84 protein-coding genes and 5 pseudogenes (2 of these 89 cut by a window edge) are annotated in these 115343 nt (G+C 73.0%); 24 read left to right on the top strand and 65 right to left on the bottom strand.

Annotation, left to right across the window (positions count from 1 at the left end; translation table 11 throughout):
• The 3 genes in view from HUT16_RS37230 to HUT16_RS37220 are tightly spaced (each overlapping or abutting the next) and all read right to left on the bottom strand, a layout consistent with a single transcriptional unit that may run on beyond the window.
• Nucleotides 1-586, bottom strand: the 5' portion of a protein-coding gene (locus HUT16_RS37230; RefSeq protein ID WP_176192378.1) for a hypothetical protein. 560 nt of this gene lie to the left of the window's left edge; 586 of the gene's 1146 nt are visible here — the first part of the coding sequence; it begins with the start codon at nt 584-586; the stop codon falls past the left edge of the window.
• Nucleotides 580-1371, bottom strand: coding sequence for an ATP-binding protein (locus tag HUT16_RS37225; RefSeq protein WP_254898192.1), 792 nt, complete (start codon nt 1369-1371; stop codon nt 580-582). The genes HUT16_RS37230 and HUT16_RS37225 overlap by 7 nt, the downstream gene beginning before the upstream one ends.
• Complete coding sequence (locus tag HUT16_RS37220; protein WP_254898191.1) at nt 1368-2615, bottom strand: transposase family protein; 1248 nt, start codon at nt 2613-2615, stop codon at nt 1368-1370. Before HUT16_RS37220 ends, HUT16_RS37225 begins: the two co-directional genes overlap by 4 nt.
• An 828-nt stretch (nt 2616-3443) precedes the next feature.
• Between HUT16_RS37220 and HUT16_RS37215 the strand changes: the two genes are divergently transcribed.
• On the top strand, nt 3444-4529 hold the full coding sequence (locus HUT16_RS37215) for a helicase associated domain-containing protein (RefSeq protein WP_176192377.1): 1086 nt from the start codon (nt 3444-3446) through the stop codon (nt 4527-4529).
• Between the two features lie 117 nt (nt 4530-4646).
• Here HUT16_RS37215 and HUT16_RS37210 read toward each other — a convergent pair whose 3' ends face one another.
• From HUT16_RS37210 to HUT16_RS37200, 3 genes are all read right to left on the bottom strand, one after another.
• Entirely contained in the window at nt 4647-5120 is a 474-nt protein-coding gene (locus tag HUT16_RS37210; RefSeq protein WP_176192376.1) for a hypothetical protein, read from the bottom strand.
• 65 nt (nt 5121-5185) lie between these two features.
• On the bottom strand, nt 5186-5728 hold the full coding sequence (locus HUT16_RS37205) for a hypothetical protein (RefSeq protein ID WP_176192375.1): 543 nt from the start codon (nt 5726-5728) through the stop codon (nt 5186-5188).
• A 148-nt stretch (nt 5729-5876) separates the two neighbouring features.
• Complete coding sequence (locus HUT16_RS37200; RefSeq protein WP_176184205.1) at nt 5877-6395, bottom strand: RNA polymerase sigma factor; 519 nt, start codon at nt 6393-6395, stop codon at nt 5877-5879.
• A gap of 1741 nt (nt 6396-8136) precedes the next feature.
• Between HUT16_RS37200 and HUT16_RS37195 the strand changes: the two genes are divergently transcribed.
• Both HUT16_RS37195 and HUT16_RS37190 read left to right on the top strand, forming a co-directional pair.
• Nucleotides 8137-8463 carry a transposase gene (locus HUT16_RS37195; protein WP_176192387.1) on the top strand — a complete coding sequence of 109 codons (327 nt, stop codon included), beginning with the start codon at nt 8137-8139 and terminating at the stop codon, nt 8461-8463.
• Between the two features lie 293 nt (nt 8464-8756).
• Nucleotides 8757-8897, top strand: coding sequence for a hypothetical protein (locus HUT16_RS37190; RefSeq protein WP_176192374.1), 141 nt, complete (start codon nt 8757-8759; stop codon nt 8895-8897).
• A gap of 42 nt (nt 8898-8939) precedes the next feature.
• Here the strand turns inward: HUT16_RS37190 and HUT16_RS37185 are convergent.
• A pseudogene (locus HUT16_RS37185) lies at nt 8940-9149 on the bottom strand (ATP-binding protein); the annotation flags it as partial.
• A gap of 34 nt (nt 9150-9183) precedes the next feature.
• On the opposite strand from HUT16_RS37185, the gene HUT16_RS37180 reads away from it, so the two are divergent.
• A complete protein-coding gene (locus HUT16_RS37180; protein WP_176184209.1) occupies nt 9184-9387 on the top strand; it encodes a hypothetical protein in 204 nt (67 codons plus the stop codon).
• Here HUT16_RS37180 and HUT16_RS37175 read toward each other — a convergent pair.
• The 6 genes from HUT16_RS37175 to HUT16_RS39060 all read right to left on the bottom strand — a co-directional run bounded on the left by HUT16_RS37175 (nt 9362) and on the right by HUT16_RS39060 (nt 12844).
• Nucleotides 9362-9757 carry a hypothetical protein gene (locus tag HUT16_RS37175; RefSeq protein ID WP_176184211.1) on the bottom strand — a complete coding sequence of 132 codons (396 nt, stop codon included), beginning with the start codon at nt 9755-9757 and terminating at the stop codon, nt 9362-9364. The genes HUT16_RS37180 and HUT16_RS37175 overlap by 26 nt on opposite strands.
• Nucleotides 9758-9794: 37 nt before the next feature.
• Nucleotides 9795-10094 carry a hypothetical protein gene (locus HUT16_RS37170; RefSeq protein ID WP_176192373.1) on the bottom strand — a complete coding sequence of 100 codons (300 nt, stop codon included), beginning with the start codon at nt 10092-10094 and terminating at the stop codon, nt 9795-9797.
• 44 nt (nt 10095-10138) lie between these two features.
• The gene (locus HUT16_RS37165) at nt 10139-11158 is read right to left on the bottom strand and encodes a HEAT repeat domain-containing protein (protein ID WP_176192372.1); all 1020 of its coding nucleotides are present in this window, start codon (nt 11156-11158) and stop codon (nt 10139-10141) included.
• A gap of 137 nt (nt 11159-11295) precedes the next feature.
• Nucleotides 11296-11484, bottom strand: coding sequence for a hypothetical protein (locus tag HUT16_RS37160; protein WP_176192371.1), 189 nt, complete (start codon nt 11482-11484; stop codon nt 11296-11298).
• A gap of 94 nt (nt 11485-11578) precedes the next feature.
• Nucleotides 11579-12676 (bottom strand): group II intron reverse transcriptase/maturase, encoded by a 1098-nt coding sequence (gene ltrA, locus HUT16_RS37155; protein ID WP_254898190.1) that lies wholly within the window; start codon nt 12674-12676, stop codon nt 11579-11581.
• A gap of 6 nt (nt 12677-12682) precedes the next feature.
• A complete protein-coding gene (locus HUT16_RS39060; RefSeq protein ID WP_254898189.1) occupies nt 12683-12844 on the bottom strand; it encodes a hypothetical protein in 162 nt (53 codons plus the stop codon).
• Between the two features lie 967 nt (nt 12845-13811).
• Here HUT16_RS39060 and HUT16_RS37150 point away from each other — a divergent pair.
• Nucleotides 13812-14051, top strand: a complete 240-nt coding sequence (locus HUT16_RS37150) for a hypothetical protein (RefSeq protein ID WP_176192370.1) — start codon at nt 13812-13814, stop codon at nt 14049-14051.
• 134 nt (nt 14052-14185) lie between these two features.
• Here HUT16_RS37150 and HUT16_RS37145 read toward each other — a convergent pair whose 3' ends face one another.
• The 5 genes from HUT16_RS37145 to HUT16_RS37130 all read right to left on the bottom strand — a co-directional run bounded on the left by HUT16_RS37145 (nt 14186) and on the right by HUT16_RS37130 (nt 18030).
• On the bottom strand, nt 14186-14644 hold the full coding sequence (locus HUT16_RS37145) for a hypothetical protein (protein WP_176192369.1): 459 nt from the start codon (nt 14642-14644) through the stop codon (nt 14186-14188).
• A 116-nt stretch (nt 14645-14760) separates the two neighbouring features.
• Nucleotides 14761-16401, bottom strand: coding sequence for an alpha/beta hydrolase (locus HUT16_RS37140; RefSeq protein ID WP_176192368.1), 1641 nt, complete (start codon nt 16399-16401; stop codon nt 14761-14763).
• Nucleotides 16398-16550, bottom strand: a complete 153-nt coding sequence (locus HUT16_RS37135) for a hypothetical protein (RefSeq protein WP_176192367.1) — start codon at nt 16548-16550, stop codon at nt 16398-16400. Before HUT16_RS37135 ends, HUT16_RS37140 begins: the two co-directional genes overlap by 4 nt.
• Nucleotides 16551-16573: 23 nt before the next feature.
• Nucleotides 16574-16699 carry a hypothetical protein gene (locus tag HUT16_RS39545; RefSeq protein ID WP_303392127.1) on the bottom strand — a complete coding sequence of 42 codons (126 nt, stop codon included), beginning with the start codon at nt 16697-16699 and terminating at the stop codon, nt 16574-16576.
• A 605-nt stretch (nt 16700-17304) separates the two neighbouring features.
• Entirely contained in the window at nt 17305-18030 is a 726-nt protein-coding gene (locus HUT16_RS37130) for a hypothetical protein (protein ID WP_176192366.1), read from the bottom strand.
• Nucleotides 18031-18039: 9 nt separating this feature from the next.
• Between HUT16_RS37130 and HUT16_RS37125 the strand changes: the two genes are divergently transcribed.
• Nucleotides 18040-18225, top strand: coding sequence for a hypothetical protein (locus tag HUT16_RS37125; RefSeq protein WP_176192365.1), 186 nt, complete (start codon nt 18040-18042; stop codon nt 18223-18225).
• A 36-nt stretch (nt 18226-18261) separates the two neighbouring features.
• Here HUT16_RS37125 and HUT16_RS37120 read toward each other — a convergent pair whose 3' ends face one another.
• Nucleotides 18262-18564, bottom strand: a complete 303-nt coding sequence (locus HUT16_RS37120) for a hypothetical protein (protein ID WP_176192364.1) — start codon at nt 18562-18564, stop codon at nt 18262-18264.
• Between the two features lie 240 nt (nt 18565-18804).
• Here HUT16_RS37120 and HUT16_RS37115 point away from each other — a divergent pair, with 240 nt between their 5' ends.
• Nucleotides 18805-19428 carry a VanZ family protein gene (locus HUT16_RS37115; protein WP_254898188.1) on the top strand — a complete coding sequence of 208 codons (624 nt, stop codon included), beginning with the start codon at nt 18805-18807 and terminating at the stop codon, nt 19426-19428.
• Between the two features lie 761 nt (nt 19429-20189).
• On the opposite strand, the gene HUT16_RS37110 is transcribed toward HUT16_RS37115, so the two are convergent.
• From HUT16_RS37110 to HUT16_RS39050, 8 genes are all read right to left on the bottom strand, one after another.
• Entirely contained in the window at nt 20190-20633 is a 444-nt protein-coding gene (locus HUT16_RS37110) for an ATP-binding protein (protein ID WP_176192363.1), read from the bottom strand.
• Between the two features lie 116 nt (nt 20634-20749).
• Entirely contained in the window at nt 20750-21151 is a 402-nt protein-coding gene (locus HUT16_RS37105; protein ID WP_176192362.1) for an STAS domain-containing protein, read from the bottom strand.
• Between the two features lie 72 nt (nt 21152-21223).
• Entirely contained in the window at nt 21224-22114 is an 891-nt protein-coding gene (locus tag HUT16_RS37100; protein ID WP_176192361.1) for a SigB/SigF/SigG family RNA polymerase sigma factor, read from the bottom strand.
• 320 nt (nt 22115-22434) lie between these two features.
• Nucleotides 22435-22785, bottom strand: a complete 351-nt coding sequence (locus tag HUT16_RS37095) for a PRC-barrel domain-containing protein (protein ID WP_176192360.1) — start codon at nt 22783-22785, stop codon at nt 22435-22437.
• Nucleotides 22786-23159: 374 nt separating this feature from the next.
• Nucleotides 23160-23828 (bottom strand): DUF6193 family natural product biosynthesis protein, encoded by a 669-nt coding sequence (locus HUT16_RS37090; RefSeq protein ID WP_176192359.1) that lies wholly within the window; start codon nt 23826-23828, stop codon nt 23160-23162.
• A 465-nt stretch (nt 23829-24293) separates the two neighbouring features.
• Entirely contained in the window at nt 24294-24443 is a 150-nt protein-coding gene (locus tag HUT16_RS37085; protein WP_176184189.1) for a hypothetical protein, read from the bottom strand.
• A gap of 1276 nt (nt 24444-25719) precedes the next feature.
• Nucleotides 25720-26088 (bottom strand): DUF4265 domain-containing protein, encoded by a 369-nt coding sequence (locus tag HUT16_RS39055; RefSeq protein WP_303392153.1) that lies wholly within the window; start codon nt 26086-26088, stop codon nt 25720-25722.
• Between the two features lie 73 nt (nt 26089-26161).
• Nucleotides 26162-26506, bottom strand: coding sequence for a DUF6009 family protein (locus HUT16_RS39050; RefSeq protein ID WP_254898186.1), 345 nt, complete (start codon nt 26504-26506; stop codon nt 26162-26164).
• A 79-nt stretch (nt 26507-26585) separates the two neighbouring features.
• Here HUT16_RS39050 and HUT16_RS39935 point away from each other — a divergent pair, with 79 nt between their 5' ends.
• Nucleotides 26586-26870, top strand: a complete 285-nt coding sequence (locus HUT16_RS39935) for a transposase (RefSeq protein WP_368662727.1) — start codon at nt 26586-26588, stop codon at nt 26868-26870.
• A gap of 256 nt (nt 26871-27126) precedes the next feature.
• On the opposite strand, the gene HUT16_RS37065 is transcribed toward HUT16_RS39935, so the two are convergent.
• From HUT16_RS37065 to HUT16_RS37055, 3 genes are all read right to left on the bottom strand, one after another.
• On the bottom strand, nt 27127-27333 hold the full coding sequence (locus HUT16_RS37065; protein ID WP_176192357.1) for a hypothetical protein: 207 nt from the start codon (nt 27331-27333) through the stop codon (nt 27127-27129).
• A 100-nt stretch (nt 27334-27433) separates the two neighbouring features.
• The gene (locus HUT16_RS37060; RefSeq protein ID WP_176192356.1) at nt 27434-27691 is read right to left on the bottom strand and encodes a hypothetical protein; all 258 of its coding nucleotides are present in this window, start codon (nt 27689-27691) and stop codon (nt 27434-27436) included.
• A gap of 85 nt (nt 27692-27776) precedes the next feature.
• Nucleotides 27777-28595: a hypothetical protein gene (locus HUT16_RS37055; protein WP_176192355.1), complete on the bottom strand. Its 819-nt coding sequence runs from the start codon at nt 28593-28595 to the stop codon at nt 27777-27779.
• 635 nt (nt 28596-29230) lie between these two features.
• Here HUT16_RS37055 and HUT16_RS37050 point away from each other — a divergent pair.
• Together HUT16_RS37050 and HUT16_RS37045 are read left to right on the top strand one after the other, a co-directional pair.
• A complete protein-coding gene (locus HUT16_RS37050) occupies nt 29231-30232 on the top strand; it encodes a HEAT repeat domain-containing protein (protein ID WP_176192354.1) in 1002 nt (333 codons plus the stop codon).
• A gap of 208 nt (nt 30233-30440) precedes the next feature.
• The gene (locus tag HUT16_RS37045; protein ID WP_176192353.1) at nt 30441-30974 is read left to right on the top strand and encodes an Imm1 family immunity protein; all 534 of its coding nucleotides are present in this window, start codon (nt 30441-30443) and stop codon (nt 30972-30974) included.
• 382 nt (nt 30975-31356) lie between these two features.
• Here HUT16_RS37045 and HUT16_RS39045 read toward each other — a convergent pair whose 3' ends face one another.
• From HUT16_RS39045 to HUT16_RS39015, 6 genes and pseudogenes are all read right to left on the bottom strand, one after another.
• On the bottom strand, nt 31357-31497 hold the full coding sequence (locus HUT16_RS39045) for a hypothetical protein (RefSeq protein WP_254898438.1): 141 nt from the start codon (nt 31495-31497) through the stop codon (nt 31357-31359).
• Nucleotides 31498-31646: 149 nt separating this feature from the next.
• Nucleotides 31647-31865: pseudogene (locus tag HUT16_RS39040) on the bottom strand (chorismate-binding protein); the annotation flags it as partial.
• A gap of 371 nt (nt 31866-32236) precedes the next feature.
• The gene (locus HUT16_RS37035; protein ID WP_217712142.1) at nt 32237-33400 is read right to left on the bottom strand and encodes a macrolide family glycosyltransferase; all 1164 of its coding nucleotides are present in this window, start codon (nt 33398-33400) and stop codon (nt 32237-32239) included.
• Nucleotides 33400-35661: a cytochrome P450 gene (locus tag HUT16_RS39930; RefSeq protein ID WP_176192352.1), complete on the bottom strand. Its 2262-nt coding sequence runs from the start codon at nt 35659-35661 to the stop codon at nt 33400-33402. The genes HUT16_RS37035 and HUT16_RS39930 overlap by 1 nt, the downstream gene beginning before the upstream one ends.
• Nucleotides 35658-52994 carry a type I polyketide synthase gene (locus tag HUT16_RS39025; protein WP_254898185.1) on the bottom strand — a complete coding sequence of 5779 codons (17337 nt, stop codon included), beginning with the start codon at nt 52992-52994 and terminating at the stop codon, nt 35658-35660. Before HUT16_RS39025 ends, HUT16_RS39930 begins: the two co-directional genes overlap by 4 nt.
• A 2-nt stretch (nt 52995-52996) precedes the next feature.
• Nucleotides 52997-75802 carry a type I polyketide synthase gene (locus HUT16_RS39015; protein WP_303392126.1) on the bottom strand — a complete coding sequence of 7602 codons (22806 nt, stop codon included), beginning with the start codon at nt 75800-75802 and terminating at the stop codon, nt 52997-52999.
• 717 nt (nt 75803-76519) lie between these two features.
• Here HUT16_RS39015 and HUT16_RS36945 point away from each other — a divergent pair.
• On the top strand, nt 76520-77707 hold the full coding sequence (locus tag HUT16_RS36945; RefSeq protein ID WP_176192351.1) for a cytochrome P450: 1188 nt from the start codon (nt 76520-76522) through the stop codon (nt 77705-77707).
• Nucleotides 77708-77852: 145 nt separating this feature from the next.
• Here HUT16_RS36945 and HUT16_RS36940 read toward each other — a convergent pair whose 3' ends face one another.
• The gene (locus HUT16_RS36940) at nt 77853-78998 is read right to left on the bottom strand and encodes a glycosyltransferase family 2 protein (protein ID WP_176192350.1); all 1146 of its coding nucleotides are present in this window, start codon (nt 78996-78998) and stop codon (nt 77853-77855) included.
• Between the two features lie 300 nt (nt 78999-79298).
• Between HUT16_RS36940 and HUT16_RS39010 the strand changes: the two are divergent.
• Nucleotides 79299-79866, top strand: a pseudogene (locus HUT16_RS39010) (IS5 family transposase); the annotation flags it as partial.
• Nucleotides 79867-80103: 237 nt separating this feature from the next.
• On the opposite strand, the gene HUT16_RS36935 reads toward HUT16_RS39010, so the two are convergent.
• Together HUT16_RS36935 and HUT16_RS36930 are read right to left on the bottom strand one after the other, a co-directional pair.
• Nucleotides 80104-81219 carry an IS5 family transposase gene (locus tag HUT16_RS36935; protein WP_254898184.1) on the bottom strand — a complete coding sequence of 372 codons (1116 nt, stop codon included), beginning with the start codon at nt 81217-81219 and terminating at the stop codon, nt 80104-80106.
• A 238-nt stretch (nt 81220-81457) separates the two neighbouring features.
• Complete coding sequence (locus HUT16_RS36930; RefSeq protein ID WP_176192349.1) at nt 81458-82072, bottom strand: hypothetical protein; 615 nt, start codon at nt 82070-82072, stop codon at nt 81458-81460.
• Between the two features lie 209 nt (nt 82073-82281).
• Between HUT16_RS36930 and HUT16_RS39005 the strand changes: the two are divergent.
• A pseudogene (locus tag HUT16_RS39005) lies at nt 82282-82374 on the top strand (IS5/IS1182 family transposase); the annotation flags it as partial.
• Between the two features lie 26 nt (nt 82375-82400).
• Here HUT16_RS39005 and HUT16_RS36925 read toward each other — a convergent pair.
• The 5 genes from HUT16_RS36925 to HUT16_RS36905 form a co-directional block, all read right to left on the bottom strand.
• The gene (locus HUT16_RS36925) at nt 82401-82859 is read right to left on the bottom strand and encodes a hypothetical protein (protein WP_176192348.1); all 459 of its coding nucleotides are present in this window, start codon (nt 82857-82859) and stop codon (nt 82401-82403) included.
• Nucleotides 82860-82971: 112 nt separating this feature from the next.
• Complete coding sequence (locus HUT16_RS36920; protein ID WP_176192347.1) at nt 82972-84603, bottom strand: alpha/beta hydrolase; 1632 nt, start codon at nt 84601-84603, stop codon at nt 82972-82974.
• Entirely contained in the window at nt 84600-84908 is a 309-nt protein-coding gene (locus HUT16_RS36915) for a hypothetical protein (RefSeq protein ID WP_176192346.1), read from the bottom strand. The genes HUT16_RS36920 and HUT16_RS36915 overlap by 4 nt, the downstream gene beginning before the upstream one ends.
• A gap of 315 nt (nt 84909-85223) precedes the next feature.
• Complete coding sequence (locus tag HUT16_RS36910) at nt 85224-85940, bottom strand: hypothetical protein (RefSeq protein ID WP_176192345.1); 717 nt, start codon at nt 85938-85940, stop codon at nt 85224-85226.
• Nucleotides 85941-86054: 114 nt separating this feature from the next.
• Complete coding sequence (locus HUT16_RS36905; RefSeq protein ID WP_176192344.1) at nt 86055-86225, bottom strand: hydrophobic protein; 171 nt, start codon at nt 86223-86225, stop codon at nt 86055-86057.
• A 131-nt stretch (nt 86226-86356) separates the two neighbouring features.
• Here HUT16_RS36905 and HUT16_RS36900 point away from each other — a divergent pair, with 131 nt between their 5' ends.
• Together HUT16_RS36900 and HUT16_RS36895 are read left to right on the top strand one after the other, a co-directional pair.
• Nucleotides 86357-86530: a CsbD family protein gene (locus tag HUT16_RS36900; protein ID WP_176192343.1), complete on the top strand. Its 174-nt coding sequence runs from the start codon at nt 86357-86359 to the stop codon at nt 86528-86530.
• Between the two features lie 210 nt (nt 86531-86740).
• A complete protein-coding gene (locus HUT16_RS36895) occupies nt 86741-87910 on the top strand; it encodes an AI-2E family transporter (RefSeq protein ID WP_254898183.1) in 1170 nt (389 codons plus the stop codon).
• A gap of 119 nt (nt 87911-88029) precedes the next feature.
• On the opposite strand, the gene HUT16_RS36890 is transcribed toward HUT16_RS36895, so the two are convergent.
• The 4 genes from HUT16_RS36890 to HUT16_RS36875 all read right to left on the bottom strand — a co-directional run bounded on the left by HUT16_RS36890 (nt 88030) and on the right by HUT16_RS36875 (nt 90691).
• A complete protein-coding gene (locus tag HUT16_RS36890; RefSeq protein ID WP_176192342.1) occupies nt 88030-88398 on the bottom strand; it encodes a hypothetical protein in 369 nt (122 codons plus the stop codon).
• Nucleotides 88399-88792: 394 nt separating this feature from the next.
• Entirely contained in the window at nt 88793-89044 is a 252-nt protein-coding gene (locus HUT16_RS36885) for a UBP-type zinc finger domain-containing protein (protein ID WP_176193071.1), read from the bottom strand.
• A 156-nt stretch (nt 89045-89200) separates the two neighbouring features.
• Nucleotides 89201-90142, bottom strand: a complete 942-nt coding sequence (locus tag HUT16_RS36880; protein ID WP_176192341.1) for a hypothetical protein — start codon at nt 90140-90142, stop codon at nt 89201-89203.
• Between the two features lie 30 nt (nt 90143-90172).
• A complete protein-coding gene (locus tag HUT16_RS36875) occupies nt 90173-90691 on the bottom strand; it encodes a SigE family RNA polymerase sigma factor (protein WP_176192340.1) in 519 nt (172 codons plus the stop codon).
• Between the two features lie 177 nt (nt 90692-90868).
• Between HUT16_RS36875 and HUT16_RS36870 the strand changes: the two genes are divergently transcribed.
• Nucleotides 90869-92305: a carotenoid oxygenase family protein gene (locus HUT16_RS36870; protein ID WP_176192339.1), complete on the top strand. Its 1437-nt coding sequence runs from the start codon at nt 90869-90871 to the stop codon at nt 92303-92305.
• Nucleotides 92306-92330: 25 nt separating this feature from the next.
• On the opposite strand, the pseudogene HUT16_RS36865 reads toward HUT16_RS36870, so the two are convergent.
• Nucleotides 92331-93085 (bottom strand): annotated as a pseudogene (locus tag HUT16_RS36865) (SDR family oxidoreductase).
• Between the two features lie 102 nt (nt 93086-93187).
• Here HUT16_RS36865 and HUT16_RS36860 point away from each other — a divergent pair.
• A complete protein-coding gene (locus tag HUT16_RS36860; protein WP_176192338.1) occupies nt 93188-94036 on the top strand; it encodes a helix-turn-helix transcriptional regulator in 849 nt (282 codons plus the stop codon).
• A 78-nt stretch (nt 94037-94114) separates the two neighbouring features.
• On the opposite strand, the gene HUT16_RS36855 is transcribed toward HUT16_RS36860, so the two are convergent.
• The 9 genes from HUT16_RS36855 to HUT16_RS36815 all read right to left on the bottom strand — a co-directional run bounded on the left by HUT16_RS36855 (nt 94115) and on the right by HUT16_RS36815 (nt 100374).
• Nucleotides 94115-94603, bottom strand: a complete 489-nt coding sequence (locus HUT16_RS36855) for an N-acetyltransferase (RefSeq protein ID WP_176192337.1) — start codon at nt 94601-94603, stop codon at nt 94115-94117.
• A 139-nt stretch (nt 94604-94742) separates the two neighbouring features.
• Complete coding sequence (locus HUT16_RS36850; RefSeq protein ID WP_368662726.1) at nt 94743-95249, bottom strand: nucleotidyltransferase domain-containing protein; 507 nt, start codon at nt 95247-95249, stop codon at nt 94743-94745.
• A gap of 100 nt (nt 95250-95349) precedes the next feature.
• On the bottom strand, nt 95350-96270 hold the full coding sequence (locus HUT16_RS36845) for a YihY/virulence factor BrkB family protein (protein WP_254898182.1): 921 nt from the start codon (nt 96268-96270) through the stop codon (nt 95350-95352).
• A 102-nt stretch (nt 96271-96372) separates the two neighbouring features.
• Nucleotides 96373-96684: a YkvA family protein gene (locus HUT16_RS36840; protein ID WP_176192335.1), complete on the bottom strand. Its 312-nt coding sequence runs from the start codon at nt 96682-96684 to the stop codon at nt 96373-96375.
• A 136-nt stretch (nt 96685-96820) separates the two neighbouring features.
• Nucleotides 96821-97249, bottom strand: a complete 429-nt coding sequence (locus HUT16_RS36835; RefSeq protein WP_176192334.1) for a hypothetical protein — start codon at nt 97247-97249, stop codon at nt 96821-96823.
• Nucleotides 97246-98118, bottom strand: coding sequence for a class I SAM-dependent methyltransferase (locus HUT16_RS36830; RefSeq protein WP_176192333.1), 873 nt, complete (start codon nt 98116-98118; stop codon nt 97246-97248). The genes HUT16_RS36835 and HUT16_RS36830 overlap by 4 nt, the downstream gene beginning before the upstream one ends.
• Nucleotides 98115-98897, bottom strand: coding sequence for a DUF2071 domain-containing protein (locus tag HUT16_RS36825; protein WP_176192332.1), 783 nt, complete (start codon nt 98895-98897; stop codon nt 98115-98117). Before HUT16_RS36825 ends, HUT16_RS36830 begins: the two co-directional genes overlap by 4 nt.
• On the bottom strand, nt 98894-99916 hold the full coding sequence (locus HUT16_RS36820) for a DUF3419 family protein (protein ID WP_176192331.1): 1023 nt from the start codon (nt 99914-99916) through the stop codon (nt 98894-98896). The genes HUT16_RS36825 and HUT16_RS36820 overlap by 4 nt, the downstream gene beginning before the upstream one ends.
• Nucleotides 99913-100374, bottom strand: a complete 462-nt coding sequence (locus HUT16_RS36815) for a DoxX-like family protein (protein WP_217712141.1) — start codon at nt 100372-100374, stop codon at nt 99913-99915. The genes HUT16_RS36820 and HUT16_RS36815 overlap by 4 nt, the downstream gene beginning before the upstream one ends.
• Nucleotides 100375-100732: 358 nt before the next feature.
• Here HUT16_RS36815 and HUT16_RS36810 point away from each other — a divergent pair, with 358 nt between their 5' ends.
• Both HUT16_RS36810 and HUT16_RS37485 read left to right on the top strand, forming a co-directional pair.
• Entirely contained in the window at nt 100733-101869 is a 1137-nt protein-coding gene (locus HUT16_RS36810) for a Tn3 family transposase (RefSeq protein ID WP_176192330.1), read from the top strand.
• A 51-nt stretch (nt 101870-101920) separates the two neighbouring features.
• Nucleotides 101921-102283 (top strand): hypothetical protein, encoded by a 363-nt coding sequence (locus tag HUT16_RS37485; protein WP_254898181.1) that lies wholly within the window; start codon nt 101921-101923, stop codon nt 102281-102283.
• A 61-nt stretch (nt 102284-102344) separates the two neighbouring features.
• Here HUT16_RS37485 and HUT16_RS36800 read toward each other — a convergent pair whose 3' ends face one another.
• On the bottom strand, nt 102345-103469 hold the full coding sequence (locus tag HUT16_RS36800; protein ID WP_176192329.1) for a DUF6183 family protein: 1125 nt from the start codon (nt 103467-103469) through the stop codon (nt 102345-102347).
• Nucleotides 103470-103503: 34 nt separating this feature from the next.
• Here HUT16_RS36800 and HUT16_RS36795 point away from each other — a divergent pair, with 34 nt between their 5' ends.
• A complete protein-coding gene (locus tag HUT16_RS36795) occupies nt 103504-104250 on the top strand; it encodes a recombinase family protein (protein ID WP_254898180.1) in 747 nt (248 codons plus the stop codon).
• A gap of 144 nt (nt 104251-104394) precedes the next feature.
• Here HUT16_RS36795 and HUT16_RS36785 read toward each other — a convergent pair whose 3' ends face one another.
• Together HUT16_RS36785 and HUT16_RS36780 are read right to left on the bottom strand one after the other, a co-directional pair.
• Nucleotides 104395-107349, bottom strand: coding sequence for a beta-glucosidase (locus HUT16_RS36785; RefSeq protein WP_217712139.1), 2955 nt, complete (start codon nt 107347-107349; stop codon nt 104395-104397).
• 291 nt (nt 107350-107640) lie between these two features.
• The gene (locus HUT16_RS36780; protein WP_176192328.1) at nt 107641-108660 is read right to left on the bottom strand and encodes an Lrp/AsnC family transcriptional regulator; all 1020 of its coding nucleotides are present in this window, start codon (nt 108658-108660) and stop codon (nt 107641-107643) included.
• Between the two features lie 182 nt (nt 108661-108842).
• Between HUT16_RS36780 and HUT16_RS36775 the strand changes: the two genes are divergently transcribed.
• The gene (locus tag HUT16_RS36775) at nt 108843-109757 is read left to right on the top strand and encodes an alpha/beta hydrolase (RefSeq protein WP_254898179.1); all 915 of its coding nucleotides are present in this window, start codon (nt 108843-108845) and stop codon (nt 109755-109757) included.
• A gap of 53 nt (nt 109758-109810) precedes the next feature.
• On the top strand, nt 109811-110695 hold the full coding sequence (locus HUT16_RS36770; RefSeq protein WP_176192326.1) for an NAD(P)H-binding protein: 885 nt from the start codon (nt 109811-109813) through the stop codon (nt 110693-110695).
• A gap of 322 nt (nt 110696-111017) precedes the next feature.
• Here the strand turns inward: HUT16_RS36770 and HUT16_RS36765 are convergent, their stop codons facing one another.
• Nucleotides 111018-111368, bottom strand: a complete 351-nt coding sequence (locus HUT16_RS36765; RefSeq protein ID WP_176192325.1) for a PRC-barrel domain-containing protein — start codon at nt 111366-111368, stop codon at nt 111018-111020.
• Between the two features lie 68 nt (nt 111369-111436).
• On the opposite strand from HUT16_RS36765, the gene HUT16_RS36760 reads away from it, so the two are divergent.
• The gene (locus tag HUT16_RS36760) at nt 111437-111724 is read left to right on the top strand and encodes a VOC family protein (protein WP_176192324.1); all 288 of its coding nucleotides are present in this window, start codon (nt 111437-111439) and stop codon (nt 111722-111724) included.
• Nucleotides 111725-111909: 185 nt separating this feature from the next.
• Here the strand turns inward: HUT16_RS36760 and HUT16_RS36755 are convergent, their stop codons facing one another.
• The 3 genes from HUT16_RS36755 to HUT16_RS36745 form a co-directional block, all read right to left on the bottom strand.
• Nucleotides 111910-113109, bottom strand: coding sequence for a methyltransferase domain-containing protein (locus HUT16_RS36755; RefSeq protein WP_176192323.1), 1200 nt, complete (start codon nt 113107-113109; stop codon nt 111910-111912).
• Between the two features lie 763 nt (nt 113110-113872).
• Nucleotides 113873-114349: a hypothetical protein gene (locus HUT16_RS36750; RefSeq protein ID WP_176192322.1), complete on the bottom strand. Its 477-nt coding sequence runs from the start codon at nt 114347-114349 to the stop codon at nt 113873-113875.
• A complete protein-coding gene (locus HUT16_RS36745) occupies nt 114346-114615 on the bottom strand; it encodes a hypothetical protein (RefSeq protein WP_176192321.1) in 270 nt (89 codons plus the stop codon). Before HUT16_RS36745 ends, HUT16_RS36750 begins: the two co-directional genes overlap by 4 nt.
• A gap of 338 nt (nt 114616-114953) precedes the next feature.
• Here HUT16_RS36745 and HUT16_RS36740 point away from each other — a divergent pair, with 338 nt between their 5' ends.
• Nucleotides 114954-115343, top strand: the 5' end (the start) of a protein-coding gene (locus HUT16_RS36740) for a helix-turn-helix domain-containing protein (RefSeq protein ID WP_254898178.1). The gene runs 891 nt beyond the window's last position; 390 of the gene's 1281 nt are visible here — the first part of the coding sequence; the start codon lies at nt 114954-114956; the stop codon falls past the right edge of the window.

The raw sequence follows: 115343 nt of genomic DNA, 5'->3' as shown, positions 1-115343 counted from the left end.
GAGCGCAGCGGCAGCGGCGCTGGGCACCGTCGCCGGAGCAGTAGGTGGTCAGGGCGGGCAGGTTGAGCCAGCGGTCGTGCATGGGGACGGGGCGGGGCGGGCGGCTGCGCGGGAGGTCGGTGTCGTCGGCGCCGGGAAGGCAGGCGGCCGCGTCGGCGAGGCGGTGCTCCACGTGGCGCAGGGCCTGTTCGAGGGTGGGGGTGGGGCGTCGGCGGTGGCAGACCAGGACAAGGTGGACGCCAGTGCGCTCGCGCAGGGTGAGAAGGTCGTGGATGCGGCGGCGGCCGAGCAGGTGGGCTCGCAGCACGGTGAGGTGGGTGATGGGGGTGGCGAGGGTCCAGGCGGCGGCCATCGCCCAGGGCGGGTCGGGGTCGAGGCTGGGGTAGCCGGTGACGGGGACGGGTTTGCCGAGGGCGGCGAGGATGTCGTAGGCGAGGCAGATCGTGGAGTCGGTGCCGATGGTGGGGTGGACGGTGGCCCGGCCTGTGGTGGGGTTGTGGGCGGCCTGAGCGGCGCGGGTATGGGGCAGGTCGTCGTGGGGGTCGAGGACGACGGTGACCGGCGGCGGGTCGGGGCAGGTCAGCACGGTGCGCCTGCCTGTCGTCGGCCGAGTTTGCTGTAGGCCCAGCGCACGAGGTCCTCGTCCACCTTGGCGCGGCCGGACTCCTTCATGCCTGCGGCCAGGTGGTGGGTGATCTTTGCCCAGGCCCGGAAGTTTCCGTGGGCGGCCTCGCGGTCGCACAGGGCGATCAGCTCGGGTTCGGCATCGGTCCAGATCGAGTGGAAGGCCGGGATGGTGTCCAGGACCTCCTCCAGCGTCAGCGGGTCGATCTCCTGCCAGCAGTAGACCCTGGACTCGAGCATCGGCTCGCTCTGCAGCATCTCGAAGCAGCCGTTGCCGCCGGTGAAGACGATCGTCAGGTCAGTGCCGGTGTCGTCCCACAGGTAGCGCAGGTACTCGAAGCACAGCTTCGACAGCCACTGGGCCTCGTCGCACACCAGCACCCGAGTCTCCTCGAGGGCCCCGCGCAGCATGCGGTCGAACTCGATCGCGTGGGAGGGCGGACGGCCCGGGAGCCCCAGCGCGTAGAACAGTTCGTGGCGTAGGTCCCGAGTCGAGGGGCGGGCCCGGAACTGGATGCGGTGGGTGATCTGCGGGGCGAGGTCACGCAGCGAGGCGTTGACCGCGAACGACTTGCCGTGCCCGGCCCTGCCGTAGATGCAGATCATCGCCCTGGCTTCGATCGCGGCGCGAATGTTCTCCCGCACCGCCAACAGGGCCCGGGTGCCGACCACTTGGGCGCCGCTCAGGCGCATGTAGTGGTCCTCGCGTTCGGCGGGCAGCCGGCCCAGTCGGTCCGCGGTCGTCACTGGCGTCCTCCTTCTCGTTCTGCTTCTTCGTCGGGCCCGTCCGCGGCGGCGCTGCGGTCCGGGGTGGGCGGTGTCCCGGGTGCCGGCGGGACGGCGTCGCCGTCGGGGGCGGACGGGTGGGATCGGCGAACGGGGCGGGCCCACGAGGCGGGTGCCTCGCGCGGGGGGATGAGGTCCGGCAGCGCCCGCTTCGCCAGATTGCTCCCGAGCCCGGTGGCCACGGCGAGCTGTTCCTCGACTTCGGCTGCGGTCAGCGCCGCCAGCAGCTCGGGCCGGCCCGGCCCGGTGATGGCGCCGTAGCGGCCCAGTCGGCGGCGCTGGCGGTCCGCGGAGGCCAGCGCCCGTACCATCGTGCGCCGCTGGGCGTCCTTGGCCCGGCGCAGCGCAGCCCGTTGGGCCGCGGTGGCGGCGTCAGCGAGGTGGGCTGGCCCGAGGTGGGCGCCGGTGGCGGCGTCGAACACCTCGATCTCGTGGTCGTGATGGGGGACGAACCGTACCCGTACCCGGGTGCCGTCCATGCCGTGCATCCACGGGCCGACGTAGTAGCGCCCGCGCCAGTAGACGCCCTTCGTGGACAGGAGCTTGTCGCCTCCCGCGTCCTCGAGGGTGAAGGAGCGCAGCAGGGCGGGCGGGACGTCCTCGATCGGGGTGGGGTCGTCTTGCCACGCCTGGAGTGGTGTGCGGCCGCCGAGCGGCTTGGGGCGGTGCTCGGTGTTCCACCACCGCACCCAGTCCAGGAGCCGTGCGGTGAACTCCGCGAACGGCAACAGGCCGTCCAGGTCGCCGCGCCGCGGGCGCGGCGCGGTCGTGGCGGTGGGGGCGTGGAGGTAGCCGGGCTGCGCGACCAGGAACATCGCGGTGACGCAGTGGTTGAGGTTCTCCACCGTGCCCTTCAACTCCGGCCGGCGGGCGGGGAGATCCTGCACCGGGACCGCGAGCGCGCCCAGCGCCCTGGTCACCGTGGCGCACAGGAACTCCTTACCGCGGTCGACACGAACCAGCTCCGGCAGCCCTCCGATCGGCCCGTACGGGCCGATCGGCTCGTCCCTCGACAAGGCGATCCGCAACGCCGCCAGCACCGCGTCCCTGGACGGCTGGTGCGGAGTGACGGCCGCACCCGTGATCGCGTTTTTCGCGCAGTCGATGAACCACGTCACCCACGGGCGCACCGCACGCCCGTCCAGCTCGACCTCGACGGGCAGGTGCTTGTGGTCGCCCTCCCAGCAGGCGTTGCGCCACTTCACCGGACGGGCCAGATGCACATCGTGCGCACGCCGGGCCCCCTCCCCGCCCTTCAGCGCGGCACGCTGACCCGCGTTCAGATCCCGGCGCACCGCCCGCTGGAGTGTCGCCAACGACGGCACGCCCACTCCCCCGGCGTCCCCATCCAGCTCCCCGTCCGCTCCCCCGCCGACAGAGCCGTCCGCCGACCCACGGGCCTGCGCGACAAGCTCCCGGTGGACCGCCGCCGCGTTCCCGCACCACAACGCCAACCGCGCATGGACCTCGTCGGTGACCGTGAACCGCGGCCGGGGCCTGCGCGCCGTCCGGCCCTCCTGACGCGCCTCCCGCAGCCAGCGCTGCACCGTCCGCACCGACCGGCCCGCCGAGGAAGCCGCAAGTCGAACATGACCGGGCGTCAGAACACCGCGCTCCTCAAGAGCCAGAAGCCGGAACACCACCTGCTCCCGCACCACCCCCGCCGCACCGCCAGCCCCAGCCTCATCGCCCCCGCCACCGCCGTCCGCCACCCACGCCTCCCGGCCCGTCCGACAGCCCCGGCAACGGCCGAGCCCGTCCCCTACCCCTCCAGGAAGACAGCGACCGCACCACGATGACGCCCGAAACCGCATTCCGATGACACCCAGCAGGACCATCTGGTACAAGCCGGACACACCGTCAACGCAGAGGAAACCGCACGAACCCGACCAGCAGAAACATCATCCCGATGACGCCAAAAACCGCACCAAAATGACGCACCACCAGCCACCACCACCGCCCATCAGCACAAACACCCCCACACCCCACGACAGAAAACCGCCGTATCCAACGACAAATACATGCAACTTCACATGGTCGAGGCCCTGGCCGTGCCCCAGAAGTCCGGCAAGCGGACCACCGGGCGCAGCGCTGAGGCGCAGATGGCACCGGGTGAGGGTGAGGGTGGCGGGTCGGCGGCGGGCGGGTTCTCGCTGCCGGTGCGGTTCCAGAGCAAGGTGGACGAGGACGTGCTGGCGTTGTTCATCCAGGCGCGGGTGCTGACGGGTGAGAACCAGCTCTGGCGGGAGGGGCTGGGACATGCACGGCGGTGGCACGCGGGACACGGGAATCTCGACGTGCCGTATTCCGCGCGGGTCGGCGAGAACGGAGTCTTCCGGCTCGGTGAATGGCTCACGCAGCGCCGGGTTGAATTCGCGAACGGCGAGCTGGCGCGACACCGGGTCAAGATGCTGGACGACCTGGACATGATCTGGTCTGTCTCCGACGCGCGCTTCGACACCGGGCTCGACTGGGCGCGGCTGTGGGCGAAGGAGCACGGCGGCTCGCTGGCCGCACCGGCGCGGGCGTCGATCGGCGGGTACGCGATCGGCGGCTGGCTGGCCGGCCTTCGGGCCGCGGCCGAGGTCCCCGAGGGCGAACCCGGCGCGCTGGCCCCCGAGCGCAAGGCCGCGCTCGAGGAGATCGACCCCTGGTGGTGCCCGCGCTGGCCGGTCACCTGGCAGCGCTCGTACGCGACCGCCCGGCAGTGGTGGCTGGAGTCGGACGGCCGAGTCGACTGGGCGCTGCTGCCGGTGGAGACGGAGTTCGAGGGCGAGCCGCTGGGCCGGTGGGTGTGGGCGCAGCGGGCGGGCTTCGCCGAGCTCGACCAGGAGCAGCAGGACCTGGTGCTGGCGATCGGCATCGAGGAGGACCAGGAGCTGGCCGCCGCCCGCGCGGCGGCCGCGGCGAAGCCGAAGGTGTCGCGCACCGACCGGTTCGCCGCCGGGCTGGCGGCCTTGGCGGCCTTTGTCGAGCGGGAGGGGCACGCCCGCGTGCCGCGCCCGCATAAGGAGGGGGATGTCGCGCTGGGCGCCTGGTTGAACAACCAGAAGGCTCGCCGGGGCAAGCTCAGCGCGGAGCAGCTCGGTCAGTTGGAGGCGCTGGGCGTGGCCTGGTAGGCCGGGGTGGCAGGGGCGGTCAGCGTCGTGTCAGCTCTCGGCGAGGCGGCCGGGGCTCTGGTCGGGGGCTGTGGAGGAGGGTGAGGTCCTACTTCTCGATGGGTCGGAAGGAGGTTGTCATTGTTCGATGCGCATGTTCCATTGCACGGTTTCCGGGGCGTCGACGCTGACGTTGATGTCCTTCGGTGAGCCGAGATGGAAGCTGTTCCTGGAGGGGGTGACGCTGCCGACAGCGCAGGGAATGGTGGTGGTGGACACCGGCTCCATGTGGAGGGTCAGGGTTCCACCGGTGCACAGGATGGTGACGGTGAGTTCTCCGGCTTTGACCGAGAGGTTGGCGACGCTGGTGCCTGCGGTACGCAGGGGCACGGAGGCGAGGGTGGTGACGCCGGGTTCCGCCGGGGGCAGTTCGGGGATGGTGGGCGGGGCCGTGGTCGATGGGGTGATGGGTGAGGGTGCGGAGGGGGTACGGGAGGGCTGGGTCGTGGGCTCGGCTCGGTCGCCTGTGCTGGAGGTACATCCGGTGGTGATGGCCACGAGAACGGTGGCTCCGAAGAGTGCGGTGCGCAGGCGAGCGGGCTTGGCGGTCACGGTTTTCCGTCCCTGTCGTCGGTGGGCCGCCCGCCCGGTGGGGCGGACGGCCGGGGTGTTTCGGGTCAGCTGACCCAGGTGTTCCAGCCCACGTACCAGGGGCTGTAGGCGGTCACGCCTCCAACGCTGCTGCTGCAGTCCTCGCGGATGACGTGGTAGGTGCCGTAGGTCTGCAGGCGCCACACTCCGTAGGTGGCGTGGGCGGTCTGGCCGGGCGAGGCGGTCACAGTGGTGGAGTTACCCAGCGAAGCGGTCAGCGATGTGGAGAGGCTGACGCCGACAGTCGCGCTGGCGTCGGCGATGATGGTGCCGATGCTGACGCTCATGGAGGCGCTCACGGTGTAGGACACGGTCCCGCTGACCTGGGCGGAGAAGGTGGACGTCGCGTCGTGCGACGTTCCGTTGTAGTTCGCCTGGCTCGCGCCGACCGGGACGATGCTCTTGCCCTGGTTGACGATGCCGTCGTACCAGTCCTGGTAGGGGCAGACCCGGCCTTCCTGGGTCGGGTCCGGCGTCTGGTGGGGGCCCACGGCGAACGCGGCGGGCGCGCAGAGGATCGTGCCGGCCAGGGTGGCGGCCGTCGCGAGGAGTGCGGCTGTGCGGCGCATGATTGCTCCTGGTTGGAAGGGACGAGGCAGTGAGGCCGGTGATGGTCTGCGGCCAGGGCCCTTGGCTTTCGGACGCCGTCCTCGCTGCCTTACTGCTTTGTAGACCCGCGCGTGCCGTGCCTGTATGACAGGCGACGGGCTTTTTCTGTCAGGCCGGCTGGGCCTGGGTGAGGAAGTCTCGCGACCGGCGAAGGCCGCGGGCTCGGAGTCGGGAGATGGTGCCTTGGTGAACGCCCAGCAGCGTGGCGGCCTCGTCGATGGTCCGCCCGTCGAGGTCGACCAGGATCAGAGCTCGGGCTTGGCCGGTGCTGAGCTGGGACAGCAGGCGCAAAGTCTCCCACTGCGCTTCTCGTAGCGCCGTCGCGCAGGCGGTGCTGCCCGCCTGGTCGGTGAGGTCGGGCAGGCAGATCTCGTGTGTTCTGCGGTTGTCGTGGGCGGTGGTGATCACGGCGCGCAGGGCGTAGGCCCGCGGGTTTGGGTGCTTGAGCAGTTGCGGGCGGCGGTGCAGGAGTTTCTCGCAGACGCTCTGGACGATGTCGTCGACGTCCGGTGGTCGGGCGTAGCGTGCTGCTTGTCGGCGGATGGCCGGTAAGAGTCGGCATACGAGGTCGTCAGCGGCGCCGGAGCGGCGGTTCTCGTTGACCTTGATCGACATTGATAGGTCCATGACACCCCTGTGGGGATGAAGATGCGGGCACGGTCGCTCCGGGGAAGAGGTGGCTCGCAGGCACCTAAAGACAACACCATGCAGTGCCCATGCGGCGGTTTTTGAGGAATATCTGAGCCCGCGACAGGCAAGTGGTGGAAGGTTCCTCCGCATACGTTCCTGCCGGGCATCCCCGGACTGTCGGCCGAGTCGCTGCTTTCGCAGGGCCCGGCCGATGTGGCCGGGCTCCTTGATGTGGCCGGCGAAGTCGAGGCCGGAAAGCCGTGGGCGCTGCCGGCTGCGTTCGCGTTCAACCTGGTACCGCTCAGGGGCTGTTGCTCGGCGGCGACCAGGCGCTGCGCGGTGACGGCATGCAAAGGGCGCAGCCTGTTCCTGCGGGGCTCCCCGCGCTGTGGCTGTAGCGGGCTCGGACGAGGCGGCCGCGCACGCGCCGGTGTTCTCCAGGTGGTGGTCGGGCTCCTCGGCCGTACCGGGCGCGCGGGATGTCTGGGCTCGGGGGCGGTTGGGTGGCGTTACCGGAGAGCGGCTTCGAGGAGTTCCGCGGGAAGTACGTCCGGGGGGAGGTAGGCGTTCCAGTGGGGGCCGTCGGGCAGGGCGTCGGGGAAGCGGGGGGCGGGGGAAACGACCTCGGCCGCGTCCAGTGGGGTCTTGGGGCGGACGCAGGCGGCAGTGTTCGGCGGTCTGGAGCAGGGCGGTCAGTGCGGGTTCGGTGTCGGTGAGCAGGCGGGGGCCTGGCCGTCTGCGGTGCTGGTGGTAGCGGGTTGCGGCGTTCAGGAACGGGCGGGCCGGACGGGTACCGGGTAGGTCGCGCAGCGGGCGGGGGTTTTGTAGCGGCCGGCACCGGTGCCGGTGCCAGCGAGCGCAAAACAGGTCCCGCACCAGCACTCCACGCGGTCGGCCGCCCGACCGCCCCTGCCGACGCCACCGCCGACAGCGCCGCGGCAAACGCACAGCGGACAGACTTGCCCCAGACCTGGGCGCGACCACCTGCCGTGGGAACCCGTCCGGCCGCCGAAGCGCGTACCGAAGCCGGCACGACCACCGTCTCCGTGGGCAGCCCGGACACCGACACCCCCGCCGACGACGCGGACTGCCTCCTCGACCCGGACGACACCGAGGACGGTTTCGACGCCGACGACTTGTGGCCCGACGACATGGGCACCGGCAACGGCGACACCACCCGACAGGGCCGCCGGGGCCAGGACCGTACACCAAGCCAAAGCGGCCAGGGGCAGGACGCCGAAGACCCGACGACGACACGGACGACGACGGCCCCGACCTCTACTCCCCGGCCCCGCCTACACCGGCCTGGGCCTGTGGGACGCCCACCAGGAAGCCGAACAGTGGTGACACCCCATCAGCCCGGCACCCCCACCCGCCCAGGCGCCGTTCCCAGCCCTCCGGCAGACCGCCCGGCCGGCCCGCCACCACCCATCGCAGCCATCGGCCCCACAGGCACTCCAGGCGCGGCGAACGCCCGCCGGCGGTCGGCAGACCAGCCTGAACGGCCACGCCGCCTACCTGACAACCCGGTTCAACGAGGGCTGCCACAGCGCACTACGGCTCCACCGCGAACTCGCCGAACCCGGCCTGACCGTCAGCGAGCGCACAGTCCGCCGCTTCGTGCACCGGCTGCGCGAGAACGCCAAGCCGACCACCGACCCGCCGGTCCCCAAGGGCCGCGAGGTGACCAGACTGATTCTTAACCCACCCCGACAACCGCCCCGAGCCCGGCCACGTCCTGCTGAAGGAACTCCTGTACCACTGCCGGGAGTCGGACGACTCCTGCGAACTCGTCGCGCGGTTCGCCTCGATCCTCGTCCACCGCCGGGGCCTGGAGGAACTCGAACAGTGGACCGCTGACGCCCAGGCCGGCGGGCTGCCAGAACTGCGCGGGTTCGCCACCGGCCTGCGCAAAGGCTGGGACGCCGTCACGGCCGGCCTCACACTCCGCTGGAACTCCGGCCCGGTCGAGGGGCACGTCAACCGCATCACGATGCTCAAGCGCCAGATGTTCGGCCGAGCCAAGCTCGACCTCCTCCGCGAGCGCGTCCTCCTCGCCTCGTGAAGATCACCACCCCGGCGGCTTTCAGAAAATCCGCGCCAGAGCCGCCCGAATCCCTCTTCTCGGACATTTGAGGTCTCTCCCTGCGGACATCCGATCTCCCTGCGCGGTATGACGAGTTGTCACCCGGCCGGGCCTGGCAACAGCCGTTGGCATCGGTGTGCAGGAGGCGGCCGCACCGAGGGCATCGAAGACACCTTCCGCTGACGAAGCACGCGGCGCCGGGCCTGCGAGGAACCGTCCCCGCACGGAAGGCGTCACTGTGGCCGATGCAGGACGGACAGTGAGGACAGCGCATGAAACGGTTCACAAAAAGTGTGGCAGGGCAGTTCACCATCGCGGCGACCGCCTGTATCGCGCTCTTCACCCTGCTGTGGACACTCGCAGGCTGGGTGCTGGGTGAGCTCGTCGACGGACTGCCTCCCCTGCAGAAGTAGCCGCCTTCGGGACACTGACCCTGCCGTTGGCCTCTGCGCTCCCTATGCGAGCGCGATGACGCCCTTGCCGGTGGTGGCCCGGGTGAGGCGGAGGCTGGAGCCCTCGGTCAGGATGATGTGGGCGTGGCGCAGGAGCCGGTCGACGGCTGCGGTGGCGAGCGTCTTGGGCATGATCGAGTCGAATCCTGACGGATGAAGGTTCGAGGTCACGATCACCGAGCGGCGTTCGCAGGCGGCATCGATCACTCGGTAGGTGGAGCCGGCGTGCGGGGCGATCATCGAGCTGGTGGGCGACATGCCGCCGGAGCTGACCGACCCGGGCGCGGCCGGTGGCGCCAGCTCGGAGTTCCGCCGCCTGGCCCGCGCCGGCCTGGGCGCGAGCACCGACGGCACGTACCGCGAATGCGAGCCGATGACGGCCGTCGAACGGCGCGCGACGGCGAACACCGCCCTGGACACCCTCGTCAGCTACCGGGCGGCCCGCCCCTGACCCGAGGCCAGTCCTCACCGCCGACGCCGAGGGCCAGAGCCACCCGGCACAGGGGGCGGGCGGCGACGGCCTCCCGCGCGCACTGCCGGACAGTGGGCACCGCGCCCGACGGGGCCGCGTCCAGGTACCGGCACAGGACATCTTCAGCGAGGTCCTGGATCCCGGCGTAGCTCTCGCGATCGGCCGCGAGAAAGTCGGCACACTGCCGGACGCCCAGGCCGGGCGGAAGCTGGACGACGCGCACCGCCAGCCGCCCGGCGACCTGCAGCAGGTCCAGCGCCCCGCCAAGGCCGTCCATCGGCAGATCGGCGACGCCCGCGCCGATGAAGCCCGCGGCGTCGGCTCCTCCCGCGAGAACGGCCGCCAGCACGACGACAGCCTGGCGCTGCCGGCCGGTGCCGGCCCAGTCACATGTCGGCTCGGCCGGCCCCGGTGCCGAGCACCGCCTCCACCTCCTTCGCCGCGTCGCGCAGGTGCCCCACGACGTCGGCGAGCACCGCCGTACGGGGCCGGGCGAGGTCGGGGTGCTTGCGAGTGGGCGCGTAGGCGGCGCGCAGCGCGTCGAGCGCCTCGCTCAGCGCCTTGACCGTCTCGGCGCGCACCTCGTCCCGGCTGTGGAGGCGGGCCAGCGGGGTCCAGGGGCTGCCGTTCGCGGCGCTGGGGTACTGGCCGTCGACACCGGCGAGCAGCATGCCGATCAGCCGCACGTGGACGCCCGCTTCGGTCGATGCGGTTGTCGGTGCGGCCTGGACTACTGCGGGCCGGGATGCTCGGCGTGGTCGTTGGCGGGCAGCATCCGGTCGGTGATGGCTGCCAGGCTGTTCCAGCAGTCGATACGGGCGATCCACGGCACGTCGGCCAGGGCGTGGCCGCTGTCTTGGGCGACGTAGGTGTCGATGACGGCGCGCAGCTCGTCGGGGACGGGGGTGTCGGTGAGGCAGTACCAGGCGATGGCGGCTGCGAACCGCACCTCCGCCGGGCGGGTGGGGTCCTGCCACAGGGTGTTGAGCCGGTCGGCGGCGCCCGGGAGGGCGTGCTCGCGGGCGAGTTCGGCGAAGGCCAGCACCAGGCTCGCCTGGGCCACAGGGTGTGGTTCGGCGGGCAGCCAGGCGAGCAGGGCCGCGGCGATGCGGTCGGCGTCATCCACCGCGGTGGCCAGGGCGTCGCAGGCTGCGATGCGGACCTCGGGGTGGGGGTCGTGCAGGAGGGGCAGCAGCAGCTCGGTGTCGGCGGTGATGGCGAGGCGGGATGCCTCGATGGTCCAGTTCTCCAGGTAGCCGTCGAAGGAGAAGCGCAGGTCGTGGTAGGCGGTGAGCAGGAACCACTCCCGCGCGGGGGCGCTGTCGTGTTGGCGGGCTAGGGCCGCGGCCAGGCTGAGCGCTCCGGCGCGGCGCGGGGCGGAGGGGTCGGTGGCGAGGCGGATCAGGAACGGCACGGCCAGCGGAGCGCTGCCGCTGATGCGGCCGTGGCCGAACAGCGAGTGGAACAGCCTGTCCAACGCGTGGTCGGCGATGTCCGCATCGACGGAGCGGGCCTGGGCGAGCCAGTACTCCGCCGGCGGCTTGCTGTCCGTGCTGATGAAGCGGAAGCGCTCCCAGGGGACCTCGTCGATTCGGAAACCGTCCTTGACTTCCGGCGTCATCTCGGCGATCGCGGTCCGCACGTCCCACTCGCTGCCCGCGTACACCTCCCGGCCGTCCCAGCTCGTCCAGGACACCGTTCCGTCCTCTCGGCGCGGCCCGCTCTGCTGGTCGTGATCGTCCCTGTCCACGGCGAAGGACCCTAGCGCCTGCCTGTGACAACGCGTCATCGGCTTTGACGGAGCGAGAACCGTCAGGTGCTGTTCCCCGTAGCGGATCGTTCTCGCCGAGCACCTGCCGCCCTCGCCTGCCCGGACTCCGGGCCCGTCTACAGCCGGTAGGGGGCCGGCGGCTCGGCTTCCTGGTCGGCCCCGTCCGGGAGCAGCGGCAGCGGCCACGCCGCCTCCGGTGTCCAGGTGGGCCAGCCGGTGGCGAACGGGCCCGTGCGGTCGTCGAGCATCCGGATGGCGCGGCTGCACGCGGCGTCGACCTGGCGGTCGAGGTAGTCGTCGACCACGCCGAGGCGGCGTAGCCGGGGGGAATCTCACCCCCGGCCCTCACAGAACCGTGCGTAACAGTCTCCCGTTACACGGCTCTTGCCGCTCTGATCGTCAGATCATCAGCGCGCCCTGAGTGGGCACCAGATGCCAGTGAGCGAACATGCGGGGGTACCGCTGGGCGATCTCCCGCAGCTTCGCCAGCGCCTTGCGCTTGGCAGCGAGCCGCTTGTACTTCTTGCGGATCCAGCGCACCAGGTAGGCGTTGATGCGCATCACGAAAGACTGCAACTCCCACCACCGGAACCGGCTGTAGTAGTTGAGCCAGCCCGCCAGCATCGGATTGACCCGTCTGGCGAGCTCGTTGAAGGTCAGATCGGTCCGCAGGTGCAGGTGCCATGACCGCACCTGCCGCCCGATCCTGGTCAGGGCCTCCCTGCTGATTCCCGGCTCGAACGAGAGGAACAGGTTCCCCCGCCGGCTCCGGTTCTTCCTGGCCTGGAACGTGTACCCGAGGAACGTGAACGCCTCGTGCTCGTACGAGCCCCGACGCTGTTCGTCCTTGCAGTAGACGATCCGGGTCTTGTCCGGGTGCAGTTGCAGCCCGACCTCGACCATCCTGTCCTCCAGTGCCATCAGGACCTCGCGGGCCTGATGCTCGGAGACGCAGTGCAGCACCGCGTCGTCCGCGTAGCGTTCGAACTGCACGGCCGGGAACTCCCGGGCCATCCAGGTGTCGAACGCGTAGTGCAGGAACAGGTTCGCCAGCACGGGAGACACCGGGGCACCCTGCGGTGTCCCACGCTCCCGCTTCACCAGCTGGCCGTCGGGCATGACGAGCGGGGCGGCAAGCCACCTGCGCACGTACAACTTCACCCAAACGGCATCGGTGTGAGCGTCCACCGCCTTGACAAGCAGGTCCCAGGGCACGCTGTCGAAGAACTTACGGATGTCAATCTCGACCACCCAGTTCTTCCGCCAGCACCGTTCCCGGCACTTTCTCACCGCGTCCAAGGCGGACCGTCCGGGCCGGTATCCGTAGCTGTCCGGATGGAAAATCGCCTCCACCCTCCGCGACAGATGCCGGGCCACCACGGTCTGCGCCACACGGTCGGCGATAACGGGAATGCCGAGCATTCTCGTGCCTCCGCCATGAGGCTTCGGGATCTCCACCGCGCGCACCGGAGGCGGAAAATACGAACCCGACGACATTCGGTTTCAGACCTTGTACAGGTTTCCCTGGAGGTCCTTCTCAAAGTCGGCGATGCCCTGTCCATCCACTCCCGGCGCGCCCTTGTTCGCCCCGACTTCCTCACACGCCTCTACAACCTCCCGCTTCGAAATATCAAACGGCTTGATCTGAGACTTCAACTGGCTCATCCCACTCCTCCCGGAGCACTTCCGGTTGATGTGATCAACTCAGTCACGAACGACCCGGCCCCTTCGCTCCGCCCCCATTACAGGGGCCTCAGTACTACTACAGGCCGGTCCGCCAGCAGGACCCGCATCGGTACTCGACCCCTCACAGTTGCGTCTGCTCGGGGCACTCCCTCTCCCCCGCCAACACGGCGAGGAGTATCGGGCCCTGCCTTCTCCTGTTCCGCACGGACGCGGCAGACCGGACTCACGTCGCCTGCATGCCGGACACCGCCTGGCCAATAAACGGGCACCCGCCAGGCTCATCCCGGAGTCCTGGTAACACCCCGGTTTCGATGTCGTCTGTTTTTCTTTCGACACGTCAGCAGCGATTCACTTGCGTTCGTCTTTCCGATCCCCACCTGACGCCTCTTACGACGCCTTTTCCTCATCGCTCACCACGACGGTATTCAACCAACGCAGCATGAGGCGGTTTGAAGCCTCCCCCCACAGGGCGGCTCCGAAGGGCCAAAACCTTCATCATCCGTGCAGCACCGCAATTGGAAGATGTCCTACTACCAACTCCTTCTCGCGTTCAGGACGCAACACCAGGCAAAACAGGGGTTCGGGGAGACAGATAAAATAGATGTTTCGGGCAAGTGGGGCTCTCTGGATATAGGCCGGTGATGATCTATCTCCTTCTGTGTCCGCCCGATGGTGATCTGCCTCCTGGGGCGGCCCGACCTGGCGGTGGCGGCCAGGAGCTCGTCGACGTTGAGGACGACGTCCAGCAGCTCGCTCGCCGCGGAGACCGTGGTGGCCGCCAGCTCGATCCGGGCGCGGTGGTCGGTCCTCACCGCTGCCCGACGGTCGGCCTGCCCGCCCGGGTTACCCCTCCGGCCGTGACCTCGGTGCCCAGGCCGGTGTTGATCGGGAGGCGAGCTCCTCTTCCACTGCCCGGCCGCTAGGCCTCGGCGCAGGTCTGACCGCCTTGATCCCCCGTCCGGGCAGCAGCAGCCCGGACCATCCGGTCCTCAGCACCGCCGGCGGCCGTGCCGCCGCCCGGCTGCTGCAGCTGCGCACCGTCGAGGTCCCGGTGCCGGTGGCCGCGGCCGCTGCTGAGCTCGTCGGGATGCTACTCGACGACGAGGACCCGGTCGCCCGCCAGGCCGCGGCCGCGGTGCTGGAGCAGCTGAACGTCGCCGCGCAGACCGTCGGGGTCGACCTGTAGAGCCGGGGCAGTAGCGGTTCTGGTGCACGTACGCTTGCCGCCGGGCCCTCACGTCGACGAGCGTGAGGGCCCGGCCGTCTTCGGTGGTGTCGATGGACGAGCAGTTGCTGTACAGCCCGCCCGGTTACCGCTTGCTAGTGCTGCGCCGTGGAGGACGCGGAGGGCGGCATGAGGCAGCGGGTGGCGACGCTGAAGGTGAGCCGGTCGGTGGCGACGCCGCTGCTGACGTCGATGAAGTAGCGGCCTTCGTCGTGCTTGGCGTACAGGAGGACGTTGGGCTGTTCCTGCCACGTCTCGCGGTAGCTGGTGACGGTGAAGCCGTCCTTCTCGAGGCCGGCCTTGATCTTACGGATGGCGTCGACCTGCTGGGGGCGGGAAAGGGTGCTGGTGACGTCGTAGGCGAGGGTGTAGCGGCCGTCGGCGGCGACTTCGCCGTTCTTGCCCTCGCAGTTGCTGAAGAAGGGCGTGACGCTGTCCGTGTCCAGGGTGATGCCGGCGCTCTGGGCCATGTACTCGGTCATCTGCTGCGCCCAGGCCTGGGCGTCGGCCTTGGCCATGACGGGCAGCGGTTCGTTCGGGTCGGGGCTGTTCATGCAGGCTCCCAGGAGTAGCGACAGGGACAGGGCGATGGTCCCCGCCAGGAGGCGGTGCCCGGGGAGGTTGTTCGGTCGGCGCATCGGGTGCCTCTTTCGGGGACGGCGTTCGGGTGTCAGAGGCCTGGCACGATGCCTTCGACGGGGTCGGGTTGGTTGTCGACGGTGTCCGGCGGCAGCCCGGCGATGATCTTTCCTTGGTTGGCCAGGCTCCGGCTGTCGGGGTCCCAGTAGCCGCTGTGGCCGGAGGTGTCGATGTTGAGGGTCTGTCCGCCGAAGCCGCCGCGTGTCGGGTCGGGGCCGAGCGTCAGGTCGGTGACTCGGCGGATGTTGTCGTCGGCTGCGGTCCCGGCCCAGAAGTGGTTGGGATCGATGTGCAGGTCCGAGGCCCATGCCGTGGTCATGCCGGGGCTGGCGATGGCGACGATGTCGTCGGCCTGCAGTCCTCGGCCGCCGGCTGCGGCGGCCCCGACGGCGGTGGTGCCGTAGCTGTGACCGATGACGGTCAGGTGGCTGCGGTGGTCTCCTTCGGAGACGCGCAGGCCGTCGGTGAAGCGGCGCATGTCCTCGGCGCCGTCCTCGGCGCGGCCGGGCGTCATGACGCTGGCGTTCACCTCGGGTGCGTCGTAGCCGAGCCAGGACACCACCGCGACCGTCTGGTCCGTGCCTTTGAGTTCCTTCGCGGTGGCGTTCTGCAGCCGGTCGATGCGGTCGATCTGGCCGGGCATCTCCTTCATGGTGGTGCCGGTGCCGGGTACCAGGACCGCGGTGTGGGTGGCGGTGTCCGGGTTGCCGGTGGACACGATGGCCTTGCCGTCGCCTTCCGCATCCAGGCCCAGCAGGAGCAGTTGGTGCTGCTCGTCCGCCCCGTCGCGCTGGTCGAGTTTCTCCTTCAGCACTCGGAGGTTGGTCTCGCGCTGGTTGTACTCGTCGGCCGTCATTCCCGAGCCCCTCGCGTCGCCCGCTTTCAGGGCGTCGAGTTGCTGTTCCAGGACGATGCGGTTGGCCTGGTCGCGGACGGTCGAGGGGAGGCCGTCGAGGCGGCCGATCTCCTCGGGGTGCAGGGCGATGTAGCTCTGCTGCTGTTCCGGTGTCAGCGACTTCCACCACTGGGCGCTCTGCGCGGGGTCCTTGTTCTCCGGGATGTACGGGGCGGCGAGGCCGAGGTCCTCGGCGACGTCCCGGACGTCCTTGGCCGATTCGCCCGCGGCGCCGAACACCCTGGGCTGGGTGAGGATGTCGGCGCTGAGCCGCCCGAGTGCGCGGGCGCCCTGGTCGCTGGCCTCGCGGGCGGCGGCGAGCGCGGCGTTGATGCGGTCCTGGACCTGGTCGCGCAGTTGGACCTGGTTGTGCCGCTCCTCGCGGGCGTCCGGGTCGTGGCGGTCCGGTGCCGCCTGCTCTGGCAGGCCGACCGCACCGTCGTCCGTCACCGGCAGGTTCCATTCGTCGGCCCGCTGGAGGGCGTTGGACAGGTTCGTCCTGGCCTGGTCCATGCGGTCGGCGGTGGTGTCCAGCACGAGCGCCACCGACTCGGCCTCCACCCGCACGATCTCCAGCTTCTGCTCGGTGGACTCCATCGTGTAGAAGGCGCTGTCCGCGTCCTTGCCCTGCCAGTGCCCCCGCAGCGGTCCGTTGACCTGGTGCCGGTGCCGGCTGTCGGCGTCCTCCGCCGCGGCGGCCAGTCGGCGCCAGCTCCTGGCCGTCTCCCGCAGCCCGGCGGGGTCGAAGCGCTGCAGGAGCGCGAAGTCCCCGCTCACCGCTGCCCCTGCTTGCGCCACGCGTCGGCGATCTGGTCGTCGTTCCACTCGTGCCCCTGCGCACTGGCCTCCAGGGCCGAGGCGGTGGTGGCCAGACGCTCCGTCAGCTTGCCGAGCGTCGGGGCCCACCCCTGCGCAAGGCTCTGCAACTCCCCGCCGATCGACCATCCGGTCAGCTCGCCGAACGACTGGCAGCGATCGCTGCGGCGCTCGGCTGCTGCAGTTCCTCGCCGATGCTGCGCGCGGCTGCCGCCGAAGCCCTCAACCCGGCCGGGTCCGCGCTGATCTGTTCGCTCACTGATCCCCCCTGGTCGGTGATACAACCGGCGATCATACGGTCACGTAGCAACACGTGGTATCCGTACGAGTACTCAAATCGCCGACCTGCACCGCCAACCGCTCCGCGACCACGTAGCAGCCTCATGCCGGACGACGGAGCCGACCGACCACATCGAGGGGAGCGAACTGGCGGGGCCCGGCCTGCTCGTACGCCTGAAACGCTCGGCCGCTCCACCCCCGCCAGCAAGTCCGGGCAGCAGCACCGGCGCGGCCGACCGGTGCACCGAGGTTTGGCCTGGCCAGCAGGGCCAAAGTCGCGGGTGTTTGGCCCTGCTGGCCAGGGCCAAACAATTCCTGACACAAAGTGGCCGTTTCCGCAGGTCAGAGCGCGTTTTTGACCGGCTCTCGCGGGCGGGGCTCTCTCATACTCCCGCCGCGCGGGAGAACCGGTGCTCCCGTACCTGCTAGCCCTGCGACACCTTGTGTCACAGCCGCCACCACAAGGGATCTGACCTGCGGGTTCGTCGGGTGTGTGGCCTCCGGCGGGCTGGCTGCCGCTGCCGCTGCCCGGGCCTGGCTCGGTTTGGCCCTGCTGGCCGGGGCCAGCCGATGTCACTGCGCCAGTCATGGAAGTCCGGCTGCCTCCGGACCCGGGCCCAGGGGGCCCTTTCCATTCCTACGGGCTCCGGCGGCTGGCGCCCGTGCCCTGCCGCGGCTGGTGCTGCAAGCGGGAGGCCGGTGCCAGTCGTAGGTGGTCCAGGCCAGCGCTTCCAGGTCGTCAAGGTGGGCACCAACGTCTTCGTCCGCAGGTGGTGACGTCGGCAACCGCGCGGTGGACGGGCAGGGCCGGCACCCGGGCAGGCCGAATCGGCAGGTGGCTCCGCCCGGCACAGGCATCGGCCACCTCCTCGATGGCAACTGCCCAGGCCGGACCGTCCACGGTCCAGCCGGTGCGTCGACGGGCCGACGGCGAAGGCCGCCTCGCCCCGGCCGCCCGCCGCCGCCGACGCCTACCTGGCCGCCCGCGCCCAGGCCAAGCAGCACGCCGTCGCCGGGGAGCGCGCCACCTGCCAGGCCCAGCGCGCCTTCGCTCTCGCCTTCACCGACCCGCAGGTCGGCGACGACGAGATCCACCTCGCCCAGCAACTCCTGACCGGGCTCGACCTGCGCGCCACCACCCTCACCGTCGCCACAGCCGCCCTGGTCCGGGACGCCGGCCAGAACGACGTCGACGACCGCTTCCAGATCCTGCGCTCCGAAGCCGCCACAGCCGGGATCGTCGCCACTCAAGCCGCCCTCGAACTCGCCGCCGCCTTCCACCACGCCGTCCGCGGCGACGAGAGCGCTCACGCCGCTGCCATGGCCGCCCTGCACCGCGCGGTGCGCGGCGGCGACTACGCCTACTGCCTCGACATCGCCCACCACATGGCAGGCCAGCACCCCGATCGTCCCTCGGGCGTGCGGTGGCTCGAGGACGAACAGGCGGTGCGCGGCTGGTGGCGCAACCTGGTCGCCGCCCGGCAGGCCCACCTCGCACGGCCGTAGCCGGGCCGTCCGCGACCGCCCCGGCGGGCCGGTCGCTCAGTCGGCCCGCAGGATCCGCGAAACGTAGACCCGCGGCGGGTCCGCCTCCTCGTCCACCGCGTACTCCACCAGCCCCACATCCCGGCGCAGCGGCGCCGAGTGCATCCCCGGGCGGCCCGGGACAGGCATGCTCAGGTGCGGGAAGGGGTTCTCGCGCAGGTCGACGAGGAAGGCGACGACGGCGGAGAACACCTCCGCCGGTGTGGACGGGTCGTCGAGGAACTCCTCGACCTGCGGGGACAGGACGATCGGGTCGTCCTCTCCGTCCTCGTGGTCCGGGGCGTCGTCGAAGCCGCTCACCGGGCTCCGAGCCGGCGCAGGACCGCGGACGCGGAAGTGCCCGGGGCGGTGCCGGCCTGGACGGCGACGTGGATCCGGTCGCCCTCCGGGTCGCGGTAGAGCTCGGCCCGCAACCACCACCGGCGCAGGACTCCGCCGGGGGAAGGCGTGGCAGCAAGGATTATCGGTGCGGGCGGGAGGCGGCCTCGGAGCCGGTACGCGGGGACCGGCGAGCAGCTGAGCGACCGGGAGTGTGACGCGGTGCCGCCGGGCACGGCGCAGCCCCGCACGACGGGCCGGCCCGTCGAGGACGGCGAGGTTGCGGCTGCGGTCGGCTGCGAGCCGGCCAGGAGACGGTGGTGGGTCGCGGTCGCGGCCCGATGGCTCGTCCTGGTCGCCGCCCTCCTGGCCTCGGTCGCCTTCGCGGCCGCGCTGGCCCGGGTCACCCTGGTACCCGAACCCGGGGCGGTCGGCCACGTCCACGACAACCTGCGGCCCGGCAACTCGCTGCGCCACTACCTCCTGCACGCCACCGTGCTGGACGCCGTCCGGCAGGTGGGCGGCAACGTCCTACTCGGTGTGCCGTTCGGACTGCTGCTGCCGGTGCTCTGGCCCAAGGCCCGCGGCCTGTTCCGGGTACTGCTGGCCACCGCGGTTCTGATGCTGCTGGTCGAACTGGTCCAGGGCACACTCCTCACCGGCCGGGCCTTCAACGTCGACGACATCATCCTCAACACCACCGGCGCCGTCCTCGGCTACCTCCTCCTGGGACGCCGACTCGTCCGGGTGGTACGACAGGGCCGAACACCCCACGCCGCCCCGCAGCAACCGGAACACCCCGCCGCCCCCAATGGGCAACAGGTCCCGCCGGGGCCCGGGCACTGAGGCGGCGGGACCGGACCGAGTCCGCTGTTGCTGGGCGAAGCGCTGGTCGACCAGGTCACGCAGTTGCCCGCCCGGCCGCGTCCCGAACCGGACGCCGCCCAGCCCTGGCGCGACGCGCCTCGGCGCGGCAGCCACCGGACCGGCCGGGGCATCCGGGGCGGCAGTATCCAGGGCCGGGATTTTGTTGCCGCCACGGACCTGCGCGCCGCCTGTATCGGGCGCGACGGAAGCACCGGGGGCGGGAGTTTCGTCGCCCCCGTACGCCTGCGCGTCGTCCACGCCGGTGGGGCCGGATCCGATGTCGGCGCGCCAGCGGGTCACCAGCTCGTGCAGGCTCCGTCGGCAGCAGGGCAAGAACACGGGTGCGTAGATGGCGGCGCGGCGTGCAGCAGGCCATGGTCGTCCAAGTCCCACGTCAGCACGGTGCGGCCGGCCGGGACGGCAGACAACTCGTCGAGGGCTTCGGCGGCCGGGACGGCATCCGGAATCGGGGCAGAGGGTGTGGGGACCGGTCAGGCGCAGCGTGCGGCGGAACAGCACGGTGCTGCGGAGGTCGAGGGCGGTGATCGCGGCGGCGGCCCGGGCGCCGGGGAGTGGGAGGCGCGGGCGCCGACAAGGGCGGCACGGTGACGCTCGCGCTGGCGGCGGGCGTGGTCGTCGGCGCCGATTTCCGGGGTGCGGGCCTGGGCGAGCGCCTGAGGCCGAAGCGATTGGCCATGACCGAGGAGACGACTGCGTCACGGGTCAGCCGAGATGGCTGGTCAAGAGGAGGGGGCGTCGATCTCGGCCCAAACGGTCTTGCCGGAGGGGAGGGGTGTGGCGCCCCATCGGTCGGAGATCGTACGCACGATGTGGAGGCCGTGGCCGCCGGGTGTGCCGGGCTGGTGCGGCTCGCGCGGTACGGGTGTGCTCTGGGAGGAGTCGGTGACCTCGACGCGCAGGCGGGTGTCGGTGGCGTGGAGGACGAAATCCTGGGGACCGCCGGCGTGCAGCACGGCGTTGGCGACGAGTTCGGCGACCAGCAGGACGATGTCGTCGGTGCCGGGCCACGACCAGTCGGCCAGGGCACCGCGCGTGAACTCCCGCGCGCGGGTGACCGGCTTGCGCTGCCTGTCCATGACCAGGCGCCGTCGCTGGCCGCCCGGGGGCAGCGTCAGCACGGTGACGGACAGGCTGCCGTCCAGGGCCTCCCGGGTGGTGATCATTTGGTCGGCCCTTCGCGTTGGCGGTCCTTGCCGCTTCGCCTGCCCATTGCACTGCGGCTGATTCTTCGACTTGGCCGTGTGCCGTGCCCGGGCCCGGTGGAACACAGAATTCGCGGTCACGGCAGTTCGGCGATCGCGTCTTGGACGGTGGGGCGGACGTCGAAAGCGGCTGCGGCTCCGGTGATCTCCAGCAGCCGCTTCACGGGTTGCGACACTGCCGCCAGCCGCAGCACGGCACCGGTGGCGAAGGCGTCCGCGCGGGCCATGAGCAGCATGTTCAGCCCCGAGGAGTCGCAGAACGCCACTTGGGCCAGGTCGAGGACGACGAGCCGGTTGCCGCGGAGCACCTCGGCGAGGGCCTCCTTGACGGGTGCCAGCGATTCGATGTCCAGGTCTCCGGCGATCCGGCAGACGATGATGCCGTCACCGCCGGACCGCACGTCGATGCCGACACTGTCCTCGAGCGCGACAGCACCCACCTGGGCGGACGTGACGTGGTCGTGCGACTGCACTCTCATACCCTCTCACCGTGCGGACGGCGTCCTGCGGCGGGCGTTGGTTACTGATCGTCCTGCTCCGTGGTCCGACCCTCAAATCGCCTCAAGGCCTTGGCGCAGCTTCGCGAGTGCGCGGGAGAGGAGGCGGGAGACGTGCATCTGGGACAGGCCGAGGCGTTCGCCGATCTGGGACTGCGTCAGGTCCTCGGTGAAGCGCATGGACAGGATCAGGCGGTCGCGCTCCGGCAGGGCGGCGATCAGGGGCTGGAGCGAGACCAGGTCCTCGACCATGTCCAGGCGCTCGTCGGTGCTGCCGATCTTGGCGGCGAATGCGCCCGGGCCGTCGCCGTCCGGCCCGGCCGGTACGTCGAGGGAGTCGGTGCTGTGCGCGTTCGCGGCCTGAAGGCCCTCGATGACCTCTTCCTGCGTCATCTCCAGGTATTCGGACAGCTCGGCCACCGTCGGCGCCCGGTCGAGGGCCTGCGACAGGGCGTCCTGGGCCTTGGAGAGGGTCAGGCGCAGCTCCTGGAGGCGCCGGGGGACGTGGACGGCCCAGGTGGTGTCACGGAAGTGTCGGCGCAGCTCCCCGAGGATGGTGGGGATGGCGAAGGTGGTGAACTCCAGACCGCGCTCGGTTTCGAAGCGGTCGATGGCCTTGATCAGTCCGACCGCGCCGACCTGCATCAGGTCCTCGGTGCTCTCCCGGTGCGAGCTGAAGCGACGAAGGGCGAAGCGGACCAGGGAGAGGTTGAGCTCGACCAGACAGGCCCGCACGTAGGAGTACTCCCGGGTACCCTCCTCCAGACCGGCCAGACGCGCCAGGAGCACCCGGGTCAGGTCCCGGGCATCGGCCGGTGCGACCCCCGTCAGATCGCCGAGCTCCGCCAGCTCCGGTGCGATCTCCCGGGGGCCGCGCGGCGGTGCGGTGTGCGCGCGCTCGTTCACCGGATGGGGCACTGCTATCAGGAGCTGATCCCTGGTCACGGTTGTTTCCCTCCACACAGGCACGGTCCGCCCCTGTCTACCCCCTCGCAACGTGCACATGCCTTCTGATCGCGCGAAGGACTTGTTCGACCTTGGCATGCGGGACGGCAGCGTGCCCGCCCCGGCCCTCACGGCCCCACCGGGCGAGCAGTACCGTCCGGCTCCCGACTCTCGCCACGATGCGGCGGCAGACGCCCGATTGCGGAACGGGAGTCCCCGGCGCGGAGGTTCTCGGCCCGGTCCGGTGAAGGCCGGTGGGAAACGTAGAGGCCCCGCGTCCGGTGCGGACGCGTGGCCCCGATCGGCCTGGGTGCGGCGGATCAGACGGCGGTGCCGCCGTAGTAGCCGCCCACCTGGTTGCGGTAGGCCGGGTCGTCGGCGTGCTGGTCCTTGTCGTACTCGGGCGAGTTCTTCACCTCGTCCCGGGTGCGGTCCACCCACACGGTCTTCTCCTGGTCGTCGACCCGGGTGACAGTGCCGGCCGGGAGCAGCACCTCGCGGCCGAAGATCCACGGGCCGGTGTCCACCACGACGTAGCCGGCGCCGATGTCCACGGTGTGCTTGTCGACCTTGCCGATGTGGCCGTTCGTCGCCTCGACCCGGTACCCGGTCAGGTCCGCACCCGCCGCGTAGCCCTCGGCACCCTCGTAACCCCACATGCCCTCGGTCATCCGGTGCCTCCTTGCGTCGAGCGTTCCCGTTCTCCGTACGGAAAGCCGCCTGCCCCGATACTGCGCGACCCTTCCGACCTTCACGATCGCAGCGCTGTCCTGGCAGGATGCAGGATGACGTCCATGACGTCCATGACGTCCATGACGGCCCGAAAGGCCCATGCCGCGTAGACGCCCAGACCGTCCCGCCCGACACCGGGGAGGCGTCGCCGCTTGCTCACGTCCGAGCCGCACGAGATACGGCTACCGAGGGCGGGCCGGGACAACCGGACGCCTTTCATCCGGCGCCCTCCTCCACGCCCGTACGACCCTGAACGTGGCGCCGCGCAGGATCGCCGCCAGTGCCGTTCGGAGGGCGCTTCTCGGACGGCGCTTCAATGCGCGGGCCCGATCCCCTCCGGCAGGCCGGCCACCACGAAGGCGACGGCCTCCTCCGGCGTCTCGAAGCGGGCGAGCACCTCGTGCACCTCCAATACCGCGTAGGACCCCTCGTAGCGCGGCCAGATCATCGGCCCGACCCCTGTCAGACGCCGATTCGCCGTGGTGCTGGTGGAGAACCAGAGGTTGTTGTGGCTGGTCACCGGCATCAGCCGGCGGAGCACCGGCTGGGCGTACGCCGCCACCAACAGCGCGTGCTCGCGCGGGAAGCGATTCATCGGCGGGGTGTGGAAGCGGTCGAGTAGGCAGCACCACTCCAGTTCGACGGTACCGAGCGGCTCCCGCTCGTGCGCGAGGGCCCAGGGGCGGAACTCGATGAACGGAGCCTGCGCCTTGGTCTCCGCGAGCCCCGCTCCGCCGGTCCAGGCCGCCACCGCCCTGACCATTTCGGCCGGATCGGCGGTCAACCCAGCGGCCAGGCGTCGGCCGTTGCCCTGGAGGAACATCCAGTAGAGCTGCTGCTGCTTCTCGTCCGGACGCACCCTCGCTCTCCGGTCGAACTCCGCGGCGACGTACACGGCCATGTCGCTCCACAGCTTTTCCGGCTCGGGCAGGACCACCCCGAGCTCCGTCGCCGCGCGTGCCAGGCTCTCCCCGAGTGTCATGCCGCCCCGATCGTTCTCGCCTGCTCCCGCCCCAAAGTTCATCCGGCCAGTATGCCGCTGGACGCGGCGACGGCCCAGGACGAGCAGGGGTCGGTCCTCCCACCAAACTCCGTCCGTCCGATCATGTGACTGCCACTCGCTCCGGCCTTGAACCGGAAATGGAGCGGGAGACCCCCGTGATCAACCCGAACCGTTCCGACTCTGAGTGCGTTCGCCGGGCGGGGCGGCGTGAGCGCATCAGGGTGTCCAGGACGATGTCCCCTTGAGGCCCTGCTTTCGTGCCGGACGACCGCCACGGCCACCCGGTCGGGCCCATCGCGGTATGCGGTCGGTACACGCCAGGGGTACGCGCGCAGTGTGCCCCTTTCCGGCACGCCCCGGTGCTCAACCGTCCGGTGCCCCCCTGCTTGGCGGTGGTGTACGGCTTCGAGGCCGACCGCGGCCCGGGATGTCGGATCCCGGAGTTCAGTCCGTCGAGGGCTCGTCGGCGACGAGGTCCAGGAGCTGATCGGGGGTGAGGGTGGCGAGGTCGACGGAGCGGTCCGCGTGCACGAGCCGTGCCGTCGTCTGCCCGGTGGAGAGCTGCCGGGCTCGTTCGATGAGCTCGACGGCCAAGTGCGCTCCTACCTGCGAAGAAAGTCGATCAGCCCCAGATGGCGCGCTTGCTGCTGGTGGCGCTGCAGGGCGGGCGGCCAGAGGGAAGAGATCAGACCGCAGCGCCCGGCCGAAGTCGGGGTCGGCCGGACCGCTCAGCGAGAACAGCACTCTGTGCAGCCCCGTCTCCACGGCGTCGAAGCCCCCGGGCGTGGCTCACGGTGGCCTGGAAGGCCACGGCTGCAGCCGATGCTCGGCAGCCGCAGAGCCCTTCGGTACCGCCCAGCAGTAGCGCTCCACGCTCTCCCGGCGCAGCGCGATCTTCCAGTCGGCGGCCAGCCCGGTGAGGACGTCGTCGACGGCGTCCCTGGCGGTGGCCTCGTCGCCCAGTTGAAGGCTGGCGCACTCCCACTACGCCTGGGCGTGCCGCACCAGGAGTCCGAGCAGATCGGCGAGCAGGGGTACGGGCTGTTGAGCCCGAGCGAAGCGGGTTCCCTGGGGTAGTGCGGAAAGCCCCGGGGGGCGGCCAGCTGTCCGTTTGCGCGCGCCGTCGATCGTCAGCGAGGCCACCCCGCAGCCGCAGCGCCGTGCATCGGCCGGTTGTCCAAGCGGTAGTTCAGGCCCAACGAACCTGTCGGCCCCGGAGATCTGCGGCTGCGCGGCCTGCGCCGGGTACGAGGCCGGCCGGTGCGGTCCTGACCACTGCGCCTCTGGTCCGGATCGGTCCGTGCAGGCGAGCGCTGGCAGTTTCACGACCGACTCGGGAGGCGGCCGGTCCGGGAGTTCCGCTCGTGCTGGATTCACGCTGTCAGTCCGTCCAACTACTGTTATTTCACGGGTATTTGACAGTAAATAACCCATATGTTCTATCTTGTGGGCCGCTTGCCCGCCGTCGACCTGGAGGACGCATGACGACGACCGCCCCTGCCCCGGCTCCGACCAAGCCGAAGCGCACCGACCACGGCCCATATCAGAGCGCCGACATCCTCGGTATCAGCAACTACCTCTGGGACCTCGGCCGAGAATCGGGCCTGATCCCGGGGCCCGACACCCCGGGCCGTCGGTGGTCGGACGGCCTCGTAGACGAACTGCGCGCTGCCCTTCCCGACCTCCTTCCCCAACTCGACGCGCTCCGCCCTCTCGGGGCCTGCCGGATCGCCGAAACCCTGCGCCAGGTCACGGGCCTCAGCGATGTCACCGCGGACTGTCGACGGTCAGCCAATTCCCCAGGTCAAACGCCAGACAATTCCCCACCCTCTCGCGTCTGGCCGGTGATCTGAACGCGTCCCGGAGGCGCTCAGTCGTCCTCCGCGCCTGCACTGGCTTCCCATGCGGCAGTGACACATCCTTCTTCCCAGTGCCACCAACCTTTCGCGTCGCCGTGTTCCAACAGCGTTCGGATCCGCTGGATGTCCGCTTCCGGCGGGACGTCCAGCGCGACCATCCCGAACTGCTCGATGCCTCGCCGGTCGCGCCAAGCCGGTGGAAGGTCTCCAACACGGTCTGCCGAGCCGCCGTCCTTCAGCACGATCAGCCGGATGGTGCAGTTCTCCGAGGCCTGCACGGTCTCTCCCGACACGTGTCGGCGGGTCGCCCCGGCCCGTACCGTCGCGGCCTGTGCCGCTCCAGCCCCCAGCGGACCACCACCAACGTCCCGGCACAACACAGCTAGGTCGTCCAGGTCCTCGGCCTGGCGCGCCTGGATCTCATCGCCCGCTCGCGGAAGGCGTCCGCTGCCGTCAGGTGCGTGGGAGCAGTATGCCAAGTTCGACCATGGCGGGTGAGGCTGGGCCGCCTTGGGATCGTTCGGTCTTGTCGCCTTTGATGGTGGGGGCGATGGTGCGGGGGTCGATGGCTTCGGAGGGGGCGCCGGTGGCGTAGAGGCTTTCGGGTTCGGTGTCGCGGTCGTGGGGCAGGAGCCAGAAGACGCGGCGGCGGAAGGTGCCGGAGACGCGGGACGATGGGAAGTGATCTTTGAGACGGACGACAGTGCGGAGGTACGCGCCTGCCTGGGCCGCCTTCAGACCGAAGGGATCGATGCGTCGATGATCCGGATCGACACACTGTGCGGCCGCTTGGAGCATCCGTCCGGGTATCGCGTGAGCCGGTTCATTACACACCCTCCGTCCGAGTCGGGTACCGACCACGCCGACAATTGATCTCGTGGCAGGTCGAGGTGAGTTGACGGACACGGCGTGGGGGGGGATAGAGCCCTTGCTGCCCCAGGTGGACGGGCGTGGCCGTCCATGGCGTGATCACCGGCAGGTGGTCAACGGTGTGCTGTGGAGGCTGCGGACCGGGGCCCCATGGCGTGACCTGCCCGAGCGGTACGGGCCATGGCTGATTTTGTCGGGTCATATGAGAGCCACTGCTTCGGTGTCAGCGGGAGCCAGGTCTAGGCCGTTCGTGGCGGTGGTGTACTCGACAGCGGCGCGTGTTCTTCGGTGAGTTCGGGAGCCGTTTCGGCGAGATCCGGAGCCACTGACCGGGTGACCTGGTGGGGCTGGGCGGAGTGTCCGTAGGGGCTGAGGACGGGGCGTCGGTAGCTTGTGATCGTGGGCCCGGGTCGCCTCCCTGACAAGTCGCGGCCGAGGCCTCGCTCATGGACGTTCCGGGGGGGCTGGACCCGTGGGTCCAGCCCTCACAGGCTGACTACCTGACGCTGTTGGTCAGACCGTGGTTCCCGCAGGCGCCGTGGCAGTGCTCAGTCGTGGATCTCCCAGGTGTCCCTCGGCAGCCAGTGGGGGAGGTCGTCGAGCGCCTCGGTGGGGAAGAACACCGGCCGGGTGAGGAGGCGGTCACCTTCCCGTTGCACGTTGATCACCACGCCCAGGGACTCCGAGCCGGGAACGCCCGCGCTCATGTAGGAGAGCTCGTCCTCGGGTGAGCGGGCCTCGGCTCGATCCAGCATCCACTGCTCCAGCACGGAGGGCACCCGGCCGACAAGTGCCGCACCGTCCGCGGAGACCTGCGGTCCGCACAGAGCGTCGACCGCAATGCCCGCGAGCTGTTCATCCCGGTAGTACCCGGTAGTAGAGGTGCAGGCCGAACTCCGGGTACTTGCCTTCCACGACTGTGTAGACGTTCGCGTCTACCTCGCGCCGACGGGTGTGTCGCTCGACCTCGGCAGTGAGGCCGCTCATGGCGTCCGCCACCTCACCGGGGCTCATACCGAAGCGCAGTGGCCCAACACCCACGAACGGTTCCAACAGCCACTGCTGCCGCTCTTCATCCGGCACGACATGCCACCAGCCCCTGAACATGATCACGGAGTCTATGACAGCCGCGGACGCTCACGTGCTGCGCAAGGTCTGCCGTCCACCCGAACGCACGACCATCAAGATCCCGACGGCGTCAGGTAGTCAGTTCGGGGCGGGGAAGAGGGATTCCTGAGTGGCCTGGTAACGGTAGGACTCGGTGCCGGTCTGGATCAGCGTGCAGCGGAAGGTGATCCGGTCGGCGATGGCCGCGCAGAGGCGGGCGTGTGGCTGCCGGGGTGGTGGGGGTCTTGGTCGGGGCCTTGGTGGTGGGCGCGGCCGGGTGGACGATCGGCAGGACCAGGTGCGCGTCGTGGTCGGGCTTGACGCCGCCGGAGAGGCTCTTCATGCCGACGCGGATGTCGACCTGGGACTGCGAGGCGTCGGAGTGGGCGGTGACGGTGAGCCGGAACAGGAACCGGGTGGCGCGGCCGGCCTCGACGTCCTTGGCCAGGAAGGCGGTGTCGGCGCGCAGCACCAGGTCGCAGCCCGGCTTGAGCGGGAGAGTCTTCCACCGACCCCCGTCGGTCACCTCGAGGACCAGGTCCTGCGGCTTCAGAGCTCCGTGGATGCCATCGCTGCTGGCCTCGTTGTAGAAGGTGGGGAAGGGGAGGACTCCCTTGGCCGTTCCGGGCCCCGCGTTGTAGATCTCCACGCCGAACTCGACCGGCGCACCGCCCGCGGTGATCTCCTTCTCCGGCACCGGAAGCAGGCCGACCGTCGCGTTCTGCAGCTCGTCGACGGTCTCCGCAGCGGGAACGTCCGCGGTCGGAGTGCTCACCGCGGCCGCGGCGGTCGGCTCGTCGCCGCACGCCCAGGCACTGGAGGCGCCGGTCAGGACGGGGACGGTAACGCCGAGGACGACGGCGGCGGCAGCGATGGAGGCGAGACGGGCCAGGCGGGTGCGGACGGACATCGGACTGGTCCTTCGGAAGCAGATGGGTGAGCGGCTGGGTGCGCGTCCTTGTCGGTTCGGGCCGGTGGGCCCGTCGGATGCTGCAGGAGAATCATGTCGAGCGGACATCCCACACCCGTGCACGACCCGTCACCGCCGCGTAACAGCCGACAGCACACCAACCACCCGGTACTGCCAAGGCATGTGACGTACCGTTCGGGCACCCCCAAAGCCTCCGAGATCCACCTCAACCGGACACGACGGGATGCTGCGCGCGGAGCAGGCCGGCGAGGATCGGGCCGGGACGGCAGCGAAACGGCCCGCTGCCTTTCGAGCGGGCGGTGTCGCGCCGGCCGCACTCCCCGACACCGGCTCCCGGCCGAGGGCAGCCGAGCCGGGAAAAGCGTGAAGGCGCGCTCCGGGGGCATCCGCGCGGTGCGGCGGACGAAGGGCCCGGCCGACTCCCCCCTCAGACCGGGCCCCCGCCGCACCGGCGTGGCGAGGCGCCGACTGGCGGGGAGCATCATTCCCGCCATGCCGTATTCCCTCGGGGCTTCCCGCACCAACCGGTGTCGGAGGCGGGCGCTACGGTGCGCTGCCATGGACATTGACGATCTTGAGCAGCGGTACCGGACCGGCTCCGGGAAGAAGGAACGATGAGCCGGCAGGGCGGTCCGGGTGTTCCCGCTCGCTGGGATGAGGGCGGCAGGGCTTTCCACGCCGGGACCGTGGAGGATGTGCGTTTCGTCGTCGCCCCGATGCCAGCTGCGGCGAAGGACGGCTTCGACTACGGCGCCGCGCCCTGGGACCGCTTCCACCACTCCTACGGGCCCGGCACCGACGTCCCCGCCGCACTGGAGCAGGTCCGTACCGGCGACGAGCGCAGTGTGCACATGGCATTCCACCGGTTGTGGAGCAGTCTGCTGCACAGCGATACCGGTTGCGCGGCCGGCGCGCTGGCCGTTCCGTTCCTGATCCGCATCGCCCTCATGCGCTCCGACCACCGCGCCGAGATCCTGGCGGGCCTCGCCGGCTTGGCCCGCCGTCAGCACTTCGGCGACGGCAGCCGCACCGGCCTGCTCCGCGCGGCGCGCGCCGACGACCAGCTGGTCTTCGAGGCCTCCGGCTACCTGGGGACCTGGTCGGTGCAGGCCGCCCGTCAGGCCCTGGCCGCGGACGCCGGCCTGCTGCTGCCGCTGCTCGGCGATCCCGACCCGGAGGTCCGCCAGAACGCCGCCCACGCCCTGGCCGCGGCCGCGGGCCCGTGCGAGACGCTCGTACGATCCCTGCACGTCCGCCTGCGGGCTGAGGACGATCCCGCGGTGCGCGCCTGCCTCGTCCTGGCGATCGGCCAACTCGCCTGGGAAGAGCGCCATGCCGCCACCATTGAGCAGATGCGCGCCTGGTGGCAGGACCCCTTCCGTCCCATCGAGGTCAGGGTATGCGCGGCCCTGTCCTGGCTCTGCCTCACCGACGGCCCCGTCCCCGGCGACCTGCGCGCCTTGCTGGACATTTCGGCTACCGGAGACCTGGCCGCCCTCCTCGGCCCGACCCCGTGGATGATCCGTGTCGACGACGAAGGCAACGGACTGCGCAAATGCCTCGACCAGATGTACAACCCCGAGAAACACCCCCACTTCACCAGCAGCCTTGGCTGAAGAAGCCGCACAACCCCTCCCCCGACAACCTTCTTCCCGCCGAAGCCGTCTCAACTGCCGTCGAGCCCGCCTGTGAACCAGCGGATGGCCATCCATCGGAGGCGGGTGGCCCGCGCTGTGCAATGCGGGCCACCCGCCTTTCCTGCCCACGAGTCCGAGCCGTTCAGGGGTGCAGCCCCCGGAACCGATGAGATCGACAGGTCCAGTAATGATTCTCAGCATTATCCATAAAGGCTCCCGAAGGCATGCCGAAAGCCTCCAGGAAAAACTTCTGCTCGCGTCCCAGATATTCGAGGCCGAGGATCCCGGCCAGGCGACCGATGACTCATGCCCACCGAGAGAAGTTTTCGAACTCTCGATCACCGATGACCCCCATTGGGAAAGATGCCCTCCCGACAACTGCCTCGTTGTTGCGGTGAACCGGTCGACGGGCTACGGCGGGCTGGCATGGTTCGTAACCGGCAGGAATCCCAAGAAAGGCGGAGTCTACGACCACGTCTGGGTGTCCGACAATCCCGAACCTCCCGACTCCGACCCCCGCGTGGTATCGGAATCCTACTACCCCCATTACCACGACCGCGCAAGCACATTCCCGCTCGACCGAATTCGCGCCGCCGTGGAGGAATTCTGCAGGGCCGACAACGGCGACCGCCCCGAGTCCATCACCTGGATCACGGGCAATGCGAACGGAATGCGCAGCGACCGAGAATATCCCGACGACACAGTCGAAAGCCCTTGGTAGGAAATGCGGCAGGCCGTTTCTTCCGAGTCGGGCTACGATCGGTGGTGACCCGCCGGCGGGTCACCACCGACTGCGCCTCACGGCCCGAATTGCGAGCCGGTGTCGGTCCGTTACCCGATGGTCGGCAGACCGTCAGCGGGGCTGACCGGCGGAGGCGCGGGCATGTCGCGCTTGCGTTCCTGGGCTGTGGTGCGGGCCTTCAAGTAGGCGGTCCAGTCGGTGGCCGCACGCCCGCGTCACTTGACGGCGATGGTGATGTGCAGGCCCAGCAGCGGCACGAGGGCCGCTGGCGGCATGTCCTGGGCGAGCTGGACCAGCGCGGCGGCGCGGGCAGGCCGTCGAGGCGGCCGATCTCCTCGGGGTGCAGGGCGATGTAGCTCTGCTACTGCTCGGGCGTCAGGGACTTCCACCACTCGGCGCTCTGCTCGGTGTCTTTGTTTTCCGGGATGCAGGGGGCGGCGAGGCCCAGGTTCTCGGCGACGTCCTGGACGTCCTTCGCCGTCTCGCTCGCGGCTCCGTCCACTCGGATCTGGGTGAGGACGCCGGCGCTGAGGCGTCCGAGCGTATGGGCACCCCGATCGCTGGCCTCGCGGGCGGCGGTGAGCGCGGCGTTGATGCGGTCCTGGACCTGGTCACGCAGGCGGACCTGGTCCTGCCGCTCCTCCCGGGCGTCCGGGCCTGCGCGGTCGGGGTGCCGCAGACGGCCGGGGTCGGGTGCAGAGCGAGTGCCAACTCCAGTGCGCTGGTGGAGAGTTCGCGCAGCACGCCGGTGACGGTGGAGGACAAGTGCCACATCGCGGCGGTGCGCAGCAGGGTCGGCCGCTCCGGGACGGCCAGCTCGGCGCAGAACGGGGCCAGCACGGCCCGGACGGCATCGACCACGAAGGCGTGCCCGGCCGCAACAGGCCACCGACAGACGGACTTCCCCACGAACCCGACCCGAGCCGCTTCGCGCCGGAGCGGCCCCGCACAGGAGCCGCCGCAGAAGGGCGGGGACGGGGGCGGACCCCGCCGAGCGGGGACGGGGGCGGACCCCGCCGAGCGGGAGCGGTGGCGGACCGCTTCGCACCGGGGCGGCCCGGTGCAGGGGCCGGACCTCGGCGGGCCGGGGCGGGGGCGGGCCGCCCCGGCGGGGTCCGGTCGCCACCGGGGCAGCAACTCCTCCCCGGGCCGCTTCGCGCCGGAGCGGCTCGGTGCAGGAGAGCGTGCGCGGGGCCGGACCCCGCCGGGGCGGGGGCGGGCCGTCCCGGCGGGGGTGGGGGTCAGTGGGGCAGTAGTTCCTCCAGGACGTCCGCCGCCCTCGAGGCGCCGCCCGCTGCGCGGACGATCCGGCTCAGGGCTGCCGCCCGGGGGCGGTAGGAGCGGGCCGTGCGGACCGCGTCGCGCAGGTCCTGGACGGTGGGGTCGGTGAGTGTCGTGGCGACCTGCAGGTCCTGGGCACGGCGGGCGATCGCCTGCTGTTCCGGGATCTGCGGCAGGGCCACGATGGGCACCCCGTGGTAGAGGGACTCCATGGCCGAGTTCATCCCGGCGTGGCTCAGGAACACCTCGGCGTGCCGCAGCACCGCGACCTGCGGCACCTGCGCGTGCACTTCGACGTTGGCCGGGACCGGGCCCAGCGCGTGCCGGTCCAGGCCGCCCACGGCCATGACGACCTGCCAGTCGCTGTCGCCGAACGCCTCGATGCAGGCCCGGTAGAACTCGGGCCGGTCGTTGAAGACGGTTCCCAGCGAGATCAGCAGCACCGGGCCCGGCGAGCGGGGGCTCCACCGCCCCGAGATCTGCCGGCTGCTCAGCGAAGGCCCGACGAAGTGGAAGCGCTCGTCGAAGGTGTCCCCCGCCGGCTGGAACTCCCGGGGGACGAACACCACGCTCGTCGGGGGCACGTGGCCGAACATCAGGTTCGGGCCGTCCAGGAAGCCGTGGTCCTGCGTGAACTTCCCCATGTCCTGGACCGCGGCCAGCAGCCGGGGGTGGGTGTGGTCGAAATCGGCCGGCAAATACACCTGCGCCGCCGAGAAGGACTCGTTCTCCGCGAAGGTCGGCACCAAGGAGACCTCCCGCACCCCGAGCAGGCCCGCCAGCATCCTCCCGGTGAAAGTCACCGAGTCGTAGCACACCACCTGCGGCAAATCGGCCGCGAAGTGTTCGGCCAGGACGGGGAAACAGGCCCGCGCGTCGTCCAGGTAGTACTCCATCGTCACGGCGAGCTGCTCCGCCGTGAACCCTCCCCGCGCCGCCAGGCCGGGCGGCAACTGCGAGGGCAGGACCACCGGCGACGCCCCCGCGGCGACGGCGTCCTCCACGGTGGCCGGCCCGGTGGCGTAGCTGACGCGGTGGCCGCGCCGGACCAGTTCCTCCACCAGCGGCAGAGTCGGGTTCACGTGCCCGGACGCGGGCGCGCTCACGAAGGCGAAATGGGCCATCAGCTCTCCTCCAGGACGACCGGCAGGCTCTTGTGGCCGTTGGTGAAGAACGAGCCCAGCGGTTCGAGCGCGGACGGCGGGACGGCCAGCCGCAGCCCGGGGAAGCGGGAGAACAGCGCGGACAGCGCCGTCACCGCCTCCAGCTTCGCCAGCGGGCTGCCCAGGCAGAAGTGCACGCCGTGCCCGAAGGCGAGGTGGTCGGCCCGCGAGGGCCGGGTCACCCGGAAGTCCTCCGCGTCGGCCCCGTGCCGCGCCGCGTCCCGGCCCACCGCGCCGAAGGACAGCAGGATCGCCTCGCCCTTGCGGATCCGCACACCGTCCACGAGGACGTCCTCCACGGCGTACCGCAGCGGCAGGTTCGGCACCGGTGCCTGCCAGCGCAAAGTCTCCTCCACCACGTCCTCCCACGTGCCGGCCCCGGAGCGGACCAGGGCGAGCTGGGAAGGATGGGTGGCCAGCGCGAGGACGGCGTGGTCGAGCAGGTTGACGGTCGTCTCGAAACCGGCGGAGATCGTCAGCAACAGGGTGTCCAGCAGTTCCCGCTCGGACAGCCGGGTACCGTCCGCCTCCCGCGCCGCGATCAGGTCACTGGTCATGTCGTCACCGGGATCACGCCGCTTGGCGGCCACGAGTTCCTTGAGCAGCAGGTACAACTCCCCGGAAGCGGCCTGCACCCCCGCCGGGTCCGCGTCCAGACTGAACACCGCATCCACCAGCCGCCGCAAGTCCGCACCCGTCCCCGCACTCACCCCGAACAACTCGGTGATCACCCGGACCGGCAACGGAAACGCGAACCGCGCACGCAGATCCACCGGCTCCCCCGGCGGCACCGCGGCCAGGTCGGCGATCAGGGCGGCCGTGATCTCCTCGATGCGCGGCCGCATCGCCTCGATCCGGCGCGGGGTGAACGCCTTGGCCACCAGGCTGCGCAGCCGGGTGTGGTCGGCCCCGTAGGCGGTGAACATGTTCTGCATCGCGACCCACATGATCAGCGGCCAGTCCGGCGGGACGTCGCCCTCGCGCCACATCGGCCAGTGCTTGTTCGGATCCTTCGACACCTTCGGGTCCAGCAGCAGCTTCTTCGCCAGGTCGTGCCCGGTGACGGCCCAGGCCGGCACGCCGCCGGGCAGCTCGACGCGGGTGGCCGGGCCCCGCCCGCGCAGGGCGGCGGCCTCACCGAAGATGTCACGCCCCAAGGCGTCGATGACGTACGCGCCGGCCGGCGGGGCCTGCACACGCACCGACTCGGCGGAAGCGGAGACGGCGGTGGCGGTACGGGGCGTGGGCGGCTCGGTGACCTCCAGCAGGGCCGCGGTGAACCGCGAGCCCATGCCGAGGCCGATCGACATGATCGTGTCGCCCGGCTTCAGGCTCTCGTCGTGCAGCAGGTGGTCGATGCCCAGCAGTTGGTCGCACGGCCCGACGTGGCCGAGTTCGCGCAGCATCGGCCAGGTGGTGCGGCCCAGGTCGATACCGAGCGGCTCCAGCACGACGACCTCCAACTGCGCCAGGCCCAGGCCGGTCACGACGAACCTGGTGATGTCGCCGACGGCGACACCGCCCTCCTTGGCCGCCTGCTCGACCGCACCGACCAGCGCCCCGCTCATCAGCGTCAGGTACGGCGCCAGGCCGGTGACCTCGATCGGCGTACGGTTGCGGTGGCCCGCCGGGTCCGGGATCGTCGGGGTCGCGAGGACCTCCATCTGGGTCGCGGAACTGTTGGCCGTCGCCACCAGCCGCGCCCGGCCGCCCTCCCGGTTGAGCACGGCCGCGACCGCGCCGTCGGCCAGGAAGATCCCGATGCTGGGCTGCCAGCGCTCCCACCGCGGCGGCAGGAACCGGGCCGTGGCCGTGACCAGGGTCGCGGTCGCGGCCGGATCGGCCACCAGGTGCGCGGCGGCCGACTGCAGCGCGGCCGAGCCGCCGTTGCTCGTCGCCTCGACCTCGTAGACCAGGGCGTGACCGAGGCCCAGGACGCGCTGCAGGTGGCAGGAGGACGCCATGTGGTCCTGGTGGTCCATCTGCGCGTAGGCGGCCATGGAGATGTCCGCGCCGGTCAGACCGGACTCGCGCAGCGCCCCGATCGCCGCGTGCACGGCCATCGCGTGCTCGGTGACGTCCTCGGAACTGGTGAACGACACGAAGTCCGACAGCGCGAGCAGCCGCCGCATGGTCTCGGTGTCCGGCACGGCCTGCGGGGCGGGCGTACGGGGCGGCAGGTACCGCCCCGTACCGCCGATGTACACGTTGTCCCAGATCATGCGTGGTCCTTTCCCCTGAGTTCGGACAACCCGGCGCCGTAGCCGGTGAAGTCGAGCAGCCAGGTGCTGATCGCCAGCGCCGTGGCCGCGGAGTGCTCCTCCATGACGGTGAAGTGGTCGCCCGGGACGGTGAGCACGTCCTGGGCGGTGGTGGACAACCGGGGCCACGCACGGTTCCCGGTACCCACCAGCAGCACCGGCGCGGTAACGGGCTGCGGAGCGACGGCCAGATCGAGGTAGCGGCCCATGGCCACCAGCCGCTCGTCGTCGACCGGCTGGACCTGGTGCCCGGCCTCCAGCATCCCGGTCAGCACGCCCGCCAGGCCGTCGGAACAGCCGCCGACGCAGCCGTCGACATAGCCGTCGATGAGGACCACGGCGCCGGGCCGGGCCCCCCGCCGCTCCAACTCCCCGGCGACCGCCAGCGCCAGCCACGCCCCCACCGAACGGCCGACCAGCACCGGCCCGGCGACCGCCGACGCGGCATCGGCCAGTGCCCCGACCAGGACGCCGGCGTCCGCGGGCAGCGGACCGCCGGCGAAACCCGGCAGGGTGAGCGCCGTGACGTCACGGGCGGCCTCCAGCGCCGCACCGAACCGCCGGTACTCCTCGACGCCGCCGGACGCCAGCGCGGACGGCAGGCACACCAGCGACGGCTGGAGGAAGCCGGCCGCGAGGGCGACCGCCTCGACCTCGGGCGCGCCGGTGGCCTCGCCCAGCCGGGACGCCGTGGCCAGCAGGTCGAGGCCGTCCTGCACCCGGCCCACCTCGACGGCCTTGCGCAGCAGGCGCTCCATCGGCCCCGCGGCCCGGTTCTCCGGCGAGCACAGCTGCCCGTACAGGTGGTTGACGAGCTGTTCGGGCGTCGGGAAGTCGAAGACCAAGGTCGCCGGGAGCTGGAGCCCGGTGGCCGCGTTGAGCCGGTTGCGCAACTCGATGGCGGTCAGCGAGTCGACACCGTGATCGCGGAACAGCCGACGCGGGTCGTCGATCCCGCCGGGGGCCATCCCGAGGACGCTCGCGCTGTGCCGGACGACCAGATCGAGCAGCAGGGCCCGCTGCTCGGGCTCGGGCAGGGCTTCGAGCCCGGCCCGCAGCCCGCCCGGGCCGCGGGTCGGGGCCGGCGCACGCCCGGGCCGGACGAGCGTACGCAGCAGCGCGGGCGGGGTGTCGATCGCCGCGAGATCGAGACGGACCGGCACCAGCGCCGGGCTCTCGCCGGCCAGGGCCGCGTCGAACAGGTCGAGGGCCTGCCCGGTGGCCAGCGGCAGCATCCCGGCCCCCGCCAGCCGGCGGTGGTCCGCCTCGGTCAGGCTCCCGGTGATACCACTGGACTCGGCCCACTGACCCCAGGCCAGCGAGGTGACCGGCAGGCCGCGCGCGTGCCGGTGCTCGGCGAGCCCGTCGAGGAACGCGTTCGCGGCGGCGTAGTTGGCCTGCCCGGGAGCGCCGAACACCCCCGACGCCGAGGAGAACAGCACGAACGCCCGCAGGTCCAGATGCTCGGTGGCCTCGTGCAGGTACCACGCGCCATCGGCCTTCGCGCGCAGCACCGCATCGACCTGCTCCGGCGTCATCGACCCCACCAGGGCGTCGTCGACGACCCCCGCAGCGTGCACGACGACCCGCAGGTCCGGGATCGAGGCGACGAGATCCCGCACCGCCTCCCGGTCACCCACGTCACAGGCCACCACGGCCAAAGCCTCGCCCAACTCCTCACGGAGCCCGGGCGGCTCGACCCCACGCCGACCGGCCAGCACCACACGCCGAACCCCATACCGGGCCACCAGATGCCGGGCGACCAGCACACCCAGAGTGCCGGTACCACCGGTGATCAGCACCGCACCGCCCAACGGCACACCACCCAGAAACCCAACCGGGGCCACCGGAACGGCCGACCCGGTCGGGGCGGCCCTCACCAACCTCGGCACCAGAGCAGTGCCGTCGCACAGCCGGATCTCGGACTCGCCCTCGCTCACGGCGGCGCGCACCGCGGCGGGGACCGCCCGTCGGGACGCGGCCGTGCCGTCGTGCCCGACGGTCAGGATCCGCCCGGGGTCCTCGTGCTGCGCGCTGCGCAGGAAACCGCGGGCGGCGGCCGAGGCCAGGTCGTCACCGGTGAGAACCACCAGCCGGGCCGGCGTGTCAGTGGCCAGGAACTCCCGTACCGTGCCCAGCAGTTCACGGGTCACCGCGTGGGCGGCGGCGACCGGCCCGCCCTCGCCCGCGACCTCGTGGAGGACCGTCTCGATGCCTGGTCCGTCCGGTGCCGCCAGCGGGGTCCAGTCGACGGCGAACAGCGTGTTCGGCCGGCGCCCGGCCCCGCGCCCCGCCGCTTCGACGGGCCGCAGGACGATCTCGTCGATACTCGCGACCGGTACCCCGGCGGTGTCGGTGATCCGCACCGCGTAGGCATCCGGCCCGGTCGGGTGCAGCACCACACGGACCGTCGCGGCCGACCCGGTCACCGACACACCGGAGAACGAGAAAGGCATCCGCGCCGAGCTTTCGCCACCGTCCCCGGCCGCAAGGCTCGCGAGCAGGGTCAGCGGCTGGATGGCGGCGTCCAGGAGCGCGGGGTGGACGCGGTAGCCGGTGAGCTGCCCGAGCTCCGCCGGGAAGCCCACCTCCGCATGCAGATCCTCCCCGTGGCGCCGGATGGCGGTGAGCCCCCGGAAAGTCGGCCCGTAGTCGTAACCCGCCTCGGCCAGCCGGTCGTAGAACGAACCGAGGTCGATCGGCACACCCCCGCCGGCCTCCAGGCCGGGCACCTCCGTCCGGTCGGCCCGGTCCACCGGCGGGCTGAGCACGCCGGTCGCGTGGCGGGTCCACTCGTCGGGCTCGGCGGAGGTGCGGGAGTGGACGGCGACGGGTCGGCGTCCGGTGTCGTCGGGCGCGCCGACGGTGACCTGCACGTGCACCCCGTCGTGCTCGGACAGCACGAGCGGCGCCTCCAGGACCAGTTCGGACAGGACGGGACTGGCCGTGTGCTCACCGGCGTGAACGGCCAGGTCCACGAACGCCATCCCGGGCAGCAGGGGCGAGCCCGCGATGACGTGTTCGGTGAGCCACGGGTGGGCGGACCCGGAGAGCTTCCCGGTCAGCACCACGCCCTGCCCGTCGGGGAGCTTCACCAGGGACCGCAGCAACGGGTGGTCGGGCGTGTCGGGGCCCTCCGACAAGGTGGTGGGCTGGAGCCAGTAGTGCTGGTGCTGGAAGGCGTACGAGGGCAGCCGCGCGCCCGGCTTCCCGGCCGGCGGAGTCCAGTCCGCCGCGCCGTCGGCCCACAACCGCCCCAGGGCCGCGAACAACCGCTCGAAGGAGTCACCCTGACGGCGCATCAAACCGTTCGGCACCAGCGACGGGTGCGGGCCCACCTCCACGAACCCCGTGACGCCCTGGCCCGTCAGCCACTCCATCGCATCCGCGAATCGCACCGGCTCCCGCACCTGCCGCACCCAGTACCCCGGCTCCCCCATCTCCACCGGCTGTCCGGCCACCGTGGAGACCACCGGGATCACCGGCTCGCCGAACGACAACCCCTTTGCACAATCGGCGAGTTCATCCAGCACCGGGTCCATCCGCGCCGAGTGGAACGCGTGACTGACCTCCAACCGCCGCACCCGACGCCCACGACCACGCCACACCTCGGCAACCGCCAACACCGCCGCCTCGTCACCCGACACCACCACCGCGTCCACCGCGTTCACCGCCGCCACCTCCACACCCGGCACCAGCGAACCCACCACCTCCTGAACCGACGCCTGGAGCGACACCATCGCCCCACCACCGGGCAGCTCCTGCATCAACCGGCCCCGCGCGCCCACCAACCGCGCGGCGTCCTCCAGGGAGAACACCCCCGCCACGTGCGCCGCCGCCACCTCACCCACCGAATGCCCCACCACGAAGTCCGGCCGCACCCCCAACCACTCCACCAACCGGAACAGCGCCACCTCCAACGCGAACACCCCGGCCTGGGTGAACCGCGTCTGCCCCAACACCCCCTTGGCGTCCTGGAACAGCACCTCCACCGGCAACCCGAGCAGCCCACAGACCTCGTCCAACACCCGCGCGAACACCGGGAACACCTCGTACAGGCCCCGCCCCATCCCCGCCCACTGACCACCCTGACCGGAGAACACGAACGCGGACTTCCCCGAGTCGCGGACCTCGCCGGTCACCAGCCCGGAATGCGCCTCCCCGCGGACCAGGGCCGCCAGGGCCTCCGGTCCGGTCACCACGGCGCGGTGGGCGAACCGGGCCCGCGCGGCGAGCGCGGCACCGATTCCGTCCGCGTCAGGGGCCTCGGCCGCGTACGCCTGGAGCCTGCGGGCCTGGGCCCGGAGCGCCTGTTCGGACTTGGCCGACAGCAGCCACGGCACCGGCCCGACGGCCGCGGGCGCGGGATCGTCGGCGGGCGGCTCCGGAGCCTCCAGGATCAGGTGGGCGTTGGTGCCGCTGATGCCGAACGCCGACACACCGGCCCGGCGGGGCCGCCCGGTCTCCGGCCACGGCCGGGCCTCGGTCAGCAGCGCGACCCGGCCCGCCGACCAGTCCACGTGCGAACTCGGCTCATCGACATGCAGCGTCCGCGGCAACTGCCCGTGCCGCATCGCCATCACCATCTTGATCACACCGGCGACGCCCGCAGCGGCTTGCGTATGGCCGATGTTGGACTTCACCGACCCCAACCACAGCGGCTCGGAACGGTCCTGACCGTACGTCGCCAACAACGCCTGCGCCTCGATCGGGTCACCGAGCGTCGTCCCGGTGCCATGGGCTTCCACCGCGTCCACCTCGGACGGCGCCAACCCCGCATTGGCCAGGGCCTGTTGGATGACGCGTTCCTGGGAGGGGCCGTTCGGCGCGGTCAGGCCGTTGGACGCACCGTCCTGGTTGACCGCCGAACCCCGCACCACCGCCAGCACCCGGTGCCCGTTGCGCCGGGCATCGGAAAGCCGCTCCAGCAGCACCAGGCCGACGCCCTCACCCCAGGCCGTGCCGTCGGCCGCCTCGGCGAACGCCTTCACCCGGCCGTCGACCGCGAGCCCCCGCTGCCGGGAGAAGTCGATGAAGGCGGCGGGTGTCGCCATCACCGTCACCCCGCCCGCCAGCGCCAGCGAGCACTCCCCCGCCCGCAGCGCCTGGGCTGCCAGGTGGATCGCCACCAGCGAGGACGAGCACGCCGTGTCCACCGAGACCGCCGGACCCTCCAGCCCCAGCAGGTACGACACCCGCCCCGAGGTCACACTCGTCGCCGTGCCGGTGGCCACGTAGCCGTCCGCGTCGCGGGAGATCTGGTCCACTCCGCCCGCGTAGCCCGACGCCCAGATGCCGGTGAACACGCCCGTCCGGCTGCCCCGCAACGACGTCGGATCGATCCCCGCGTCCTCGAACGTCTCCCACACCGTCTCCAGCAGCACCCGCTGCTGCGGATCCATCGCCAACGCCTCACGCGGCGAAATACCGAAGAACCCGGCATCGAAGCCGCCTGCGTCCGCAAGGAACCCGCCCGAGCGCGTGTAGGACCTCCCCGGGCCGCCCGCCGGATCGTAGAGACGACCCACATCCCAGCCACGATCCGACGGGAACCCCCCGATCGCGTCCGCCCCGTCCGCCACCAGGGACCACAGCTCCTGCGCCGAGCCCACCCCACCCGGGTACCGCGCCCCCAGCCCGACCACCACCACCGGATCACCCGACACCACGGCCCCGACCGGCACGACGGGCAGCGCCCGACGCTCCCTGCCGAGGACCACCTCGCGCAGGTGCTCGGCCAACCGGGCCGGGGTCGGGTGGTCGAAGACCATCGTCGCCGACAGCCGAGTACCGACCGCCGCGGACAGCCGGTTGCGCAGCTCCACCGCGGTCAGCGAGTCGAAGCCCAGGTCCTTGAAAGCCAGGTCGGCGCCGACGGCGTCGTTGCGGCCCAGCACCGCCGAGGCGTGGGTGCTGACCAGGTCGAGCAGGATCTCGCGCTGCCGGGCCTCGGGGAGCGATCCGAGCTCGCCCGCCGGTCCGGTGGTCCGCACCGGTTTGCGGGCGCGTGCCAGCGCGCGCAGCACCGGCCGGTCGCCCAGTGCGGACGCCTTGAACCGGGCCGCGACCACCACCGCTTCCGCGGTGTCCAGGCCGCCGTCGAACAGTCCGAGCCCGTAGTCGGTCGCCATCGGCAGCACCCCCGCGCGGGCCAGGCGTTCAGCGTCGGCCTCGGACATCCGCCCGGTCAGCCCGCTGGCCTCGGCCCACTGTCCCCAGGCCAGCGACACGCCCGGCAGCCCCAGGGCGCGCCGGTAGGCGGCCAGGCCGTCGAGATAGGCGTTCGCCGCCGCGTAGTTCGCCTGCCCCGCCGCGCCGAGCGTGCCGGCCGCCGAGGAGAACAGGACGAACGCCGTCAGGTCCGCCCCCCGGGTGAGCTCGTGCAGGTTCCACGCCCCCCGCGCCTTGGGCTCCCAGACCGCCGCCAGCCGCTCGGGCGTCAGGGATTCGACGACACCGTCGTCGAGCACACCGGCCGCGTGCACGACCGCCGTCAGCGGATGCGCGGCCGGGATCGAGTCCAGCACGGCCGCCAACGCGTCCCGGTCCGCCACATCACACGCCGCGACCGTCACCTCCGCACCCAGCCCGGCCAACTCCTCCCGCAACGCCGCCCCGCCACCACCACGGCTCACCAACAGCACGTGCCGCACACCCCGCTCCACCACCAGATGCCGCGCCACCAAACCACCCAGCGTCCCCGTACCACCGGTGACCAACACCGTCCCAACCGGATCGAAACCCACCGGAACAGTCAGGACGATCTTCCCCACGTGCGCGGCCCGGCTCATGAACCGGAAGGCGTCCCGCGCACGGCGGACGTCCCAGGTGGTGAGCGGCGGCAGGCGCAGCTCGCCCGCGCCGAGCAGCCGGACGGCTTCGGCCAGGATCTCCCCGAGCCGCTCCGGTCCCGCGTCGGCCAGGTCGAAGTCCAGCACGCCGGGCCGGACGTCGGCCTTGCCCATCTCCACGAACCGCCCGCCGGGCCCGAGCAGCCGCAGCGAGGCGTCCAGGAACTCGCCGGACAGCGAGTTCAGCACCACGTCGAAGGGCCCGAACCGGTCGGCGAACTCCAGGGTCCGGGAGGAGGCGATGTGGTCCTCGTCCAGCCCCAGCGCGCGCAGGGCGTCCCACTTGGCGGGGCTCGCCGTGGCGAACACCTCCGCGCCGAGCCGCCGGGCCAGCTGGATCGCCGCCGTGCCCACACCGCCCGCGCCCGAGTGGATCAGCACCCGCTCGCCGGGGCGCAGTTCACCGAGGTCGAACAGCCCGTACCAGGCGGTCATGAAGGCGATCGGCATACTGGCGGCCCGGGTGAACGTCCACTCGTCGGGAATGCGCACCAGCGCCCTGTGGTCGGCGACGGCCACAGGGCCGAACGCGCCGGGCAGCAGCCCGGCGACCCGGTCGCCCGGCCGCAGCCCGGCGACCTCGGTGCCGACCTCGGTGACGACGCCCGCGCCCTCGCTGCCGAGCAGCGCCGGGCCCGGGTAGACGCCCAGGGCGATCAGCACGTCGCGGAAGTTCAGGCCGGCCGCCCGCACGGCGACCCGCACCTCCCGGGGGCCGAGCGGGGCCTGCTCGTACGGCAGGAAGGCGAGGTCGTCCAGGCTGCCCGTGCCCGTCTGCGTCAGCCGTCCGTCGAACGCCTCCTGCGGTGCGGAACGCACGAGCCGGGGCACGTAGACGGCTCCCCCGCGCACCGCCAGCTGGTCCTCCTCGCCGACGGACACCCCGTCGGGCAGCTCGTCGGCGTCCACGAGCACGAACCGGCCGGGGTGCTCGGACTGCGCGGACCGGACCAGGCCCCAGACCGCCGAGGCTTCCGGATCGCTCACCGCGTCACCGGGAACGACGGCGACCGCGCCCCGCGTACGCACCACGAGCCGTTCGCCGGGCCCGGTCAGGAAGTCCTGGACGGCCGTCAGCGCCTCGGCGACCGAACCGGGCGAGACGACGGCGTCGCCGAGCACGCCCTCGGCGGGGGGCAGCGGAATCCATTCGAGGGCGTACAGCGGACCGCGTTCGGCCACCGGACGGGTGGTCAGCGCCTCGACGGTCGCCACGGGCTCGCCGGAGCGGTCCGCCAGGTGGACGGCGTACGTGCCGGGGCGCACCGCCGTCAGCCGCACGCGCGCGGAGGTCACCCCGGTGCGGTGGACCGCGACCCCGCCCAGCGAGAACGGCAGCCGCACGTCGCCCTCCGGGCCGGCCAGCAGCGCCAACGGTTGCAGGGCTGCGTCCAGCAGGGCCGGGTGGACGGAGAACCGGGCCGCGTCCGGGACGGCGACCTCGGCGAACACCTCGTCACCACGGCGCCACACCGCCTGCACGCCCTGGAAGGCCGACCCGTACTCGTAGCCCGCCGCGGCGAGCGTGTCGTAGAGCCCGGCGACCGGTTCCGCGCCGGCCGGCGGCCACTGCGTCAGCTGCTGTCCGACCACGGGTTTGCCGCTCACCGTGCCGGTGGCGTTGCGTACCCAACCGTCCGTACGGGACCGGACGTCGACCGTCCGGCGGCCGGTCCCGTCCGGCTCGCCCACGACGACCTGCACGTCCACCGCGCCGTCGGCGGGCAGCACCAGCGGCGCCTCCAGGACCAGTTCCTCCACTGCCGCCCCGGCCGCGTGCACCACCAGTTCCACGAACGCCGCCGCGGGCAGCAGCACCGTCCCGAGCACGGAGTGGTCCGCGAGCCAGGGGTGGGTGGCCAGGGAGAGCCGGCCCGTCAGGACCCGCTGCCCGCCCACCTCGACGGCGGCACCGAGCAGCGGGTGGTCCACCCGGTCGAGCCCGGCCGCGGACACGTCTCCCGCACCGCCGGTGAGCCAGAACCGCGTCCGCTGGAAGGGGTAGGTGGGCAGCGCCACCGGCTCCCCTCCCGGGGACGGCCACCGCACCGGCACGCCCGCGACGAACAGCCGGGCCGCGGCGGCCAGGAACTCGGCCGGGGTGCCGTGGTCACGGCGCAGCGTCCCGGTCACCACACCCGTCTCATGCTCCGCCAGCGCGGGCGTGAGCACCGGGTGCGGGCTGACCTCGGCGAAGACGGTGTGGCCGTGGTCGAGCAGCGCACGGGTCGTCCGGTCGAACAGCACGGGTTCGCGGAGGTTGCGGTACCAGTAGGCGGCGTCGAGGGTGGCGCTGTCGATCGGCTCGCCGGTCACCGTGGAATAGAACGGGACGGCCGCCTGACGCGGCGTGATGTCGGCCAGGTCGGTGAGCAACTGCTCGCGGACCGCCTCGACCTGCGCCGAGTGCGCGGCGTAGTTGACCGGGAGGCGGCGGGCGCGGATGCCGTCGGCCTCGCAGACCGTCAGCAGCTCCTCCAGCGCGTCCAGGTCACCCGAGACGACGACCGAGCCGGGGGCGTTGACCACCGCGACGGTGATCCGGTTGTCCCAGCGGGCCGCGAACTCGGCGGCCTGCCCGTGCCCGAGGCCGACCGACACCATCCCGCCCTGGTCCGCCAGCGCGACCAGCGCCCTGCTGCGCAGCGCCACCACCTTCGCGGCGTCCGCCAGGGACAGTGCACCCGCCACATACGCTGCGGCGATCTCGCCCTGCGAATGCCCGACGACAGCGTCCGGCTCCACACCGTGCGCCCGCCACAGTTCGGCGAGCGCCACCATCACCGCGAACAGCGCGGGCTGCACCACATCCACCCGCTCCAACGCCCCACCGCCGGACAGCACTTCGGTCAACGACCAGTCCGTGTACGGCGCCAACGCCGCCTCACACGCGTCGATCGCCGCCCGGAACACCGGCTCCGAGCCGTACAACTCCCCACCCATACCGACCCACTGCGCGCCCTGCCCCGGAAACACGAACACCGACCGACCCGACGCACCAGCCACGCCGGTCACCAGACCCGGCACCGACCGACCGTCCACCAGCGCCTTCAACGCTTCCGCGCCGTCCACCACCGCCCGGTGCTCGAACACCGTCCGGGCCGCCAGCGCGCCCCCGACCGCCGCCGGACTCACCTCGGGGTGCGCGGCGACGAACGCGCCCAGTCGGCGGGCCTGTTCGCGCAGCGCCGCGTCCGACTTCGCCGACAGCACCCACGGCACCACCCCGTCCGTGGGCCCTGCCGCAGCCCCGACCGGCTCTGCATCGGCCGCCTCGATCACCACGTGCGCGTTCGTACCGCTGATGCCGAACGCCGAGATGCCCGCGCGGCGCGGGTGGCCGCTGTCGGGCCAGGGACGGGCCTCGGTGAGCAGCCGGATGTTTCCGGACTCCCAGTCGACGTGCGAGGTCGGCGCGTCGACGTGCAGCGTCGGCGGCAGTTCGGCGTGCCGCATCGCCATCACCATCTTGATCACACCCGCCACACCGGCCGCCGCCTGGGTGTGGCCGATGTTGGACTTCACCGACCCCAGCCACAACGGTTCCGCCCGCCGCTGACCGTAGGTCGCCAACAGCGCCTGCGCCTCGATCGGGTCGCCGAGCGTCGTCCCCGTGCCGTGCGCCTCCACCGCGTCCACCTCGGACGCTTCCAACCCCGCGTTGGCGAGGGCCTGGAGGATCACCCGCTCCTGCGACGGACCGTTCGGTGCCCCGAGGCCGTTGGAGGTGCCGTCCTGGTTGACCGCCGTGCCCCGCACCACCGCCAGCACCCGGTGCCCGTTGCGCCGGGCGTCCGACAACCGCTCCAGCAGCACCAGCCCCGAGCCCTCGGCCCACGCCGTACCGTCGGCCGCCTCGGCGAACGCCTTCACCCGGCCGTCGGGGGCCAGGCCGCGCTGGCGCGAGAACTCGGTGAACCCCAGCGGGGTCGCCATCACGGTCACGCCGCCGGCCAGGGCCAGCGAGCACTCCCCCGAGCGCAGCGCCTGGGCCGCGAGGTGCAGGGCCACCAGCGAGGACGAGCAGGCGGTGTCCAGCGAGACCGCCGCGCCCTCCAGCCCCAGCAGGTAGGCGATCCGGCCGGAGGTCACGCTGGTCGCGGCGCCCGTACCGAGGTAGCCCTCGGCGTCGGCGGGTGCCTGGTCGCCGTAGCCGGAGGACCAGATGCCGGTGAAGACTCCCGTCCGGCTGCCCCGCAGCGACGTCGGGTCGATGCCCGCGTCCTCGAAGGTCTCCCACGCGGTCTCCAGCAGCACCCGCTGCTGCGGGTCCATCGCCAGCGCCTCACGCGGCGAGATGCCGAAGAAATCGGCGTCGAAGCCCGCCGCGTCCGCGAGGAACCCGCCCGACCGGGTGTACGACGTCCCGGGGCCGCCGGCCGGATCGTAGAGACGGTCCACGTCCCATCCGCGATCCGACGGGAACCCCCCGATCGCGTCCACCCCGTCCGACACCAGGGACCACAGCTCCTCCGGCGACCCCACCCCACCGGGCAACCGGCATCCCATGCCCACGATCACCACCGGGTCCTCCGACACCGGCACCACGACCGGCACCACCGTCGCCACGGCCCCGCCGAGGATCTCGGTCAGCAGGTGCCCGGCGAGTTGCTGCGGGGTGGGGTGGTCGAAGGTGACGGTGGCCGGCAGGCGCAGGCCGGTGGCGGTGTTGAGGCGGTTGCGCAGTTCGACGGAGGTCAGGGAGTCGAAGCCGAGGTCCTTGAACGGCTGCCGGTCCCATCCGGACCCCGGTTCGCGGTGGCCGAGCACGGCGGCGGTGTGGGCGGTGACCAGGTCGAGTGCGGCTCTCAGCCGTTCGGCCTCCGGCAGTGTCCGCAGGCGTTCGGCGATCGCGCCGCGCCGGGCCGGGCGCCGGGCCGCCTTGCGGGAGACGAGGCCCTTGAGGGCCGCCGGGGTCGCCGGGGCGCCCGCCATCACGGACAGGTCGAGGCGTACCGGCACCAGCGCGGCCCGGTCCACGGCCAGGGCCGCGTCGAACAGCGACAGGGCGTGGTCGGTGGCCAGCGGCACGACCCCGGCTCGGGCCATCCGGTCCTGGTCGGCCTCGGTCAGGTGCCCGGTCATGCCACTGGCCTCGGCCCAGTAGCCCCAGGCCAGCGAGGTCGCCGGCAGGCCGAGGGCGCGCCGGTGCAGGGCGAGCGCGTCGAGGAAGGTGTTGGCTGCGGCGTAGTTGGCCTGTCCGGGGCTGCCGAGCGTGCCGGCCGCCGAGGAGAACAGGACGAACGCCGTCAGGTCCGCCCCCCGGGTGAGCTCGTGCAGGTTCCACGCCCCCCGCGCCTTGGGCTCCCAGACCGCGGCGAGACGCTCCGGGGTCAGCGACTCCACCACCGCGTCGTCGAGCACACCGGCCGCGTGCACGACCGCCGTCAGCGGATGCGCGGCCGGGATCGAGTCGAGCACGGCCGCCAACGCGTCCCGGTCCGCCACATCACACGCCGCGACCGTCACCTCCGCACCCAGCCCGGCCAACTCCTCCCGCACCGCCGCCCCGCCACCACCACGGCTCACCAACAGCACGTGCCGCACACCCCGCTCCACCACCAGATGCCGCGCCACCAAGCCACCCAGCGTCCCCGTACCACCGGTGACCAACACCGTCCCAACCGGATCGAAACCCACCGGAACAGTCAGAACGATCTTCCCCACGTGCGCGGCCCGGCTCATGAACCGGAACACGTCGACCGCGTCCCGGACCCCGCGCACGTCCAGCGGCAGCGGCACGAACCCGCCGTCCGTGAAGGCCCGTACGACGGCGTTCAGGATCTCGCCGAGCCGTTCCGGCCCCGCGTCGGCGATGTCGAACGCCCGGTAGACGAGGTCGGGATGGTCGGCCGCGTCGCGGATGTCGGTCTTGCCCATCTCCACGAACCGGCCGCCGGGCACGAGCAGCCGCAGCGAGGCGTCGACGAACTCGCCGGACAGCGAGTCCAGGACGACGTCCATCCGCGGGAACTTCTGCTCGAACTCCAGGGTGCGCGAGGAGGCGATGTGGTCCTCGTCCAGCCCCAGCGCGCGCAGGGTGTCCCACTTGCCCGGGCTCGCGGTGGCGAACACCTCCGCGCCGAGCCGCCGGGCCAGTTGGATCGCCGCCATGCCGACGCCACCCGTACCGGCGTGGATCAGCACCCGGTGACCGGCCGCCAGCGCGCCCAGGTCACGCAGGCCGTACCAGGCGGTCAGGAACACCACGGGCACCGACGCGGCCCTGGCGAACGACCAGTCGTCGGGCATCCGGACCAGCAGCCGCTGGTCGGCGACGGCGACCGGGCCAAACGCGCCGGGGACCAGGCCCATGACGCGCTCTCCGGGCCGGAACGGGCTGTCCGGGCCGGTTTCGAGGACGACGCCCGCGCCCTCACCGCCCATCAGGGCCGCGCCGGGGTAGACGCCGAGGGCGATCAGCACGTCCCGGAAGTTGAGCCCGGCCGCGCGTACGGCGATCCGGACCTGCCCGGGCCCGAGCGGCTCCGTGAGCTCCGGGCGGGGCACCAGTGCCAGGCCGTCGATGCTGCCGGTGCCCGTGTCCTCCAGCCGCCAGGCCCCGTCCGGCGGGGTGAGGCTCGCGCCGACCCGGACCAGCCGGGGGACGCGCAACGTCCCTTGCCGGACCGCCAGTTCCGGTTCGTCCGTGCCGGCGATCAACGCGGGGTCCCAGGTCGGGTCGGCGTCGACCAGGACGAACCGGTCGGGGTGCTCGGCCCGCGCGCTGCGGAGCAGGCCCCAGACCATCGCGTGGTGGAGGCCGACCACGTCACCGGGCGCGGCGGCGACGGCGTTGCGGGTGACGACCGCCAGCCGGGTCCGCTCGCCCGCCAGGTGGTCCCGGATCACGGCGAGCACGCTCCGCGCACTCGCGTACGCCGCCTCGACGGGGTCCGCCTCGGGTTCCGGCCCGGGCACCTCGTGAACGACCAGGCCCGCGGGGTCGCCGACCGTCGACGCCGGTTCGACGGGGACCCAGTCGAGTGCATACAGGCTGTCCGGGACGGCGGCGGTGTCCCGGACGGTCAGCGAGGTGATGACGGCGACCGGGGTGCCGTCCGGCTCGGCCACGGCCACGGTGTAGGTGTCCGGCCCGGTGGCGGACAGGCGCACCCGCAGCGGCCCGCGGCCGGCGGGCCGGATCGCCACTCCGGTGAACGCGAACGGCAGGCCGGTGCGGTCGGTGAGGAACGCCATGGGGTGCAGGGCGGCGTCGAGCAGCGCGGGGTGCAGGGCGAACGGTTCCTCGGCGGGAAGCTCCACCTCGGCGTAGACGGTGTCGCCGACCCGCCGGGCCGACATGACGCCCTGGAACGCCGGCCCGTACTCGTAGCCGAGCGCGGCCAGCGCGTCGTAGAGCCCGTCGACGTCGAGGGGTTCACCGGCCGACGGCCAGTCCCAGGCGTTCAGCGCCGGGGCCTCGCCCAACGTCCCGGTGGCGTGCCGCACCCACGCGTCACCGTCGTGCGAGTACACCGTGAGCGGGTGGCGGCCGTCCTCCTCGGGGCCCACGACGACCTGGAGGTGCACCGGCGTGTCGTCGAGGACGAGCGGCGTTTCGAGCACCAGCTCCTCGACCGCCCGGCCGAGCCGGCCGGCCGCGTGGACGGCCAGCTCCGCGAACGCGGTGCCGGGCAGGAGGACGGCGCCCCGCACGGCGTGGTCGGCCAGCCACGGGTGGGTGGTGAGCGAGATCCGTCCGCTGAGCACCGCGCCGTCGGGCAGTTCCACGAACGTGCCGAGCAGCGGGTGGTCGCCCGACGCCGTCGGGACGGGCCGCAGCCAGTACGGCTCGCGCTGGAAGGGGTACGTCGGCAGGTGGACGGGCTCGGTGTCGTCCGGGAACCGCCAGTCGACCGGGACGCCGTGGACGTGCAGGCGGCCGAGCGCGGCGAGGAAGTCGTCCTGGTCGCGCCGGAGCGTGCCGGTGACCAGGAGGTCGGAGCCGTGCCGGTGGCCGGTCTCCTCGACGGCGGCGACCAGGACCGGGTGCGGGCTGACCTCGACGAAGACGGAGTGGCCGTGGTCGAGCAGCAGCCGGGTGGCGAGGTCGAAGCGTACGGGTTCGCGCAGGTTGCGGTACCAGTAGGCGGCGTCGAGGGTGGCGCTGTCGATCGGCTCGCCGGTGACGGTGGAGTAGAACGGGACGGTGGTCTGACGCGGTGTGATGTCGGCCAGGGCGGTGAGCAGCTGCTCGCGGAGGGCCTCGACCTGCGCCGAGTGCGCGGCGTAGTTGACCGGGAGGCGGCGGGCGCGGATGCCGTCGGCCTCGCAGGCCGCCAGCAGGTCGTCCAGCGCGTCCAGATCACCCGACACCACCACGCTGTCGGCCGAGTTGACCACCGCCACCGTCAGCCGACCGTCCCAGCGGGCCACCAACTCGGCGGCCCGCTCGTGCCTGAGGCCGACCGAGACCATCCCGCCCTGGTCGGCCAGGGCGACCAGGGCCCTGCTGCGCAGCGCCACCACCTTGGCCGCGTCCTCCAACGACAACGCACCCGCCACGTACGCCGCCGCGATCTCCCCCTGCGAATGCCCGACGACGGCGTCCGGCTCGACGCCGTGCGCGCGCCACAGTTCGGCGAGCGCCACCATCACCGCGAACAGCGCGGGCTGCACCACATCCACCCGCTCCAACGACCCACCGCCGGACAGCACTTCGGTCAACGACCAATCGGTGTACGGCGCCAACGCCGCCCCACACGCGTCGATCGCCGCCCGGAACACCGGCTCCGAGCCGTACAACTCGCCACCCATACCGACCCACTGCGCACCCTGCCCCGGAAACACGAACACCGACCGGCTCGGCGGACGGACGACCCCCGTCACCAGACCCGGCGCCGTGCCGCCCTCGGCCAAGGCGTCCAGCGCCTCCGCACCGCGCACCACCGCACGGTGCTCGAAACGCGACCGCCCCGCCAACGCCCGGCCCACCGCCACCGCGCCGACTCCCGGCTGCTCGGCCAGGAACGCGCCCAGCCGACGGGCCTGTTCGCGCAGCGCCGCGTCCGACTTCGCCGACAGCACCCACGGCACCACGCCGCCCGCGGACCTCGCCGCAGCCCCGACCGGCTCTGCATCGGCCGCCTCGATCACCACGTGCGCATTGGTCCCGCTGATGCCGAACGCCGACACGCCGGCCCGGCGGGGCCGCCCGGTCTCCGGCCACGGCCGGGTTTCGGTCAACAGCGCGACCCGGCCCGCCGACCAGTCGACGTGCGAGGTCGGCGCGTCCACGTGCAGGGTTCGCGGCAGCTGCCCGTGCCGCATCGCCATCACCATCTTGATCACACCGGCGACGCCCGCCGCCGCCTGCGTGTGCCCGATGTTGGACTTCACCGACCCCAACCACAGCGGCTCGGTGCGCCCCTGACCGTACGTCGCCAACAGCGCCTGCGCCTCGATCGGGTCGCCGAGGGTGGTGCCGGTGCCGTGGGCCTCCGCCGCGTCCACGTCCGCCGGGGACAGTCCGGCGTTCGCCAGCGCCTGCCGGATGACGCGTTCCTGCGACGGACCGTTCGGCGCCGCGAGCCCGTTCGACGCGCCGTCCTGGTTGACCGCCGAACCCCGCACCACCGCCAGCACCCGGTGCCCGTTGCGCCGCGCGTCCGACAACCGCTCCAGCAGCACCAGACCGGCGCCCTCGCCCCAGGACGTCCCGTCCGCCGCCTCGGCGAACGCCTTCACCCGACCGTCCGCCGCGAGCCCCCGCTGCCGGGAGAACTCGACGAACCCCGACGGCGTCGCCATCACCGTCACCCCACCGGCCAGCGCCAGCGAGCACTCCCCCGCCCGCAGCGCCTGGGCGGCCAGGTGGATCGCCACCAGCGAGGACGAGCACGCCGTGTCCACCGACACCGCCGCGCCCTCCAGCCCCAGCAGGTACGACACCCGCCCGGACGTGGCGCTGGTGGCGGTGCCGGTGGCGAGGAAGCCTTCGAGGTCCGGCGGCGGCTGGTGGCCGTAGCCGGACGACCACAGGCCGGTGAAGACGGCCGTGCGGCTGCCGCCGAGCGTGGTCGGGTCGATGCCCGCGTGCTCGAAGGTCTCCCAGGCGGTCTCCAGCAGCACCCGCTGCTGCGGGTCCATCGCCAGCGCCTCGCGCGGCGAGATGCCGAAGAACCCGGCGTCGAACCCGGCGCCGTCGGCGAGGAACCCGCCCGACCGGGTGTAGGTCGTGCCCGGCCGGTCCGGGTCGGGGTCGTGGAGGACGTCCCAGCCGCGGTCCGGCGGGAACTCGGTGATCGCGTCGGCGCCGTCCGCGACCAGCCGCCACAGGCCGTCCGGGGACTCCACCCCGCCCGGGTAGCGGCAGCCCATGCCGATGATCGCGATCGGCTCGCGCGCGGCCTCCTCCAGGTCGGCCAGGCGCCGGCCGAGCACCCCCAGGTCGGCCGTGGCGCGCTTGAGGTAGGTGCGGAGCTTCTCTTCGTCAGACATCGCTACTCCTCAGCGTGGCGGGACTCGCCCGAGCGGATGACCTCGGTCCTGCGGTGCGCATCGTCCAGAAGGCTGAACAGTTCGTCGTCGCTGGCCTCGTCGACACCGGCCGCGGAGCCGGTGCGTCTGGCGGTCCAGGACGCGAGCAGTGCTTCGAGGCGGGCCGCGACGGTGTCGTGATCGGCGTCTTCGGCTGCCGCGTCCAAACTGGCCTTGACTCGGTCGAGTTCGGCGAGCAGGGGGTCCGGGCCGTCGGTGCCGTGCAGTCGCGTGTGCACGAAGGCGGCGAGGCGGGCCGGGGTCGGGTGGTCGAAGACGAGCGTGGCGGGCAGGCGCAGGCCGGTGTCCGCGTCGAGCTGGTTGCGCAGTTCCACGGCGGTCAGCGAGTCGAACCCGATGTCGGCGAACGCCTGGTCGGGGTCGACCGCGTCCGGCGACGCGTGGCCCAGGACCAGGGCGACCTGGCCCACGACCAGGTGCAGCACGTCGGCCGCCGTCCACCCGCGCTCGGCGGCCTGCCGGCGCCGGGGCCGCACCAGCTCCCGCAGCAGCGCGGGCGGGTCACCGGCCCGGCGCAGCGCCGGCAGGTCGAACCTGACGGGGGCCAGGGTCGGGGTGCCCGCGGTCAGCGCGGCGTCGAACAGGGCGAGCGCGTCCGCCGTCGGCAGCGGCCGTACGCCGGCCCTGGCCAGGCGGTGCCGGTCGGTGGCGGTCAGGCCGCCGGTCATGCCGCTGGCCTCCGCCCAGTAGCCCCAGGCGAGCGACACGGCCGGCTGCCCCTGGGCGTGCCGGTGCGCGGCGAGGCCGTCGAGGTACGCGTTCGCCGCCGCGTAGTTCGCCTGGCCCGCGCCGCCGAGCACGCCGGACGCCGAGGAGAACAGCACGAACGCCTCCAGGTCGGCGGTCAGTTCGTGCAGGTGCCGCGCCGCGAGGGCCTTCGGCTCCCACACCCGCGCGAACTGCTCCGGGGTGAGGGACTCCACGACGGTGTCGGCCAGCGTGCCCGCGGCGTGGACCACCGAGGTGACCGGGTGTGCGGCGAGCAGCCGGGCCAGCGCCGCGCGGTCGGCCACGTCGCACGCCACGATGTCGGCGGTCGCGCCCAGCGCGGCCAGGTCGGCGGTCAGCGCGGCCGCGCCGGGGGCGTCCGGGCCGCGGCGGCTGACCAGCAGCAGGTGCCGCACGCCGTGCTCCGCGGCGAGGTGGCGGGCGATCGTGGCGCCCAGGGTGCCGGTGCCGCCGGTGACCAGCACCATGCCGTCGGGGCCGAGCAGCGAGGGCAGCGGTTCGAGGCGGGCCGGTTCGAGGCGGGGGACGTGGACGGCGCCGCCGCGGATGGCGAGCTGGGGCTCGTCGCCGGCCAGCCGGACCTGGTCGCCGTCGCCGTCGCCGTCGCCGTCGGCGGTGTCGACCAGCACGAACCGGCCGGGGTGCTCGGTGGCGGCCGACCGGACCAGGCCCCAGACGGCGGCGGCCTGCGGGTCGACGTCCTCGCCCGGCCGGACCGGCACGGCGTTGCGCGTGGCGACCACCATGCGCGGGGTGTCCGTGCTGAGGAAGTCCTGGATCACCCGCAGGGTCTCGACGGGCGAGGTGGCGTGGTGGACCGGAACGTCCGGTTCGGTGGTCGCCGCTTCCAGCACCGGCCACGCCACCTGGTACGGCACGTCCTGCGTGGTGGCCGTGGTCGGCCGGCGCAGGGTCAGCGAGGCGATCTCGGCGACCGGTGCGCCCGACCGGTCGGCGAGGCCGATCGCGCAGCTGTCCTCGCCGGTCATGGTCAGCCGGACCCTGGCGTGCTCGGCGCGGCGCCACGAGGAGATCCCGGCGAAGGAGAACGGCAGCTTCGGCCGGTCGTCGGCGACGGTCACGAGCTGGATCGCGGCGTCGAGCAGGGCGGGGTGCAGGGCGAACCGGGTGTCGCCGGGGGGCGCGGCCACCTCCGCGTAGAGCGTGTCGCCGTCGCGCCAGGCCGCGCGCAGACCTTGGAAGGCCGTGCCGTAGACGAACCCGGCGTCGGCCAGGTCGTCGTAGAAGGCGTCGAGGTCGACCGCTTCGGCCTGCGGCGGCCACGGCCGCGCCCAGGTCTCCCCCGGTGCGACGGGCGCGGCGCCCAAGGTCCCGGTGGCGTGCCGCACCCACGCGCCGTCCGCGCGCGAGTGGATCGCGACGCTGCGCCGACCCGCCCGGTCGGGGCCGACGGTCACGGACACCTGCACGCCGTCCGCGACCACCAGCGGTGTCTCCAGCGTCAGGTCCTCGACCGCCGGGCAGTCGACGTGTTCGCCGGCCCGGAGCGCCAGGTCGACGAACGCCGCGCCGGGCAGCAGGGGCGAGCCCGCGATGACGTGTTCGGTGAGCCACGGCTGCGCGGCGGTGGTGAGCTGACCCGTCAGCACCACGCCGTTGTCGTCCGGGAGTTCCATGGCGTCCCGCAGCAGCGGGTGGTCGATCCGGCCGTCACCGGTCGGCGCGGGGGCGCCGGGGTGCAGCCAGTAGCGCTGGTGCTGGAAGGCGTACGAGGGCACTCGCGCGCCCGGCTTCCCGGGCGGCGGGGTCCAGTCCGCCGCGCCGTCGGCCCACAACCGCCCCAGGGCTGCGAACAACCGCTCGATGGAGTCACCCTGACGTCGGATCAAACCGTTCGGCACCAGGGACGGGTGCGGACCCACCTCCACGAACCCCGTGACACCCTGGCCCGTCAGCCACTCCATCGCGTCCGCGAACCGCACCGGCTCCCGCACCTGCCGCACCCAGTACCCGGACTCCCCCATCTCCACCGGCTGTCCGGCCACCGTGGAGACCACCGGGATCACCGGCTCGCCGAACGACAACCCCTTTGCACAATCGGCGAGTTCATCCAGCACCGGGTCCATCCGCGCCGAGTGGAACGCGTGACTGACCTCCAACCGCCGCACCCGACGCCCACGACCCCGCCACACCTCGGCAACCGCCAGCACCGCCGCCTCGTCACCCGACACCACCACCGCGTCCACCGCGTTCACCGCCGCCACCTCCACACCCGGCACCAGCGAACCCACCACCTCCTGCACCGACGCCTGGAGCGACACCATCGCCCCACCACCCGCCAGCCCCTGCATCAACCGGCCCCGCGCCCCCACCAACCGCGCGGCATCCTCCAGGGAGAACACCCCCGCCACATGCGCCGCCGCCACCTCCCCCACCGAATGCCCCACCACGAAGTCCGGCCGCACCCCCAACCACTCCACCAGCCGGAACAACGCCACCTCCAACGCGAACACCGCACCCTGCGTGAACCGCGTCTGCCCCAACACCCCCTCCCCGTCCTCGAACAGCACCTCCACCGGCAACCCCAGCAGCCCACACACCTCGTCCAACACCCGCGCGAACACCGGGAACTCCCGGTACAGACCCCGCCCCATCCCCGCCCACTGACCACCCTGACCGGAGAACACGAACGCCGACCGACCAGGGGAGGCGGCAGTGCCTGTGACGGTTCCGGGCTCTGCGTCGATCAGCGCGTCCAGGCCGGCCGGGCCCGTCAGCACGGCTCGGTGCGGGAACCGGGCCCGCGCGGCCAGGTCGGCGGCCACCTCGGCCGGTGTGACCTCGGGGTGCTCGGCGAGGAACCCGCGCAGTCGGCGGGCCTGTTCGCGCAGCGCCGCGTCCGACTTGGCCGACAGCAGCCACGGCACCGGCACGGCGACCGCGGGATCGTCGGCGGGCGGCTCCGGGGCCTCGATCACAACGTGCGCGTTGGTGCCGCTGATGCCGAACGCCGAGATGCCCGCACGGCGGGGCCGCCCGGTCTCCGGCCACGGCCGGGTTTCGGTCAACAGCGCGACCCGGCCCGCCGACCAGTCCACGTGCGAACTCGGCTCATCCACGTGCAACGTTCGCGGCAGCTGCCCGTGCCGCATCGCCATCACCATCTTGATCACACCGGCCACACCCGCCGCCGCCTGGGTGTGCCCGATGTTCGACTTCACCGACCCCAACCACAGCGGCTCGGAACGGTCCTGACCGTACGTCGCCAACAGCGCCTGCGCCTCGATCGGATCGCCCAGCGTCGTCCCGGTGCCGTGCGCCTCCACCACATCCACGTCCGACCCCGACAAACCCGCATTGGCCAGCGCCTGCCGGATCACCCGCTCCTGCGACGGACCGTTCGGCGCCGTCAGCCCGTTCGACGCACCGTCCTGGTTGACCGCCGAACCCCGCACCACCGCCAGCACCCGGTGCCCGTTGCGCCGCGCGTCCGACAGCCGCTCCAGCAGCACGACACCCGCACCTTCACCCCACGCCGTACCGTCCGCCGCCTCGGCGAACGCCTTCACCCGACCGTCCGCCGCGAGCCCCCGCTGCCGGGAGAACTCGACGAACCCCGACGGCGTCGCCATCACCGTCACCCCACCGGCCAGCGCCAGCGAGCACTCCCCCGAACGCAGCGCCTGCGCCGCAAGATGGATCGCCACCAACGACGACGAGCACGCCGTGTCCACCGACACCGCCGGACCTTCCAGCCCCAGCAGGTACGACACCCGCCCGGACGTGACGCTCGTCGCCGTGCCGGTCGAGAGGTAGCCTTCCAGGTCGGGCGGCTGTGCCCCGGCGCCGTAGCCGGAGGACCAGATGCCGGTGAACACGCCCGTCCGGCTGCCCCGCAACGACGTCGGATCGATCCCCGCGTCCTCGAACGTCTCCCACACCGTCTCCAGCAACACCCGCTGCTGCGGATCCATCGCCAACGCCTCACGCGGCGAAATACCGAAGAACCCGGCATCGAAGTCTCCGGCCGAGCCGAGGAAGCCGCCCCAGCGCGTGTAGGACTTCCCCGGACCACCGGCCGGATCGTAGAGACGACCCACGTCCCACCCGCGATCCGACGGGAACTCGCCGACCGCGTCGACCCCGCCCGCCACCACATCCCACAGCTCCTGCGCGGAGCCCACCCCACCCGGATACCGGGCCCCCAACCCGACCACCACCACCGGATCACCCGACACCGCGGCCCCGACCGGCACGGGCGCGGCGGGGGCCTGGCGCCGGGCGCCGAGCAGGAGGCCCCGCAGGTGGCCGGCCAGGGCGTCGGGGGTCGGGTAGTCGAAGACCATCGTCGCGGGCAGCCGTACCCCGGCCACCGCAGCGAGGCGGTTGCGCAGTTCCACCGCGGTGAGCGAGTCGAAGCCCAGGTCCTTGAAAGCCAGGTCGGCGCCGACGGCCGAGGTGTCGGTGTGGCCGAGGACCGCGGCGGTCTGGCCGGTAACCAGGGCCAGGACGCGGCTGTGCTGCTCGGTCTCCGGCAGGGCCGCGAGGTCCCGGCCCAGGCCCGGGCGGTCCGTGCGCCGGGCCGGCATGGTCCGGGTGAGGCGGCTGAGCAGGGGGCGGGCGGACGCCGCCGACAGGTCGAGGTGTGCGGGGACCAGCGCGGGTTCGTCGGCTCCCAGGGCCAGGTCGAACAGGGCGAGCGCCCGGTCCGTGGGCATCGGCAGCACGCCGGCGCGGGCGAGGCGCTTGAGGTCGGTGTCGGTGAGGTGTTCGGTCAGCCCGCTGGCCTCGGCCCACTGTCCCCAGGCCAGCGACACGCCCGGCAGGCCCAGGGCGCGCCGGTGCCCGGCGAGGGCGTCCAGGAAGGCGTTCGCGGCGGCGTAGTTCGCCTGGCCCGGGCCGCCCAGCACACCGGCGGCGGACGAGAAGAGCACGAACGCGCCCAGGTCGAGGTCCTTCGTCAGCTCGTGCAGGTGCCAGGCGGCGTCGGCCTTGGGCCGCAGCACCCGGTCGATCCGGTCGGGCGTGAGGGATTCGACGACGCCGTCGTCGAGCACACCGGCGGCATGCACGACCGCGGTCAGCGGGTGCGCGGCCGGGATCGCGTCCAGCACGGCCGCCAGCGCGTCCCGGTCGGCCACGTCGCAGGCCACCACCTCGGCGTCGAAGTCCACCTCCGCGCCGGTCCGGCTGAGCAGGAGCAGGTGCCGGATGCCGTGCCGCTCGCGCAGGTGCCGGGCGACCAGGCGGCCCAGGGTGCCGGTGCCGCCGGTGATCAGCACGGTGCCGTCCGGGTCGAGCGGGCCGGGCACCGGGGACGCTTCGGCCCGGACCAGCCGGGCGGCGCGGGCGACGCCGTCGCGGACGACGAGCTGCGGTTCGTCCCCCGCGACGAGGACGCGGTCGTCGGTGTCGACCAGCACGAACCGGTCGGGGTGTTCGGCCTGGGCCGCGCGGACCAGGCCCCAGACGACGCTGGCCGGCAGGTCGACGGGGTCCGGCCCGACCGCCCCCCGGGTCACCACGGCCAGGCGGCCGTCCCCGTCGCGCAGGAAGTCCTGGAGCACGCCCAGCGTCTCGGCGGCGACGGTGTGCGCGGCCGCCACAGGGTCCCCCGCCGGGGGCGTGACGCGGTGGACGGCCGGAGCTTCGCCGGTGCTCTCGACGGGCGTCCAGTCGAGGCGGAAGAGCTGATCCGTCCCGGCGGCCGGCCGGCCCGGCGGCCGGTGGCGCACGGTCAGCGCGTCGATGACCGCCAGCGGCCCGGCTTCGTCGGCGAGCGCGACCCGGAAGGTGTCCGGGCCGGTGGGCGTGAGGCGGACCCGGGCCGTGGAACCGGCCTTGCGCATCGACACCCCGGCGAAGGAGAACGGCAGGCGGCCGGCCGCGAGCAGGGTCAGCGGCTGGAGTGCGGCGTCGAGCAGCGCCGGGTGGAGATCGAAGCGGTCGCGGGTGTCGACGGGCAGTGCCACCTCGGCGTAGAGCTCGTCGCCCTGCCGCCTGATCTCGCGCACGCCCGCGAACACCGGCCCGTACTCGTAGCCCTGGTCGGCGAGGGTCTCGTAGAAGTCGGTCAGGTCGACGGGTTCACCGGCCGGCTGCCAGGGCTCGCCGGTGTCGTACGGGTGGGGGCGGTCGGCGGTCGCCAGCGTGCCGGTGGCGTGCCGCAGCCAGCTGCCGTCCGTCCGGGAGTGCACGGTGACGGGGCGTCGGCCCGTCCCGTCCGGTGCGCCGACGACGACCTGGACCGGCACGGAACCGTCCTCCGGCAGGGCCACGGGGGCTGCCAGCACCAGGTCGTCCAGGACGTCGCAGCCGACCTGCCGTCCGGCGTGCAGGGCGAGTTCGACGAACACGGTGCCGGGCAGCAGCACGGAGCCGAGGACGACGTGGTCGGCCAGCCACGGGCAGGTGGCCGTCGAGAGGCGACCCGTGAGCAGGACGCTCTGGTCCCCGGCCAGTTCGACGACGGCCCCGAGCAGCGGGTGCCCGGCCGGGTCCAGTCCGGCCGCCGACACGTCGGCCTTCCCGGCGGCGGAGGTCAGCCAGTACGGCCGGTGCTGGAAGGCGTACGTCGGCAGCGGCACGTGGTGGGACTCGCCGGGGAAGACCGGCGTCCAGTCGACGGCCACGCCGTGCGTGTGCAGGCGCGCCAGGGCGAGGTGGAACTCCTGCCTGCCGCTGTCGCGGCGCAGCGTGCCGGTGGCGGCGACGCCGTCCAGCACCGGGGCCAGGACGGGGTGCGGGCTGACCTCCACGAACACGCCGTGCCGGTCCTGCGTGAGGGCCTCGACGGCGAGGTCGAAGCGGACGGGTTCGCGCAGGTTGCGGTACCAGTAGGCGGCGTCGAGGGTGGCGCTGTCGATCGGCCCGCCGGTGACCGTGGAGTAGAACGGGATGGCTGCCTGACGCGGTGTGATGTCGGCGAGGTCGGTGAGGAGTTGTTCGCGGATCGTCTCGACCTGCGCCGAGTGCGCGGCGTAGTTGACGGGCAGGCGGCGGGCGCGGATGCCGTCGGCCTCGCAGACCGTCAGCAGCTCCTCCAGCGCGTCCGTATCGCCCGAGACGACGACCGAACCGGGGGCGTTGACCACCGCCACCGTCAGCCGACCGCCCCAGCGGGCCGCGAACTCGACGGCCCGATCGTGCCCGAGGCCGACCGAGACCATCCCGCCCTGGTCGGCCAGGGCGACCAGGGCCCTGCTGCGCAGGGCGACCACCTTGGCCGCGTCCTCCAACGACAACGCCCCCGCCACGTACGCCGCCGCGATCTCCCCCTGCGAATGGCCCACCACCGCGTCAGGCTGCACGCCGTGCGCGCGCCACAGTTCGGCGAGCGCCACCATCACCGCGAACAGCGCGGGCTGCACCACATCCACCCGCTCCAACGACCCACCACCGGACAGCACTTCGGTCAACGACCAATCGGTGTACGGCTCCAGAGCAGCGGCACACGCATCGATCGCCGCCCGGAACACCGGCTCCGAGCCGTACAACTCCCCACCCATCCCCACCCACTGCGCACCCTGCCCCGGAAACACGAACACCGACCGACCTGCCGAACCGGCCACGCCCGTGACGATGCGGGGGTCTCCGTCGGCGAGGGCCGCCAGGTCCGCCATGAGGTCGGCCCGGGTGCTGCCCACCAGGGCCGCCCGGTGGGCGAGCGCGGTGCGGGTGGTGGCGAGGGCCCGGCCGACGGCGGCCGGTCGGAGGCCGGGGTGGGCGGTGAGGTGGTCCGCGAGCCGTCGGGCCTGGGCGCGGAGGGCGTCGTCCGTCCTGCCGGACAGCAGCCACACGGTGGGCTCCGCGGAGTCGTCCGCGGCGGGCTGTTCGGGGGCCTCCTCGGGGAACTGTTCGATGACAACGTGGGCGTTGGTGCCGCTGGCCCCGAAGGCGGAGATGCCCGCGCGGCGGGGGCGCCCCGTCTCCGGCCACGGCCGGGCCTCGGTGAGCAGCCGGATGTCACCGGTGTCCCACTGGACGTGCGGCGTGGGCTCCTGGACGTGCAGCGTCGGCGGCAGTTCGGCGTGCCGCATCGCCATCACCATCTTGATCACACCCGCCACACCCGCCGCCGCCTGGGTGTGCCCGATGTTCGACTTCACCGACCCCAGCCACAGCGGCTCGGTGCGCCCCTGACCGTAGGTCGCCAACAGCGCCTGCGCCTCGATCGGATCACCCAGCGTGGTGCCGGTGCCGTGCGCCTCCACCGCGTCCACGTCCGACCCGGACAACCCGGCATTGGCGAGCGCCTGCCGGATCACCCGCTCCTGGGAGAGGCCGTTGGGCGCGGTCAGCCCGTTGGACGCGCCGTCCTGGTTGACCGCCGAACCCCGCACCACCGCCAGCACCCGGTGCCCGTTGCGGCGGGCGTCCGACAGCCGCTCCAGCAGCACCAGCCCCGAACCCTCGCCCCACGCCGTACCGTCGGCCGTCGACGAGAAGGGCTTGCACCGTCCGTCGGGAGCCAGCGCGCGCTGGCGGGAGAACTCCGTGAACTGCAGGGGCGTCACGCTCACGGTCACCCCGCCGGCCAGGGCCAGCGAGCATTCCCCCGAGCGCAGTGCCTGCGCCGCCAGGTGGATCGCCATCAGCGAGGAGGAGCAGGCGGAGTCGACGGAGACGGCCTGGCCCTGGAGGCCCAGCAGGTAGGAGACCCGGCCGGAGGTGATGCTCGGCGAGATGCCGGTGGCGAGGTAGCCCTCGGTGTCGGGCGGTGCCTGGTCGGGGCTGCCGACGTAGCCGGAGGACCAGATGCCGGTGAACACACCTGTCTGGGTGCCGCGCAGCGACGTCGGATCGATGCCCGCGTCCTCGAAGGTCTCCCACGCGGTCTCCAGCAGCACCCGCTGCTGCGGATCCATCGCCAGCGCCTCACGCGGCGAGATGCCGAAGAACTCCGCGTCGAAGCCCGCCGCGTCCGCGAGGAACCCGCCCGACCGGGTGTACGACGTCCCCGGGCCGCCGGCCGGATCGTAGAGACGGCCCACGTCCCACCCGCGGTCCGACGGGAACTCTCCCACCGCGTCGACCCCGCCGGCCACCAGGGACCACAGCTCCTCCGGCGACCCCACCCCGCCCGGCAACCGGCATCCCATGCCCACGATCACCACCGGGTCCTCCGACACCGGCACCACGACCGGCACCACCGGGTCGACACCCCTGGGCGCACCGGAGAGTTCGGCCGTGAGGTGGTCGGCGAGGTCGGCGGGGGTGGGGTGGTCGAAGACGAGGGTCGCGGGCAGCCGCAGGCCGGTGGCGCCGGCGAGGCGGTTGCGCAGTTCGACGGCGGTCAGCGAGTCGAATCCGAGGTCGTTGAAGGCGAGTCCGGGACTGATGGCGGCGGCGTCGGAGTGGCCGAGGACGGTGGCGGTGTGGGCGACGACCACGGACAGCAGGTCCGTTGCGGGGGTCTTGGGCGGCGGCGGGGTCTGCGGCACCGAGAGGTCGGCGGTGGTCAGCGCGGGGCGTCCGGAGGCCAGCGCGGTGTCGAACATGGCCAGGGCGCGTTCGACGCCGATGGGGCGGACGCCCTTGCGGGCGAGGCGTTGCCGGTCGGCCGCGGTGAGGTGGGCGGTCATGCCGCTCTCCTGCTCCCAGTAGCCCCAGGCCATCGACACGGCGGGCAGTCCGAGGGCCTGGCGGTGCACGGCGAACGCGTCGAGGTAGGAGTTCGCGGCCGCGTAGCCGGCCTGCCCGGCGTTGCCGAGCACACCCGCGGCCGCGGAGAACAGCACGAAGGCGGCGAGGTCGTGCTCGCGGGTCAGCTCGTGCAGGTGCCAGGCGCCGTCGACCTTGGGGCGCAGCACTCGGTCGAGCTGCTCCGCGGTCAGCCGTTCCACGACGGTGTCGTCGAGCACGCCGGCGGCGTGCACGACCGCGGTCAGCGGGTGCGCGGCCGGGATCGAGTCCAGCACGGCCGCCAGCGCGTCCCGGTCCGCGACGTCGCAGGCCACGACCCGCACGTCGACGTCCTCCGGCGTCTCCAGGTGCGGCGCCGTGCCGCCGCCGCGGCTGAGGAGCAGCAGGTGCCGCGCCCCGTGGCGGGTCGCCAGGTGCCGGGCGACGGCCCGGCCGAGGGTGCCGGTGCCGCCGGTGATCAGTACGGTGCCGTCGGGGTCGATCGGCTGCGGGACGGTGAGGACGATCTTGCCGGTGTGGCGGGCCTGGCTCATCAGCCGGAAGGTGGCGACGGCCTGGCGGAGGTCCGCGGCGGTGACCGGCAGCGGTTCCAGCGTCCCGTCGGCGACCATCGCCACGGTCCTGGAGAGGATCTCGCCCTGGCGCGCGGGGTCGACGTCGTTGAGGTCGAAGGCCCGGTAGATCAGGCCCTCGGGCGAGCGGACGTCCGTCTTGCCCAGTTCGACGAACCGTCCGCCGGGCGCGAGCAGCCGCAGGGAGGCGTCGGTGAGTTCTCCCGCGAGCGAGTTGAGGACGACGTCCACGGCCGGGAACCGGTCGGCGAACCGGGTGTCGCGGGAGGAGGCGATGTGGTCCTCGTCCAGTCCCAGGGCGCGCAGGGCGTCCCACTTGGCGGGGCTCGCGGTGGCGAAGACCTCCGCGCCGCTGTTCCGGGCCAGCCGGATCGCCGCCGTGCCCACGCCGCCCGCGCCCGAGTGGATCAGCACCCGGTCGCCGGGGCGCAGTTCGCCGAGGTCGAACAGCCCGTACCAGGCGGTGGTGAACGCGACGGGCAGCGACGCCGCCTCGGTGAAGCTCCAGCCGTCGGGGATCGCCGTCAGCAGCCGGTGGTCGGCGACCGCGCGCGGCCCGAAGGCGCCGGGCATCAGGCCCGTGACGCGGTCGCCGGGCCGCCAGGCCGTGACGCCGGGGCCGACCTCGACGACGGTGCCGGCCGCTTCGCCGCCCAGCGGCGGCCGGTCCGGGTACATGCCGAGGGTGATGAGCACGTCGCGGAAGTTCAGGCCGGCCGCGCGTACGGCGACCCGGACCTGACCGGGTTCCAGCACGGGCTCCGGGCAGGGCAGCAGGGCCAGGTCGTCCAGTTGACCGGTGCCGGACTCGCTCAGCCGGTACGCGCCGTCGGGGGCGGTCAGTTCCGGCGCGTACCTGGCCTGCCGCGGGACGAGGACTCCTTCGCGCCGCAGGGCCAGTTCGGGTTCGTCGCCGGCCGTCGCGGCGGCCCGGACCGCGTCCTGCTCGGTCGCGTCGCCCACGTCGACCAGCACGAACCGGCCGGGGTGCTCGGCGGCGGCGGTGCGGACCAGGCCGCGGACGGCCGCGCCGGCCACGCCGCGGGTCAGGACGGCCAGGCGGGCGGCCGTCCGCTCCGGGTGCTCGGCCAGGAAGTCCTGGACGAGCGCGCGGGCCCGCTGGACGAGGGCGTGCACGGACGCCGCGTCGGCTCCCGCGGCGAGCACCGGGCTCGGCACCACCTCGGTCGGTGCGCTCGCGGCGAGCGGCGCCCACCGGGTGTGCAGCACCGCGGCCCGGACCTCGGCGGCCGGACGGACGGTCAGCGCGGTGATGTCCGCGAGCGGGTGGCCGGACAGGTCGGTCAGCGTCGCGCGGTAGGTGTCGGTACCCGTGCGGGCCAGGTGGACCCGGGCGGAGGACGCACCGGTGGTGTGCACGGCGACGCCGGAGAAGGAGAACGGCAGCCGGACCCGGGTGTCGGGGCTGAGCAGGATCAGCGGCTGGAGCGCGGCGTCCAGGAGCGCGGGGTGGATGCCGAAGCGGGCGCCGTCGGGGACGGACACCTCGGCGTACAGTTCGTCCTCGCCCTGCCACAGCTCCCGCACGCCCCGGAACGCGGGCCCGTACTGGTAGCCGAGTCCGTCGAGGAAGGCGTAGAACCCTTCGGGGTCCACGGGTTCGGCGTTCCTCGGGGGCCAGTGGAGGCGTCCGGCCGACACCCGGCCGCCGAGGGTTCCGGACGCGTGGCGGACCCAGCCGTCGCCGCCCTTGGAGTGCACGGTGACCGGGCTGCGACCGGCGTCGTCCGGGGCGCCGACCGAGACCCGGATGTCCGTGGGGGCGTCGGAGAGCGCGAGCGGCAGGTGCAGGACGAGGTCGTCCAGGGTCCCGCCGGTCGGGGTGGCGAGTTCGAGGAAGGCGGTGCCCGGCAGCAGGACCGTGCCGTCGACGGCGTGGTCGGCCAGCCAGGGGTGGGTGCGGGTGGAGACGCGGCCGCTGTGCACGGTGGTGCCGTCGGGCAGTTCGACCGCGGTGCCCGCCAGCGGGTGCCCGGTGCCGTGGTCGTCGGCCGCGGGGGTGAGCCAGTAGGTGCTGCGCTGGAAGGCGTAGCCGGGCAGCCTGACGCCGTGCGGGCGCTCGTGCGGCCAGGTCACGGCGACGCCCTGGACGTGGAGGCGGGCCAGGGCGGTGTGGAATTCCCCGACGGCGCCGTGGTCGCGGCGCAGGGTGCCGGTCGCCACGCCGTCCAGGTCCTGCACCAGCACTGGGTGCGGGCTGACTTCCACGAACACCTCGTGGCCGTCGGCGGTGAGCCGGGCGGTGGCGAGGTCGAAGCGCACGGGTTCGCGCAGGTTGCGGTACCAGTAGGCGGCGTCGAGGGCGGCGGTGTCGACCGGCCCGCCGGTGACGGTGGAGTAGAACGGGACGTCCGCCTGACGCGGCGTGATGTCGGCGAGGTCGGTGAGCAGTTGTTCGCGGACCGCCTCGACCTGCGCGGAGTGGGCGGCGTAGTCGACGGGGATGGCGCGGGCGCGGATGCCGTCCTCGGCGCACGCCGCCAACAGTTCGTCCAGGGCCCCGCGCTCGCCGGACACCACGACGGTGGAGGCGGAGTTGACCACCGCGACGGTGATCCGGTCGCCCCAGGGGCTGAGGTAGTCGGCGGCGGCGTCCGCGGACAGCACGACCGAGACCATGCCGCCGTGTCCGGCCAGGGCGACCAGGGCCCTGCTGCGCAGCGCCACCACCTTCGCGGCGTCCTCCAACGACAACGCGCCCGCCACGTACGCCGCGGCGATCTCGCCCTGCGAATGCCCGACGACGGCATCCGGCTGCACGCCGTGCGCCCGCCACAGCGCGGCGAGCGCCACCATCACCGCGAACAGCGCGGGCTGCACCACATCCACCCGCTCCAACGACCCATCACCGGTCAGTACGTCCACCAACGACCAGTCGGTGTAAGGCTCCAGAGCAGCGGCACACGCGTCGATCGCCGCCCGGAACACCGGCTCCGAGCCGTACAACTCCGCACCCATCCCCACCCACTGCGCGCCCTGCCCCGGGAACACGAACACCGACCGGCCCAACGGACGGACGACCCCGGTCAGCAGACCCGGCGCCGTACCCCCCGCTGCCAGGGCCTCCAGCGCCTCCGCACCGCGCACCACCGCCCGGTGCTCGAACACGGTGCGGGCGGCCAGGGCGCCCCCGACCGCCGCCGGGCCCACCTCGGGGTGCTCGGCCAGGAACGCGCCCAGCCGACGCGCCTGCTCCCGCAACGCCGCCTCGGACCTGGCCGACAGCGGCCAGAGAACCGGGTCGTCCGCGCGGCCCCGGGGAGCGGGTACGGCGGGGTCGGCCTCGGCGGGCTGTTCGGGGATGCTCTGCTCGATGATGACGTGCGCATTGGTGCCGCTGATGCCGAACGCCGACACGCCGGCCCGGCGGGGCCGTCCGGTCCCGGGCCAGGCGACCGGTTCGGTGAGCAGGCGGACCGCGCCGGACTCCCAGTCGACGTGCGAGGTCGGCTCGTCCACGTGCAGCGTCCGCGGCAACTGTCCGTGCCGCATCGCCATCACCATCTTGATCACACCGGCGACGCCCGCAGCGGCTTGCGTGTGGCCGATGTTCGACTTCACCGACCCCAACCACAGCGGCTCGGAACGGTCCTGACCGTACGTCGCCAACAGCGCCTGCGCCTCGATCGGATCACCCAGCGTCGTCCCGGTGCCGTGCGCCTCCACCACATCCACGTCCGACCCCGACAAACCCGCATTGGCCAGCGCCTGCCGGATCACCCGTTCCTGCGACGGACCGTTCGGCGCGGTCAGCCCGTTCGACGCACCGTCCTGGTTGGTGGCGGAGCCCCGGACGACCGCCAGCACCTCGTGGCCGTTGCGGCGGGCGTCCGACAGCCGCTCCAGCAGCACCAGCCCGGCGCCCTCGGCCCAACCCGCCCCGTCGGCCGCGGCGGCGAAGGACTTGCAGCGGCCGTCGGGCGCGCTCGCCCCCTGCCGGGACATCTCGGTGAACAGCGTGGGCGCCGAGTTGACGGTGACACCGCCGGCCAGGGCGAACGAGCACTCTCCCGAGCGCAGCGCCTGCGCGGCCAGGTGCAGGGCCACCAGGGACGACGAGCAGCCGGTGTCCAGGGACAGCGCCGGGCCGAGCAGGCCCAACTGGTACGCCAGCCGGCCCGATCCCACGCTCGACGCGGTGCCGGTGACCTGGTAGCCCTCCAGGTCGTCGGGGACCGGCCCGGCGGCGTAGCCGGTGGACCAGATGCCGGTGAACACGCCGGTGGAGGTGCCCTCCAGCGTGGTCGGGTCGATACCGGCGTACTCGACGGTCTCCCACGCGGTCTCCAGCAGGAGGCGCTGCTGGGGGTCCATGGCGAGCGCCTCGCGGGGCGAGATCCCGAAGAACGCCGCGTCGAAGTCGCCGACGCCGTCGAGGAAGCCGCCCCTGGACGTGCTCGACGTGCGGGGACGGCTCCCCGTCGGGTCGTACAGGCGGTCGATGTCCCAGCCCCGGTCGGCCGGGAAGTCGCCGACCGCGTCCACGCCGTCCGCGACCAGCCGCCACAGGTCCTCGGGGGTGCCGACGCCTCCGGGGTAGCGGCAGCCCATGCCGATGACCGCGATCGGTTCGTCCGTCGCGGCCGGGGCCGGGGCCTGCGGCGCGTCCCGCTCGCCGGACAGGTGGGCGGCCAGCCGGGCCGGGGTGGGGTGGTCGAAGACCAGGGTGGCAGGCAGTTTCACCCCGAGCGCGGCGGTCAGGCGGTTGCGCAGTTCCACCGCGGTCAGCGAGTCGAAGCCCAGGTCCTTGAACGCCTGCCGGGGGTCGATCCGTGCGGGGGTGGCGTGTCCCAGCACCCCGGCGGCGTGGGTGGTGATCAGCTCCAGCAGGTCGGCGCCGTCGGCGGCGGGCGCGGGCCGGGGGGCTTGCGCCCGGCTGTGGGCCTCGGGCAGGTCCCGCAGCAGTCGGCTCGGCCGGGCGTGGGTGTAGGCGCGGGCGAACTGGGCCCAGTCGGCCTCGGTGACGACCGCGAGGGCCTCGTCGTGGTCGAGGACGTCCTGCAGCGCGTCGAGCGCCCGGCCTGGGTCCAGTTCGCCGAGGCCGAGCAGGGTGCGCTGGCGCTGCACGGACTCCAGGGCCGCCATGCCGCCGTCGGCCCAGATGCCCCACGCGACGGAGGTCGTGGCGCGGCCCCGGGCGCGGTGCTGGGCGGCCAGGGCGTCGAGGAAGGCGTTGCCGGCGGCGTAGGCCGCGCCGTGGCCGTCGCCCCACACGCCCGCGGTGGAGGAGAACAGGACGAGGGCGTCGAGGTCCGGCAGGAGTTCCGCCAGGTGCGCCGCCCCGGCGACCTTGGCCGTGACGACCTCGGCGAACTCCGCCGCTGTCGTGTCGGCCAGCCTGGTCGGCCTGATGACGCCGGCGGTGTGGAAGACGGCGCGGATGTCGCCGACGCGCTCGACGAGGTCCCGCAGGGCGTCCCGGTCGGCCACGTCGCACGCCGCCACGGTCACCCGTGCCCCGGCCGCCTCCAGTTCGTCGCGCAGGCCGACCGCGCCGGGTGCGTCGGGGCCCCGTCGGGCGGCCAGCACGATGTGCTCCGCGCCCTGCCGCGCGAGGCGGCGGGCCACGTGTCCGCCGAGCGCGCCGGTGCCGCCGGTGACCAGCACGGTGCCCCGCGGCCGCCAGGGCCGCGCGGCCGGGCCCGGTGCGGCCCTGCGCCGCAGCCGCTTGGCGAAGCGCCGGGCGCCGCGGATCGCCACCTGGTCCTCGCCCGTGCCGGCGAGCACCCGGAGCAGCGCGTCCACGCTGTCCGCGTCGGGCACGGCGGGGAGGTCGACCAGGCCGCCCCAGCCCTGCGGGAACTCCAGCGCCGCGGACGCGCCGGCGCCCCAGGCCAGGGCCTGGGCCGGGCTGGTGACCGGGTCGGTGCCCGAGGTGCTGACGGCGCCGCTGGTCGCGCACCACAGCGGGACGGGCGCCGTCCGCACCCGGTCCGGGCTGCGCGCCGGGTCGAGGGTGCGGATCAGGTCCAGGGTGCGGACCAGGCCCGCCGGGAGCACCGGGTGGTCGGGGTGCGGCGCCTCGTCCAGCGCCAGCAGCGACAGCACGCCGTCCGGCCGGGCGTCCCCGGGGCCGGTCGCGGCCCAGGCGTCGGCCACCGTGCAGCCCCGTGCGCGCAGGGCCTCGGCCCACGGGTGCCCGGTCGTGGCGAGGACGAGCCAGCGCGCCGGGTCCACCGGGGTCGCGGCGTCGCGCGTCGGCGTCCAGGCCACCTGGTAGCGCCAGTCGTCGCGGGGCGCCGGCGGGCTCGCGGCCACCCAGTAGGGCTCGCGCTGGAAGGCGTACGTGGGCAGGTCCGCCGCGGGTGCGGTGCGGGGCAGGACCGGAGTCCAGTCGACGTCGACCCCGGCGGCGTGCAGGCGCCCCGCCGCGGCGAGGAACTCGGTGAGGCCGCCGTGGTCGCGGCGCAGCGTTCCGGTGGCGGTGACGTCGTCCAGCGCGGGCACCAGCACCGGGTGCGGGCCGACTTCCACGAACACCTCGTGGCCGTCGGCGGTGAGCCGGGCGGTGGCGAGGTCGAAGCGCACGGGTTCGCGCAGGTTGCGGTACCAGTAGGCGGCGTCGAGGGCGGCGGTGTCGACCGGCCCGCCGGTCACCGTGGAGTAGAACGGGACGGCCGCCTGACGCGGCGTGATGTCGGCCAGGTCGGTGAGCAGTTGCTCGCGGACGGCCTCGACCTGCGCCGAGTGGGCGGCGTAGTCGACGGGAATGGCGCGGGCGCGGATGCCGTCCTCGGCGCACGCCGCCAACAGTTCGTCCAGGGCCCCGCGTTCGCCGGACACCACGACCGCCGCGGGTCCGTTCACCACGGCGGTGGTCAGCCGCTCGCCCCAGCGGGCGAGGTGGTCGGCGGCCTTCTCGGCGGACAGGGCGAGGGACACCATGCCGCCCCGGCCGGCGAGGGCGACCAGTGCCCTGGACCGCAGCGCCACGACCTTGGCGGCGTCCTGCAGCGACAGCGCGCCGGCGACGTACGCGGCGGCGATCTCCGCCTGGGAGTGGCCGACCACGGCGTCCGGCCGCACGCCGTGGGAGCGCCACAGGTCGGCCAGCGCCACCATGACGGCGAACAGGGCCGGCTGCACCACGTCGACCCGGTCCAGCGCGCCGTGGCGCAGTTCGTCGACCAGCGACCAGTCGGTGTACGGGGCCAGGGCGGCGGCGCAGGCGTCGATGCCGGCGCGGAAGACCTCGGACTGCTCGTACAGGTCACGTCCCATGCCCGCCCACTGCGCCCCCTGCCCGGGGAAGACGAACACCGTTCCGCCGGTCCGGCGCGGCAGTCCCGGCGGGAGCGCGGCCAGGCCGGACAGCAGGTCGTCCCGGTCGGCGCCGACCACCGCGGCCCGGTGCTCGAACCGGGTGCGGGCGGCCAGGGCGCGGCTGATCGCGGCGGCCGGGAGGTCGGGGCGGGCGGTCGCGTACGCGTGCAGCCGCTCGGCCTGGGCCCGCAGCGCGGCGTCGGTCTTCGCGGACAGCAGCCAGGCGGTGGGGGCGGCCCGGTCGGCGGGTTCGGGGCGGCGGCCGGGGTCGGGGGCGGAGGGCTGCTCGATGATCAGGTGGGCGTTGGTGCCGCTGATGCCGAAGGCCGAGATTCCGGCGCGGCGCAGGTGGTCGTGGTCCGGCCAGGGCCGGGCCTCGGTGAGCAGGCGGATGTTCCCGGACTCCCAGTCGACGTGCGGGGAGGGCGCGTCCACGTGCAGGGTCCGCGGTAGTTCACCGTGCCGCATCGCCATGACCATCTTGATCACACCGGCGACGCCCGCCGCCGCCTGGGTGTGCCCGATGTTGGACTTCACCGACCCCAACCACAGCGGCTCGGTGCGCCCCTGGCCGTAGGCGGCCAGCAGGGCGTGGGCCTCGATGGGGTCGCCGAGGGTGGTGCCGGTGCCGTGCGCCTCCACCGCGTCCACCTCGGACGGCGCCAACCCCGCGTTGGCGAGGGCCTGCCGGATCACCCGCTCCTGCGACGGACCGTTCGGCGCGGTCAGGCCGTTGCTGGCCCCGTCCTGGTTGACCGCCGAGCCCCGTACCACCGCCAGCACCCGGTGCCCGTTGCGGCGGGCGTCCGACAGCCGCTCCAGCAGCACCAGACCGGCGCCCTCGCCCCAGCTGGTGCCGTCGGCCGCGGCGGCGAAGGGCTTGCTGCGGCCGTCCGCCGCGAGGCCGTGCTGGCGGGAGAACTCGGTGAAGCCGAACGGCGTCGCCATGACCGTGACGCCGCCGGCGAGCGCCAGCGAGCACTCGCCCGCGCGCAGCGACTGGGCGGCCAGGTGGACGGCGACCAGGGACGACGAGCAGGCGGTGTCCACGGACAGCGCCGGACCGCGCAGCCCGAGGTGGTAGGCGACCCGGCCGGACGTGACACTGGTCGCCACGCCGGTGAACAGGTAGCCCTCCAGGTCCTCCGGCAGGCCCGGCCCGGTCGCGTAGCCGGACGACCAGAGGCCGGTGAACACGCCGGTGCGGCTGCCGCGCAGCGAGGTCGGGTCGATCCCGGCGTGCTCGAAGGTCTCCCAGGCCGTCTCCAGCACCAACCGCTGCTGCGGGTCCATGGCGAGCGCCTCGCGGGGCGAGATGCCGAAGAACGCGGCGTCGAAGCCGGCCGCCGCGGCCAGGAACCCGCCCCGGTCGATGGACGTGGTGCCCGCGCCGCGCAGTTCCGGGTCGTACAGGCGGCCCAGGTTCCAGCCGCGGTCGTCCGGGAAGTCGCCGATCGCGTCCACGCCGTCCGCGACCAGCCGCCACAGGTCGTCCGGCGAGGCCACCCCGCCGGGGAAGCGGCAGCCCATCCCCACGATGACGACCGGGTCGTCGTCGTGGGCGGCCGGGGCGGCGGGGGCCGACCGGTCGCCGGGGCCGGTGCGCAGCCAGTCGATCAGCTCGGCGGGCGTCGGGTGGTCGAAGACGAGGCCGGAGGGGAGCTTCCGGTCCAGGGCGCCGGCCAGGCGGTTGCGCAGTTCGAGCCCGGTGACCGAGTCGAGGCCGAGTTCCTTGAAGGTGAGCGCGGGATCGATGTCCGCGGGGTCCTCGTGGCCCAGCACGAGCGCGAGCTGGGCGATGACCTCGGCGGCTACGTCGACCGTGTCGGCCGCGTCGGCCTCGCCGGTCGGCTCGATGGTGCCGCCCGCCCCGGTGTCGCCGGTCGCCGGGGCGCCGTCCGGCCGGCCGGGCGCGGCGGTCTCCGCCGGGTGCGCCCCCGGGTCGGCCGGGGTCCTTTCGCCCGGCCCGGCCGTCGCGCCGGGCAGCCAGTACGAACGGCGTTGGAAGGCGTACGTGGGCAGGTCGACGGGCCCGGCACCGGCCACGGCCGGGGACCAGTCGACCGGCACGCCGGCCACGAACAGCCGGGACAGCGCGGTCAGGAAGACGTCCGGTCCGCCCCGGTCGCGGCCCAGCGTGCCGGTGGCGACGCCGGGCGCGCCGGTCCGCTCGCGGGCCTCCTCCAGGCTCTGTTCGAGGGCGGGCAGCAGCACCGGGTGCGGGCTGACCTCGATCACGGCACCGTGCCCGTCCGCCAGTAGGGCGGCGACGGCCAGGTCGAAGCGGACCGGCTCGCGCAGGTTGCGGTACCAGTAGTCGGCGTCGAGCACCGTGGTGTCGTCGAGGAGGCCGCCGGTGACCGCGGAGTAGTAGGGGACGGTGCCCTGGTGCGGCCGCACGCCGGCCAGTTCGGTGTGCAGCCGCTCGCGGACCGCCTCGACGTGCGCGCAGTGGGAGGCGTAGTCCACCGGGACGACGCGTGCGCGGACACCGTCCGCCGCGCAGGCGGCGACCAGTTCGGACAGGGGCTGCGTGTCGCCGGACACCACGACCGAACCGGCGGCGTTGACCACGGCGACCGTCAGCGCGCCGCCCCAGCGCGACACGTAGTCCGCGGCCCGCTCGGCGGACAGGGCCACGGACACCATGCCGCCCCGGCCGGTCAGCGCCACCAGCGCGCGGCTGCGCAGCGCCACGATCCGGGCCGCGTCGGACAGCGACAGCGCGCCCGCGACGTACGCCGCGGCGATCTCGCCCTGCGAGTGCCCGACCACCGCGTCGGGCTCGACGCCGAAGGAGCGCCACAGTTCCGCCAGGGACACCATCACCGCGAACAGGGCGGGCTGCACGACGTCCACCCGGTCGAGCGGGGCGCCGTCCAGCACCTCGGCCAGCGACCAGTCGGTGTGCGGGGCCAGCGCCCGGGCGCACTCGTCCATGGCGGCCCGGAAGACGGGGTACTCGGCGTACAGCTCCCGGCCCATGCCGACCCACTGCGCGCCCTGGCCGGGGAACACGAAGACGGTACGGCCCGGGGTGCCGGCCCGGCCGGCGGCGACCTGGACGGAGTCGAGCAGGACCGCGCGGTGCGCGAAACGCGTCCTGGTGGTGGCCAGCGCGTGCGCGACCTCGGCGGCGGTCAGGTCCGGGTGGCTGCGCACGTGCTCGTGCAGGCGCGCGAGCTGCGCCCGCAGCGCCTGCTTGGTCCGCGCCGTGACGATCCACGGCACCGGGCGGCCCTCGGCGGGGGCGGGGCGGCGGACCGGAGCGGCCGCGTCGGACGCCCGCTCCACGTTGGGCGCCTGCTCGACGATCACGTGCGCGTTGGTGCCGCCCATGCCGAACGACGACACGCCGGCGAGCAGGGGCGCGTCCGGCCGCGGCCACGGGGTCAGCGCGGTCTGGACCCGCAGCGCCAGTGCGTCGAGCGGGATGCCGGGGTTCGGGGTCTCGTGGTGCAGGCTCGGCGGCAGGGCGCGGTGGTGCACGCTGAGGACGGTCTTGAGCAGGCCGACGATGCCCGCGGCGCCTTCCAGGTGGCCGACGTTGGTCTTGGCGGAGCCGACCCGCAGGGCGCTGTCGGCGCCGCCGGACCGGGCCGGGTCGCGGTAGGCCGCCGCGAGGGCGGCGGCCTCGACGGGGTCGCCGACGGCGGTGCCGGTGCCGTGCAGTTCGACGTACTGCACGTCCCCGGGACGCACCCCGGCCCGGGCCATGGCTGCGCGGATGACCTGTTCCTGGGCCTGCGCGCTGGGCAGGGTCAGGCTCCGCGTGGCGCCGTCGTTGTTGACCGCGCTGCCCCGGATGACGCCGTAGACGCGGTCCCCGTCGGCCAGGGCCCGGTCCAGCGGCTTCAGGACCAGGAAGGCGCCGCCCTCGCCGCGGACGAAGCCGTTGGCCCGGGCGTCGAACGTGAAGCAGCGGTCGTCCGGGGACAGCCCGCCGAACTCCTCCGCTCCCTCCTCCCGGGCGGCGGTCAGGTTGAGGTTCACCCCGCCGGCCAGGGCGAGCGCCGACTCGCCGCGGCGCAGGCTCTCGACCGCCAGGTGCACCGCGACCAGCGCCGACGACTGGGCCGTGTCGACCGTCATGCTCGGTCCGCGCACCCCGAGGAAGTGCGAGACGCGGTTGGCGATGACGCCCCGGCTGGTGCCGGTCAGCGTGTGCGGCGTGATGTGGCCGGGGTAGGTCAGGGACGTGTAGTCCTCCCACATCGAGCCGACGAACACCCCCGTCGGTCCGCCCGCCAGCGTGTCCGGCACGATCCGGGCGTCCTCCAGGGCCTCCCAGGCGAGTTCGAGCATGAGCCGCTGCTGCGGGTCCATGCCGGCGGCCTCGCGGGGGGACACCCCGAAGAACGCCGCGTCGAAGCCGTCCACCCGGTCCAGGTAGCCGCCGTGCCGTACGCCCTGCCTGCCCTCGGGCGGCGCGCTGATCGCGTCGGTCCCGTCGCACAGCAGTCGCCAGAACGCCGCCGGGTCCGGGGCTTTCGGCAGCCTGCCCGCGACGCCGATGACGGCGACGCGGTCGGCGTCCGGGTCCAAGGGGAAGCGCATCACATCGACACCTCGTGAGCCGGGGGGGATGGGGAGGGGCGGGTGTTCCCGTAGCGGTCCCGGTGCCGAGGCTCCGGCCGCGCACGAGGCCGGAGCATCGAGCGCACGGGCAGCCCGGCGACCCGGTGGTGTTCGAACCCGGACCTGACCGCGCTTCGAGCGTCTGGATCAGTGGAGCGGAGCTCGAAGGCGACAGCGCCTGCGACGCTCTTCGAGGAAGGAGCACTGGTGGGCTGAGCGCTGGGCACAGCGGCCGGGACGATGATCGTCCGGCTGCGCACACGAGCATGGCAGTAACGTCACACCGTCGCCATGGGTCAATCACAGGCTGTCTCAAACGGAAAACGTCGCACTGTCACATGCCGGCGAAGCAGCGGGCATTGTGGTGAAATCCCGTCCCGCGCGCTCCACGAAACGCGTCGTTCCTCACAGGCCACCCACCGAAAATCCGCCAACGGACCGTCCGCCCGGTCGCGGACCCGCGTCCGCCCACCGCGCCGCCAGCACCGCGCCGCCGCCATCGGGCCGGGTGCACGGGCACCGTCGACGCCGCCGGTGACGACGCCCTAGACTCCCGTCCGCACTCGCGCAGAAGAACGTCCTCGACCATCGTCCGGCCGTCCGGGAACACCTCCGCACGGCGCTCACCATCCGGTGCGGGCGAACCGACCACCGGCGCCGCCGACCGCTCCGGTGACGCCCCGTCAGGAGGCAGCGATGCAAGCCACGTTCCCTTTCGCCACACCGCACCACCTCGACAACGAGCCCGAAGCCGAAGCGCTGCTCGCGCAGGCTCCGGTCGTCCGCGCCACGATCGGCCCCGCGAACGTCTGGCTCGCCCTCTCCTACCGGGCGGTGCGCCAGGTGCTGAGCGACGGCCGGTTCAGCCGGGAGGCGGCCACCCGTCCGGGCAGCCCGCTGCAACTCTCGGTCGCCACCGACCCGCTCCTGGTCACCAGCCTGGACGGCGAGCGCCACGCCCGCCTGCGCAAGCTGATGTCGCAGGCGTTCAGCCCGCGCATGGTCGATCAGCTCGAACCCCGCGTGCAGTCCGTCGTGGACTCCCTGCTCGATTCCCTCGACTCCCTCGACTCCACCGGCTCCACCGCGGACCTGGTGGCGGGCCTCTGCGCCCCGCTCCCGCTGATGGTCATCTGCGAGCTGCTCGGCGTGCCCTACTCCGAGGCGGAGGCCATCCGCAGGTGGACCAGGCGGCTGTTCGTCACGAACATCACGGCGGACGAACTGCGGGCCGCCCAGGGCGAGATGCAGGCCTGGCTCGCCGACCTGGTCCGCCACAAGCGCGCACGGCCGGACGACGGGTTGATCTCGGCGATGGTCGCCGCCAACGACGAGGGCGACCACCTCACCGAACCCGAACTGCTGGCCAACCTCGAAGGCCTGCTGATCGCCGGCCACGAGACGACCGTCAACCAGCTGGGCAACTCCTTCCTGACCCTGCTGCGCCACCCGGACCAGCTCGCGCTGCTGCGCTCGTCACCGGACCTGATCGCCCCGGCGGTCGACGAACTGCTGCGCTACAGCAGGCTCTTCAGCTCGGCCGAGGTCCGGGTCACCACCGAGCCCGTCGAGCTGGAGGGCGTCGGGCTCGGGGCGGGCGAACCGGTCCTGCCGGTCATCGTCGCGGCCAACCGCGACCCCGGCGCGTACCCCGACCCCGGCCGCTTCGACATCACCCGCGAGGGACCGGCCGCGCACCTCGCCTTCGGCCACGGGCCGCACTTCTGCCTCGGCGCGGTACTGGCCCGTCGCGAGATGCGGGTGGCGATCGGGTCCGTGGTGAAGCGGTATCCGGGCCTGCGCCTCGCCGTCGACGAGTCCGAGCTCACCTACGTACCGGAACTCGTCTTCCGCGGTCTCCAGTCGCTGCCCGTCACCTGGTGACAGCCCCCTTCCCGGCCCGCCGGGACCCCGGCCCCCGGCGCCCGACCGCCGACGGGTCGGGGGTCCGGGCACGGCACCCGTCCGCAGCCGGACCCGCGGCCGGACCCGCGGCATGTCTCGCCGCGGCGAAGGCCAGCACGACCGGTCAGGGTGTCAGGCCGTCGGACCCGACGGGGTAGCGGGCGAGGATCCTCTTCCTGACGTCGGCGGACGGCCGGTGGAAGTACACCAGCTCACGCGTCGTCCCGGCGCACTGCGCCGGCCCGGCCAGCACCGCCCGCTCCGTGTCGTCCAGGACCAGCAGGTCGCGTTCGGCGGCCAGCCCGGGCAGCCGGGCGAGGACGTCCCGGGCGTTGTCGTCGTCCACCTCCAGCAACGCGTACGAGGTCGGTTCGGGCAGGCGGCCGGCCAGCGCCCGCGCCGCGTACTCCATCCGGACCGTGCACTCCAGCCAGCCGAGGCCGCGCTCCGCCGCCACCTCCGCCGGGTCGAACGCCCGGCAGATGACCTGCTGGATCGCCACGTCCGCCGCCCCCGCGTGCCGGGCGACGAAATGGTCGAGGTTGCGGCGCCACTGGTCGAGCATCTCCGCCGTGACCTCGCGCCGCGTCTGGTAGGACAGCGCCTCCGGCTGGAACGCGAACGCCAGCCCCCGGCGCCGCAGCCGGTAGCCGAGCTCGGAGTCCTCCAGGCCCCAGCCCAGGAAGCCCTCGTCGAAGCCCCCGACCGCGAGCAGGTGCTCGCGGCGCACCGACAGGTTGCAGGTGAAGGCGTAGTGCCAGCAGGTCTCCAGGTTGTCGAAGTTCTCCGAGAACTCGGCCAGCAGGAACTCCCGGCCGTCCCATCCGACGATCTCCGGCATCGCGTCGAGCGAGAACTCCCGGGCCAGGCGCTCGTCGTCGATCTCCCCCTCGGCCATGTCGCCCCGGGGGCCGGCCACGACCAGATCGCTGCGCAACCGGTGGTACCGGGCGTGCGCGGCCAGGAAGCCGGGTTCGACGACCTGGTCGGCGTCGACCAGGACGACCACCTCGCCACCGGCCGCACGGATCCCGGCGTTGCGCGCCGCCGCCCGGCCGGAGGCCGCGGTCCGCGGCAGGAACAGGTACTTCAGGGAATAGGGCAGCGCCAGGGCCGCGAGGAGCTCCCCGGTGCCGTCGTCGGAGCCGTCGTCCACCACCACGACCTCGAACGAGTCCCCGGCGTCGAGCTCGCACAGGGCCAGGCACGACAGCAGTCGCCGCACCTGCGGACCGGCGTTGTAGGACGGGACGACCACGCTGATGTTCATCGCGACCCGACCAGGCGTGCACTCACTTCGACTCCCCCGTCCCGGTGTTCCACCACGGCCGCACCCCACTCACGCCAGGGTCCCACGCGTCCGGCGGTCCGGGCTAGTACGCAACGGCGCTCGCCCTGACGGGACTTCAACTCCGTTACTCTGCAACCGTTTCTTGCAGTAGCGGTCCGGGCCCGGCGGGACAGGTGATCAGCCGGCGGATCTCGGGGACGGTACGGGGCACCAGGTCTGGCAACGGAACACATCGGCCTGCTCCAACTCGTAGCGCCAGCCCTCGCTGTAGCCGTCACCCGCGTTCGCGGACACCCGCCGGAACCGGATCTACTTCCGCGGACACACGGGTGTCCCGTGGCGGGACCTGCCCGTGCGCTACGGTCGGTGGAAGACCGCCTACGAGTGACACCGGTGCTGGTCGGCGGACGGCACGTGCGAGCCCGGACGCTGAAGGCGGTACGGGCCCCGGCCGATGCCGAGGGCCGACTGGACTGGGGCCGGGTCGGCCTCGGCTCCACGACCTGGCGCGCCCATCAGCACACCGTCGGCGCTCGAAAGGCCGCCTCGACGAACGGGCCCAAAAAGGGTGGCGCCTGCACGGCACCGTGCCGACGAAGGGCTCGGGCGCTCGCGTGGTGGCCTGACCAACAAGATTCACCTGGCCAGCGAAGGCGGCCGACGGCCACTCGGCCTGCTCGTCACGCCCGGCCAGGCCCCCGACGGCAGCACGTTCGAACCGGCCATGGCCGAGATCCGCGTTCCGCATCGGGGCGGCGGCCGTCCCCGCACCCGCCCCGACGTGCTCAGCGCAGACAGAGCCCACAGCTGCAAGCTCATACGAACCTACCTGCGCAGACGCCAGATCCCTCAGAAGCCGTTGTCTTTCCGATTGTGGCGGGTGCGTTTCCGCTGCTCAGGCATAAGTGCCGGTGCCTCGGTGGCAGAGGCGGAGTGCCGTGTCGCCTCTTCGGTGGAGGTGCCGGATGCCGTCGGTGATGGGGTTGTTAAAGGAGCGCGAGCGTGCTGCCCGGCAGCGGGTGGAGGTCCTGCAGGCCGAGCTGCGGGAGGCGGAGGCCGTGTGGGAGCGGTTCGTGATCGCCCGTCAGACGGTGGCCGAAGTCCTGGCAGAACCTGTTGCGGGCGAGGAGGTGCCGTCGGCCGGGGCAGCTGGTGGACGGCCTGCGCGGGTCGTCGGTGCCGTGCCCGGATCGGTGGTGCCGGTCTGGAGGGAAGTGCTCGCTCCCGACTCGCTTGCGCCGGACCACCAGCGACTCGGGGAGGTCCTGGCAGGAAGCGGGGAGGAGATGGACTGTCGGCAGCTCGCGGCGGCCCTGGGTCTGGAGGTGGTCGCGGCGAAGGTGGAGGGAGTGCGGTCGAAGGTGAAGCACCTGGCCGTGCGGGGCTGGCCGGCTGGCCGAGGAACGCCCGGGGATGTTCCACGTACTTGCCGGGCGAGCCGACGGCTCATGACCATGCTCATCGACCACCGGATCATCGCCTCGGAGGTGTCGATGCGGGTCTCGTAGTCGCGGGCCAGGCGGCGTGAGTGCATCAGCCACGCGAACGTCCGTTCCACCAGCCACCTTTTCTGCAGCACCACGAAGCCCGTGGTGTCGTCGGTGCGTTTGACCACGGTCAGGGCGATGTTCAGGACATTGCGGGCGAGGTCGACCAGGCGTCCGGTGTAGCCGCCGTCGGCCCGCACCGGCGAGATACGCCAGCGTCGTTGACGCAGCCGCTCCAGCAGCGTCCCGCCGGCTTCGCGATCGGTGACGGAGGCTGCGGTGACCAGCACCGTCAACAGCAGCCCGAGGGTATCCACCGCGATGTGTCGTTTGCGGCAGTTGACCTTCTTCCCGCCGTCGAATCCCCGGCTCGCGCTCGGAACCGAGGAGGCGGCCTTGACCGACTGCGCGTCGATGATCCCTGCGGTCGGCTCCGGATCGCGGCTTGCCGCCTCGCGGGCCCGGTCCCGCAGCCGGTCGTGGAACTCGACGACCAGTCCCTTGTCACGCCAACGCCGGAAGAAGGCGTAGGCGCGGTCCCAGTCGGGGAAGTCGTCCGGCATCGCCCGCCAGGTGATGCCGCCCGCGACCAGGTAGCACGCTGCGTCGACCAGCTGCCGGTGGCAGTAGCCCTCCGGCTGCCCGCCCCGACTTTCCAGCCGGGCGGGGATGGGCATCGCGTCACGTACGACCGCCCACTCCGCGTCACTCATGTCCGAGGGGTACCTCGGCCGCCTGTGCGGCCGGTCGCCGGCGTTCCCGAACCGGTGAGCGAGACAGTCGCACGTGCGGGTCGCGGAGTTGAAGCCGACCGGTGTGAGGGCTCACAACGGCGGCAACCAGGCCTCCTGGCGTGCTCAAGGTCTTCGACAGACCCGAGCTGCACCAGAGGCCATGTCTTGTCACCGAGCCGGAGCCGCTCGGAGCCTGCCGTTGACCGTGTCCGGGGGCTCACTCCCGATGGTTCTTCGACCAGTCACCCCGAAGACGATAGGCACGGCCATCACCAACCTGCTTCGTCCCGCCGGGAACGACGTCCCCGTGGTACGAATACTGTTCCGTCACCGCCGCCAGCAGGAAATCCAGGAAGCCGCCCTCGAACACGTCCCACTCCCACATCGAGTGGAACTTGGCGGCTACCGGCCACCGGTCGGGGTCCGGGCCCCGCATCAGCCAGAAGAAGTGGTCGGAATTGTAGTTGTTACCCCACTTCAGCAGGCCGCCCTCGGCCGGGAACAGCGGATACGGGCACTCCCTGTAGTTCCCGTCCCGGTAGCACTCGGCCAGCCAGGCACAGTATCCGTAGGGCTCCGTCGTGTGGTACAGGAACCCCTCGAAGCCGGACGGCACCGCGGCGTGGGGACTGGGGACTTCCGTCGGTGTGAAAATGTGCAGCTCGTCGCTGATGCTGACCGACCCGTACCGATCGGCGAACGCCCGGTAGTCCGAGGGCAGTTGGAAGCCGATCGCCGCGGGTGCGAGCTCCCGCGGGACCGGGGTCACGCCGTCCGCGGGCGGCGGTCCGATCACCACGCCGAGTCGATCCAGCGTCTCCTCGATGTCCATGCCCACTCCCGTCGGTCGCCCGTTCCCGCCGGAGGCTGTTCGTCTGCAGTGACACCGCAGGCGGCCGGGCCCAGCCCCGCAGCGTCCCGGCACCCGACCTGCGCGGGAGGCCCCACTTCCATGCCCAGACGACCAGGGGATCATCCGACCGAGGCAGCAGACTCGAACTCACGATCACCAAGCTCGATTGAGCAACGGATTCTCATAGCATCCCCGAGAAGAAGGACCAGATCGGTCAGCGCCCGACCCGCGGCTCTGCCGGTGGCCGCCCGCCCGGCTTCGACCGCGAGGCGTACAGCCGCGTCCCCAACCTCACAGGACAGAACATCTAGGGCTGCGCTGCGGCGGAGGCGGAGGGGGGCATGAGGCAGCGGGTGCTGACGCTGATGGAGAGCCAGTGGACACCACCCGTGGTGCCGACGTCGATGAAGTAGCGGCCTTCGTCGTGTTTGGCGTACAGGAGCACGTCGGGCTGGCCGTCCACCGTCTCGCGGTAACCGGTGATGCGGAAGCCCTCCTTCTCCAGGGCGGCCCGGATCTTGCGGACGGCTTCAGGGTGCTGATCCACCGGGACTGTGCTGGCGGCGTGGTAGGCGAGGGTGTACCGGCCGTCCTCGACGACCTCGCCGTTCTTTCCCTCGCAGTTGCTGAAGTAGGGCTTGACGGACTCCGGCGCCACGGTGACACCGCCGACCTCGGCCAGGTGCTCGGTCATGCGCTGCGCCCACGCCTGGGCCTCGCTCTTGGCCATGACGGGCAGCGGCTCGTTCGGATCCGGGCTGTTCACGCAGCCTCCCAGGAGTAGTGACAGGAACAGGACCGTGGCGGCGTTCAGGTGACGGCGCACGCGGAATTTCGGTCGAGGCATGGAATGCGGGTCTCTCTGCGGCAGCCGGGCCTCAAAGGCCGGGCACGATGGCGGGAGGCTCGTCCCGGTGGTTGTCGACGGTGTTCGGCCGCCGTCCGGCGATGATCCGTCCCTGGTTGTTCAGGCTCTCGCTGTCGGGGTCCCAGTAGCCGCTGTGCCCGTGGGTGTCGATGGCGAGGGTCTGCCCGCCGAAAGCACCGAGGGTGGGGTCGGGCCCGAGGGTCGCCCCGGTGACGAGGCTGATGTTGTCGTCGGCCGCGGTGCCGGCCCAGACGTGGCCGGGGTCGATGTGGAGGTCCGAAGCGCTGGGTGCGGTCATGCCGGGGCTGGCGATCGCGACGATGTCGTCGGCCTGCAAGCCCTGTCCGCCCGCTGCGGCGGCCCCGACGGCGGTGGTGCCGTAGCTGTGTCCGATGACGGTGAGATTGCTGTGGTGATCGCCTTGGGCGGTGCGCACGCCGTCGGTGAAGCGGCGCATGTCCTCGGCTCCGTCCTCGGCCCGGCCGGGGGTCAGGACGCTGCCGCTGAACTCGGGTGCGTCGTAGCCGAGCCAGGAGATCACCGCGACTTTCGTCCCCGGGTCCGCTCTTTCCGCCGAGTCCTGCAGCCTGCCGATGCGGTCGATCTGGCCCGATGTGGAGGTCATCGTCGTGCCGGTACCGGGGACCAGGACCGCGGTGTGGTCGGCGGTGTCCGGGTTGCCGGTGGACACCACCGCCTTGCCGTCACCGTGCGCATCCACCTGGAGCAGGAACAACTGGTGCTGCTCGTCCAACCCGTCCTTCTTGTCCAACGCCTCCTTGAGGGCGTGGAGGTTGGTCTGCTGCTGGTTCCACTCCTCGTAGGTGGTGTTCCCGGTGGGGGTTCCGGCCTTCAGCATGTCGAGCTGCTGCTCCACGACGAGGCGGTTGGCCTGGTCCCGCACCGTGGCGGGCAGGCCGTCGAGGCGGCCGATCTCCTCGGGGTGCAGGGCGATGTAGCTCTGCTGCTGTTCGGGCGTCAGGGACTTCCACCACTCGGCGCTCTGCTTGGGGTCCTTGTTCTCCGGGATGTAGGGGGCTGCGAGGCCGAGGTCCTTGGCGACGTCCTGGACGTCCTTCGCCGACTCGCTCGCCGCTCCGTCCACCCGGATCTGGGTGAGGACGCCGGCGCTGAGGTGCCCGAGTGCGCGGGCGCCCTGGTCGCTGGCCTCACGGGCGGCGGTGAGCGCGCTGTTGATGCGGTCCTGGACCTGGTCGCGCAGCTGGACCTGGTCCTGCCGCTCGTCGCGAGCGTCCGGGTCGTGGCGGTCGGGTGCCGTCTGGGGTGGCAGGCCCACCGTTCCGTCGTCCGCCACCGGCAGGTGCCACTCGTCGGCCCGTAGCAGTGCGTTCGACAGGTTCGTCCTGGCCTGCTCCATCCGGTCGGCGACGGTGTCCAGTACCAGCGCCACCGACTCGGCCTCCACCCGTACGACTTCCAGCTTCTGCTCGTTCGATTCCATCGTGAAGAACGCGCTGTCGGCGTCTTTGCCCTGCCAGTGCTCCCGCAGGGGCCCGTTGACCCGATGCCGGTGCTGGCTGTTGGCGTCCTCCGCCGCGGCCGACAGCCGGCGCCAGCCCTCGGCCGTCTCCCGCAGCCCGGAGGGGTCGAAACGCCGCAGCAGCGCGAAGTCCCCGCTCACCGCTGTCCCTGCCTCTGCCACGTCTCGGCGATCTGGTCGTTGTTCCACTCGTGCCCCTGCGCGCTGGCCTCCAGCGCCGAGGCGGTGTCCGCCAGACGCTCCGACAGCCTGCCGAGAGCAGGAGCCCATCCGTCCGCGAGGCTCTGCAGCTCCGCCCCCACCGACCACCCCGCCAACTCGCCCGCGGTCGTACGGCTGGAGTCGGTCGCGCCGGTGGCCGGCGGCTGCAGTTCCTCGCCGATGCTCCGTACGGCCGCCGCCGAAGCCCTCAGCTCGGCCGGGTCCACCCTGATCTGTTCGCTCACTGATCCCCCCCGGTCGGTGACACAGTCAGCGATCATACGGTCACCGATCGGTACGGGGGTATCCGTACGAATACTCAGATCACCGACCACACGGGCCGGACCGCAGACGGAACGGCAAGGCCGAAGAAGCCAACCGCCACGCTCACGCATACGTCGATCGGGGACGTTCTGGCCGCCCCCGGCGTGGTGACGGGGCTCATCTGATGTGGTTCTGACCACAGTCCGGTGAACGATCGGAAGGAGGGAGCTCTGAACGGCCGTCGGATCGAGAGCGCGTACTGCGCGGCCTGTCGTCGCACCCGAGGCGACGCGCAGTCAGTCGAAGTACACCACGAGCCTGACGCCGTCGTCGCCGAAGCGGCCGGCCAGTGCCGCCATGACCGCGAACACGTGCTCCCAGCCGGTGCCCGGCCCGATCGCGTCCCCGTACGTGAACCGGCGGTACGACACCTGTGCGGTGCCCACCGACCATTCACCGAAGGGCAGTTCCGCCGGGCTCCGGCCGTCGACGTGGGGTCCCATCCGCTGCACCAGCTCTTCCGAGTTCCACTGCTCGCCGACCCAGAACCAGCTCTCCAGGTGCGGGTGCGGGCCAGGCAGCACGACCACGCCCCGCAAGCCCGCAGGCGACGCCGTCAGGTCGACCCGCGCCAGTTCCGCCCAGCTCACCCACGTCGGGCCGTGCACAGCCGCATCCATGCGCTCGGACTCCTCGAAGTCCGCCCGCATCGCCGCCGAGACATCGACCGGCAGCCCGCGCTGCCCGGCGAGCGGCTCCCAACCTTGGTAGTTGCGCACCCCGAACAGCAGGGCGAACGCCTCGTACTCGCCCTTGCCGAACAGCGGTTGCAGATCCATGCACCGCTGCCAGGGCTCCCATTCGAACCAGTCCTCGTCGGCGTTCGGATCCCTGATCTCGATGCAGCCGTACATGTCGGTGCCTATGACCGCGAGGCTAGGACACGGCTTGTGGTGATGACCAGCCAATTCCTCCTCGCGCAGGCCCCCGCCCCGCCCCGCCGTGAGGTTCACGGAAATCCGGCCAGAGCCGTTTTCATGAAGCGGTTGTGGACGCTCGGGGCCGGGTCCACCGGTGTTGTGGTGGGCCCGGCCCCGGGCGGTGCGGTGCGGGGTGTCGGTGTCGGGTTACCAGCGGTACCAGCGGTGCCGGCCGCCGGACGGGTGTGCGCCGCGGGCCACGAAGCCGAGCAGCCAGAACACCAGGACGACCACGGCGGCCAGCCAGAGGATCTTCAGCGCGAAACCGGCGCCGAACAGCAGCAGGGTGAGGAGCAGGACCAGCAGAAGGGGAACCACGACGACCTCCCGGGACTCGATTGTCGCGGCCTCTGCTGCCCGGGACCGCGCCGGATATTCGGGGGAATCTTCCGGCGGCCACGGGGCACCCGACTGCCCGTCGGCGAGCGATCGACAGCCAGGAGGCGAACATGGGGACGGGCGACAAGGCCGAGAACACCGGCGAGAAGATCGAGGGCGCCGTCAAGAAGAACGTCGGCAAGGCCGTCGGCAACGAGCGCCTGGAGGCGAAGGGCCGGGCCGAGCAGGCCGCGGGCGACCTCAAGCAGGCCGAGGAGCACGTCAAGGACGCCTTCCGGAACTGAGCCGCCTCCCCACCCACCACACACAGGCCCCGGGACACCGCACCCCCTACGGGTGACGTGCCCGGGGCCCTGCCACGTCCACGTCCACGCACTGCTCCGCCCCCCGCCGGGCCGGGCCCGCGCACCGGGTGTCTCCGGCGCGCTTCGACTCGGCGCAACGGGGCAACCGGACGGTGCCCCCAGGGCCGCGAGCGGAACGGACCCACGACCATGAAGATGCCACCGGGACTGCGTGTCGTCACCACCGGCGCTGCCGACGGAATCCGCCGTCGGCTGCTGGTGCCCCCCGAGGCCGCCCCGACCGCGCCCGCGGCCGATCCCCCGCCGTCCGCGGCGCCCGGCCGGCGCTCCCCCGCGGCCCGGCTGCCCGGGTTCTCCACCGGCCTGCGGCTGGCGCTCGGCGCGCTCACCGGCTGGTTCCTCTTCCGCCAACTGCTGCGGCTGGAGGAGTTCCTGACCCTGCTGCTGCTCTCCGTCTTCCTCGCGGTGAGCCTGGAGCCGGTCGTCGCCGCGCTGTGCCGGCGCCGGTTGCGGCGCGGCTGGGCGGTGGCCGCCGTGCTCGGCGTCTTCCTGCTGCTGGTGGCGGGCTTCCTGCTGCTGGTGGTCCCCCCGGTGGGGCAGGAGGCCGGTGTGCTGGCCCGGCGCGTCCCGCTCTGGCTGGACCAGGTGCACGACCACCACTCGGCGCTCGGCCGGATCGAGGACCGCTTCCACCTCGCCGAACAGGCCAAGAACGCCCTCGGCGGCGACGGCGGACCCGGCCTGATGGGCGGTGTGCTGGGCGCCGGCCGGCTGCTGCTCGACACCGTCACCTCGGTCACCGTGGTCGCCACCGTGACGCTGTACCTGATGGCGGGGATGCCCGACATCAAGGAGTTCTGCTACCGCTTCGTGAAGGGCAGCCACCGCGTCCGGGCCCGCGAGCTCACCGAGGAGATCCTCGCCCGCACCGGACGCTACATGCTCGGCAACCTGGTCACCTCCGCGATCGCCGGCCTGGCCACCGCGGTGTGGTGCGCGGCGGTCGGTGTGCCGTACGCCGCCGCCCTCGGCGTGTTCGTGGCCCTGATGGACCTGGTGCCGATCGTCGGCTCGACCATCGGCGGCATCGTCGTCAGCCTGGTCGCCCTCGCGGTCTCCTGGCCGGTCGCCCTGGCCACGGCCGGTTTCTACATCGGCTTCCGGCTGCTGGAGGACTACCTGATCATGCCGCGGACGATGAAGTTCGCCGTCGACGTCCACCCCTTCGTGACCATCGTGGCCGTTCTGGTCGGCGGCGCGCTGCTGGGCATCGTGGGCGCCCTGGTCGCCGTCCCGGCCGCGGTCGCCCTCGGCCTGCTGCTGGACGAGTTCGTCTTCCCCCACCTCGACCACCGCTGACCGGCCGGACGCTCCCCAGCCACTGCGCACAGCTGCGGCCGTGGGTACGGCCGCAGAGCTGCGGGGCGGGGAGCCCCCGCCCGGCGGCGCCGGGCCGTCGCCGGACGGCCCGGCACCGCTCAGAGCCGCTCCTCCAGGCGGATCGCCTCGCGCAGTTCCCGGTGCGCCCGGTCGCCGTCGCCCGCGTGCTGCTCCAGCAGGGCGGCGGCGATGGCGTCCAGCTTGCGCTGCAGCGCGTGCTCCGCGCGGCGCTCCGCGTTCTTCAGCAGGGCCAGCAGCACCAGCGTGACGGCGGTCATCACGTCACCGGCGAGGATCTGCCACTCGGTGGGCAGGCCCAGCGCGTGCACCGCGAAGAAGGCCGCCACCAGCAGCAGGCAGAACACCGAGAACACCGGTGAGCTGCTCAGGTTGGACGCGGTCTCGGCCAGCCGCTCGAACCGGCCCCGCCCGTCGGTGCGCTCCGCGGGGTGCGGGAAGACGGTCACGAGGCCCTCCCCGCGCGGTGGTCCGCCGCCGCGTCGGCTGCGGTGACCGCAGCCGCGCTCACCGCAGCCGCGCTCGCCACGGCCGGGCTGCCCGCCGTCCGGGCCCCGGCGGCGGCCGCTTCCGGCCCGGCGCGGCCGGGGGCGATCGGGGCGGGCGCTCGCCGCGCCGGGCGAACGCCGCGACGCCCGGCCGCCCGGTTCCCGCACTGGCGCCGGTGGTCACCACGGCGCGTGAAATGGGTGTGGTCATGCCCTCTGGTGTGTCCGGTCCCCCGCAGCGCAAACCGCCCGAACCGGACACCGCCGCGAACCGCCCGCACCGGGACGCGCTCCAGGTGCGGGCGCCGCCGCGATGCCGACCCGGCGCCGACCCGGCACCGCCGCGGCCGTGCCGTCAGGCCGGGCGGAGGAAGACCTCGTCGACGTAGCACCAGGCCCAGTCCGCGCCGGGCCCGAGGGAGCGGGCGACGGGGTGGCCGCCGGCGGCGTGCGCGTGGCGGTACGCGTGCTGCCGGGGCGAGCTGTCGCAGCAGCCGACGTGCCCGCAGCCCAGGCACGCCCGGAGCTGCACCCACGTACTGCCTTCCCGCAGGCAGTCCTCGCAGCCGGCGGTCGTCCGGGCGGGTACTTCCCCCAGCCCGTCCAGGTGGTCGCAGGTCGGTTGGACGACGCGTCCCCGGTCCGTCGCCACCCGCCATTCGTGTCGTTCGTGCCGGTCGTTCACACGCTCCAGGGTAGCCGTCCGCCCTCCCGCGACGGCGGCCGTCCGCGGGGAGCGGGAGGGCCGTCGGTGGGAGCCCGCTCAGCCCTCGGGGAAGGGGGCGCGGGGGATGCCCGACGCCAGCCGGGCGCCCTCCTCGACCAGTGCGCGGGGGACGTGGAACTGCCAGTCCGGGCTCTCCGCGAGGCCCTGCCACTGGTCGAGGGGGACGGGCGGTTCGGCGCGGGTGGCGGCCTCCTTGTGCCCGTAGGCGTTGAGGGTCCCGGCGAACTCGGCGAACACCAGCACGTCGCCGTTGGGGCGCCAGATGGCGACCTGGTAGCCGTACAGGCCGGGCACGACGGCGTCGGTGGCCCTGACCATCTCCCAACTGCCGTCGGGGAGGAAGCGGTTCTGGCAGCTGAGCGGGCCCGGCGGGGGCCCGCTGGGGCGCTGGGGCCCGTCGTCGCAGCGCAGGGGGGTGTCCCGGGCGCCGGGGGTGTGGCCGTCGGTGGGGAAGGGGTGGGGCTCCTTGCGCAGGGTGAGCTGGAAGGTGGCCGTGCCGCGGCCGTCGTCGTAGCGGAGGAACGCGCCCAGTTCCTCGGCGGGGTCGTGGTCCCCGTACGGCTGCTGGTACTTGACGAAGGTCCCGCCCGCCGGGAGCCGGTCGGACAGCAGTTTGACCATGGCGTCCGGTGTCAGCTGGGCGTCCGCGCGCAGTGCGGACGGGGTCGGCGAGGTGGAGGGCGAAGCAGCGGTGGAGGGCGAAGCAGCGGTGGAGGGCACCGCGGCGGTGGAGGCCGGGTCGGCGGGTACGGGCCGCACCGGCCCGCCCTGGTCGCGGAGTTGGGACGTCACGACGGCGGTGCAGAGCACGGCGGTGACGGTCAGCGCGGCGCCGCCGACCCGCAGGGTGCGCCGCCGCCGCGCGCGGTGGCGTTCGCGGCCGAGCCGGGCGCTCTCCGCGACGATCTCGGTGACGGGGGGGTCGAGGTGCTTGACGCTGGCCGTGAGGACGTCGGCGAGGTCCTGGTCGAAATCCATCGGGTGTCTGCCTTTCCGGGGGCCTGGGGGTCAGTTCTGCAGCAGGGCGAAGCGCTCGGGCCCGAGCAGTTCCCGGAGCGTGGCCAGTGAGCGGGAGTTGAGGCTCTTCACCGCGTTCACCGAGCAGCCCAGGGTGTCGGCGACCTCCTCCAGGCTGTAGCCCTCCAGGTAGCGCAGCACCACGGCGGCGCGGTTGCGGGGGGCGAGGTGGTTCAGCGCGTCCAGAACGGCCAGCCGCAGCGTCACCTCGCTCTCCTCGCTCGGTCCGTGCGCGGCGCGGTCGGGGAGCTCGCCGACGGGGAGCTCGCCGGAACGCCGGAGCCTGCGTTGGGAGATGTAGCAGTTCAGCAGGGCTTTGCGCGCGTAGGCGTCGAGGCCGGCGATCCTGCCGCCCCGGGTCAGCCGTCCCCACGCGGGGTACAGGTTCGACAGGGCGATCTGGACCAGGTCCTGCGCCTGGTGCCAGTCCCCGCACATCAGGTAGGCGGTCTTGAACAGTTGCCCGGCCCGGCTGGCGGCGAACTCCTCGAAAGTGATCCGGTCGGACAAAGGGGCGCTCCTCGGGGCTGGAAGTCGGACGCCTTCTTACACGACTCGAACCGCCCGTCGGTGTCGGTCCCGGCCGGGAGTGGTGGCGGGGCGGCGCAGTTGCGCGTTTCACTGGGAGGAGAGGGGCGGTCCGGGTCCTGCGCGGTCCCCGGTCGGCCGCCCCGTCGGGAGGTCACCGTGAGCACCCGTGCGACGACGGGTTTCGACCCCGCCCGCGTACCGCACCTGTCGGGGCCCTTCGCCCCGGTCACCGACGAGGTGGACGTGGTCGACCTGGAGGTCACCGGCGCGCTGCCGGCCGGGCTCGACGGGATGTACGTGCGCAACGGGCCCAATCCCCGCTTCACCCCGATCGGCTCCTACCTGTACCCCCTCGACGGGGACGGGATGCTGCACGCCGTGCGGATCTCCGGCGGCCGGGCCGGCTACCTCAACCGGTTCGTGCGCACCCCCGCGCTCGTCGCCGAGGAGCGGGCCGGGCGGGCCCTGTGGGGCGGCCTGGAGTCGATGCTCCTCCCGGGCCCGGACGAGGTGGGGCCCGAACTCGCCGGGACGTTCAAGGACCTGCCGGACATCAACGTGGTCCGGCACGCCGGCCGCCTGCTGGCGCTGGCCGAGGCCGCCTGCCCGTACCGGGTCGACACCGCCCTGGCGACGCTGGGCCGCGAGGACTTCGACGGCGCGCTGCCCGCCGGGATCACCGCCCACCCCAAGATCGACCCGCGCACGGGCGAGATGGCCGTCTTCTGCTACGCCCTGGAGCCGCCCTACCTGACCTGGTCGGTGATCGGCCCGGACGGGAGGGTGAGCCGCGGGCCGACGCCGCTGGCCGGTGTCGACGAGCCCCTGATGATCCACGACATGGCGATCACCGCGCGCTACCTGGTCCTCGTCCTCGCCCCGGCCTTCTTCGACCTGGACGCCGCGATGGCCGGCGGCTCGTTCCTGGCCTGGCGGCCCGAGCGCGGCACCCGGGTGGTGCTCGTCCCGCGCGACGGCGGGGCACCGGTGTGGGCCCACGACGAGGCCTTCTGGATGTGGCACTCGGTCAACGCCTACGACGAGGGGCCCGGCCCGCAGGCCCCGGTGGTCCTCGACTACGTGGAGTGGAACCGGCTCACCGTCGGCCCGGGCGACGGGTCGGGGCCGGCGACCGCGCGCCTGGTCCGCGCCAGGATCGACCCGGTGGGCGCCCGACTGTCCCGGACGGTCCTGGACGACGCCCGGGTGGAGTTCCCGCGCATCGACGACCGGCTGACCGGTCGGCGGCACCGGATCACCGCCCTGGCCACCGGGACCGGCCGCGGCGACCTACTGGCCGGCGAGTACGACGCCGTGCGCTGGTACGACGTCGAGTCGGGCGCCACCGAGGTCTGGGACGCGGGCGACCTCGCGGTCGGCGAGCCCGTCTTCGCCCCCGAGCCCGGGCCGCGGGCGTCGGCGGACGACCGCGGCTACTGGATGACCTTCGCCACCGACCGCACCGACGGCACGAGTTGGTTCCTGGCCCTGCCCGCCGAGGACCCGTCCTCGGGCCCCGTCGCCCGGGTGCGCATCCCGGTCCGCGTCCCCCTGGGCCTGCACGGCGCGTGGCTGCCCACCGAGGAGCCGTGACGGGGGCCCGCCGGGCCCGCGGCCGCTACTGCGCCGCGGGGTTGAGGGCGGCGACGACCCGGTCGTAGTCGCCGCGGGCCTCGCCGTAGCGCAGGAACTTCACCCGCTCGACCTGGATCTCCTTCGCGTCCGGGCGGGCCTCGATCAGGCCGACCACCTCCGCGGTGAACTCCTCCAGCGGCATGGCCGCCGCGCTGTCCTCGTGCCCGGGCATGAGCGCGGTGCGGACGGCCGGGGGCACCAGCTCCACGACCTTCACGGAGGTGTCGGCGAGCTGCAGGCGGACGGACTCGCTGAGCATGTGGACCGCGGCCTTGGTCGCGTTGTACGTCGGGGTGGCCTTCAGCGGGGCGAACGCCAGACCGGACGAGACGGTCATGATGGTGGCGTCCGGCTGCCGCTGGAGGTGCTCGACGAACGCCGCGATCAGCCGGATCGTGCCGAGGACGTTGGTGGTGACCGTGGCCTCGGCGGTGGCCAGGAACGAGGAGGGGCTGCGCCAGTCCTCGGCGCTCATCACGCCGGCCATGGTCACCAGGACGTTCAGGTCGGGGTGCCGGGCGAGGACCTCCCGCGCCGCCGCGTCGATGCTCGCCGGGTCGGCGACGTCGACGCGCACGGTGTCGATGCCGGGTGCTCGGCCGCGATCCGCTCCAGCAGGTCGGCCCGCCGGCCGCCCACGACGACGGTGTTGCCCCTGTCCCGGAGCGCGAGGGCGAGGGCGAGTCCGAGGCCGCTGGTGGAACCCGGGATGAAGACGGTGTTTCCGGAGATGTTCATGCCTCCGAATATCGCCCTCCCCCGGGAGCGGCGGCAGAGACGCGTTGTCGGGGGATCGCCGGTCCCTGGCTGAGCGGCGGCGACCGGACGACAATCGGACGCATGGACCGTCCCGCACTCGCCGACTTCCTGCGCCGCCACCGCGAGGCCCTGCGGCCGCAGGACGTCGGCCTCCCCCTGGGCGCCCGCCGCAGGGCTCCGGGCCTGCGGCGGGAGGAGGTCGCCTCGCTCGCCGTGATGTCGACCGACTACTACACCAGGCTCGAACAGCGGCGCGCCCCGCAGCCCAGCGAGCACATCCTGTCCTCGCTCGCGCGGGCGCTGCGGCTGACCCGGGACGAACGCGACTACCTGTACCGGATCGCCGGCCACCACGCCCCCGCCGCCCTGCCCGCCTCGTCGCACGTCGCCCCCGCGCTGCTGCGGGTGCTCGACCGCCTCACCGACACTCCGGCGCTCATCCTGAGCGACCTGGGCGAGACCCTGGTGCAGAACGGCCTGGCCGCGGCGCTGTTCGGCGACGCCTCGCACCTGACGGGCCCGGCCCGCAGCGGGGTCTACCGCTGGTTCACCGACCCCGCCGCGCGGGCCCTCTACCCCGAGGAGGACCGCGACCGGCAGAGCCGCGCCCAGGTCGCGAACCTGCGGGCCGCCTACGGCGTGCGCGGCCCGCGCTCCACCGCGGGAGAGCTGGTACGGGCCCTGAGCAGGGTCAGCGAGGAGTTCGCCGACCTGTGGGCGCGGCACGAGGTCGCCCGGCGCTTCGAGGACCGCAAGACCCTCGTCCACCCGGAGGTCGGGCCGGTCGAGGTCGACTGCCAGGCCCTGTTCACCGAGGACCAGTCGCAGGTGCTGCTCGTGCTCACGGCCGCGCCGCGCAGCGAGAGCGAGGAGAAGCTGCGCCTGCTCGCCGTCCTGGGGCAGAGCCGCTTCGCCGCGCCCGAGCGCTGAACCGCGTCCGAACGCTGAACCGCGCCCGAGCGCTGGACCACCCGGCGGGCGGCTCGGCGGGCGGCTCGGCGGGCGGTGTCAGGCCAGGTTCTTGCCCATCAGGGTGCACATCGTCTCGTACCGCCGGAGCGAGCCGTCCTCGGCCTCCACCTCCCAGGAGTCGGGTTCCCGGCCGAAGGCCCGGTAGCCCAGGCGTTCGTAGAGGGCGCGGGCGCGCGGGTTGCCCTCCTCGACGCCGAGTTCGGCGCGGGTCAGGCCCCGGGCGCCGATCCGCTGCTCGGCGGCGCGGATCAGCAGCGTGCCGATCCCGCAGGACTGCAGCGCCGGGTGGACACCGAGCTGCCGGAGCGTGCCGGCCCCGGGCCTGACCGTGTAGTCGACGCCGCCGACCGCCACCGGCAGCCCGACCGGCGTGCAGACCGCCAGGTAGTCGATCTCGCCCGCCTCGGCGCGGCGGATCTGGTGGGCGAGCTCGCGCACGTGCTTGGGCGAACCGGCCCAGCCGCAGGCCGGCAGGTCCGCGTCGGTGAGGCCGCGCACCGACAGGTGCAGCCTGATCTCGCTCATCGCCGGGCCCCTTCCGCTCCGCCGTCGGCCGCCCCCCATTCCAGCAAGCCGGTCCCGGTGCCGTCCAAGGGGTTTCGGGCCGGCCCCGGCGCTGGCCGGTGCTGCCCGCGGGTGGGGCGCCCGATCGGCCGGCGGTCCTTCAGGGCGCGGACGGGTAGTCCGGGGGGAGCTCGACCCCCGTGCCCGCGTGCAGCCGTTCCATGTCGCGCCGGTCCTTGTCCGTGGGCTCGTAGCCGAGGTGGCACTGCACCTGGGTGGCCGCGTCGACGCACGGGACCGGGCGTCCGCCGATGGTCCCGGTCACCGGCGCCGGGTAGTGGAACCGTTGACCGTCCGGGAGGAGCTGCTGTCCGCCTTCGCGGAGGGACCCGACGACGGGGTGCAGGTCGATCTCCCGGCCCGCGCCGTCCGCGACGGCCAGCGAAGTGGGGAGCCAGTCCCGCAGGACCTCCGTGAACCCGGCCCCGGCCAGCGCCTCCCGCACCGCGTCGAGCTGGTCCAGCAGGACGACCAGGTCAAGGTCCCCATGGGGTCGGGTGGTCCGGCCGAGCAGGGCGTCCACGCCCCAGCCGCCGTCCACCCAGGCCGCCACCCCCGCTTCGTCCAGCAGGTCCAGCACGTCCAGTACGTCGGATTCGTTCAGCACCGGTGCACTCTGGCAGTTCTGCCGGCCCGTCGCCACCGAAATGTTCGCCGGGCCCGGCCCGACCCGGCGCGGTCGGCCACCGACCGCCGCCCGGCGCCGGTCAGCGCGCGTCCGGGCCCACCCGTTCGGGCACGGCGGTCGGCTCCGGGGCGACGGGGAGCCCGGCGGCGCGGCGCAGTTCCGCGGTGAACTGGGCGCCCGCCAGCAGGGCCAGGTTGGAGAGCCAGAGCCAGATCAGGAACACCACCGTTCCCGCCAGCGAACCGTAGAGGTGGCTGTAGGTCCCGAGCACGCTGGTGTACAGCGCGAAGCCCGCCGAGAAGACCAGCCAGAGCACCGCCGCCAGCACGCCGCCCGGCAGGCTGCCCCACCGGCGCCACGCCTGCTCGGGCCCCGTGCGGAAGACGATCAGCACCAGCGCCGCGGCCACCACCAGCAGGACGGGCCAGCGGATCGCCGACAGCACCAGCGGGGCCGTCCCGCCCAGGTGCAGCACCCGGCCCGCCCCCTCGGCGACCGGGCCGCTCAGGATCAGCGCCAGGGCGCTCACCGCCAGCAGCACCAGCAGCACCGCCGCGGTCACCACGATCCGCGGGACCTTGCGCAGCGGGGAGCGCCGGTCGCTGGTGCCGTGCATCCGGTGCAGCGCCCGCCGGAACACCGCGAGGTAGCTGCAGCACGACCACAGCGCGCTGCCGGCGCCCGCGACCAGCAGCGTCCAGCCGGCCGAACCGCCGCCCAGCGCCTGGGCCAGCACCCCGCCCACCTCCGCCCCGGCCTGACCGGGCAGCAGCGCCGCCAGCTGCACCGCCGCCTCGCGCGCCGCGGCCGGGCTGATCAGCGCGAAGCCCACCACCGTGGCCAGCAGCGCCGGAAGGATCGCCAGGACCGCGTAGTACGTCAGCGCCGCCGCGAAGTCGGTGATGTCGTCGTTCCACATCGTCAACGGCGTGCGCCGCAGCGCCCGCCACCACCGTCTGCGCCCCTCCGGCGACCCGGCCACCGCAGACCCCCCACCCACTGAGAACCCGAACGCGCCGCACCGGTCGCCCGAACCGGATGCCCGCCCCGCCCGCAGCGAAACCGCCCACCGCGAAACCGCCCACCGCGAAACCGTCCGACGTCACGGCCGGCGGTCGGCGCGGGACGGGCGGCGGAGGGCGCCCTTGGGGACGGCCTTGTTGAGCGAGCGCAGGGCCAGCAGCAGGACGCCGAGGTCGTCGATCAGGACCGGGTCGGGCAGTAGGTCCACCGGGGAGATCAGGTAGACGATGGCCCCCCAGAACAGCACCTTCTTCGACATCGGGATGCCCGTGTCGGCCAACAGCCGCCGGGTGCGCACCAGTTTGACCACCAGCACGATCGCCGCAACGAGCGTCACCGCCACCAGTACGGCGGCGCCGATCCACAGCAGCGCACTCGTCCCCTCGCTCATTCGTCCGCCTCTTCCCGCTCTCCCGCCGGTTCCGTCGGGACACGTCTGCCCCGCTTCGGGCCGGACGTTCCTTCCGGACGCGGAAAGTTGACGGGCGGACGGGGCGGGGCGGCACCGGGCGGCGCCGCCCCGGCGCTCATCCGCGGAGCGTCACCACCAGCGCGCAGGTGAACACGGCCGTCACCCAGGTCCACAGCACCGACAGGGCGACGTGGGCGGCGGTCCGCAGGCGGTCGCCGCGCCACAGTTCCGGGGAGAACACCGTGAACTCGAAGAGCCAGCGCAGGCCCCAGAAGAGCGTCTGCGCGGCCAGCAGGGCGGTGCCGAGCCGGCCCCCGGCGAGCAGGTCCGGGGCGAGCAGCAGGGGCAGCAGGCCGAGCAGGACGCAGGTCAGGGCGATGAAGAAGAGGTGGACGTAGGAGACCTGACGGGTCAGCAGGGTGGTGCCGGCGAGGTCGGACGGCCAGCCGATGAACCGCGGCAGGACGGCGTGCAGGGCGCCCATCGCGATCAGGGCGGCGCCCACCAGGCGCAGTTGGCCCTCCAGGGTGAGCAGGTGGGTCACGGTGCGGGGTGCTTTCCGGTCGGGGTGGTGACGGGCGGGGACGCGACGGGTGGGGCGGTATCGGTCGGGGCGGTATCGGTCGGGGCGGCGAGGACGAGTGCGGTGACCAGGCCGCCGATCCGGCGTTGCGCGACGAGGTGCAGGCCCGCGCCGTCCGCGGCCCGGAGCCAGGTCCGCCGGGAGAAGAAGTGCTGGGCGCCGGGCCCGTAGACCGCGGTGTTGGCGGCGTCCCGCAGGTGCTCGACCAGGACGAGGCGGCCGCCGGGGCGCAGGACCCGGGCGCATTCGGCGAAGAGCCCGTGCCGGTCCGCCGCCCGGCGCAGTTCGTGGGCGGCGAAGACGGCGAGGACGGTGTCGGCCGAGGCGGTCGCCGCCGGCAGGCGGTCGTGCCGTCCGGGGCGGGTGCGCGGGGCGGGCGGCACGTGGTGGCGGGCCCGGCGGATCGAGCCCTCGGTCATCAGGGCGGGGTCGTAGAGGTCCACCACCGTCTGGGGGTGGTGCGGCCAGCGGGTCGCCACCGGACGGCTGGCCTCGTCGAGGCCGGAGGAGAGGACCAGGTGCTCGCCCGGGCCGGTCGGCAGCAGTTCCTCCAGCCAGTCGAAGGTGCGCAGTTCCGAGCGGTCGTAGACCCACCAGGTGGCGGCCGTGCTGCTGGTCAGCAGGGCGGCGGCCGCGCCCGCGCCCGCCCGGGCGAGGGTGGCGGCGGGCCCGGGGAGCCGCCGCGCGAGCGCGAGGCCCGCTCCGGCGGCGAGGCAGCCCGCCGCGTACAGCGGCCAGTTGTAGCGGACGACCTCCCGCACTCCGGAGAAGCGGACCGGTTCCGGGGCGGCCGGGCCGTTGCTCCGCCGCCCGGCCGGGGCCCGCCTCATCGCTCGGCCCCGTTCTCGGCGCGGCGCCGGCCGGCCTCCCAGCCGTAGTCGAGGTCGGCGACGTGGAAGGCGTTGGCGAGGACGGGTGTCGTCCCGGCGAAGGGGCCGTGCGCGAAGAAGGTGGGCGGGGTGGGCAGTTCGACGGTCACCGGGGTGGGCTCCCAGTGGGCCCGGACGGCCTTGACCACGATCATCGACGCGGTCTGCGGCTCGTGCTCGAAGGTGTAGGGCAGCGGGCCGGCGAAGCGCCGGGCGTCCTTGGCTCCGGCGAACGGGCTGCCCGCGGGCAGGTCCGCGGGGGTGCCCGCGAGGTCGGCCCGCACGTGCAGGTCGGCCCGGCCGTCGCGGCTGAGGACCCGGAACTCCAGGGTGTCGCCGACGACCCGGCTGCCGATCCGGGCCAGCCGGTAGTGGTAGCGGGTGAGCAGGTTGCCGCCGACGGCCATGGCGCGGCTGTCGGTGTCGCTGCGGAGGATCTTCAGCCCGCGCATGGACCGGCCCCCGGGCGTGGGGAAGCGGGTGAAGATGCGGTACCCGGTGAGGATCCGGTCGGCGCCGAGGCCGGCCGGCAGGAAGGCGGGCCGCAGGTCCCGGGTGTCCACCAGGGCCGCGGCGACGAACCCGTGCTCGGTGCCGGAGGCGTCGGTGTAGGTGTCGAGGGCGAGCCCCGGCGGCAGCAGCGGCTCCAGGACCTGCGGCGGCAGGGCGTAGGTGAGGACCAGCGAGTGCGCGAAGCGGGCCCGGATCGGGACGGGGTGGCGCTGCAACAGGTACTTCATCGGTTCCCCACTCCATCCGTTCTGGTACGGACGACCCGCACCACGCCCCAGATCGCCGACCGGTCCTCGGCGGCGCGTCCGGCCCCGCCGGGGCCCGGTTCGCGCAGGCTGCGCACCACCGCGGTCCCGCCCGGGCGGACCGCGTGCTCGACGGCGGCGCGCAGCCGCCGGGCGAACTCCGGGCCGGGCCCGTCGACCACGTTGGAGAGCGTCACCGCGTCGTAGCTCCCGGCGGCGCACCGCTCCAGGTGCTCGACGACCTCGCCCCGCACCAGCCGCACCCGTCCGGGGGCGGCGATCCCGCCGGTGGCGCCGGGGCGTTCGCGGCCGAGCAGCAGTCGCCAGGCCCAGTCGTTGGCGGCGTTGGGGTGCCGGGCGACGGTCCGGGCGATCCTGCGCAGCAACACCTCGTCGAAGCCGCGCGGAAGCACGCACCGGAAGCCCGGGCGCAGGACAGTGGCGAGCGCCCCGGCGGGCCGCAGGGCGGCGGCGGCCAGCAGGCGCAGCCCGGGGCCGTCGAACTCGGCCGTCCAACGGCGCCGCTGTTCGCCGGGGTCGTCGAGGCGCAGGAAGTCGGCGACGGCGGCGGGCCGCCACCCGGGCAGCAGGGCGGCGGCCGCGGCGCGGCCCAGGCCGGTGAGCCGTTCGGCCGTGCCGGTCGCGGCGGGCGCCCCGTCCTCCAGCCGGGTCCTGGCGTAGGCGAGTTGGGCCGGGTTCAGGTCGATGGCGGTGACCTCGTACCCGGCCGCGGCGAGCGCGGCCGCGGTGTCCCCGGCGGAGGCGATGCACAGCACCCGGGCGCCGGGCGGCGGGAAGGCGGCGAGCTCGACGGCCGGGTCCTCGTACATGCGGCCGAAGAGCACCCGGGGGCGACGGGCGGGCCCGGCGAGCAGCCGGCCCTGCCGCCAGGGCGTCCCGGCGGCGGGGCCCGGGGTGCGCGGTGCGCCGTCTTCGCGCGGTGCGCGGTCTTCGCGCGGTGCGCGGTTCGCGGGGCGGCGGGTCGGGGCGGCGGGGGTCATCGCGCCCAGAGCTCCCGTGCGACGCCGCTCCCCCGCGACGCGCCGTCCTCGCGCGGTGCGCCGCCTTCACGCGGTGCGCCGTTCGCGGGGCGGCGGGCGGCGACGAGCCAGATCAGCGCGAGGAAGCCGAGATCCTGGACCACCAGTCGGCCGGGCTCGGGGATGTGCTGCGCGCCGACGAGCAGGCCGCCGGTGTTGAAGCCGACGACCAGGGCCGTCTGCACGAGGGCGGCGGCGTACGGGCGGCGCCCCAGCAGGACCCACACCCCGAGCGCGACCTCGGCCAGGCCGATGGCGACCAGCAACGCGCTCGCCGCACCGGCCGGCAGCAGAGGCAGCCCCTCCACGATGGCCCGCTGGTCCGCCCGTCCGGGAAAGACCTTGCACCAGAAGCCCTCGTACCACCACATCAACGCGACCGCGCCGGCCGGCCAGCGAGTCCTGCCGATGTCTACCACGGTCCCCCCTCTCTCCCGCGACCACCCGGGCGCAGGGCACGGCGGCGCCGGCCCCGTCCTTCCCCGGGTCTCACAGCGCTGATCATGCCGCAAATTTTGAACACGTTCAATCCAGGGTGCGGACTCCGGCCGGTGCCCGTCCGCCGAGGCCGCCGAGGCCGCCGCGCACCGGACCCGACCGGAGGAACTGCGGGAACGTCTTGCCACCGGGCGACCGGATCGCCACGACGCCGAACCGGCCGAGCCGCCACGGACCGCGTGCCGCCCGCCCGGCGCGCTCGTTCGAGGAGCACCCCCCGATTCCACGACCCGCCCCAGCCGCTCACTGCGGTCCTCCTACTCGGCGCACTGGCGCCGGATGCTCTCGCCGCTGCTGCGGTCCCTGACGTTGAAGTGCAACAACACCGCCTACCGGCCGGTGATGGACGCGATCGGCCTGCTGGAGCGGTACGTCGAGCAGCCGTTGAAGGAGGGCGCGTTCTTCGACACCGACTTCACCGCCGAGTTCACCTCGGTGGCCACCCGCGAGAACCTGCCGGAGGACACGCTGCGGCGCCGGCTGCTGCTGGTGCTGTTCGGGCTGGGTACCAACATGGGGATCAAGCGGGTCGCGGTGACCGGCAAGCACGGCGAGAGCGGGGCGACGCTGCGGCGGGTGCGGCACCTGTTCGTGAACCGGGCCAACCTGCGCGCCGCGCTGGTGCAGCTGGTCAACGCCGCCTTCGCCGCCCGCGACGAGCTGTGGTGGGGCACCGGGACGGCGTGCGCCTCCGACGGCCGCGAGTTCGGCTCCCGGTCCTCGAACCTGATGACGGAGTGGCACAACCGCTACCGAGGACCGGGGGTGATGATCTACCCGGCCGCCGGGGAGGACGCGAACTGGCCGACCCTGGCGCCGGTGCTGTCCACCCGCACGATCGACCGGGACCTGATCGCCCAGCAGTACGACCGGATCGTGAAGTACACCACCGCGCTGCGGCTGGGCACCGCCGAGGCCGAGCAGGTGCTGCGGCGCTTCACCATGAACGGCCCCAAGCACCCGACCTACCAGGCGATCGAGGAGCTGGGCCGGGCGGTGCGGACCTCGTTCGTCTGCGACTACCTGGCCGACACCGAGATGCGCCAGGAGATCGGCGAGGGCCTGCAGGTGGTCGAGAACTGGAACTCGGCGAACCAGGACCTGTTCTACGGCAAGGACGGCGACCTGACCGGCGCGGACAAGGAGAGCCAGGAGGTCAGCATGCCGGCGCTGCACCTGCTCCAGGCCGCCCTGGTCCACGTCAACACCCTGCTGATGCAGCAGGTCCCGGCCGATCCCCAGTGGGCCGACCGGCTCACCGACGCCGACCGCAGGGGCCTGTCGCCGCTGTTCTGGACCCACGTGAACCCGTACGGCAGGTTCGGGCTGGACATGAACAGCCGCCTCGATCTCAGTGCCGTCGTGCCCATTCCGGCTCAACGGACGGACGAACCGCAGCCGTCCGCCACAGAGTGAGGCAGCGGAACCTGTTGGCCCATGACAATGCGCCGCCGGTACGGTCAGTCCGTGTGCACCTACGCTTCCGTCCATTACAAGCTGCACTACGCGTGCGTGTCGTGCCGGATCAGCTTCAAACGGCATCCCAGCGAAGCCGGACACACATGCCCGCGCTGCACCGGGCCGCTGCTGTGTGCCGGCCACGACTTCGCGGCACCCCGACGCAGCAATCGGAAGGCATGGTCGGTCGTCGCCGTGGTCCTGAACGCCGGGCTGCGCTACGAAGGCTTCGAGCCATGCGGTTGCAGGCGGGACCCGAAGTTCCGCCCCCGTACCCGTGCCCAGCTGCGCGCCCGCCGCATGGTCGCCGCTCGCACCGGCGCCCCGCTCGCCGAGTTGCTCGGCCAGGCTGACCCGCTGGAGACGCGCTGATCCCGGCAGGACTCGCGCAGCTCACTTGGCCCGGCTCCTCGACGCACGAACAGCTGCCGACTCAGTCGGTGTCGGTCGCAGCGAGCACGGCCAGGCGCCGTCGACCTGGGGAGAGCGCGGCCAGACCGATGTCCCAGGCCACCTGCTCGAACCATTCGGTGTCGGCGCCGAAGCCGTGCCAGACGCAGTCCAGCACGTGTGCCTCGACCTCAGCAGCGCCGGTTCCTTCCGGGCTTCCGGCCAGCGCGGCCAGGGACTGCCAGGCCGCCAGACGGCCGTAGGCGCCGTAGGAGCCCGAGTTGTACGCCCCTCCCGTTGACGCCGCGGCGAAGAGCACCCGCCATGCCTGGGCCGGCGGACGGACGGCAACGGACAGAGGGGTCTTCTTCCCCGCCCCGTGCAGACACTCCAGCCCCAAGGCCAGGAGCACGGCCGGGACGGACTCGGCGTCCAGGGGTTCGGCGAGGTCGAACGCACGCGCCTCGATGCGCCCGTTGGACTCCTTGGCCCAGTTCGCCACGGCCGTGCCCATCGCGGTGGCGGTGGCCGGGGTTGTCGTCTCCTCCGCCGCCGGCACACGCGCGTCGGCGTCCACCGCCAGTTCGCGACTCTCCGATGGTCCGTACGGCATCGCGTGACTACTGCCGCGGGCGCTGTAGCTCGGCAGATCCGCGCCCTCCTCCACACTGGACCGCATCAGGGGCAGCCAGCCCAACGGGTGATGACTCCAATGCGGCGACGTCGCCCAACCCGCGATCCCCGGCACCTCCCCGACGACCACACCCCTGAGAACCAGCTCATGGACCAGACAGGCTCGAAGCTCCTCCGAAGCCCGGCCAGTGAACGCCGCAGCCAGATCCGCCGCCTCATGGCTGGAAGCCAGCAACGAGGCCGTGTAGCGATCCAGCTTCCTGCCGGTGACCTCGGCCGAGGAGACCAGCCGCAGCGCCTGGGTGACATTGTCGGGGCCAGCGGTGGTGGCCAACAGCCGAAGCAGATGGTCGAAGACACTTCGGTACTGCCACATCCGCCCCCCGGCGCCGTACGTCCTGGCGAGAGCGATGCCAAGGTCAGCAGCAAAGGCAGCATCCCCTTGCGCGACCCGGCCATCGGCCACCGCCCGCACGCCGGTGACATCCGTCAGGTCCGGCAGTCCCGTCACGATCTTCTGTATCTGATCAGCCACGGCACTGAGCCTACGCATCCGGAGGATTTCGGGCGTGACGGCCCTCAGGACACCCCCGGAAGCGACGCCGCCGACGTCGAGCGCCACGACTGCCCGCGCTGCGGCGTGCAGCCCGGCTCGCCCTGCCGCTCGCGCTCGGACGCGGTCGCCGGGGTCTACCGCACCGGCCGGTTCAAGAAGGTGGCCCGACTCGCCAAGCTGCTTCGGGTGCCGCCCCCGGTTCGAGGCCGCGCTCACCCTGGCCCGCGAGATCAAAGCCCACGCCCCGCACTGTCGCGTGCTGTTCACCGTGTACGAGATGAAGCGCCTCGGCCGCGACGCCGCGGAACTCACCGCGCTGGCCGACCACCTGACCGCCCACGGCCTGGTCTTGGAGATGCTGGCCGGCCCGCTGCCCGGGATCTACGACCCGTCCGGCCCCGGCCGGATGCTGTTCGAGTTCTTCGCCGCGATGGCGGAGACCGAGCGCGAGGGCATTCGCGAGGCCACTCTCGAAGGGCTCGACGCCGCCTCCCGCAAGGGCAGGCACGGCGGCCGGCCGCCGGTCATCACCGACGACATGCTGCATACGGTGCTGCGCCGTCGGGCAGCAGGCGAGTCCGTCGAGCAGATCCGCCCCGACCTGATCATCCCCACCGACAAGCGCAAGGGACAGAACCCGGGCCTGGCCAGCATCTACCGCGCACTCGCCGAACACGAGAAGGCCCAGGCGTACCCGGAAGCCGTCGAGCAAGCCCACGCCGACTTCGTCGCACTCACCCAGCTCAATCGCCAGAAGTGACGGTCGGTCACTCTCTGACACTTGTCGGGTGGCGGCAGCTACACGAGAGCGCGGCCCTCACTGCCGCTCGGCCCCTCCCCGGACTCACGGCCGGGGAGGGGCCGGGCCACCGTCGGCCGCGCGGTGCGCGGGCCGGTGCGCGGTTCAGCCGTAGGCATTGAACTCGGCGATCGACCACCAGTAGGTGGACGTCCCGGTCTGGACGACCTTGACGTAGCGGGCGTCCCGGGCGGGGAAGTCGACGGTCACCAGGGCGCCGGTGCCGCTGCCGGTCGCCACCGCCGAGCCCCACGACACCCCGTCCGAGGACAGGAACACCTGGTAGCCGCGGGCGTAGTCACTCGCGCTGCCGCCGGAGTCCATGGTGATCCGGGCCAGCGGGTGCACCGCGCCGGTGTCGACCGTGACGGACTGGCCCGCGGCCATCGGCACGCCGGAGGACCAGCGCGAACCGGCCGACCCGTCCAGCATGTTCGCCGGGACGTCTCCCCCGCCGGTGGCGGACGCCGAAGCCGTCCAGCCGGTGCGCGGCAGCAGGACCGGGCCGGTGCCGGTGCCGCCGGTGACGGTGGTCCGGCCGGTCAGCCGCAGGTCGCGCGAGGAGGAGCCGACCGAGACGGTGTGGGTGCCGGGTGCGGTGGTCCAACTCCCGTTCCAGTACTGGAAGCTGCGGGCGTCCAGGGTCAGCGAGACGTGCTTGGTCTGGCCGGGGTCGAGGGTGACCTTCCGGAAGCCGCGCAGGTTCTTCGGCGGTTCGCCGCTGGCTGCGGGCTGGCCGACGTACACCTGGGCGACCTCGGAGCCGGCCCGGGTGCCGGTGTTGGTGACGTCGAAGCCGACGGCGACGTTGCCCGCGCCGTCGGGGGCGGAGACGGTCAGGCCCGCGTACCCGAAGGTGGTGTAGGAGAGGCCGTGGCCGAAGGGGTACAGCGGCTCCTTGTTCTTGGCGTCGTACCAGCGGTAGCCGACGTCCACGCCCTCGGAGTACTGCACGCTGCCGTTCTGGCCGGGCCACTGCGCCGCGCTCGCGGCGGGCACGTCGGCGAGCGACTTCGGGAAGGTCACCGGGAGCTTGCCGGAGAAGTTGACGTCCCCGTAGAGCAGCGCGGCGATCGCCGCGCCCGCCTCCTGCCCGGGGTACCAGTTCTCGACGATGCCCTGCACCGAGCCCGCCCAGGGCATGGTGACGGCGGAGCCGCTGTTGACCACCACGACGGTGTGCGGGTTGACGGCGGCGACGTCCGCGACGAGCTGGTTCTGCGCGGCGGACAGGTCGATGTCGCGCAGGTCGGAGCCCTCGGACTGGAAGTCGTTGACGAAGACGAGTGCGAGTTCGGAGTTCCGGGCGGCCGCGACGGCCTGGTCGTGGGCGCTCTGGCCGGGCACCGTCCAGCCGAGCGCGGCGTTGCTGCCGCCACCGGCCTGGTAGTAGTCGACCTCGATGCTCACCGGCTGGCCGGCCGTCAGGGTGATGCTGCCGGTGCGGGTGGTGGGGCCCTGGTTGTACCAGTTGTTGATGACCTGCTGGCCGTTGACGAGCAGTCGGCTGCCGTCGTCGCTGTTCAGCGAGAACTGGTAGCTGCCGCTGGTGGGCGGGGTCAGCGTGCCGGTCCACTTCACCGACCAGTTGGTGGCGTTGACCCCGGCGGCGGGCGACTGGCCGCCCCAGACCGTGTCGATCCCCGCGTCGACCCGGCTCGCCACCACCGGGCCGGACAGGTCGGTGCTGTTGTGGTACTCGCCGTACAGGCCGCTGCCGCTGCCGGAGGACGGCTTGAGCGCGGTGGCCGGCACCGGCGGCAGCGCGCCGTCGGCGGCCGGGACGCCCTGGGCGAAGGTCACCGTCGTCCCGGCCCCGGCGCGGGCCTTGATGCCCTGGTAGGGCGTCACCACGTGGGGGGCGTTGACGGCGGCGCTGCCGCCGCCCTGGGTCATCACGCCCGCCCCGGCGTCGTCGCCGATCACCGCGATCGACTTGACCGACGGCGCCACGGGCAGCACCGAGGCGTCGTTCTTCAGCAGGACGCTGCCCTCCTGGGCGACCCGCTGCGCGACGGCGGCGTTCGCGGCGGTGGTGACGACGGCGTCCCGGTTGCCGTTCTGCGCCTTGTCGAAGAGGCCGCGGCGGAACATCGACACCAGCACCCGGCGGACGTGGTCGTCGATCGTCGCCTGCGCCACCTGCCCGGCGTTGACCGCGTTGGTCAGCGCGGTGCCGTAGTAGTCGCTGCCGGGCATCTCCACGTCCAGGCCGTTGTTCGCCGAGGCGACGGTGGAGTGGGTGGCGCCCCAGTCGGCGGTGACGAAGCCCTTGAAGCCGAGGTCGCCCTTGAGGGCGCCGTTCAGCAGCGGCCCGTTCTCGCAGGCGAAGGCGCCGTTGACCGCCGAGTACGAGCACATCGCGGAGTCGACGCCCTGCTGGACGGCGGCCTCGAACGCCGGGAGGTAGATCTCCCGCTCGGCCCGGTCGGAGACCACCGCGTTGTCGGCGAGGGAGTTGCGGTTGGTCTCCTGGTTGTAGACCGCGAAGTGCTTGACCTGCGCCATCGGGCCCTGGCCCTGGATGCCCGCGATGTCGGCGGCGCCGATCTGCCCGGCCAGGTACGGGTCCTCGCCGAACGACTCGAAGGCCCGGCCCCAGCGCGGGTCCCGGACGATGTTGACGGTCGGGGCGAGGACCACGTTGGTGCCCTTGCCCCACTGCTCGGCGCCGAGCACCTGGCCGTAGGCGCGCATCAGGTCCGGGTCCCAGCTGGCCGCGCCGGCCACCGGGGCGGCCAGCTGGGTGACGCCGGTCAGGCCGTCCCCGGCGCCCACCGGGCCGTCCTGGAAGTGCAGCGCGGGGATGCCGAGCCGGGTGTTGGCCGGGATGCAGCCCGCGTAGCCGCAGGACGGCCCGCCGTGCAGCATGGTCAGCTTCTCGGCCTGGGTCATCGCGGCCAGCAGTTCGGCGGCGCGCTGTTCGGGGGTCTGGGCGGCGTTGGTCCACGGCTGGTCGGCGGCGCTCGCCGCCGGGCCGCCGGTGGCGGCGAGGACCCCGGCCACCAGCAGGGCGGCGAGCGGCCCGGCCAGGGCGGTTCGCAGGTGAGGACGGCGCACGACGGGCTCCAGTCGGCGAAGGGGCGCCCGGCCGGGGGCTCCGGGCGCGCGAGGGGGGTGGGGTGGGGGTGGGAGTGCGGGGTGGGAGTGCGGGGTGGGGACTGCCGCCGACCGGTCGGGAGAGGTGGCCGCGACCGCGGCAGCAGTGGAGAGCGCTCTCCAGAATTCTCCCGACATTTTCGCGAACCTGTCAAGGGATGGCGCCGCCACCGGCAGCCAACTTCCTTTGTCAGTCGGAAGGTTCCCGCGCAGGGTAGAACGGCCGACCTTCGGGCCGCCGACGCTTGCCCGCTATCGCGGGAGAGCGCTCTCCAGGGTGGGGGCCGGCCCCGGGGTCCGCTTCGCGGCGTGTCCCACGACGGCCGTCTCGACGTGGGTGATGCCCAGGCCGGTCAGGTCCCGGGAGAGGAAGCCGTAGAGCGCCTCCAGGTCCGGGAAGTACGCGGCGGCGTGCAGGTTCGACGGCCCGGAGGTGGCGAAGGCGCCGTGCACCGCCGGGTGGGCGGCCAGCGCCCGGCCGGTCGCGTCCAGGTGGTCCGGGGCCACCCGGAGCAGGAACTTGGCCTCGATCGGCAGCCCGAGCCGGCGGGGGTCGACCACCACCTGGGTGACCAGCCGCCCCTCGGCGGCCATCCGGGCCAGCCGTCGGCGCACCGTGCTCTCGGGGTGGCCGCAGCGGGCGGCGAGGACCGCCGCGGGCACCCGGGCGTCGGGGGCCAGGGCGTCCAGCAGGCACTGCTCCAGCGCGTCGGCCTCGACCCCGTACGGGCCCGGGGCGGGTGCGGGCCCCGGCGCCGGGTCGCGCGGGGTGAGCGCCGCCCGTTCGGCCGGGTCGAGCACCTGGTGGCGCCACTCCGAGGTGAGCCGGAACACGTGCAGGATCGTCGCGCTCTCCCAGGACTCCACCGCGCCGGTGGCGGGCAGTTGACGGAACACCAGCCGGTCCCGCGACCCCGGCTCGGTGCGGGCGACCGCGAAGATCTCGTCGCCCGCGGTGGTGACGTCGACGAACGGGATGTCCTCACGGGCCGCGAGCGCGGCCACGATCGGGTCCAGCCGGCCGCGCAGGACCCTGATCCGCAGGAACAGCGCCCCGGCGGACCCGCCCCGGCGCGGGCGCGCCACCGGGGAGACCACCACCCGCAGGGTGCCGTCCGCGGTGAGCGCGTGCAGCCGGCGGCGGACGGCCGCGGCGCCGAGCCCGAGCGCCCCGGCCACCCGCTCCGCGCTCACCCGGCCGTCGCACTGGAGCGCCGCCACCAGCCGCTGGTCGGTGCCGCTCAGGACCGAATCCGTCGATTCACGTGCCATGGAGGAGAGTTTCGCCCATTCCGGGGCCCGGCGGGGCCCGTTCCCGGCCCCGGGGCCGAACGATGGAACCCGTCCGCCGCACCACACCGCCCCGCCCGGGCGCCCGGCGGACCGGACCGCGGCACCCGCCCCGGCCCGTCCCGCCCCGATCCGATCCGATCCGATCCGCACAGGAGGTACCGGTGCCCGCTCCCGGACGACGGACAGCAGTGCGCTTCACCAGCGGCACCACGACGTGCGCCGCCTGGCACTACCCGGGGACCAACGGCGGCTGCGTGGTCATGGCCGGCGGCACCTCGGTGACCAAGGAACCGGCCACCGACCTGTTCGCCGCCAGGTTCCACGCGGCCGGCTTCTCGGTGCTCGCCTTCGACCACCGGCGCTTCGGCGCCAGCGGGGGGACGCCCCGGCAGGTCGTCCGCGTCGACGAGCAGCTCGCCGACTGGGACGCCGCCGTCGCCCACGCGGCCCGGCTGCCCGGGGTCGACCCCGGCCGGATCGCGGTCTGGGGCTTCTCGCTCGGGGGCGGCCACGTGCTGCGGGTCGCGGCCGACCACCCGGGGCTGGGCGCGGCGATCGCCCAGACCCCGCTGGCCGACGCCCGGGCGGTCGCCCCGCACGCCCTGCGCTCGATGGCCCCGCTCGCCGCCCTGCGGCTGTTCGGCCTGGCCGTCGCGGACCTGCTCGGCGGGCTCCTCGGGCGCCCGCCGCTGCTCGTCCCGACCGCCGGGCCGCGCGGCGCGGTCGCCTCGCTGACCACGGCCGACGCGGCGGACGCCGACCGGGCCCTGGACCCGGACGGCCGCCACACCGGCTGGGAGCGCACCGTCGCCGCCCGGATCGCCCTGCAGATCGGCTCCTACCGGCCCGGCCGGGCGGCCGACCGGATCCGCTGCCCCCTGCTGGTCGTGGTCTGCGACCAGGACAGCAGCGCCCTGCCCGGACCGGCCCTCCGTGCGGCCCGGGCCGTGCCGCACGCCGAGGTGCTCCGCCTGCCCGGCAGCCACTACGCCCCGTTCCTGGCGGCGCACGAACCGGCCGTGCGGGCCCAGATCGCCTTCCTGCAAAGGGAGTTGGCTCCGTCGCAGCCGACCTGAGATTTTCGCGAGCAAACCGCGGTCGACCTTGGAACGGAAGGAAGGAACAGGACATGATCATGGTGACCGGAGCGACCGGAACGATCGGACGCGAGGTGACCCGGCTGCTGGCGGCCCGGGGCGTCGAGACGCTGGCCGTCACCCGCGACCCCGCCGCCGCCGTCCCCCCGGGCGCGCGGCGGACCGTCGGCGACCCCTCGCGGCCGGACTCGCTGGCACCGGCCCTCGCCCGCACCGACGGCGTCGAGGCGCTGCTGCTGAGCCCGCGCGCGGTCGGCGGCGCCGCGGCCGAGCTCCTGGCGCTCGCCGCCCGGCACGGGGTGCGGCGGGTCGTCGTGCTGTCGGCGGTCACCGTCGAGTACGGCGGCGGGTACCGGCGGTTCGCCGAGGAGTTCGAACGGGTGGAGCGGGCCGCCCGGGACGCCGGACCGGCCTGGACGTTCCTGCGCTGCGCCGACTTCGCCGCGAACGCGCTCGCCTGGGCCCCGCAGATCCGGGCCACCGGAGCCGTCCGCGGCGTGCACCCCGCGGCGGCCACCTCCCCCGTCCACGAACGGGACGTCGCCGAGGCCGCGGTCCGCACCCTGCTCGACCCCGGCCACGAAGGCCGGGCCTACGCCCTCACCGGCCCGCAGTCGCTCACCCAGCGCGAACGGGCCCGCCTGATCGGCGCGGCCCTCGGCCGGGAGGTCCGCTTCGAGGAGATCCCGCCCGAGGCGCTGCGCCGGGCCCTGCTCGCCCAGGGCCTGCCCGAGGACGTACCGGACCGGCTGATCGGCTACGCCGCCGCCTGCCTGCGGGAGCCGGGCCCCACCACGGACACCGTCACCCGGCTGCTCGGCCGCCCGGCCCTGCCCTTCGCGACCTGGGCCGCCGAACACACCGCCGCCTTCGCCGACGGCGGACGCCCCGGACAGCAGGGTGCCGCGCGGGCGTGATCAGCGGGGTCGGCGTCGTGGGCAGGGTCGGCGCAAAGGCGCCTCCGGCGGGCGGCCGGGCCGGGCCCGGGGGCGCTGCCGGGGTGCCGACCCGGGCGAAGTGGGTCCGCTCGAATCCGCTGTCGTTCGGGCGGGGCATGAAGTCGGGATCCCGGGGCAGGCGTCGGGTGCGGCGGGTAAGGGCTCGGCCGACTCCCCCCTGAGGCCGAGCCCCCCGCCGTACGCATCCGGGCTCGCGACGGGCCGGTCTTCCGGCCGCGCGGGCGGCGCCGGAGCAGCGCGAGGCCCCGCGCGAACGGCGCGGGGCCCGGCAAGGGGTGGGTCAGATCGTGCCGCCGCTGTAGTAGCCGCCGAGCTGGTCCCGGTAGGCGGGGTCGTCGGTGTGGTGGCCCGCGTCGCGGGCGGGCGAGTTCTTGACCTCGTCCTTGGAGCGGTCCACGAACACCGTCTGCTCGTCGTGGTCGACCCGGGTGATGGTGCCCGCCGGGAGCAGCACCTCGCGACCGAAGATCCACGGGCCGGTGTCGACCACGATGTAGGCGGCGTCCACGTCCTCGGTGTGCTTGTCGACCTTGCCGATGTGGCCGTCGGTCGCCTCGACCCGGTAGCCGGTCAGGTCCGATCCCGCGGCGTACCCCTCGGCCTCCTGGTAGCCCCACAGTCCGCTGGTCACAGCTGCCTCCTCTGTCCGCGTGCGTCGATCGCCTTGCGGAACCTCGGCTGCCCCCGCACGGGCCGACCATGCCACGAGCAGATCGCGGGCACTGGTGGGCCGAGGCCCTCGGCCGGGTGGTGGTCGACGAGACCGAGGAGATCGTCGAGATCCGGCCCGAGCCGGCCCGGCTGCCGGGGCTGCTCTTCGTGCCCGTCCCCGAGGGCAAGACCGCGAAGAACCGGCTCCACCCCGACGGCCAGGAGGCCGAGGTCTCCCGGCTGCTGTCCCTCGGCGCCCGGCGCGCCGACACCGTGCAGGACGAGCAGCACTGGGTGACCCTGCTCGACCCCAACACACTTGACTACCAGTTCTGAGACTACCGCAGGTCACGCACCAAAGACGAAGCCCCGCCCGGCACTTGGCCGAACGGGGCGTTCTGCTGTCTGCTGCGGCTACTTCGCGGGCGGCACCGCCCAGCACTCCAGAGCCCGGTACCGCATCCCCGACTTGTCGCACCAGGGAAGCGGGTCGGACCCCCGCGATATCCGGTAGGTACGGCCTAGCCCAGCTCGCTCCGAATTCGAACGGTGTTCTCCGGGCGGTCGAGCCAGAACCGATGCGTGCCGTCCGGGGTGACGGTCAGCCCGAAGCGCTCCGGCCCCGGTTCCCCTTGGGCGTGCCACCAGGTGTACCCCTCGGCCACCTCGTCCCACAGGCGCCGTTCGCCGTACTGCCACACGGTGAACCCGTCCGGCCCCTCACCCGCCCAGTCCACGGCCGCCCACGACGTCGCATCCGTGGTGGCGAGCCAGAGTCGGCGGGCGACCCCGTCGACGTCCGGGTCGTTGTCCCACGCCTTCCACACGTCGCCGAGCAGCACCCCGAGGGTGAACGCCAACTCCCACCCGTCCGAAGCGATGTCGTGGGCGGGCAGGTCGGTACGCGACTCCTCGGGTACGTGCTCGTCGCGCACCACGTCCCGGTAGATCCGCAGATCCGTCCGCTGGTTGCGGGCGAGCATGAAGGCGCTGTACGGGCTGAACCGACCCTCCGCGTGGCCGCCCCCGGTGACGGTCAGCAGCAGTAGGCCCCAGCAGACCCACGGGTTGTCCCAGGGGGTGAGGATCTTCCCTCCGCGCTTGGTCTGTTCGATCAGCGCGGCCGGGACGCTCCGCAGGGCGCAGGTCACCGACACCCGATCGTACGGAGCCCGCAGGCCCCACCCGCGCGTGCCGTCCCCGCAGACCACTTCCGGGTGGAACCCGGCCCGCGCCAGACTGCCGCGGGCAAGCACGGTGACTTCGGGGTCGACTTCGACGGTTACCACGTTCTCGGAGCCGAGCCGGTGGCTCATGTACGCGGCCGTCAGCCCGGTGCCGGTCCCGATCTCCAGCACGTTCGCGCCGTCGTGGAGGTCGAGCATCTCCAGCATGCGGAAGACGATCGCGGGGGCGGAAGCGGACGACGACGGCCACGGGTCGTCGCCGGGGTCCTTCCCGTCGTTGACCTGCGTCACCATGGAGGCGTTGGCGTAGGCCGCAGCGTTCCAGCGGTCCGGGTCCGTCTTCCGGTTGCAGAGCGTGTAGCCGCCGCTCCCGTTCTCCAGCCAGATCAGATCTGGGAGGAACAACTTTCGGGGCACCGACTCGACCGCCGCCACCCATTCGGGGGCCACCGGGTGGCCGAGATCCGTAGCGATGGAGCGGAGCAGACTGCGCGCGGCGGCCTGCTCCGACTCGTTGTGCTGTTCGTTCGTCACTTGTGCTTAGGCTCCGGCTTGCTCTTCTGGCTGTCGGGGTTCGGGGCGGACGTGCCGGGGTCCTTCTTACCCCCGTGCCGGCCACCGCCCCCGTCGTTGCCTCCCGATCCGCCGCCGCTGCTTCCGCCCTTGCCGGTTCCCCAACCCATGGGTGACTCTCCTTCTGGTTGACGTGGTGCTGGTTACGTCGCCACGGTGGTGCTGCTGCCCGGCGGCATGGGGCCGGGGACAGGCGGATGGCTGGGACCGGGCACAGGAGTGCTCATTCCTGCCCTTCCTTGCCTCGATGCGGACCCGGATGCCGATCGACGTCCGGGGTGTGCGGTGGTGCGCCGCTCCGGAGGGGAAGAGTTTCCCCGTCCACCGGAACGGAAGTTTCTAGGTGTCCGGGCGGCACCCGAGCTTGGCGAGGGCGTCCGCATAGCGCGGGTCGGACAGGATGCGCTGCACCCCGGCTTCGGTCTGCCTGTCGCGGATACGGCGCGGGGTCAACGCGGACTTGAGACGGAGGCGCCAGAAGCACCACGTGGTCCGGCGCAACAGAAACAGGCGTCGGCTCCGGAGCCGGAGCCGGCGAACGCTGATCACAGTCCATGCCTTTCGGGGTCTTTGCACGAGGGACAGAAAGAGGGTGCGGGTGCCCCGGCCCCCTCCGACGACGGACCGGGGCACCCTGGCACGCCCCGTCGGGCGCACCCTTCCCGCCGGGATTGAACCGGCGGGGGGCTCCGGAGCGCGGGAAGTCGCTCCGGAAGGTCAGGGGTCAGTCCTCGACCGGCACGACGGTGCCGCGCGCTTCCTCCAGCAGCCATGCGTCAGTCGACGAAATGACCAGCTTCACCGGCACGTTCGCGGGGATGCCCAGCGACTTGCGCGCGGCGTCCTCGGCACACTGCCGGGTGAGCTTTACGGCATCGTCCTCGGGGACGTAGTGGTCGTCCGCCGTGCCCTCGATCTCCAGCAGGAAACCCTCGGCGCGGGCGTACTCCACCCGCACCACCTCCCCGCCGCTGCGGAGTGCGTGCCGGACCCGCGCCGCCGCGTGCCGTCGGCGCTGCCACGCTTCGATCCAGTCCGGGCCGGACGACGCGCCGATCAGGGCGAGCGCCAGGGCGAGGGGCGCGACCAGCCATCGGGGCCACTCGTTGGGCATCGACAGCGCGAACCCGAGCAGTGCACCCCCGGGCACGACGCATACCCCGAGCACCAGCACGCCCGTCGCCAACGTCACTTTGGTCATTCGGGTTCCACCTCCGGAACCGCCACCATCGGCACGTCCGCGATCATGCGGAACGACCGGTGGTCCGGGTAGCGCATCATGTGCACGCACACCCAACCCTGCACCTGCTCAAGGTCGTTGAAGTCGACGGAGACATCACCGCACCGGATGCCGTCCTCGGACTCGCTTTGGCACACCAGGGTGTAGGCCGGCGATTGGACGTCGCTGCGGGTGTCCGGGACCAGCTTCGCCAGGACCCCGGGGCGCGCGGGAACGGAGCCCGTCACGCCGCAGCCTCCGGGCGGTGCGGGCACTTCGGGCGGGGGCACCTGCACGCGCCCCAGCCGACCGGGCGTCCGGCTCCGACCCGCTGATTCACCTCCGGGTCGTAGTCGTCCAGCGGGTTGCGGCCAACGTCCTGCGCGGTGGACCGCCCCTGTTGGCGGAACTGTTCGGGCGAGTAGATCACGTGGTGCCTCCCGACTGGTGATCAGTGGCTTGCCTGTCGTAGTGATTCAACGACGGGTCTGGGAGGGCGGGAGACTCCATGGTGGTGACTCCAAGTTGGAGTCTGGCGACTAGGTGTGGGCGTACGATCGGGGTTCATTCTTCGGGGAGCGAAGCGGTGGACCACCAGCAACCGGACCCGCGCGATGTGGTGGCGGGTCTACTCGGCGACGAACGAATGCGCGCCATCCTGCGGGCGCGCGACATAGGCGCTTTGTTCGAGCTGCTGAACAAGCGGGGTATCAGCACACGTCGTCTCGCTGCTGCTGCGAATATCTCGCAGGGTCGCCTGTACGACTACGTCAAGGGCAAAGTCCGCGTCGAGAAGCTGTCGATGTTCGAGCAGCTTGCCGATGCCTTCGGGATCCCAGGTGCGCTGCTGGGCCTCGCTGCACGTCCGTGGGAGCCGGTCGCCCAACCCCCGCGCGCGACACCGATGCCAGAAGTTCTAGCCGATACAGACGACCTGGCGGCCATGGATGCGTTCCGTTTAGCCGACCGCGCTAGC

The sequence above is a fragment of the Kitasatospora sp. NA04385 genome, from assembly GCF_013364235.1.
Classification (GTDB): domain Bacteria; phylum Actinomycetota; class Actinomycetes; order Streptomycetales; family Streptomycetaceae; genus Kitasatospora.
Note: the sequence above shows the minus strand (reverse complement) of the source record. Positions and strands in the feature narration are given on the sequence as shown.

Excerpts from the sequence above, each read along its gene's own strand:
- HUT16_RS36770 (WP_176192326.1), top strand. The coding sequence starts at position 109,811 with ATGATCATGGTGACCGGAGCGACCGGAACGATCGGACGCGAGGTGACC.
- HUT16_RS37050 (WP_176192354.1), top strand. The coding sequence starts at position 29,231 with ATGAGCCGGCAGGGCGGTCCGGGTGTTCCCGCTCGCTGGGATGAGGGC.
- HUT16_RS37035 (WP_217712142.1), bottom strand. The coding sequence starts at position 33,400 with ATGGCCCATTTCGCCTTCGTGAGCGCGCCCGCGTCCGGGCACGTGAAC.
- HUT16_RS36900 (WP_176192343.1), top strand. The coding sequence starts at position 86,357 with ATGGGGACGGGCGACAAGGCCGAGAACACCGGCGAGAAGATCGAGGGC.
- HUT16_RS36825 (WP_176192332.1), bottom strand. The coding sequence starts at position 98,897 with ATGAAGTACCTGTTGCAGCGCCACCCCGTCCCGATCCGGGCCCGCTTC.
- HUT16_RS36810 (WP_176192330.1), top strand. The coding sequence starts at position 100,733 with ATGCTCTCGCCGCTGCTGCGGTCCCTGACGTTGAAGTGCAACAACACC.
- HUT16_RS36940 (WP_176192350.1), bottom strand. The coding sequence starts at position 78,998 with ATGAACATCAGCGTGGTCGTCCCGTCCTACAACGCCGGTCCGCAGGTG.
- HUT16_RS36840 (WP_176192335.1), bottom strand. The coding sequence starts at position 96,684 with ATGAGCGAGGGGACGAGTGCGCTGCTGTGGATCGGCGCCGCCGTACTG.
- HUT16_RS36820 (WP_176192331.1), bottom strand. The coding sequence starts at position 99,916 with ATGACCCCCGCCGCCCCGACCCGCCGCCCCGCGAACCGCGCACCGCGC.
- HUT16_RS36945 (WP_176192351.1), top strand. The coding sequence starts at position 76,520 with ATGCAAGCCACGTTCCCTTTCGCCACACCGCACCACCTCGACAACGAG.
- HUT16_RS39930 (WP_176192352.1), bottom strand. The coding sequence starts at position 35,661 with ATGATCTGGGACAACGTGTACATCGGCGGTACGGGGCGGTACCTGCCG.
- HUT16_RS39060 (WP_254898189.1), bottom strand. The coding sequence starts at position 12,844 with ATGAGCCAGTTGAAGTCTCAGATCAAGCCGTTTGATATTTCGAAGCGG.
- HUT16_RS36780 (WP_176192328.1), bottom strand. The coding sequence starts at position 108,660 with ATGGCACGTGAATCGACGGATTCGGTCCTGAGCGGCACCGACCAGCGG.
- HUT16_RS36750 (WP_176192322.1), bottom strand. The coding sequence starts at position 114,349 with ATGACCAAAGTGACGTTGGCGACGGGCGTGCTGGTGCTCGGGGTATGC.
- HUT16_RS36860 (WP_176192338.1), top strand. The coding sequence starts at position 93,188 with ATGGACCGTCCCGCACTCGCCGACTTCCTGCGCCGCCACCGCGAGGCC.
- HUT16_RS36935 (WP_254898184.1), bottom strand. The coding sequence starts at position 81,219 with ATGAGTGACGCGGAGTGGGCGGTCGTACGTGACGCGATGCCCATCCCC.
- HUT16_RS36895 (WP_254898183.1), top strand. The coding sequence starts at position 86,741 with ATGAAGATGCCACCGGGACTGCGTGTCGTCACCACCGGCGCTGCCGAC.
- HUT16_RS37145 (WP_176192369.1), bottom strand. The coding sequence starts at position 14,644 with ATGAACAGCCCCGACCCGAACGAACCGCTGCCCGTCATGGCCAAGGCC.
- HUT16_RS36880 (WP_176192341.1), bottom strand. The coding sequence starts at position 90,142 with ATGGATTTCGACCAGGACCTCGCCGACGTCCTCACGGCCAGCGTCAAG.
- HUT16_RS37200 (WP_176184205.1), bottom strand. The coding sequence starts at position 6,395 with ATGGACCTATCAATGTCGATCAAGGTCAACGAGAACCGCCGCTCCGGC.
- HUT16_RS37105 (WP_176192362.1), bottom strand. The coding sequence starts at position 21,151 with ATGAGAGTGCAGTCGCACGACCACGTCACGTCCGCCCAGGTGGGTGCT.
- HUT16_RS37090 (WP_176192359.1), bottom strand. The coding sequence starts at position 23,828 with ATGACACTCGGGGAGAGCCTGGCACGCGCGGCGACGGAGCTCGGGGTG.
- HUT16_RS37065 (WP_176192357.1), bottom strand. The coding sequence starts at position 27,333 with ATGCTGGATCGAGCCGAGGCCCGCTCACCCGAGGACGAGCTCTCCTAC.
- HUT16_RS36760 (WP_176192324.1), top strand. The coding sequence starts at position 111,437 with ATGCCACGAGCAGATCGCGGGCACTGGTGGGCCGAGGCCCTCGGCCGG.
- HUT16_RS39025 (WP_254898185.1), bottom strand. The coding sequence starts at position 52,994 with ATGTCTGACGAAGAGAAGCTCCGCACCTACCTCAAGCGCGCCACGGCC.
- HUT16_RS36930 (WP_176192349.1), bottom strand. The coding sequence starts at position 82,072 with ATGGACATCGAGGAGACGCTGGATCGACTCGGCGTGGTGATCGGACCG.
- HUT16_RS36830 (WP_176192333.1), bottom strand. The coding sequence starts at position 98,118 with ATGAGGCGGGCCCCGGCCGGGCGGCGGAGCAACGGCCCGGCCGCCCCG.
- HUT16_RS37190 (WP_176192374.1), top strand. The coding sequence starts at position 8,757 with ATGAAACGGTTCACAAAAAGTGTGGCAGGGCAGTTCACCATCGCGGCG.
- HUT16_RS37125 (WP_176192365.1), top strand. The coding sequence starts at position 18,040 with ATGGCCGCCCTGCACCGCGCGGTGCGCGGCGGCGACTACGCCTACTGC.
- HUT16_RS37110 (WP_176192363.1), bottom strand. The coding sequence starts at position 20,633 with ATGATCACCACCCGGGAGGCCCTGGACGGCAGCCTGTCCGTCACCGTG.
- ltrA (WP_254898190.1), bottom strand. The coding sequence starts at position 12,676 with ATGTCGTCGGGTTCGTATTTTCCGCCTCCGGTGCGCGCGGTGGAGATC.
- HUT16_RS36855 (WP_176192337.1), bottom strand. The coding sequence starts at position 94,603 with ATGAGCGAGATCAGGCTGCACCTGTCGGTGCGCGGCCTCACCGACGCG.
- HUT16_RS37205 (WP_176192375.1), bottom strand. The coding sequence starts at position 5,728 with ATGCGCCGCACAGCCGCACTCCTCGCGACGGCCGCCACCCTGGCCGGC.
- HUT16_RS39015 (WP_303392126.1), bottom strand. The coding sequence starts at position 75,802 with ATGCGCTTCCCCTTGGACCCGGACGCCGACCGCGTCGCCGTCATCGGC.
- HUT16_RS37215 (WP_176192377.1), top strand. The coding sequence starts at position 3,444 with ATGGTCGAGGCCCTGGCCGTGCCCCAGAAGTCCGGCAAGCGGACCACC.
- HUT16_RS37045 (WP_176192353.1), top strand. The coding sequence starts at position 30,441 with ATGATTCTCAGCATTATCCATAAAGGCTCCCGAAGGCATGCCGAAAGC.
- HUT16_RS37055 (WP_176192355.1), bottom strand. The coding sequence starts at position 28,595 with ATGTCCGTCCGCACCCGCCTGGCCCGTCTCGCCTCCATCGCTGCCGCC.
- HUT16_RS37095 (WP_176192360.1), bottom strand. The coding sequence starts at position 22,785 with ATGACCGAGGGCATGTGGGGTTACGAGGGTGCCGAGGGCTACGCGGCG.
- HUT16_RS39050 (WP_254898186.1), bottom strand. The coding sequence starts at position 26,506 with ATGCTCCAAGCGGCCGCACAGTGTGTCGATCCGGATCATCGACGCATC.